This window comes from Hahella sp. CR1 (assembly GCF_029813005.1).
Taxonomy (GTDB): domain Bacteria; phylum Pseudomonadota; class Gammaproteobacteria; order Pseudomonadales; family Oleiphilaceae; genus Hahella.
Genome location: NZ_JAPELK010000017.1, coordinates 1 through 109,082 on the forward strand (window position 1 = coordinate 1; position 109,082 = coordinate 109,082).

Annotated in this window: 103 protein-coding genes and 2 pseudogenes; 71 read left to right on the forward strand and 34 right to left on the reverse strand. The window is 52.9% G+C overall.

Annotated features, from left to right (window positions below; all coding sequences use genetic code 11):
- Window positions 1-710, reverse strand: a 710-nt coding sequence (locus ONV78_RS27845; RefSeq protein WP_279507801.1) for a hypothetical protein, incomplete at its 3' end; no start/stop codon positions are given.
- Window positions 711-790: 80 nt separating this feature from the next.
- Between ONV78_RS27845 and ONV78_RS27850 the strand changes: the two genes are divergently transcribed.
- The 5 genes from ONV78_RS27850 to ONV78_RS27870 all read left to right on the forward strand — a co-directional run bounded on the left by ONV78_RS27850 (window position 791) and on the right by ONV78_RS27870 (window position 4,776).
- Window positions 791-1,450 (forward strand): macro domain-containing protein, encoded by a 660-nt coding sequence (locus tag ONV78_RS27850; RefSeq protein WP_279507802.1) that lies wholly within the window; start codon window positions 791-793, stop codon window positions 1,448-1,450.
- Window positions 1,451-1,515: 65 nt separating this feature from the next.
- Entirely contained in the window at window positions 1,516-2,190 is a 675-nt protein-coding gene (locus ONV78_RS27855) for a hypothetical protein (RefSeq protein WP_279507804.1), read from the forward strand.
- An 873-nt stretch (window positions 2,191-3,063) separates the two neighbouring features.
- Complete coding sequence (locus ONV78_RS27860; RefSeq protein ID WP_279507805.1) at window positions 3,064-3,396, forward strand: GRAM domain-containing protein; 333 nt, start codon at window positions 3,064-3,066, stop codon at window positions 3,394-3,396.
- Complete coding sequence (locus ONV78_RS27865; RefSeq protein ID WP_279507806.1) at window positions 3,393-4,019, forward strand: hypothetical protein; 627 nt, start codon at window positions 3,393-3,395, stop codon at window positions 4,017-4,019. The genes ONV78_RS27860 and ONV78_RS27865 overlap by 4 nt, the downstream gene beginning before the upstream one ends.
- 4 nt (window positions 4,020-4,023) lie before the next feature.
- A complete protein-coding gene (locus ONV78_RS27870; protein ID WP_279507807.1) occupies window positions 4,024-4,776 on the forward strand; it encodes an alpha/beta hydrolase in 753 nt (250 codons plus the stop codon).
- Window positions 4,777-4,818: 42 nt separating this feature from the next.
- On the opposite strand, the gene ONV78_RS27875 is transcribed toward ONV78_RS27870, so the two are convergent.
- Window positions 4,819-5,604 (reverse strand): SDR family NAD(P)-dependent oxidoreductase, encoded by a 786-nt coding sequence (locus ONV78_RS27875; RefSeq protein ID WP_216738287.1) that lies wholly within the window; start codon window positions 5,602-5,604, stop codon window positions 4,819-4,821.
- A 241-nt stretch (window positions 5,605-5,845) separates the two neighbouring features.
- Between ONV78_RS27875 and ONV78_RS27880 the strand changes: the two genes are divergently transcribed.
- Window positions 5,846-6,871, forward strand: coding sequence for a malate dehydrogenase (locus tag ONV78_RS27880; RefSeq protein WP_216738288.1), 1,026 nt, complete (start codon window positions 5,846-5,848; stop codon window positions 6,869-6,871).
- 2 nt (window positions 6,872-6,873) lie between these two features.
- On the opposite strand, the gene ONV78_RS27885 is transcribed toward ONV78_RS27880, so the two are convergent.
- Window positions 6,874-7,698: a transporter substrate-binding domain-containing protein gene (locus ONV78_RS27885; RefSeq protein WP_279507808.1), complete on the reverse strand. Its 825-nt coding sequence runs from the start codon at window positions 7,696-7,698 to the stop codon at window positions 6,874-6,876.
- Between the two features lie 327 nt (window positions 7,699-8,025).
- Between ONV78_RS27885 and ONV78_RS27890 the strand changes: the two genes are divergently transcribed.
- A complete protein-coding gene (locus ONV78_RS27890; RefSeq protein ID WP_279507809.1) occupies window positions 8,026-9,129 on the forward strand; it encodes a M28 family metallopeptidase in 1,104 nt (367 codons plus the stop codon).
- Window positions 9,130-9,211: 82 nt separating this feature from the next.
- On the opposite strand, the gene ONV78_RS27895 is transcribed toward ONV78_RS27890, so the two are convergent.
- Together ONV78_RS27895 and ONV78_RS27900 are read right to left on the reverse strand one after the other, a co-directional pair.
- Window positions 9,212-10,906, reverse strand: a complete 1,695-nt coding sequence (locus tag ONV78_RS27895) for a thiamine pyrophosphate-binding protein (protein ID WP_279507810.1) — start codon at window positions 10,904-10,906, stop codon at window positions 9,212-9,214.
- On the reverse strand, window positions 10,893-12,647 hold the full coding sequence (locus ONV78_RS27900; RefSeq protein WP_279507811.1) for an FAD-dependent oxidoreductase: 1,755 nt from the start codon (window positions 12,645-12,647) through the stop codon (window positions 10,893-10,895). Before ONV78_RS27900 ends, ONV78_RS27895 begins: the two co-directional genes overlap by 14 nt.
- A 251-nt stretch (window positions 12,648-12,898) precedes the next feature.
- Here ONV78_RS27900 and ONV78_RS27905 point away from each other — a divergent pair, with 251 nt between their 5' ends.
- From ONV78_RS27905 to ONV78_RS27970, 14 genes are all read left to right on the forward strand, one after another.
- Window positions 12,899-13,945: a hypothetical protein gene (locus ONV78_RS27905; RefSeq protein ID WP_279507812.1), complete on the forward strand. Its 1,047-nt coding sequence runs from the start codon at window positions 12,899-12,901 to the stop codon at window positions 13,943-13,945.
- A gap of 201 nt (window positions 13,946-14,146) precedes the next feature.
- On the forward strand, window positions 14,147-15,223 hold the full coding sequence (locus ONV78_RS27910) for a hypothetical protein (protein ID WP_279507813.1): 1,077 nt from the start codon (window positions 14,147-14,149) through the stop codon (window positions 15,221-15,223).
- A gap of 598 nt (window positions 15,224-15,821) precedes the next feature.
- Window positions 15,822-16,136, forward strand: a complete 315-nt coding sequence (locus ONV78_RS27915) for a YbjQ family protein (RefSeq protein WP_011395889.1) — start codon at window positions 15,822-15,824, stop codon at window positions 16,134-16,136.
- Between the two features lie 5 nt (window positions 16,137-16,141).
- Window positions 16,142-16,597, forward strand: a complete 456-nt coding sequence (locus ONV78_RS27920) for a YbjQ family protein (protein WP_279507814.1) — start codon at window positions 16,142-16,144, stop codon at window positions 16,595-16,597.
- Window positions 16,598-16,667: 70 nt separating this feature from the next.
- Window positions 16,668-17,111 carry a hypothetical protein gene (locus ONV78_RS27925; RefSeq protein ID WP_279507815.1) on the forward strand — a complete coding sequence of 148 codons (444 nt, stop codon included), beginning with the start codon at window positions 16,668-16,670 and terminating at the stop codon, window positions 17,109-17,111.
- Window positions 17,112-17,208: 97 nt separating this feature from the next.
- Window positions 17,209-17,649, forward strand: a complete 441-nt coding sequence (locus ONV78_RS27930) for a thermonuclease family protein (protein WP_279507816.1) — start codon at window positions 17,209-17,211, stop codon at window positions 17,647-17,649.
- A gap of 141 nt (window positions 17,650-17,790) precedes the next feature.
- On the forward strand, window positions 17,791-18,330 hold the full coding sequence (locus ONV78_RS27935) for an MOSC domain-containing protein (RefSeq protein ID WP_279507817.1): 540 nt from the start codon (window positions 17,791-17,793) through the stop codon (window positions 18,328-18,330).
- A 75-nt stretch (window positions 18,331-18,405) separates the two neighbouring features.
- On the forward strand, window positions 18,406-18,945 hold the full coding sequence (locus ONV78_RS27940) for an MOSC domain-containing protein (protein ID WP_279507818.1): 540 nt from the start codon (window positions 18,406-18,408) through the stop codon (window positions 18,943-18,945).
- Between the two features lie 17 nt (window positions 18,946-18,962).
- Complete coding sequence (locus ONV78_RS27945) at window positions 18,963-19,481, forward strand: GNAT family N-acetyltransferase (protein ID WP_279507819.1); 519 nt, start codon at window positions 18,963-18,965, stop codon at window positions 19,479-19,481.
- A complete protein-coding gene (locus tag ONV78_RS27950; RefSeq protein ID WP_279507820.1) occupies window positions 19,478-19,888 on the forward strand; it encodes a hypothetical protein in 411 nt (136 codons plus the stop codon). The genes ONV78_RS27945 and ONV78_RS27950 overlap by 4 nt, the downstream gene beginning before the upstream one ends.
- A gap of 4 nt (window positions 19,889-19,892) precedes the next feature.
- Complete coding sequence (locus ONV78_RS27955) at window positions 19,893-20,090, forward strand: hypothetical protein (RefSeq protein WP_279507821.1); 198 nt, start codon at window positions 19,893-19,895, stop codon at window positions 20,088-20,090.
- A 186-nt stretch (window positions 20,091-20,276) separates the two neighbouring features.
- Window positions 20,277-21,434, forward strand: coding sequence for a hypothetical protein (locus ONV78_RS27960; RefSeq protein WP_279507822.1), 1,158 nt, complete (start codon window positions 20,277-20,279; stop codon window positions 21,432-21,434).
- Window positions 21,435-21,510: 76 nt separating this feature from the next.
- Window positions 21,511-22,602 carry a hypothetical protein gene (locus tag ONV78_RS27965; protein WP_279507823.1) on the forward strand — a complete coding sequence of 364 codons (1,092 nt, stop codon included), beginning with the start codon at window positions 21,511-21,513 and terminating at the stop codon, window positions 22,600-22,602.
- Between the two features lie 167 nt (window positions 22,603-22,769).
- The gene (locus tag ONV78_RS27970) at window positions 22,770-23,237 is read left to right on the forward strand and encodes a hypothetical protein (protein ID WP_127972496.1); all 468 of its coding nucleotides are present in this window, start codon (window positions 22,770-22,772) and stop codon (window positions 23,235-23,237) included.
- Between the two features lie 47 nt (window positions 23,238-23,284).
- Here the strand turns inward: ONV78_RS27970 and ONV78_RS27975 are convergent, their stop codons facing one another.
- A complete protein-coding gene (locus ONV78_RS27975; RefSeq protein ID WP_279507824.1) occupies window positions 23,285-24,511 on the reverse strand; it encodes a PHB depolymerase family esterase in 1,227 nt (408 codons plus the stop codon).
- Between the two features lie 379 nt (window positions 24,512-24,890).
- On the opposite strand from ONV78_RS27975, the gene ONV78_RS27980 reads away from it, so the two are divergent.
- The 3 genes from ONV78_RS27980 to ONV78_RS27990 all read left to right on the forward strand — a co-directional run bounded on the left by ONV78_RS27980 (window position 24,891) and on the right by ONV78_RS27990 (window position 29,135).
- Window positions 24,891-25,940 (forward strand): spermidine/putrescine ABC transporter substrate-binding protein, encoded by a 1,050-nt coding sequence (locus ONV78_RS27980; protein WP_279507825.1) that lies wholly within the window; start codon window positions 24,891-24,893, stop codon window positions 25,938-25,940.
- Complete coding sequence (locus ONV78_RS27985) at window positions 25,937-28,399, forward strand: EAL domain-containing protein (protein ID WP_279507827.1); 2,463 nt, start codon at window positions 25,937-25,939, stop codon at window positions 28,397-28,399. The genes ONV78_RS27980 and ONV78_RS27985 overlap by 4 nt, the downstream gene beginning before the upstream one ends.
- Before the next feature lie 178 nt (window positions 28,400-28,577).
- Window positions 28,578-29,135, forward strand: coding sequence for a TIGR00730 family Rossman fold protein (locus tag ONV78_RS27990; protein WP_216738307.1), 558 nt, complete (start codon window positions 28,578-28,580; stop codon window positions 29,133-29,135).
- Between the two features lie 25 nt (window positions 29,136-29,160).
- On the opposite strand, the gene ONV78_RS27995 is transcribed toward ONV78_RS27990, so the two are convergent.
- The 4 genes from ONV78_RS27995 to ONV78_RS28010 form a co-directional block, all read right to left on the reverse strand.
- Entirely contained in the window at window positions 29,161-30,048 is an 888-nt protein-coding gene (locus tag ONV78_RS27995) for a DMT family transporter (protein WP_279507829.1), read from the reverse strand.
- A 105-nt stretch (window positions 30,049-30,153) separates the two neighbouring features.
- Entirely contained in the window at window positions 30,154-30,885 is a 732-nt protein-coding gene (locus ONV78_RS28000) for an AraC family transcriptional regulator (RefSeq protein ID WP_279507830.1), read from the reverse strand.
- Between the two features lie 154 nt (window positions 30,886-31,039).
- On the reverse strand, window positions 31,040-31,447 hold the full coding sequence (locus tag ONV78_RS28005) for a hypothetical protein (RefSeq protein ID WP_279507831.1): 408 nt from the start codon (window positions 31,445-31,447) through the stop codon (window positions 31,040-31,042).
- Between the two features lie 61 nt (window positions 31,448-31,508).
- On the reverse strand, window positions 31,509-33,404 hold the full coding sequence (locus ONV78_RS28010; protein ID WP_279507832.1) for an ATP-dependent helicase: 1,896 nt from the start codon (window positions 33,402-33,404) through the stop codon (window positions 31,509-31,511).
- Window positions 33,405-33,630: 226 nt separating this feature from the next.
- Between ONV78_RS28010 and ONV78_RS28015 the strand changes: the two genes are divergently transcribed.
- A complete protein-coding gene (locus ONV78_RS28015) occupies window positions 33,631-34,521 on the forward strand; it encodes a LysR family transcriptional regulator (RefSeq protein ID WP_279507833.1) in 891 nt (296 codons plus the stop codon).
- 113 nt (window positions 34,522-34,634) lie between these two features.
- Window positions 34,635-35,042: a RidA family protein gene (locus ONV78_RS28020; protein WP_279507834.1), complete on the forward strand. Its 408-nt coding sequence runs from the start codon at window positions 34,635-34,637 to the stop codon at window positions 35,040-35,042.
- Window positions 35,043-35,117: 75 nt separating this feature from the next.
- Here the strand turns inward: ONV78_RS28020 and ONV78_RS28025 are convergent, their stop codons facing one another.
- A complete protein-coding gene (locus tag ONV78_RS28025) occupies window positions 35,118-36,074 on the reverse strand; it encodes a tripartite tricarboxylate transporter substrate-binding protein (protein WP_279507835.1) in 957 nt (318 codons plus the stop codon).
- A gap of 362 nt (window positions 36,075-36,436) precedes the next feature.
- Between ONV78_RS28025 and ONV78_RS28030 the strand changes: the two genes are divergently transcribed.
- The gene (locus ONV78_RS28030) at window positions 36,437-39,436 is read left to right on the forward strand and encodes an EAL domain-containing protein (RefSeq protein ID WP_279507836.1); all 3,000 of its coding nucleotides are present in this window, start codon (window positions 36,437-36,439) and stop codon (window positions 39,434-39,436) included.
- A 28-nt stretch (window positions 39,437-39,464) separates the two neighbouring features.
- On the opposite strand, the gene ONV78_RS28035 is transcribed toward ONV78_RS28030, so the two are convergent.
- Both ONV78_RS28035 and ONV78_RS28040 read right to left on the reverse strand, forming a co-directional pair.
- Window positions 39,465-40,754, reverse strand: coding sequence for a hypothetical protein (locus ONV78_RS28035; protein WP_279507837.1), 1,290 nt, complete (start codon window positions 40,752-40,754; stop codon window positions 39,465-39,467).
- 139 nt (window positions 40,755-40,893) lie between these two features.
- Window positions 40,894-41,802, reverse strand: coding sequence for a DNA-formamidopyrimidine glycosylase family protein (locus ONV78_RS28040; RefSeq protein WP_279507838.1), 909 nt, complete (start codon window positions 41,800-41,802; stop codon window positions 40,894-40,896).
- A 549-nt stretch (window positions 41,803-42,351) separates the two neighbouring features.
- Between ONV78_RS28040 and ONV78_RS28045 the strand changes: the two genes are divergently transcribed.
- The 4 genes from ONV78_RS28045 (at window position 42,352) to ONV78_RS28065 (ending at window position 46,155) form a co-directional block, all read left to right on the forward strand.
- Window positions 42,352-44,121 carry a hypothetical protein gene (locus tag ONV78_RS28045; RefSeq protein ID WP_279507839.1) on the forward strand — a complete coding sequence of 590 codons (1,770 nt, stop codon included), beginning with the start codon at window positions 42,352-42,354 and terminating at the stop codon, window positions 44,119-44,121.
- An 11-nt stretch (window positions 44,122-44,132) separates the two neighbouring features.
- A complete protein-coding gene (locus ONV78_RS28050) occupies window positions 44,133-44,621 on the forward strand; it encodes a hypothetical protein (protein WP_279507894.1) in 489 nt (162 codons plus the stop codon).
- A 285-nt stretch (window positions 44,622-44,906) separates the two neighbouring features.
- A complete protein-coding gene (locus tag ONV78_RS28060) occupies window positions 44,907-45,311 on the forward strand; it encodes a hypothetical protein (RefSeq protein ID WP_279507841.1) in 405 nt (134 codons plus the stop codon).
- Window positions 45,312-45,876: 565 nt separating this feature from the next.
- The gene (locus ONV78_RS28065; RefSeq protein WP_279507842.1) at window positions 45,877-46,155 is read left to right on the forward strand and encodes a hypothetical protein; all 279 of its coding nucleotides are present in this window, start codon (window positions 45,877-45,879) and stop codon (window positions 46,153-46,155) included.
- Here the strand turns inward: ONV78_RS28065 and ONV78_RS31945 are convergent.
- The 3 genes from ONV78_RS31945 to ONV78_RS28075 all read right to left on the reverse strand — a co-directional run bounded on the left by ONV78_RS31945 (window position 46,118) and on the right by ONV78_RS28075 (window position 47,863).
- Entirely contained in the window at window positions 46,118-46,327 is a 210-nt protein-coding gene (locus ONV78_RS31945; protein ID WP_347815436.1) for a hypothetical protein, read from the reverse strand. The genes ONV78_RS28065 and ONV78_RS31945 overlap by 38 nt on opposite strands.
- A 170-nt stretch (window positions 46,328-46,497) precedes the next feature.
- Entirely contained in the window at window positions 46,498-47,088 is a 591-nt protein-coding gene (locus tag ONV78_RS28070; protein WP_279507843.1) for a DUF1629 domain-containing protein, read from the reverse strand.
- A 337-nt stretch (window positions 47,089-47,425) separates the two neighbouring features.
- The gene (locus ONV78_RS28075; RefSeq protein WP_279507844.1) at window positions 47,426-47,863 is read right to left on the reverse strand and encodes a GNAT family N-acetyltransferase; all 438 of its coding nucleotides are present in this window, start codon (window positions 47,861-47,863) and stop codon (window positions 47,426-47,428) included.
- Between the two features lie 201 nt (window positions 47,864-48,064).
- On the opposite strand from ONV78_RS28075, the gene ONV78_RS28080 reads away from it, so the two are divergent.
- The 11 genes from ONV78_RS28080 (at window position 48,065) to ONV78_RS28130 (ending at window position 56,447) form a co-directional block, all read left to right on the forward strand.
- On the forward strand, window positions 48,065-48,235 hold the full coding sequence (locus ONV78_RS28080; RefSeq protein WP_279507845.1) for a hypothetical protein: 171 nt from the start codon (window positions 48,065-48,067) through the stop codon (window positions 48,233-48,235).
- Between the two features lie 286 nt (window positions 48,236-48,521).
- A complete protein-coding gene (locus ONV78_RS28085) occupies window positions 48,522-49,691 on the forward strand; it encodes a cellulase family glycosylhydrolase (RefSeq protein WP_279507846.1) in 1,170 nt (389 codons plus the stop codon).
- A 315-nt stretch (window positions 49,692-50,006) separates the two neighbouring features.
- A complete protein-coding gene (locus tag ONV78_RS28090; protein WP_279507847.1) occupies window positions 50,007-50,411 on the forward strand; it encodes a hypothetical protein in 405 nt (134 codons plus the stop codon).
- A 47-nt stretch (window positions 50,412-50,458) separates the two neighbouring features.
- The gene (locus ONV78_RS28095) at window positions 50,459-50,695 is read left to right on the forward strand and encodes a hypothetical protein (RefSeq protein ID WP_279507848.1); all 237 of its coding nucleotides are present in this window, start codon (window positions 50,459-50,461) and stop codon (window positions 50,693-50,695) included.
- 709 nt (window positions 50,696-51,404) lie between these two features.
- A complete protein-coding gene (locus ONV78_RS28100) occupies window positions 51,405-51,893 on the forward strand; it encodes a hypothetical protein (RefSeq protein WP_279507849.1) in 489 nt (162 codons plus the stop codon).
- A 91-nt stretch (window positions 51,894-51,984) separates the two neighbouring features.
- Window positions 51,985-52,722, forward strand: coding sequence for a hypothetical protein (locus ONV78_RS28105; protein ID WP_279507850.1), 738 nt, complete (start codon window positions 51,985-51,987; stop codon window positions 52,720-52,722).
- Window positions 52,723-52,816: 94 nt separating this feature from the next.
- A complete protein-coding gene (locus ONV78_RS28110) occupies window positions 52,817-52,993 on the forward strand; it encodes an HTH domain-containing protein (RefSeq protein ID WP_279507851.1) in 177 nt (58 codons plus the stop codon).
- A gap of 313 nt (window positions 52,994-53,306) precedes the next feature.
- Entirely contained in the window at window positions 53,307-54,428 is a 1,122-nt protein-coding gene (locus ONV78_RS28115; protein ID WP_279507852.1) for a hypothetical protein, read from the forward strand.
- Complete coding sequence (locus ONV78_RS28120; RefSeq protein WP_279507853.1) at window positions 54,422-55,156, forward strand: hypothetical protein; 735 nt, start codon at window positions 54,422-54,424, stop codon at window positions 55,154-55,156. The genes ONV78_RS28115 and ONV78_RS28120 overlap by 7 nt, the downstream gene beginning before the upstream one ends.
- A 94-nt stretch (window positions 55,157-55,250) precedes the next feature.
- Window positions 55,251-55,940 carry a YafY family protein gene (locus ONV78_RS28125; protein WP_279507854.1) on the forward strand — a complete coding sequence of 230 codons (690 nt, stop codon included), beginning with the start codon at window positions 55,251-55,253 and terminating at the stop codon, window positions 55,938-55,940.
- 129 nt (window positions 55,941-56,069) lie between these two features.
- Window positions 56,070-56,447, forward strand: coding sequence for a VOC family protein (locus tag ONV78_RS28130; RefSeq protein WP_279507855.1), 378 nt, complete (start codon window positions 56,070-56,072; stop codon window positions 56,445-56,447).
- A gap of 54 nt (window positions 56,448-56,501) precedes the next feature.
- Here ONV78_RS28130 and ONV78_RS28135 read toward each other — a convergent pair whose 3' ends face one another.
- Both ONV78_RS28135 and ONV78_RS28140 read right to left on the reverse strand, forming a co-directional pair.
- Window positions 56,502-57,626, reverse strand: a complete 1,125-nt coding sequence (locus tag ONV78_RS28135; protein WP_279507856.1) for a hypothetical protein — start codon at window positions 57,624-57,626, stop codon at window positions 56,502-56,504.
- 186 nt (window positions 57,627-57,812) lie between these two features.
- Window positions 57,813-58,397, reverse strand: coding sequence for a nucleotidyltransferase family protein (locus ONV78_RS28140; protein WP_279507857.1), 585 nt, complete (start codon window positions 58,395-58,397; stop codon window positions 57,813-57,815).
- Window positions 58,398-58,456: 59 nt separating this feature from the next.
- Here ONV78_RS28140 and ONV78_RS28145 point away from each other — a divergent pair, with 59 nt between their 5' ends.
- Window positions 58,457-58,822, forward strand: coding sequence for a DUF393 domain-containing protein (locus ONV78_RS28145; protein WP_279507858.1), 366 nt, complete (start codon window positions 58,457-58,459; stop codon window positions 58,820-58,822).
- Window positions 58,823-58,841: 19 nt separating this feature from the next.
- Window positions 58,842-59,426, forward strand: coding sequence for a metal-dependent hydrolase (locus ONV78_RS28150; protein ID WP_279507859.1), 585 nt, complete (start codon window positions 58,842-58,844; stop codon window positions 59,424-59,426).
- On the opposite strand, the gene ONV78_RS28155 is transcribed toward ONV78_RS28150, so the two are convergent.
- Complete coding sequence (locus tag ONV78_RS28155) at window positions 59,423-59,743, reverse strand: hypothetical protein (RefSeq protein ID WP_279507860.1); 321 nt, start codon at window positions 59,741-59,743, stop codon at window positions 59,423-59,425. The two genes, ONV78_RS28150 and ONV78_RS28155, sit on opposite strands and share 4 nt — an antisense overlap.
- 125 nt (window positions 59,744-59,868) lie before the next feature.
- Entirely contained in the window at window positions 59,869-60,627 is a 759-nt protein-coding gene (locus tag ONV78_RS28160; protein WP_279507861.1) for an SDR family oxidoreductase, read from the reverse strand.
- A gap of 944 nt (window positions 60,628-61,571) precedes the next feature.
- Between ONV78_RS28160 and ONV78_RS28165 the strand changes: the two genes are divergently transcribed.
- The 12 genes from ONV78_RS28165 (at window position 61,572) to ONV78_RS28220 (ending at window position 80,189) form a co-directional block, all read left to right on the forward strand.
- On the forward strand, window positions 61,572-62,276 hold the full coding sequence (locus ONV78_RS28165; RefSeq protein ID WP_279507862.1) for an alpha/beta fold hydrolase: 705 nt from the start codon (window positions 61,572-61,574) through the stop codon (window positions 62,274-62,276).
- A gap of 42 nt (window positions 62,277-62,318) precedes the next feature.
- Entirely contained in the window at window positions 62,319-63,143 is an 825-nt protein-coding gene (locus ONV78_RS28170) for an SDR family oxidoreductase (RefSeq protein WP_279507864.1), read from the forward strand.
- Window positions 63,144-63,206: 63 nt separating this feature from the next.
- Complete coding sequence (locus ONV78_RS28175; RefSeq protein ID WP_279507865.1) at window positions 63,207-66,194, forward strand: amino acid adenylation domain-containing protein; 2,988 nt, start codon at window positions 63,207-63,209, stop codon at window positions 66,192-66,194.
- A 4-nt stretch (window positions 66,195-66,198) separates the two neighbouring features.
- Complete coding sequence (locus tag ONV78_RS28180) at window positions 66,199-70,029, forward strand: amino acid adenylation domain-containing protein (RefSeq protein ID WP_279507866.1); 3,831 nt, start codon at window positions 66,199-66,201, stop codon at window positions 70,027-70,029.
- A 19-nt stretch (window positions 70,030-70,048) separates the two neighbouring features.
- Window positions 70,049-75,319, forward strand: a complete 5,271-nt coding sequence (locus tag ONV78_RS28185) for a non-ribosomal peptide synthetase (protein WP_279507867.1) — start codon at window positions 70,049-70,051, stop codon at window positions 75,317-75,319.
- A gap of 80 nt (window positions 75,320-75,399) precedes the next feature.
- Window positions 75,400-76,593: an ATP-grasp domain-containing protein gene (locus ONV78_RS28190; RefSeq protein ID WP_279507868.1), complete on the forward strand. Its 1,194-nt coding sequence runs from the start codon at window positions 75,400-75,402 to the stop codon at window positions 76,591-76,593.
- A 55-nt stretch (window positions 76,594-76,648) separates the two neighbouring features.
- On the forward strand, window positions 76,649-77,437 hold the full coding sequence (locus ONV78_RS28195; protein ID WP_279507869.1) for an AzlC family ABC transporter permease: 789 nt from the start codon (window positions 76,649-76,651) through the stop codon (window positions 77,435-77,437).
- Between the two features lies 1 nt (window position 77,438).
- The gene (locus ONV78_RS28200; RefSeq protein WP_216737320.1) at window positions 77,439-77,753 is read left to right on the forward strand and encodes an AzlD domain-containing protein; all 315 of its coding nucleotides are present in this window, start codon (window positions 77,439-77,441) and stop codon (window positions 77,751-77,753) included.
- Between the two features lie 85 nt (window positions 77,754-77,838).
- A complete protein-coding gene (locus ONV78_RS28205) occupies window positions 77,839-78,591 on the forward strand; it encodes a carbon-nitrogen hydrolase family protein (protein WP_279507870.1) in 753 nt (250 codons plus the stop codon).
- 156 nt (window positions 78,592-78,747) lie between these two features.
- Window positions 78,748-79,230 carry a hypothetical protein gene (locus tag ONV78_RS28210; protein ID WP_279507871.1) on the forward strand — a complete coding sequence of 161 codons (483 nt, stop codon included), beginning with the start codon at window positions 78,748-78,750 and terminating at the stop codon, window positions 79,228-79,230.
- A 264-nt stretch (window positions 79,231-79,494) separates the two neighbouring features.
- The gene (locus tag ONV78_RS28215; protein ID WP_216737323.1) at window positions 79,495-79,689 is read left to right on the forward strand and encodes a hypothetical protein; all 195 of its coding nucleotides are present in this window, start codon (window positions 79,495-79,497) and stop codon (window positions 79,687-79,689) included.
- Window positions 79,690-79,760: 71 nt separating this feature from the next.
- On the forward strand, window positions 79,761-80,189 hold the full coding sequence (locus tag ONV78_RS28220) for a tetratricopeptide repeat protein (RefSeq protein WP_279507872.1): 429 nt from the start codon (window positions 79,761-79,763) through the stop codon (window positions 80,187-80,189).
- Between the two features lie 85 nt (window positions 80,190-80,274).
- Here ONV78_RS28220 and ONV78_RS28225 read toward each other — a convergent pair whose 3' ends face one another.
- The 4 genes from ONV78_RS28225 to ONV78_RS28240 all read right to left on the reverse strand — a co-directional run bounded on the left by ONV78_RS28225 (window position 80,275) and on the right by ONV78_RS28240 (window position 84,974).
- The gene (locus tag ONV78_RS28225; RefSeq protein ID WP_279507873.1) at window positions 80,275-80,754 is read right to left on the reverse strand and encodes a CDP-archaeol synthase; all 480 of its coding nucleotides are present in this window, start codon (window positions 80,752-80,754) and stop codon (window positions 80,275-80,277) included.
- 83 nt (window positions 80,755-80,837) lie between these two features.
- Window positions 80,838-82,571, reverse strand: coding sequence for an ABC transporter transmembrane domain-containing protein (locus tag ONV78_RS28230; protein WP_279507874.1), 1,734 nt, complete (start codon window positions 82,569-82,571; stop codon window positions 80,838-80,840).
- A 97-nt stretch (window positions 82,572-82,668) separates the two neighbouring features.
- On the reverse strand, window positions 82,669-84,480 hold the full coding sequence (locus tag ONV78_RS28235) for an ABC transporter transmembrane domain-containing protein (protein WP_279507875.1): 1,812 nt from the start codon (window positions 84,478-84,480) through the stop codon (window positions 82,669-82,671).
- Between the two features lie 5 nt (window positions 84,481-84,485).
- Window positions 84,486-84,974, reverse strand: a complete 489-nt coding sequence (locus ONV78_RS28240) for a DUF4112 domain-containing protein (protein WP_279507876.1) — start codon at window positions 84,972-84,974, stop codon at window positions 84,486-84,488.
- 352 nt (window positions 84,975-85,326) lie between these two features.
- Between ONV78_RS28240 and ONV78_RS28245 the strand changes: the two genes are divergently transcribed.
- The 4 genes from ONV78_RS28245 (at window position 85,327) to ONV78_RS28260 (ending at window position 88,139) form a co-directional block, all read left to right on the forward strand.
- Entirely contained in the window at window positions 85,327-85,920 is a 594-nt protein-coding gene (locus ONV78_RS28245; protein WP_279507877.1) for a DNA-3-methyladenine glycosylase I, read from the forward strand.
- 161 nt (window positions 85,921-86,081) lie between these two features.
- Window positions 86,082-86,981: an acyltransferase gene (locus ONV78_RS28250; RefSeq protein WP_216737330.1), complete on the forward strand. Its 900-nt coding sequence runs from the start codon at window positions 86,082-86,084 to the stop codon at window positions 86,979-86,981.
- 8 nt (window positions 86,982-86,989) lie between these two features.
- Window positions 86,990-87,877 carry a DMT family transporter gene (locus ONV78_RS28255; protein WP_216737331.1) on the forward strand — a complete coding sequence of 296 codons (888 nt, stop codon included), beginning with the start codon at window positions 86,990-86,992 and terminating at the stop codon, window positions 87,875-87,877.
- Window positions 87,878-87,896: 19 nt separating this feature from the next.
- On the forward strand, window positions 87,897-88,139 hold the full coding sequence (locus tag ONV78_RS28260) for a DUF2164 domain-containing protein (RefSeq protein WP_279507878.1): 243 nt from the start codon (window positions 87,897-87,899) through the stop codon (window positions 88,137-88,139).
- A gap of 23 nt (window positions 88,140-88,162) precedes the next feature.
- Here ONV78_RS28260 and sthA read toward each other — a convergent pair whose 3' ends face one another.
- The gene (gene sthA / locus ONV78_RS28265; protein ID WP_279507879.1) at window positions 88,163-89,563 is read right to left on the reverse strand and encodes a Si-specific NAD(P)(+) transhydrogenase; all 1,401 of its coding nucleotides are present in this window, start codon (window positions 89,561-89,563) and stop codon (window positions 88,163-88,165) included.
- Complete coding sequence (locus tag ONV78_RS28270; RefSeq protein WP_279507880.1) at window positions 89,560-90,408, reverse strand: HDOD domain-containing protein; 849 nt, start codon at window positions 90,406-90,408, stop codon at window positions 89,560-89,562. The genes sthA and ONV78_RS28270 overlap by 4 nt, the downstream gene beginning before the upstream one ends.
- 205 nt (window positions 90,409-90,613) lie before the next feature.
- Here ONV78_RS28270 and ONV78_RS28275 point away from each other — a divergent pair, with 205 nt between their 5' ends.
- The gene (locus ONV78_RS28275; RefSeq protein ID WP_216737335.1) at window positions 90,614-91,216 is read left to right on the forward strand and encodes a hypothetical protein; all 603 of its coding nucleotides are present in this window, start codon (window positions 90,614-90,616) and stop codon (window positions 91,214-91,216) included.
- Between the two features lies 1 nt (window position 91,217).
- On the opposite strand, the gene ONV78_RS28280 is transcribed toward ONV78_RS28275, so the two are convergent.
- The 3 genes from ONV78_RS28280 to ONV78_RS28290 form a co-directional block, all read right to left on the reverse strand.
- Complete coding sequence (locus ONV78_RS28280; protein WP_279507881.1) at window positions 91,218-92,111, reverse strand: D-hexose-6-phosphate mutarotase; 894 nt, start codon at window positions 92,109-92,111, stop codon at window positions 91,218-91,220.
- A gap of 138 nt (window positions 92,112-92,249) precedes the next feature.
- Window positions 92,250-92,816, reverse strand: coding sequence for a hydrolase (locus tag ONV78_RS28285; RefSeq protein ID WP_279507883.1), 567 nt, complete (start codon window positions 92,814-92,816; stop codon window positions 92,250-92,252).
- Between the two features lie 127 nt (window positions 92,817-92,943).
- Entirely contained in the window at window positions 92,944-93,450 is a 507-nt protein-coding gene (locus tag ONV78_RS28290; protein ID WP_279507884.1) for a cupin domain-containing protein, read from the reverse strand.
- A gap of 87 nt (window positions 93,451-93,537) precedes the next feature.
- Here ONV78_RS28290 and ONV78_RS28295 point away from each other — a divergent pair, with 87 nt between their 5' ends.
- Window positions 93,538-94,827, forward strand: coding sequence for an MFS transporter (locus ONV78_RS28295; protein ID WP_279507885.1), 1,290 nt, complete (start codon window positions 93,538-93,540; stop codon window positions 94,825-94,827).
- Window positions 94,828-94,838: 11 nt separating this feature from the next.
- Here ONV78_RS28295 and ONV78_RS28300 read toward each other — a convergent pair whose 3' ends face one another.
- On the reverse strand, window positions 94,839-95,615 hold the full coding sequence (locus ONV78_RS28300; protein ID WP_216737341.1) for an SDR family oxidoreductase: 777 nt from the start codon (window positions 95,613-95,615) through the stop codon (window positions 94,839-94,841).
- A gap of 299 nt (window positions 95,616-95,914) precedes the next feature.
- Between ONV78_RS28300 and ONV78_RS28305 the strand changes: the two genes are divergently transcribed.
- The 3 genes from ONV78_RS28305 (at window position 95,915) to ONV78_RS28315 (ending at window position 99,538) form a co-directional block, all read left to right on the forward strand.
- Window positions 95,915-97,873, forward strand: coding sequence for an AarF/ABC1/UbiB kinase family protein (locus ONV78_RS28305; protein ID WP_279507886.1), 1,959 nt, complete (start codon window positions 95,915-95,917; stop codon window positions 97,871-97,873).
- A 465-nt stretch (window positions 97,874-98,338) separates the two neighbouring features.
- Window positions 98,339-98,680, forward strand: coding sequence for a DUF3135 domain-containing protein (locus tag ONV78_RS28310; RefSeq protein WP_041598539.1), 342 nt, complete (start codon window positions 98,339-98,341; stop codon window positions 98,678-98,680).
- A 162-nt stretch (window positions 98,681-98,842) separates the two neighbouring features.
- Window positions 98,843-99,538 carry a TIGR01621 family pseudouridine synthase gene (locus ONV78_RS28315; RefSeq protein WP_279507887.1) on the forward strand — a complete coding sequence of 232 codons (696 nt, stop codon included), beginning with the start codon at window positions 98,843-98,845 and terminating at the stop codon, window positions 99,536-99,538.
- A 13-nt stretch (window positions 99,539-99,551) separates the two neighbouring features.
- On the opposite strand, the gene ONV78_RS28320 is transcribed toward ONV78_RS28315, so the two are convergent.
- Window positions 99,552-99,737 (reverse strand): hypothetical protein, encoded by a 186-nt coding sequence (locus ONV78_RS28320; RefSeq protein WP_279507888.1) that lies wholly within the window; start codon window positions 99,735-99,737, stop codon window positions 99,552-99,554.
- Between the two features lie 171 nt (window positions 99,738-99,908).
- Here ONV78_RS28320 and htpG point away from each other — a divergent pair, with 171 nt between their 5' ends.
- The gene (gene htpG, locus ONV78_RS28325; protein WP_279507889.1) at window positions 99,909-101,834 is read left to right on the forward strand and encodes a molecular chaperone HtpG; all 1,926 of its coding nucleotides are present in this window, start codon (window positions 99,909-99,911) and stop codon (window positions 101,832-101,834) included.
- Between the two features lie 101 nt (window positions 101,835-101,935).
- Here htpG and ONV78_RS28330 read toward each other — a convergent pair whose 3' ends face one another.
- Window positions 101,936-103,144, reverse strand: a complete 1,209-nt coding sequence (locus ONV78_RS28330; RefSeq protein ID WP_279507890.1) for a DUF1329 domain-containing protein — start codon at window positions 103,142-103,144, stop codon at window positions 101,936-101,938.
- A 554-nt stretch (window positions 103,145-103,698) separates the two neighbouring features.
- On the opposite strand from ONV78_RS28330, the gene ONV78_RS28335 reads away from it, so the two are divergent.
- Both ONV78_RS28335 and ONV78_RS28340 read left to right on the forward strand, forming a co-directional pair.
- Window positions 103,699-104,157: a DUF6586 family protein gene (locus ONV78_RS28335; RefSeq protein ID WP_279507891.1), complete on the forward strand. Its 459-nt coding sequence runs from the start codon at window positions 103,699-103,701 to the stop codon at window positions 104,155-104,157.
- A gap of 158 nt (window positions 104,158-104,315) precedes the next feature.
- Window positions 104,316-104,561: a hypothetical protein gene (locus ONV78_RS28340; protein ID WP_011395969.1), complete on the forward strand. Its 246-nt coding sequence runs from the start codon at window positions 104,316-104,318 to the stop codon at window positions 104,559-104,561.
- Window positions 104,562-104,606: 45 nt separating this feature from the next.
- Here the strand turns inward: ONV78_RS28340 and lexA are convergent, their stop codons facing one another.
- The gene (lexA, locus tag ONV78_RS28345; protein ID WP_347815435.1) at window positions 104,607-105,209 is read right to left on the reverse strand and encodes a transcriptional repressor LexA; all 603 of its coding nucleotides are present in this window, start codon (window positions 105,207-105,209) and stop codon (window positions 104,607-104,609) included.
- Between the two features lie 254 nt (window positions 105,210-105,463).
- Here lexA and ONV78_RS28350 point away from each other — a divergent pair.
- Together ONV78_RS28350 and ONV78_RS28355 are read left to right on the forward strand one after the other, a co-directional pair.
- Window positions 105,464-106,045 (forward strand): annotated as a pseudogene (locus ONV78_RS28350) (NAD(P)H-dependent oxidoreductase).
- 242 nt (window positions 106,046-106,287) lie between these two features.
- Window positions 106,288-108,063, forward strand: a pseudogene (locus ONV78_RS28355) (collagenase).
- 55 nt (window positions 108,064-108,118) lie between these two features.
- On the opposite strand, the gene ONV78_RS28360 reads toward ONV78_RS28355, so the two are convergent.
- Window positions 108,119-108,358, reverse strand: a complete 240-nt coding sequence (locus tag ONV78_RS28360) for a hypothetical protein (RefSeq protein WP_279507892.1) — start codon at window positions 108,356-108,358, stop codon at window positions 108,119-108,121.
- Between the two features lie 186 nt (window positions 108,359-108,544).
- Between ONV78_RS28360 and ONV78_RS28365 the strand changes: the two genes are divergently transcribed.
- The gene (locus ONV78_RS28365) at window positions 108,545-108,928 is read left to right on the forward strand and encodes a hypothetical protein (protein WP_279507893.1); all 384 of its coding nucleotides are present in this window, start codon (window positions 108,545-108,547) and stop codon (window positions 108,926-108,928) included.
- The last annotated feature ends 154 nt before the right edge of the window (window positions 108,929-109,082 follow it).

Below are 109,082 nucleotides of genomic sequence, written 5' to 3' on the forward strand. Positions count from 1 at the left end.
GTTGTATGATGGAGAAGTTTGGCTAAGAAGCTACTGTTTTTATGCTGATGCTCTTCTCGCAAAGCCTGTAATCGCAACCACTCTTTATAGTCCATATCTTCTTCCTGCACAGGAAGGCTTTTTATATACGCTATGGCGGCGTCAGTCCCTTTGTTTTTATAAATATTGTTGATGGTCTCCGCTCTATATTTACGTTGTTTGAAGTAGTGTTCAGTCGGGGTGGCGCGTAAAGGGATTTTTATTCTTGGAAGCGAGGATAGGAAACTACCATACTCGCTAAACATATCGGCTGTTTCCTGGCATTCCAGCTCCTCTTCCTTCAACCTTCGAATCGCCATAGTTAAGATGTAAAACTCAGAATAGTCAGCGTTTTTTTCGATAATCTGCTCCAGTTGCTGAAGCATATAGCTCTCGGGGTATGGCGTGGCGAGGGCAAGCCAGGAGGCCCACGCCAGGCTGCGGCTGCCTCTAGTTGTTATATCTTCGAAAAGTTTGGCGTCCATGGCGCAGATACAGTGATAGCAGGTATAGAAGAACTCCAGAGGCAAACATCTCACTTGTGGATATTCAGGTATAAACTTTTGATAGCCTCTGACTCTTACAAGCTGTTTGTTTAATAAACTCTTTATGCTTGGAAGTTGACCGCCTCGGAAATGTGATGCGCCATATGTAAAATGATGAGAGTCAATATAATGCTCGGAGTAGGACATAGGCTTCAGGCTTTATCATTGTAGCAATGCATTGAGTGCAGCATTTTAAAGATCTTTCGTTAAGGGAGACAAACAAAAATATGTTCAAGTCGATGATCGCCTCCATCACCGGGAAACGACCGCAAGTGGTGAAACCTTTTGGTGATAATAAGGATCAGGAAGCGGTGGCGTTTCATCTGTGTGGATACGATGAAATGACGGCGAGGGCATTGGCTGCTGCGTTTTCTGAGGTTGATCAAGTTGAGGTGGCGCAGGGCGACATCTTACATTTGAAGTGCGACGCGCTGGTCAGTCCCAGCAACAGTTTTGGTGAAATGAGCGGCGTTCTAGATAAAGCGATAGACGACTTTTATGACGGCCAGGCGCAAACAAAAGCCTGTGCGGCGATTCGTCAGGAATACCTTGGTGAGCTGCCCGTCGGCGCCGGGTTGGCGTTGGATATGCGCACGCAGCAATTTCCGGTGCTGATCCTGGCCCCGACAATGAGAATTCCCGGCAACGTCAGCGCTACACTCAACGCCTATCTGGCCATGCGCGGCTTGTTACTGACGCTTGCTCGATACAATGCGAAGTCGGATAACAAAATCAGGCATATCGCCATACCCAGCCTTTGCACTGGCGTGGGAGGCATGGACGCAGTCGAGTCTGCGACGCAAATGCGAGCAGCGTTTGATAATGTGGTTTTGAGAGGTTGGGAGAACGTGAGGCATCCGGCTATGGCGCCTTTTGCAAATCGTTGAGTGTAGTTTGAAGCAACTCAATGGATTCGAGGTGAAATTACTGATTTTGATAACAAGGATTAGGCATGTTTTTACGCTTTTTTGCCAAGTGCACATTGCCTCCTGTGAATCGCTTTTTCATAGTCCCTGTGCATTGGAACCAGCGGGCTGGAGGAAGTATCTTTAAGGGCTTTAAATTGAAAAACGCGCATGCGCGATATACAAATGCTAAACCTAAAGGAGATATCGTGCGTAGTTTGCTATTGTTGTTTATTTGTCTAAGTGGTTGCAGTAAGAATATTGATAATGCAATGACAGACAAAGACCTCATCGAAGAGTTCTCTGGGCACGAGCAGAGTTTTAAGCTTTTGATTGACATGATTACAGCAGATGCAAGTTCGTTGCAAAAGTTTGAAATCGGTAATGATCGTGTAGGGGAGTATCGTCTATACGATGAGGGATGGGAAAAGCAATATGGAAATTATGTCCCGCTGGAAGTTGTTTTGGCTGAGTATTCTTTGACCAAAGCGCGACACCAAGAATATTTAAAACTACTATCTAACACCAATGCGTCAGTGATAGAGAGATACAACGGTAGTGTGTCAGTAGTCATATCGACTTCAGGCTTTTTATTTGGAGGCTGTATTAGCCTGATTCGTTATGATCCTAAAAAACTAGAACTTACGAAGCCGTCATGGGCGCAGGTCTATTATCAAGCTAAATTTAATGACAACTGGGGCGGAGAAACCAAGTGCAATTAAGTAAAAAAACGTCCGCCATCAATAGTTTGTTCCGTGAGCAAGGCGCTCTCACTAGACGAGTTTAAAAGGCTTACTACATAGCGCTTGTTAGCATATCCTCGAAAATTGTATGAGTGTGAAGAGCCATTTGAGCTTTCCGATAGGTCTCCAGAGGAGATTGAAAAAGTTGTGGATATTCTTTTTAAAGCGTCTTAGCAAGGAAGCCTAATGTTTCTTAACTGGAGTATGATTTCTGAAACCTATAACCAGTACCAATTCGAGGACGCACGGACATGGCTCCCGTGTTTAAGTCGGTATGTTTAGAAAAAGCGGATTGCAGAGAAGAAAAGAGATAAAGGCGGCGCGCCTGGATAAGGCTAAGCGATCCGAGGTGGACGTATACTCGGATGTGGTCCCGGAAGGTGCGTTGCTTGCAAATATGGAAGTTCTGAGGGAGATAAATCCTTTAGAGCGTTTGCCAAATTTTTATGTAGATCGTCAATTCATATGTAAGGACTGTGAAAGTCACGAGATATGGACTGCTAAGCAACAGAAGTGGTGGTATGAAATCGCAAGAGGAAGTATCGCTTCGAAAGCTGTACGGTGCCGGTCGTGTCGTTATAAGGAAAAGCACAGGAAAGAGGAGGCCAGGAGAGTCCACCTTGAAGGCTTGGCAAGAAAAAATGATAAGTAGCGACAGCTAGCCTCGCGGGCTGGGAATGAGCTAAGGAATACAAAATATCTGTTGCGCAAATTTCTGTCATGGAAAGTGGTGAGCTTTTCATCTCTCCCGGTCTCTAACGTATCTGGCCGAAGCAAAGCCATTGCCCAGACTTGGGCGGTGACGCTATGATTCGGGCGATTTTTTTAAGCCATCTACTTGGAAGTTTCTCCATGATACATCTCGCGCCCGGTGAAGATATTCTGAAGGAAGGCGCCGCCAATTTGCAGAAGAACGTTGAGACGGTGGGCGGTAAGCTTTATTTGACTAATCAGCGTCTGGTTTTTCGGGCGCATGCTCTGAATGTGCAGGGCGGTGTGACGGAGATTCCGTTGGCGAAGGTATGCAAGTTAACCAAGTGCTGGACCAAGTTGTTTGGCGTGATTCCTCTCTATCCTAATTCCCTGGCTATTAGCACTCATGACAATACGGTCTTTCGCTTTGTGTTGTTTGGGCGGGATAGTTGGCGTGCGGCCATCGCGGAGCAAGTTGGAGCGCCAGCATGAAGTGGATGTTTAGGATATTGAGTGCAGTATGGGCTTTGTTTGTCCTGTTAGTGATTCTCGCTGTTGTGTCCCCATCTATGTTTCCTCAAGAGCTGCCGTTACCTCTGGCTTCTATCAAAAGCACGTTGTCGAGTGCAGTGAGCTCCCCGGTATATTTTGCACTGCCGGTATTTATAATTTTTATTATTGCGTGGCCGCTGATGCTTTTATTTATGGGGGAGAGGAGCGGTTGGAAGGCTTTGGCCGAGCGTTATCAATATTCGGCTAATAACGTCGCGACTCGTTTTATTGGTCCCAATAGCGGCATGATAGGGAAGATGTCGTACAAAAATATCTTGTTTGTAGGGGCTGATGAGCAGTACTTATATTTAAAAACGTTGTTTCTATTTCGTCTGGGTAACCCAACGCTGGCGATTCCCTGGAGCGATATCAGCGCAATCAAATCCACTACAAGTCTGTTGCCTGCCGGCGCGCCTCAGTTTTTGAGGGCTATCAGCCCTTCTGGTCGTTTCGCGAATGTTACGCTTTCCACTATGCCTGAGCAGCGGTTGACTCTGCCTTGGGATGATAGCTTTACCCGCTTCGCGTCGAATTTAAATGTTTCCCACTCAGAGCAGGCATAACGCGATGGCGCATACGACGAATGTGGTGATGATCCACGGATTAATGGGTTCCCTGAGCTACTTTGAGCCGCAAAAGCGTGTGCCTGACATTCGCTGGTTAACGCCGGATTTGCCAGGATACGCCGCGACCCCAATGCAGCATGGAGATGATGGTTTTTCTTTACGCGGTCAGGCCGAATATGTCCGCGACCTGATACTGGAGCTGGATGAGGGCCCCTGTTGGGTAGTGGGGCACAGTGTGGGCGGCGCCATTGCGATGTTGTTGGCTGAGGCGTATCCGCAGCTGGTGCGCAGCCTTATTAGCGTGGAAGGCAACTTCACTCTTAATGATGCGTTCTGGTGCAGGAAAGTCGCCGCGATGTCCATGTCGGAGTGGCGAGAAAATTATGCGGCAATGCAACGCGATCCAGAGAGCTGGCTGGCTCGCGCGGAGATTGAAGCAACCCCTGAGCGGCTTGAATGGGCGCGCGAAGTATTGCTTAACCAATCGGCGGAAACAGTCCATGCGGTGGCTACTGCCGTCGTAAAGGAAACCGCTGGAGAGGAGTATCAGGATACTGTTCGCCGCTTCGTGGATAGCGGCCTGCCGTTATACCTGCTCTCAGGCGAGCGCTCTGACGCCGGGTGGGATACGCCTGCTTATGCGCGAGCAGCGGCGCGGCAAAGCGTGAGGCAGAAAAATACCGGGCATATGATGATGTTGGAAGCGCCGGATGAGTTCTGCGACATTGTCGCCAACTTCATCCGGTCCAATTAGCGCCTTGCGTTGGCGCAGTAGATTATCTATGCGAACGTTGGGCTAGCCTTCGGATTTATTCCGGTGAATCGCCAGTCGCTCGGGGGCCTGGCACACCGGCATCACTTCGATGCGGTTGATGTTCACATTGGCGGGACGGGTCGCCGCCCAGGCCACGCAATCCGCGATATGCTCCGGCGTCAACGCATCGGCGTTCTCATATGTCGCCTTCGCTTTATCTTCATCGCCTTTGAAGCGAACCAGCGAAAATTCGCTGCCGCCTACCATGCCGGGTTCAATGTTGGTGACTCTCAGAGCCGTGCCCAACAGGTCGGCTTTTAGGTTTCGCGAGAACTGCTCGACAAAGGCTTTGGTGGCTCCGTAGACATTGCCGCCAAAGTAAGCGTATGAACCAGCGATGGAGCCGATATTGATGATATGTCCGGCATTGCGCTCCACCATGCCCGGCAACAGCAAATGAGTCATGAACGCCAGTCCGGTGCAGTTCACTTCAATCATACGGCTCCAGTCTTCCCAGGAGACGCTTTGCGCCGGACCTAATCCCAAAGCCAGCCCGGCGTTGTTGATAAGCAGATCTATGGCGGCGAATGCGGGCGGCAGGTTTTCGATCGCCGCCGTCACTGCTGGTTGATCGCAGATATCGCAGGCGATGATATGGCAGTTGGTCGGCAAGCGGGCCGCCAGCGCCTCCAGTTTATCTTGACGGCGCGCCAGCAGGATCAGGTCGTAGCCCTCATGCGCCAGTCGCTCCGCAATCGCTTCGCCCAAGCCGACGGATGCGCCTGTGACCAGCGCAACTTTTCCGTTGTGGTTTCCCGGCTTACTCATAGCATTCTCCTCACTCAGTCGTGGTCATATACAAATGCGCCTAAGTACTTGGCGATAAGGGAATTAAGTATTCAGATTTTCTCGCGGGATGAAACCCCTGAGCATCTCTTCGTTAAAAATTAGCCGGAAGTCTAAGTCTCGATTGTACAAATTACGACCTATTGCTGAGGTCGCGCCAGGATTGCCCTGATTAGAATAAAAGTGACGCCGTATCTTTTATCCACCTCAAGGAGGGCGCGCTATGAGTCAAACCGTCACTGTCGCAGTCACTGGAGCCGCCGGCAATGTGTGTCAGTCATTGCTGTTTCGTCTGGCGGCGGGCGAGCCGTTCGGACCTGACGCCAGCATCCGTTTACAACTGATAGAAAAGAGTGAATCCATGAAAGCCCTGGAAGGCCTGGCGATGGAGTTAGAGGATTGCGCGCTGCCTTTGCTGGAGAGCGTGAGTCTGCACGATGATCCCGTCAGTGGCTTCAAGGATGTGGACTTCGCGATTCTGACCGGCGCCAAGCCTCGTACGCCCAGCATGGATCGCATGCAGCAATTGCAGGAAAACCCATCCATCTTTGTCGAGCAGGGGAGAGCCCTGGGCAAGGTCGCCAAAGAAACGGTGAAAACCCTGGTCGTGGGCAATCCCGCCAACACCAACGCCCTGATCGCCTGGGCGAATGCGCGCTATCTGCCTCATCAGCAATTCTCCGCTCTGATGCGGCTGGACCACAATCGGGCGCTGGGCTTTCTCGCCCGTAAAATTGGCATCAATCCCCGCCGCATCAAGCGCCTGACGATCTGGGGCAACCACGCCAGCACTTTATTTCCAGACGCCTCTCATTTGCGTATCGATGGCCAGCCCATTCGTATGGCGCTGGATATGAACTGGTATCGGGACATTATGATCGATCAAGTGCAGCAGCGAGGGGCTGCGGTTATTTCCTGCAAGGGGAAAACCAGTTCCAGCTCCGCCGCGCAGGCGATCATCGATCACCTGAGAGACTGGCGCTTCGGCACGGAAGAAGGGGATTTCGTCAGCATGGGCGTATTAAGCCAGGGAGAATATGGCGTGACGCCGGGTCTGTTCTTTTCCTACCCGGTCACCTGCCGCCAAGGTCGGGTGGAAGTGGTGGAGGGGCTGGACCTGGACGACTTCTGCCGCCGTATGGTGCGGGTTACGGAAGAAGAGCTGGTGAGAGAACGTAAAGCGATTGAAAGCCTGTTGCCTTTGTCGCCGGAGCAGTTGCTGGCCCGCGCTCATTCGGAAGTGGCTTGAGGCTACTGAGAGTCCAGAAATGAGAAGTATAACGCCATGATTTCGTTGTAGCGGCCGGACTCATGAATATCAGCGCAGATCTCCCAGATACGCTCCGCCACGTGCTGATGACGGGCATAGAACTGACGCGAAAAGACCATGAACATGTCGTCCTGCATTAAAGGTGTGGGCAGACGTTGTACGGGGGTGTTGGGATCGTTCAGGTCAAGATACGGCTCCACCTGCATGGCGTAGCTGGCGACTAACGCCACCCGACGGCTGGTCAGCAGATTGGCCAGGTGTTTGGGTTCGTAGCGCTCAATGACCTCCACCCCCATGCGTTGCAGCAAGTCAGCGGAAGAGTAGCCCAGTCCGGCGGCGGCCTGGGCTCCCGGCGGCAGCTTCAGCGACACGCCGTCCCATTGCACTGCGGGGTCTGAGACATACAGCCACAGGGTGTTGCTGTACACCAGCTTGGATGCGTCCACCGTACCGTCCAGTTTGCGAGGGTAATGGCTGTATTGCTCCCGCTCCGGCACATAGGAGGAGCCGATCACCGCATCCGACTGACCTGTCTGTAATTGCGACAGGCAGCGTTTCCAGGGGCGGCGTTCAAAGATAATACGTATGGGCGCCTGTAGCTCTATCTCGTTCATCACCTCATAGGCGACGCCTTTATATTCCGTGGTGTCCTTGGTTTCCGCCATGGTCAGCCGATAAATGGGCGGATTTGCGACATCAATGCCGCAGACATTAATTTCAACGATGTCGGATTCAGTGCGAGCGGCTCCGACGACTCCCATCAATGCGAAGACCAGGAGCAGGATTTTCGACCATGGAGACGTCATGTGGGCGCGCATGAGTTTCTCAAATGGGCTGGGTGATATTTATACAGTCTCTTAAAAAACTATAGCACTGAGCATAACGAAGCTGTAGTTGACGCAAGCAGTGGGAGCGGTTCCTAAGGCAAAAGAGGGATATCCGGCCAGAGTTGAATGCTGCAGTATGGTGCGACGACAGTGATCAGCATCGCCGCCAAGGTGCGCCGTGAACTGTCGCTGCATCGATTATCTTGATGTTTTTCAAATAAAAATAATGACTTCTCCACGATATTTGCTTATCGCCGGACGGGGTTTTTGATGCCTTGCGCATCTTTTTACGATAGGAGAAATTTGATGTTTTCCGAGATAAATACAAGAAAACTATTGCCTGGACTGGCTTGCCTGATGTTAGTGACTGGCTGTTCCAATAATAATGATTCCAACAACGACGGCGCTAACGCCAACAAAACCGCGGACGACTTTCTGGTCGATCTGGCTCATCCCACCAAAGGCATCGGCGCCAGAGTGGCCGGAACCGAGAGTGAACGCAAAGCGGAAGCCTATCTGCTGGCTGAGATCAAGTCATTGGGCTACACGCCAAGCGCGCAAGCGTTTACCTACCATGAAAGCGATACCGAATTTAACTCCAGCAACGTCTTTTTCGAAAAGGCTGGAACCAGCCCGGATAAAATACTGGTGCTGGGGGCTCACTATGACACCACCGGCGAAGATCATGGCTCCACCGGCGCGACGGATAACGGCACAGGCGTCGCCGCCTTGTTGGAAGTAGCCAAGCGGGTCAAAGATAAAACCTTACCGTATACCTTACGTTTCGTGTTCTTCGGCGCTGAAGAGGTCGGCCTTTATGGCTCTTACAATTACGTAGAAAATTTGCCAGTTGAGGATTTAGGCAAAATCGTTGGTATGGTTAATTATGATACGGTGGCTGGCGGCGATTACCTGTATGTGCATTCCGCTGACAGCGTTAAGCCATATGATTGTAACGGCGACAAATCCTCGTACGCGGCTGGGGATACTGTACGTAAGGGGATGTTTGACGCCTCCATCGCTCTTGATGGAGACAATGACTTCTTGATACATCCAAGCGGCGGATATCAGGCAGGGGAAACCGGCGGTTGGTCTGATCACGTTGCTTTCTCCTGCCGTGGTATTCCCATTGCTTACGTTGAAGCGACTAACTTTGATATTGTAGGAAAAGATGGGAAAGACGGTTATTCGCAAACCGTTAACCCACAGTTCTGGAATTGCTTCGACGAAGCGACCATTGGCGCTTGCGACAAAGACGTCGAGGAGAAGTGGGGTAGAATATGGCATACCGGCAGCGACCGCATCGACGCCATGGAATCCGCCTTCCCTGGTAGAGTCAGCAGCCAGATGGAGCTAGCGGTCAAGGCGACGGTAGAGTTCGTCTCTTTCGCAGACTACTATTTGCCTTAATTCTCACATAGAAGGCGGGCGTCTATGCCCGCCTTGCTCTCACGGCACTCAGCTTCCTTATCTTATCTTCCGGGTCTTATCTTCAGGACGGTTTGGCCAGACGACGAATTTGCGGCGCCAGATCTTTTTGCGGAATGACAATTTCCACCAGCGCGGGGCAGTCTACCAGGGACTCCACATCCAATAATATTTTCTGCAGTTCGTCGATGGTCTGCGCCCGATATCCCATGGCGCCGTAGGCTTTGGCGAGGGACTGGTAGTCCCATTGCGGCAGGATGTCGAAAGGCGCAAAACGTCCTTCCGGCGTGAACGCCCTGATATCGACAAAGGCCTGCTCGATCGCATAGACCCCATTGCTCATCACGAAGACGACGGCGTTAATGCGATTGCGCGCCAGTGTGGACAGAGACTGGCACATCATCATGAAACCGCCATCGCCGGCGACGACATAGGGCCGCTTGCCGCTGGCCATGGCGACGCCGATGGCGCAACCGGTTTCATGTCCGAGCGATCCCCAAATGGCGTCGGCGATAAAGCTGTTTTGAGGTAATCCGTTTATGTTGCTGGCCACATAAAGCGAAGAACTTTCGCCCAGGATGAGTTCTATCTCCGACTGTAAGCGTCGCTCCTGGAAGAAGTGCGTGAGTTGATCGAAGAAGATGTTGTAGGTGAGCTGTGCGCCCAGTTCCGTGTTCCAGCCGGCGCACTCTCCATCGTCCAGGTGGACTTTTATCAATGGATGCGGGAATCCGTTTTTGCTTTTGATCTGCGCTGACAGGCCATCAATGTAATCGGTCATGGCGACGTTGCGGAAGTATTCATAGCCCACGCGCACCTGTTCATCGTTAACCAGAATAATCTCGGAGAAATCGCTCTGCATCAGGTCCAGATAGTCGTCGGTGAAAATCACGCCAAGGGCCAGTATGCAATCGACGTTCTTCATGTATTCCCGCGTGCCGGGACAGGACGCGGCGCCCGCATAGGTGCCGATGAACTGGGGATGACTTTCATCGAGGACGGACTTCGCCTCCAGCGTGGTGGTGAAGGGCAGCCCGCTGGCCTCGACCATGCGCAGCGCCTGTTCCTGCAGGCCATAACGGGCGATCTCGATGCCCAGCATGATCACGCCGCGTTTGGCGTTGACCAGTCTCTGCAGGGTTTCATCCACCACCGCCCGCAATGACGCTCTGTCGCTGACCGGAGGTTGCGGTCGCAGTGGGTACTCCGGCTCCCGGCAGGGCTCGCCCCATACGTTTTGCCACGCCTCCAGATAAATGGGACGGCGCTTGCTGATGGCGGCGGTGAGGGCGCGGTCGATCTGCAGCGGGGCCTCGGCGGCGTTGCTCAGGACTTCCGAGGCGACAGTGACTTGCTCAAAGACCTTTTTATCCGCATTCAGATTGCCGGTCGAATGATGAAACAACACGCCTTTGTCGCGAATGATCAGTCTGTCCTGGGCGGACGGGCTGGCGCTGACCACCACCACTGGATTGCGCTCTACGTAAGACCCCGCCACGGCGTTCAACACGCTGAAGGTTCCGACGCCGTACTGGACGGATACCGCGCCGATGCCGGCGAAACGGGCGTAGCCGTCGGCGGCGTAACCCGCGCCCAGCTCATTGATGTCTCCCACGGCGTCCACGCCATCGAATTTTTCCAGCGCTTCCATGAATTCGGAAACATAATCGCCGGGCACTTGAAACACTTTGCCGAGACCAAGCTGGCGCAGGCGGGTGAGCAGATAGTCGGCGACGGTAAATGAGTTATCCTTCAACATTGTCGATTCCTTTGTACGCAAATTGAGTGACTTCATCCAACACTTTCTTGCAGTCATCGCAGGTGAGACAGTCGCATTCGTCAGCGCAACCGTCCGGGCAGGGGACCGGCATCAGGGAGAATTTTTGTTCCGGGGGCAGCCAGGAGGGGCGCGTCATGGCGAAAAAATCCTCCAGGGTCGACTCGGCGACGGTCAACGCGCCTTCCACCCAGCCCTGATCGTAGGAGTAGGCTTCGCCGACAATAAAAATCTGTTGATCCTCCACCGGATGGCGCATGCGGCACATGATCCTGTCGAGCCGATAATTGGCTTTCCATTCATGCCAGCCGCCGCCGTAGGGATCGTCGTCCCAGGCGTGATACACCGCGCTGTATGGCTCCGGCAGCTCCACTTGATCATGGACCTGGCGCACTTGTTGTTGCGCCGCGCGCACCATGTCTTCGCTGACCTGATAGCGGGTGCGGGGCACGATCTTGTCGGCGCTGATATCCGCCTCCAGGCAGGACGGTTTGTAGCCGATGAAAGGCAGTCCGTCTTCCAGCCCCTTCCAAAACGGGACCGTGCCAATATCGTTATAGGAGGCCATCAGCAGAGAGTTCAGGAAAGGCTCGCCGCCGGATTGCTCGCATTCGGTTCCCATGTAGTAAACCTGTCTCACCGGCAGATCCGTGACGGAGCGTCCCGCCACCAATCCCAGACTGCGCCACCAGGGCTTTTCATAGGCGAGGAACAGCTTGAAGGCGGATTGGATTAGCACGGACGGCAGGTTCTCCTGCAGCCAGGGATCATCGAAAAACTCCGACTTGATCAGTTCCAGAGAGCGACGCGGCATGGCCAGGATAATGCGCTTGGCGCGCACGATGGTTTCGCCGGGTTGGTCCGTGGTTTTTCCATCCACCGTATGCATATGTTGAAAATGCAGGCTGTAGGGATAATCGTCGTCGCCGGTGTAGCGAATCTCCGCCAGACGATGATTCATGTAGAGACGCTTGCTTCCGAGCAGGCTCCCCGGCGCCTGCACAAACTGCTCGCACAGTGTGAGGGGCAGCGACTGGAAGCCGTGTTTCAGCGTGAGAAACTTCGTCTCATCGCTGTACTCTGTCGCTGGCAGCTGCGTCGCGGCATTGGCGTTGGCCACGTTGGCGTCATAGCCGCCAGCGTCCTTCATGAACATATAGCCTTCATTGCTGAGCACCCGGTAGAGCAGATCCCAGAAGCCGTACTTCCACATCTCTTTGCCGAATACTTTCACCCGCATCTGATCGCACAGAGACAAGTCGGCGAAACCGGGATACAGGTAGTTCATGATTTTGACCTGCAGATCCTCGGGCCCATAACCGCGCTCGCTCCACGCCAGGTTATAGGGAATCCTGTCGGGATGACTGCTGAAGTCCCGATAGCGGAAACGTACGCCGCGCAGGAAAAAGAGATTGTCTTGGGAGCCAACGGGTTCGGGCGCTCCCATGGGGAAATCCTTCGTCGGCAACTGCAGGTATTTGACCAGATTGGCTACCAGAATATGAGCGTCGGGGATGTAGCGCATGCCGCCGACTTCCGCCACCACATTGGGAAGACCGGGCAGCGTGATGCTGTAGAGGCGACCGCCGATACGGTCACTGTACTCAAACAATGCGATCGCCTGCTTGTCGCCAAATTCCGACTGCAAGCGCCAGGCGCTGTATACGCCGGAAACTCCTCCACCGACAATCGCGACATCCAAGGTCAATGCAGCGTTATCCATCAGCCCACTCCTTGTCAGCGAAACATTACTTTTTATTCCGTTCTTCAAGTAATAAAAAACATAGGCGTGGTTCAAAAAATAGCCAAATTGATTTTTGTAAGAGTGGGTTCAGGTTTGTTAAAGAATGGTTGTAACTTGCTGTAAAAAATATATATTCGCTCGACATTTCCTATTGCGCGAAACCCGTTTCGAACTTCGGCGCGCCGCCTCAGGTATTTCATCACAGGTATTGAACATAAATGAAGAGCGTCTTGGCTAAGTCCCTTTTTCTTTCCATTGGTCTGTCGGCTTTCGCTTTTGCTGAAGAAGCCAGTATGGAGCGTCTTCCTGACATGTTAGCGAAGATCAAATATGTCGCTAAGCTGACCGAAGCCTGTCCTGACAGCTACCAAACGGAATATCTCAATTGGCGTATGGTCAATCAGGTCGAGGCTATTGAGGCGGCTGTTAATATTCTACTGTTGAATGATGGGCAGCTTCAGGTCCGCTTGGCGGATATCGCCAGGGACGCGGCAGCGGAAGTTAAACTGCACAGCGCCGATTACTGCGCCCATTTGGAGAAAATCCTCGCCAATCCGGACTTTATGCCGGTATTTGCATTCCCTGAACTGACGCAGAAGCTACTCGATGGAACCCCACAGGAAGTCTTAACAAGCGAAATGGAGCGAGTCGCCGGACAACCGCTGGACCTGGAGCTAATCAGGCAGGATATGGCGCAAGTAGAGGCGGTGATGTTCAATCGCCGCCAAGTGCGCATTGCAGGAAAGTTGGCGACGGTGGATAGGCCCGAGCTGCTGTTTAAGAACGGCGATCTCTGCATGGATGCGCATGCGTTGGTATTTCGCGGCGGAATTGCGAGACATAAAGCCAGGCGCCCCGTTAAGTGGACGCGCTGGCGAATCAACAATGGCGAACGGGAATGGCTGAACGGTGAGACGTGGGAAAAGTTCGTCTCCGCCAAAGAGTTCCCGCCGCTTCAAGAAGATTTCCGTATGGAGAATACACTGAGTTTTCAGGAGGAGACGGACGGCGGCGCATTTCCCATAATCAACGTTGTTCGTTACCAGTTTTTCTCCGACGGAAAGTTCATCCGCAACTTGGACTCATACCCAAGTCACGACGACGCTCTCAGCTCCACCGTCAGTTTTTATTACCCGGAGGAAGAAGGACGCTATGAGATCCACGGTTATCTGCTGACGTTGCACTTTGACAGTGGCGAAACCATCTACAAAACCCTCGTGCGTGACAAAAACGCCCCATCGCCCACATGGCTGGATGGGAATGAGTATGTGGAATAAACGGCTTTTTCCGAGCTTCATACTGTCAGCATTCCGTCGGCTTTAGGATGAGTTGGGGCGATTATTACCTGGGGTAAATCATAGTTGTAACCTGGGCAGGGTTATGTTTTTTATAACGTTTTTGATTATCTCTCCTGAGGAGGTCGCATGCTGATGCAGACCCCCTCGTGGTATCAGGAGATCAAACAAAGGCGTTCATGAATGAAGCGACTCCTGTCCGGGATTATTTTCTCCACCACTGCCTTCTCTACTTCTGTGCTAGGCGGCTCGGGGTTTGAAGAATTTCCCAACCTATATACGAATATCCGATTCGCCACAGAACTGGCCAAAGCATGCCCAACTGAGCATGTTTTAGAGTATCAGTCCTGGCGCGAACGCAATCATATCGATGATATCGACATCGTGATGCAGGCCTTGTTAGCGAAGGATAAGAAACTTCAGAACAATGTCGTGAAAGCGGACAAGGCGATGAAGGAAAAAGTCAGCGTCCTCGGCTCCAAGAGCTGCGTCCTTCTGGGAGAAATTCTGACCAGCGAAGAGTATCAGCCCGCGACCCGTTACAAGGGCCTGATGGATAAGTTGCTCGCCATCGCCCCCCAGGCCAAAGCTTTGAAGGAAAAGGAAAAGGAAAAGGAAAAGGAAAAGGAAAAGGAGCCGCCCCTTGATCCTGTGCTGATCCAGAAAGACATCGCCAAAATAGAGACCGTCCTGTTCGACAAGAAGGTCGTCCACAGTTATGGAATGATCCTAAAGGAAGCCTACCCGATATTACTTTTTGAAAATGGCGAAGCCTGCAAGGATATTCGAGCGTTAGTGTTTCCGGGCGGCGTCGACGCCCATAAAGCCAGATATCCCAAACGCTGGACCCAATGGCGCAAAAGCTGGGGCGATTATGAGTGGCTGAAAGGGGATAAGTGGAAGGCGTTCGCTTACGATGAGGAATATCCGCCGATAGCAAAAGGATTTCGTATTAACAACAAATTCCACTATGTCGGCGGCTCCAGTACTGGCGACAGCACCGTGGCGACAATCAAAAACTTTCAGTTTTTCTCAGACGGCAGATTTATCAGCGGCGCGCAGGTCTACGCCAGCACGGAAATCTCTGGCGCCAGCTCGACCTTCAACCATGTGTCCCCTGAGCAAAAGGGCAAATACGACATCGACGGCTATCTGCTGACCCTCCGATACGATAGCGGCGAGACCCGATATCGAGCCATCGTTCTCGACGAAAAAGACCCCTCGCCAATATGGCTGAATGGAGACGGCTATGTGGAATAGGGTGCTGTGAGGGAGATTGGCGGCGGAGTGATATAGTGCGCTTTTCCAGAGTGGCTTGGCCAATAGGGCGAGCAAAGTCGGCCGGTGAGATTTGATCAGAACAAGTTACCGCTGTGCTAAGGTTTAAGCGTTCCTGTTTATGATGGAGTTCAAATGAGATCCAGTTGCCCCGAATGCGGCTTTATTTTTCCACGGAAGGGCCCAGAGTTGATTGTGCTCAGTAAGACTAGGATCGGAAACGCAACCTGCTTAGTGTGTCCGCACTGCCACTCAAAACTAGTGCAAAAGCCACGCCTTGGTTTGGCGATACTGGCATGTATAAACCTTATTTGCGTGGGCATTGTTGCGACAGTGAATCTAGGGTACGCCTCTGTTAGCAAAGAATTACTGATGGCGGTGTTCGCCGTCATAATGACGGTATCCGTGGCCAAGCTCATTCTTTTTATTAAGCAGCCTGACATTTATGAAGTCATGAAACCGCGCTCTGACTCTTAGACTTCCCTGGATCGTCTTGTGCAAATATTTGTCCTTCCCTTTTTGAATATTTGTGACATATTATGTCCGCAGGTGTCTCCAACAAGAGGTCTGTGGATTAATTATGTTGATCACTAATATCGAAACCATTCCTGGTAAAAATATCGTCAAACATCTTGGTCTGGTGCAGGGTAGTACTGTGCGTTCTAAGCATGTGGGGCGCGACATCATGGCGGGCTTGAAGAATATATTCGGCGGTGAGTTGCGCGGTTATACCGAGCTGTTGGAAGACGCCCGGGGCGAGGCGCTGGAGCGGATGAAAAGACAGGCGCGCGGCATGGGCGCCAATGCGGTGATTAACGTGCGTTTCGCCACTTCGTCTGTGGCGCAGGGCGCAGCGGAGCTGTTTGTCTATGGTACGGCGGTGGTCATGGAGTAACGCCCATGGAAATCCTGATCAATATTGGCTTGTTTTTGCTATTGATGACGTTGGGCTATGGATTTGGGCGTCGCGCTGAGAAAGCCCACTTCAAGTCATTGCGGATTCGCGAGGCGAAGCATCGAGCGGTTATCTTATCCATGGGGCGGCATATTCCTCCGACTCGCGCCAATGTGGAGGCGCGACTGGTAACCGGCAGCGTGGTGGTGTCCGTTGATTATTTCAAACGCTTCTTCGCCATGTTGCGACTGTTGATCGGCGGCCGTCTGTTCAGCTACGAATCCTTGATGGAAAGAGCGCGTCGAGAAGCGATTCTGCGCATGAAGGCGCAGGCTGTTTCCCTCGGCTCCAAAGAGATCTACAACGTAAAACTGGAAACCTCGACCATTTCTAATGGGTTACAAAACGCCCTGGGCACAGTCGAAGTGCTGGCTTATGGAACGGCGGTCGTTGATAAGTGAGACCCGGCGACGCAGCAGCGTGCTTTTGCGCCTGCTTATTAGCGCATCTTGATAGATAGAAATCCGAACCATGTTAATCAAGCGCAAAACCAACAATCTGATGACATTGGAATGCCGTGAAGTGCGCTGGTTGCTGATTTTGTTTGCAGTCGCCGCCGCGCTTGTTTCCGTTCTGCTGTACAAATCATTCAGTTGGGTGGGCGTAGCAGGTCTGGGGCTGGCCGTTCCGGTGTTCGTCTGGTTCGCAATGATTTCCGCCAACGCCAGCGTTACTTTGGACAAAGAGCGCGGTCTGTTTGTCTGCACGCGAAAACGACTGTGGCGCGACGTGGAGCATTTCGAATGTCCGCTGCATGAAATTAGCGACGTGATTCTGGAAACTAATGACGACGCCACCCGTCTGGGTTTTGTTATGCAGAGCAAGACTCTGTTTCCCAGTGAAATATTCTCTTCCAGCGCCTGGAGAAGCGAGCAGCGCATCTACCAGGAAGTGCGCGACTTTTTGTTTGGCTGATAGAGAGAAGTCAGTCTAAACAAATATTTACTGGATAAATCTACAACTCAACTTTAGCATTCGCCCTAGTCTTGTTGATAAATAGGGTGTTATGCATATGAAGTTACGTCTGGCTTTGTGTTTGATTCTGGCTGCGCCAATGCTCGCCAATGCAGGGATCAAAGATGAAAATTTTGGCTCTGCAACGGTTGCGCAGGTCACCAGTATTTATGATGGCGACACCTTTCGCGCCGACATCGCTGACTGGCCGGCGATTGTGGGGCAACGTATCGGCGTGCGCATCAAACATATCGATACCCCTGAGCTGCGCGGTTCCTGCAAGAAAGAAAAGGCTTTGGCGCTGAAAGCCAAGCAGTTTCTGGTGGAGAAGCTGAGAAGCGCGAAAGAGGTGAAACTGGAAAATATCCAGCGGGATAAATATTTCCGGGTGCTGGCGGACGTCGTGGCCGACGGTGAAAGTCTGGGCCAGTCCCTGATCAAGGAAAAGCTCGCTGTGCCCTATGAAGGCGGAACCAAAATCGATTGGTGCAAAGCCTGATCCAACGCTGGTAAATGCTCCCGCCTTGACCAAGGCGCAATCGCAATCAGGTCAACGACTTAACTTTCAGGCGGGGGCGCTGGTATGCTGACGAGCGCAGGATTATCCTGCCGAACTGAGTGAGTAAAAGGAGAGTTTACGTTGGCTAAAGTTCTATCTGTCAGCAAGAGCGCTGAACATACGTTTACCAAGAAACAGGTCCCCACTATTCAGCTGGTCGCCGGTGAAGGCGTCGATGGCGACGCCCATCGCGGCGCCATGGTGAAGCATATCCATCTCGTTAAGAAAGACGCGCAATCGCCCAACTTGCGTCAGGTGCATTTGATTCATAATGAGTTGCTGGAAGAACTGCAAGGCAAAGGATTCAATGTCAGCCCCGGCGTGATCGGAGAGAACATCACCACCAGCGGTTTGGATCTGTTGTCGTTGCCGGTTGGGACGATTCTTAAATTCGGCGCGACCGCCCGTATAGAGTTGACCGGATTGCGCAGCCCTTGTTCACAGCTTGATAAGCATCAGAAAGGACTCGTCGCCGCTGTGCTGGATCGTGACGAGCAGGGCAATCTGATCCGCAAATCCGGCGTAATGGCGATTGTGCTGGAGGGCGGCCCCGTAAGCGTTGACGACGCCATCAACGTCGAAATGCCGCCAGAGCCTCATCGTCCTTTGGTTCCAGTTTGAGCCGACTTTTGACGTAGCAATGGCGCCGCAGGTAGCTTTTCAGAGATTCATTAAGTCATGCAAGGAGATTGCAACATGCCTGTCGTGGTAGCGGTAAGCAAGAGTGATCAACATGTGTTTTCCAAAACACAGACTCCTTCCATCACACTGATTGCAGGTGAGGGCGTTGAAGGCGACGCCCATCGTGGCGTGACGGTCAAACATCGTTCCCGCGTCAAAAAGAATCCGCAGGCGCCGAATCTGCGGCAGGTGCATCTGGTGCACAATGAGCTGTTGGAAGGCCTGCGCCAGCAGGGTTTTCAGGTGGCGCCCGGCGTTATCGGCGAGAATATCACCACGCAAGGGCTTGATCTGCTGTCATTGCCAACCGGCGCCAGATTAACGATTGGAGAGCAGGTTGAAGTCGAGATCACCGGATTACGCAATCCCTGCGCACAACTGGATAACTATCAAAAAGGGCTGACCGCAGCGGTGCTGGATCGGGACGAGCAGGGCGAACTGGTGCGCAAGGCCGGCGTGATGGCGATTGTGCTGACCGGCGGCGTCATCAAAGAAGGCGACGCCATCGCCGTATCGCTACCGCCTGAGCCCTATTTGCCACTTGCTCCCGTGTAATGTCGGCGGACTCCGGTATGCGTATCCGCCCCGCTACAGTGGAAGACGCTCCAACCATCGCCGTCATTCATGTGGCGGCGTGGCGGGAAGCCTATCGCGGGCTGATGTCGAGTGAATTTCTGGCGTCTCTGTCCGTGGAAAAAAGAACGCAGCAATGGACGGCGGCGTTAGCGCAAGACAGCCCGATATTGCGTCTGGTGATTGAGCATGAGGGATGTGTCGCCGGGTTCTGCAGCAGCGGCGCGTTTCGCGACGAGCAACTCGCCAGGGAAGAGGGCGTCGAACTTTACTCCATCAATATTGACCCCAACTACTGGCGGCATGGCCTGGGTAAAGGGCTGATAGAGTATGTGAGCGACCACTATCTACAGAAAAAAGCCAAGGCCATATACCTGTGGGTGTTGAACGGAAACCAGCGCGCCATGGCGTTTTATAAAAACTTGGGATTTCTGCCCGACGGCAGATCCAAGGTGGACTATGGGCATGCCGGCGAGCCGCTGCATGAATTGTTATTTGTCAGGAGATTATCGGCTTGAGCAAACCTGCCGACTTCATTCAGAAATGGCGTGAACAAGGTCATCAATTCCATCCTCCCACCACAAGCGAGGCGATCAAACTCGTATTTTCCCGACTGGGAATGGCTGCGACACAGGATATTTTGGAGTTCTACCTTGAATGCGATGGAATGAGCGATTGTGGCGCCGGGCTTGTGCGTTTTTGGCCGCTTGCCGAGATTGAGGCAAACGCTCAGTACACGAATGAATTCGGCGTGCTTTTCGCTGATTTTCTCTTGGAAAGCGAGCTCTTTCGGATAAAGCCTAAAGATGAATATAGCGTTCAAGTGTACAGCGACTGCTTTGATGGAGATAAGCCTCGGTTAGTCTCGCAGAGCCTGGGCGAATTCATGCGCAAAATAGATATCGACGATCTACAAGGCAATTAAAACGATGAGTAAACACTATTCCCGCGAAGCAAAAATGATGTTGCTGTTTCCGGTTATCTTGTTTGCGCTGGGCATTATTGGCGTGATGGTGATACCGAAGCTGAAACAATATCTGGCGGAGGATGACTGTTCCCCAAGCGCCGTTCATGCCGCTGCTGATCAAGACTGTTCCTCCTCTTCTTCTCCTGCCTCAAAAAACTGACCCTCCAGTCAGCTCCCTTTCTCTTTTTATCTAATATCTAATGCTTGAAATCACCTATTTGGGCGGTTTCGCGTCCGCTTTCTAACGCTTATAGTGGCCCACAGGAAATAAAAATATCCGCGTTTGGCGCAGACAGGGTCCGCCGAACGTTAAAACAAAAATAACAAAGGACAAAGGTTCATCGTTATGTTTTTCAAGGAAAAGCAGGGCCTTGTTTTGGCCTGCGGCGCAATAGCCGCGTTAGCTTTAAGTTATTTTTTCTTTGGCGGTCAGGGCGTGGATATCCCTGACGCTGAAGCGGCGGTGACGCCTGCCGTCGAGACGCCGCCTGTCGCCGCTGCGACCACTGCGCCAACCGGGAGCGTCGTCGCGCTATCGCAGCCGTCGCCATCCATGACGGCGGATGCCGAAGAAGAGGCAGAAGCAGGCGAGAATCCTTTCTTTGAAAAGGAAGTGAAAGCGCGCCTGACTCAGGTCGCTGATCAATATCAGGATCAGATTCAGTACCCCAGTTTTTCCAATCCGATACGAGATAAAGAGGCGCTCGCCAAGTATCTCCCCAATAAAAGCGTTGCCGCAGGCATGCCGTTGGATTTCAAAGATCCAAACAGTCCCCGCATCAGCCTCGAAACCACGAAGAGCCAGTACTTCATTGGCGAGGACGTTGTCGCGTCGGTGAGCGTCACTGGCCTGAATGCCGGATCGACGGTGGAAGCGGACGGACGTCTGGTGGAGCAGGCTGAAACCTTAGCCGTCACCAAGGGCGTCCAGCGTAGCGGCTCCGTGTTCAATTTAACCTTCTCCGGCAGCGATCCTGCGCTGACGGAAGCGGGGAGCGATTTACGCGTCATCGCCAACCTGACCATTAATGGCCGCGTCTTTGAAATCGGAACGCCGGTTACCTATACCCCCAGCGTGGCGCAGGTGACTTACGTGGATGCGGCGGAAGTGCGCGGCGCCTATTTGTATATTCCTGTGCATGTCCAGGTGAACGCCCCCGGTTTTCACGAGATCTCAGCCATTCTTTACAGCGCTGACGCCAATGAGCCTCTAGTGCATTTATCCGCGCAGGAAGAGATTCAGGTGGAAAATGGCCTGGTGTACCTGCGGGCTCATATTGCGGCGCTGAAACAGAAAGGCGACGCCGGGCCATATCGGCTGCGGGACATTTCCTTGACCCGGATGCCGGCTCCTCCCACCTATCAAACCGAATACGGAAGCGTCGCCAAGGCGTCCTTTGCGGTGAACGGTTTTCCTTTCTCTGACTATGACGATGTTCCCTATGTCGATGAAGACGCGCAGAAGCGGTTGGAGTTTCTGCGCCAGTTGGGAAGCGTGCAGTAAACGGGCGCGACGTTGCGGACGTTAAGCCCGCAGCGCCACCGATTCTCGAAAACAAAGATAAAAAAGGAGATTTAACGTGAAAACACTCAAGCTATGGCTGACTGCAATGTTGATGTTCGCCGCCTGCGGCGCCGCCAAGGCGCAACTGGCGGGCAAGAACGTCCTCTTGATTCAGGGCTTTTTACCCCAGCATATTCTGTTCAACCCCACAGACCAGGGGCGGGCGGATGGCATTGGTTATTGGGACGGCTTTGACGCCTCGCTGAAAGACCCCGCCACCACCCGCATTCTTTATTGGCCTTCGCACTATCGTTTGCAAGGGGCGGGCGGTATCGCCGCATTGATCGCCAATCAGTTGCAGCCGATCCTGTCCTCTGGATTCTGTGATAACGAATGCGTGGTTATTACCCATTCCACTGGCGACCTGGTGATGCGCTATGTGCTGTCCAACAAGAACTCGCTGTTGGGTTCGTCTCTGGCGCAGCGTTTTAAAGTCGCCGCGGTGATCGACATGGCGGGCGCCGGCGGCGGTACTGAACTGGCTAACTTCGGGGTGGACCTGATTAATGGCGTGAACCACGGTGCAGAGGTACTGGAGGCGCTGCTGAAGTTTCTGGGCTATGAAATTCCGCTGGGCATCAATCCTGGCGTGATGATTGATCTGCAGACTTCCGTTGCGCGCAACACCGCCGTCACTAATCTGCCCGCCATTCCCCGTCTGAGAATCGCCGCTACCGGCAGCGAGTTTTATGGCTTCGCGACGCATCCCATCATCAAGGGCCGGGACGACAGCGTTGTGCCGCTGCACAGCGCCTGCGGCGCCGCATATGACGGTGCGTTGGATTCCTGCGTGCGGGATTTGCGTGTGGACGGCCGCGTCACCAGCGTCAGCAAGGCTCCTTCCTTGAGTCAACTGTATGACTATCACTATCCCATCATCATGAGCGAAAAGATGGCGCACAACGAGATGCAGGCCAACAAACGCGGCCGCGATATGACCTTCGCGTTAAGCGGCGCTGATCGCTACAACGCTGGCGCGCGCACTATCGGGTTGGACGTGGAGTATCACTCCGTCTACGCATGGTGGGACTGGTTCCGGGAATACCGTTACATCACTGATGCGGACGATAAAACCATGGGCCGGGTCATCATGGACTCTTTTGAATAGAACGCGTCCTTTCTGTTTTTCAGCGTGGCGGCCTGAGACCTTCTTGGGTCGCCTGACTGATACGCTGAACCGAAAAAGGGATATTTATTCAGTTTAAGTTCATGATTTGCCGTTACAATGGCTTCCCTATAACTAACGAAGCGTTTCAACTGGGGAAACCATTAAAAATGAAAAAAGCGATGTTGTTGGCGGTGGCGCTGGGAAGCCTAATGCAAAACGCAGGGGCGGAAGAATTCAGAGTGCAGATGGGCGGTGAAAAGATCATCTACATTGAAACCTCAAAAGACGAGGAATTTGACCGTCGCGATTACGACCAGTATATGCGTGAGCGAGGCTACGACTATGAATCCCACTACCGCGCCAATCGCAAGCTTCGGGAGCGGGTCAGGAACCTTGAGCTGGCGGTGAGGCAGTTACAGGATACGGTTTACGATTTGCAGAACGCCGAGCCGACGCCTCCTCCAGTTACGACGCCGCAGACGCAATACTCCTGCATCCTGAAAACCCATAAAGGCACTTTTACCGGCATTGGCCTGACCAAGCTGGAAGCTACGGGGAAGGCGGCGCAGCAATGCGAGTCAAAAATCGATGCGTTCTGGTGCGATATCGATAAAGTGAAATGCGACGCCAATTAGTCTTGCATCAAGCGACGGCCTCTCACGGAAGCCGCCGCTTTTTTTCGCTATATGCAAGTATTGATCGATCGACAGTAATCCTTTTTATCGCAACGCAGACTGGTGCGATGAGAAGGTGAAAACCCAAGATAGTCCATAGACCCCACCGCGTAATAAAGCCCCCAGAAATACTGCGCCCGTCCAGCCAGCGAGTGGCTAAGATTTTCTTCTCGATAACAGGCCGCCGCCACAGAACCGGACCCATTTGTCTCCTCGCCAGTCAAGCGGTCGACAATACGCTTGATGAACTGCATCTGCGGCCCTTGCTGGGTGAGGTAGTCCAGTGTGTCATGGCCTGTGTCTGCGTACCCCCACCAATCCCAACAGCCGTTCATTGGCTCATTGCTGGTTTGTGGATACACCACAATGATGCGATTACTCTCCGCCCAGGCGTTGTAGCCGGCGTGGCGGGCGAAGGTGTCTTGCAACGTCGAGCGGTTCTGTTTGCAGCCATGCAGGGCGATATGCACGCGGCAGGCCGCCTGGGCGCCCCGGCAGGCGTCAGGAACGTAGATATAGCCGGTTTCATCCAGATACTGCGAATAGCTCAACAGGCTCTGATCGAAGGTCAGCAGGTTTTCCGGTTTTTCCGACGCAGGGGGCGATAAAGAGCCGTAGATGTGGTTCAGCAACAGGCCTGCGGCGTCATACTGACAGTCGCCGATGTAGGGGGAGTCGCTGTGCGTACAGTCGGCGCCGAAGTTTTGCGTCGGCATGGCGTGGCCGGCGTCTACGAGGTCAATATTGACGGAGACATTCTGAGTTCCGCTTAACCGCTGATACACCTCCGCCGCCCGCTGCGATGACGAGCTTCTAACTCGATGATCGCTCTTGCCATGAAAGATCCATACGCGGTCGTCGCGCAAAAACGCCACGTTATCTATCTTGCCTGCGTCCGCCATGGCCTGGGTCAGCCTGACGATGGCGTCGGCGTCCGGCAAATCTCCCTGGCTCATGCAGCGGCCGGCGGCCTGGGTCAGACTGCCCTCCGCGCAGCCATAAGGGCCGCCCGCCACCAGCCCGGCTCCCATGAAGGTTTTGGAGTAGGCGACATGCGCCTGCATGGCGGCGAAAGCGCCGGAAGATAAACCGGAGATGGAGATCTGGGCGACGTCGACATTGAGACTGCGTAAATCAATGCTCTCCTGCCCGGGAGACACGGCCAGTCCGGCGCCGCCGGCGGCCAGTGTGGAAGTCAGAACGACTGCGCCTTTCAGCGTCATGAATCTGTTCATAGTCGGCCCCTTGAGTTGTTGTCGTGCGTCCCTGGTGGGCGTTGTCTGTTGGTTGCGACTGTCCGCGCAACAAGACACGCCGGATTTTTCTGTGTTGTATGTGTCATTGCCATGAACGCATTCAGGGCGTATCAAATCCTGCGCCAGAATGATTAACGCCGTGAATTCAGCAGGTTGCGCGTAAGCGGGTGGGGCGTGTTCAATAAATGTTCAGAAGAGCTGACAGGTTACGGATGCATCGCCTGAAAGCTGTCCGGCCAGCCGGACATCCAAATTTATGCGCCGCAGATTTTGCACGAATTTACAGGAGCCCCCCTAACGTCCTCGTGCGCTTGCTTTAAACTGATGCAGCCTGTTTGTGCGGGGAGGCGTGTGTCTGATGAAACGGTCTATGGTTGCGCTTTTTTTCTTCAGTGTGCTGTCGCTGTTCAGTTTCGTCAGTCACGCGGACGCTGTTTTGCACATTTTCACCTGGGAAGACTATCTGGACCCGGAGGTTGTCGCCGAGTTCGAGAAAACCCACCATATCAAGCTGAAGTTCAGCTATTTCCAGAACGAAGAGAAGCGCGATCGCATCATGGCTACGCGCAACGGCCAGGGTTTTGACCTGATTCTGATGGACGGTCTGACGGCGGAAGCCTATATCAAGCTGGGCTGGGCCGCGCCGTTAAGCGAAAACGAAGTTCCCAATCTCAAATTCAATAATGATCTGTGGCGCAGCCATCAACCGGCGTTGGTGGGTTATGTCGCGCCCTATGCCTGGGGCACGCAGGGCGTTGCCTATCGCTCTGATCTGGTGCGGCCGATCTCCCGGTTCATGCAGTTATTTCGTCCGGCGGATGAGCTGAAAGGCAAGATTGTGATGACGCCGCAAGCCACGGAAATGCTGCCTATCGCCCTGCAGACCCTGGGCTATGACATGTACGACGAATCTCCCCAGGCGCTGACCCTGGCGGCGGAGCTGATCTCCGCCCAGAAGCCCCATGTGCTGACCTATCGTTCCCTCAAAACCAACGGCGAATCGCTTCTGGTGACGGGGGAAGCGGTGGCCGCCGTGGCCTACAGTGGGGATGCGCTGATGCTGAAACAGTTCAACCCAAACATTGAATATCGTTTGCCGGAAGAGGGCGGTATTGTCTGGTTCGATTACTTCATCGTCAGCCGTTACGCCTCCGACCCGGAAGCCGCCTATGCGTTTTTGAATTTCATCAGCGAACCCCGCAACGCCGCCCGCAATTGTGAATTCACCTATTCCGCCACCTATAATGAAGAAGCATTGAAAATTTTGCCGGAGGAACTGCTGGCCAATCAGACCGTATTTCCCGCCATCAATCCCAGGATGGGAACCCATAAAGCGCCAAGCACGCTATACAAGCGGCGCATGATGAGCATCTGGCACAATCTCGGCTTCGAACAGATTCTGCAATGAAGTTACGCGCGCGGTTGATCATTACGCTGGTAGTGGCGACTTTCACCTGCTTTTTGAGCCTGGCGACCGCGCTGTATGTGGAGCTAACCGCGTTTTGGGAAGGCCGCAGCCGACATTTGCTGGATGAATCCGCCTCCCTGGCGGCGGCCAATGTGAATGGCTCGGTGGAGCATACCCTGGCCAATATGCGCCTGCTGGTTTCCGAGGATGTGCTGGATCGATATTTGTCTATGGGGGAAGAGCGTTACACCCTCATGTATGACTTGTCCGCCAAGGCGTTGAGCCGTTACGCCACGCTGTTCCCCGAGTATCTGGAGATCGTCCTGCTGTTGCCTGACGGCGTCGAGGACATCCGCATCGCCGACGATATCCGCTCCCCGGAAGCGGAGCCGGCCGGGGAAAGTCTGTTTCAGCAGGCGTTGCAAGACCCCTACAACACCTACTATGACTTCATCAACCAGGAACGCTTCGACGGACCGCACCTGACGTTTTACCGCGCGTTATACACGATTGACCGCTCCCTGGGCGCCTATGAAAACAACAAGGTAGTGAAAGGCGTGCTCAAATTCACCGTGGACATGAACTGGTTAATGCGGCATGACCCCGGCAGCGATGCGGCGGAAGTGGACGCCACCTTTATCGCCAGCCGGGGGCGGGGCGTGATCTACGCCTCGGGCCTGTCCCAAACGCAGGCGCGCGCGCTGTCGAACATGCCCGGCGCAGGCGTGGATGGGCCGAGCCAATACATGGCGCGGATGATGGGAGAAGATTATCTGGTGGACTCGCGTCCCTTGCTCGGGGACTGGCGTCTTTATAATGCAATGCCGTTTTCGGAAGCGCGCAGCGAGTTTCATCGGTTGCTGTTCACCGCCATCGTGGTGTTGGTGGTGGTGTTCGTCCTGCTGGGCTGGTTTATCTATGTGCAGATGGATCGCATGATCGTGCGACCGGTGAAAGAACTGGCCAAGGCCACCTATCACATTCTCCATGCGCCGGACAAAGCCAAGTCGCTACGCCTGCAAAGCGGCGAAATAGGGCGTCTGCAGCAGGCGTTTCTGGAAATGGAAGGGCAGATTCGTCAGTACACGCGGGAGCTGAAAACCCAGGCTTACACCGACAGCCTGACCGGTTTGCCCAACCGCCACGCCATGGCGCATATGCTGGCGCTGTTGATGCGGCGTAATGAAGAACGCGATCAGTCCCTGGCGCTGCTGTTTATCGATCTGGACGGCTTCAAGCAGATCAATGATGTCTACGGTCATCAGGTGGGAGACAGCTTGCTGACCGCAGTGACCGGTCGTCTCTCTTCAGTATTGCGTCCCTCCGATGTGATTTATCAGATTTCGGAAGAAGAGGCGTTGGAGGAGACGGATGAGGAGCGCAATATTCTGTTCCGCCTTGGCGGCGACGAATTCACCATTATCGTTCCCAACATCGGCGCCCGTAAGAACGCAGCGGCGGTGGCGCAACGGGTGCTGGACCAGCTTAAGCCCCCGTTCAAAGTGGAAGGGCAGGAAACCTTTATCGGCGCCAGCATCGGCATCGCAATGTGCCCGGACGACGCTGACAGCGTCAATGATCTGATTAAATATGCGGACACCGCCATGTACTCCGCCAAGGCTCACGGCAAGATGCGTTTTGAGTTTTTCTCGCCGCAGTTGGAGCACAGCGAGCAGGCCCGTCTGGCGATGGATAACCTGATCAGCAAAGCCCTGGATAAGGATGAGTTCACGATCTGCTTCCAGCCGATCATTGATCTGCGCACCCGTCATCTCACCGGATTTGAAGCGCTGGCGCGCCTGTATTCGGAGCAATATGGCTGGATCAGTCCGCTGGATTTTGTGCCGGCGGCGGAGAAGCGCGGCATGATCGATCACATCACTTTGTTGGTGGCTTCACACGCCTGCGCATTCGTTAAATCCCTAGAAGCGAAGTATCAGTTGCAACCGAGCGTTTCCCTGAATATCACCGCCGGGCAACTGGTGACGGGGGAGGTCTTCAACAAGATCAATCAACTGCTGGTTGATTCCGGCATGTCCCGCAACATCTTTGAGTTTGAGGTGACGGAAAGCGCGTTGTTCGAAGATCGCAAAGGCTGCGCGATGACCCTGGACAAGCTGCGCAACCAGGGGTTCAGGGTGTCTCTGGACAACTTTGGCGTGGGCTATTCCTCCCTCAGCCATCTGAAAAAATTCTCTTTCAACACGCTGAAAATTGACCGCTCGTTCCTGCGCGACCTGCATGACGACGAAGCCGGCCAGGCTATCCTTTCCAGCATTATCGCGATGGCGAGAAAAATGGACATGGCGGTGGTGGCGGAAGGCATTGAAACGATTCAGCAACTGGAAGTAGTGGAAAGCCTGGGCATTCATCTGGCGCAGGGCTATCTGTTTTCACCGCCGTTGCCGGCGGAAGCTGCACTAGCCCTGTATGAGCAGGACTCCGCCATTCGTTATTGAGACCTGATCGTCGACCTTGTCCGCCGCGTCGGATTTTCGCCTTTATATTGACTGTTCGTTAGTCACTGCGCGCTCGTGCATTTCGGGCCTTCTACGCCGTTGTCTTAATAGCATGAGGCGCCTATCGGCGTTATAGTGTGGGCGCTTGGCTGTCGATCTGATTTATAAGGGGAAAGTGGTGAGAATAGCAGTATTTTGCGGCTCCAGTATGGGAGCCAGAGAGGAATACCAAGACGCCGCCAAAGCGCTTGGAGAAGAGCTGGCGCGACGGAATATCGAACTGGTGTACGGCGGCGGCCATGTGGGCCTGATGGGCGTGATCGCCGACGCGGTGCTGGCGGCGGGCGGCAAGGTGACCGGCGTCATCCCTGTGGCGCTGAAAGAAAAGGAAATCGAGCATACCGGTTTGACCGAGCTGTTCGTGGTGGCGGATATGCACGAGCGCAAAGCGAAAATGGCGGAGCTGTCAGACGCGTTTATCGCCATGCCCGGCGGCGCCGGAACCCTGGAGGAAATCTTCGAGGTCTGGACCTGGAGCCAGTTGGGTTATCACAGCAAGCCAAGCTGTTTTTATAACGCCTTTGGCTACTACGACAAACTGCTCGACTTTATCCGTCACATGCAGGACGAACGCTTCCTGAGTCAGGGCTATATCGACGCCCTGATCATCAAAGAAAACCCGGCGCAGCTGCTCGACGCAATTTTGTCTTATCAGGCGCCTCCCGGAAAATGGTGACGCCCTGGGCGTGGGTAGTCCGCGCCTAAGTCTGCGGGGCCGGCTTGCGCAGCAGCGCCGGTCCCAGCGACGCCAGCAAGGCGCCGCCGACAATCAGTCCGCACCCGAGCAACACCGTTACCGTGAATTCCGCTTCGCCGAAGGCGATCAACAATAGTGTGGAGATCAGCGGCGCGGCGTATGACAAGACCCCCAATAGCTGAATATCGCCGCGTTTGACGCCATAGTCCCAGGTAAAGAACGCAATCCCCACCGGGCCCAGCCCCAAACCAATCACGCCGAGCCATTGCCCGCCGCTCAGCGGCCAGACGGTTTCCTCCAGCGCACCATGACACAACGCCGCCAGCACTGACACGCCCAGGCAATACAACCCCACTGCATCAGAGGGGACCGCCGCCAGAGTGCGGGACAACACTGAATACAGCGACCAGATCAGGGCGCAGAGCAGCGCGGCGCCGTAGCCGCTCAAGTAACGCACATCAAAGCCTGCGCCGGGGCGCCACAGCAGCGCCCAGCAGCCCGCCAGCGTCAGTAGTCCACCCAGCCACAGGGTTTTTCCCGCAGACTCTTTCAGCAACACCGCAGAAAAACAGACGATCAGCAGCGGCCAGAGATAGGCGATCAGACTGGCTTCTACCGCCGGGGCCTGATTCAACGCGATGAAGTAAAACAGGTGATAACCGAAAAGCCCGCCCACACCCAATAACCAGGCGCGCGCAGGCTGGCGCAACAGGCGCAGCAGACTGCCTCCCTGCGCCACGGTTTTACCCAGCATCAGTAAGGCGGCGATGCAAAAAGTCATCGCCAATAACTGAAAGGGAGGAATGCCTGCGCTCCAGCGCGTGAACAGCGCCAGTGCGCCCCATAAGACGACGGCGGTGAATCCTATGGACGTAGCGGCTTGTCGGTTCATGACGTTTCTTTTTTCCGTTGTATGAGGTTTTTCGTTGTATAAGAGAAAAGGTTCGGAAACGTCAGCTTAGCGTTTTACCGCGGGGGAAAATTTGTCGCTGCGGCGCTAGTTTTTCTCGCGCGGGCGGAAATGCTTGGGGGATTTACCGAAGTGACGTCTGAAACGGTCACTGAAAGCGGCCTGATTCTGAAAACCGGTGTCGAGCGCTATCCGTTGCATGCTGAGCTGGCTGTTTTCCAACAGCGCCAGGGCCAGTCGCATGCGTTTGTCTCGCAGATAATCCATCGGCGTCATGCCGAATGCGTTTTTGAATAGATCAGAAAGGTGGCGACGGCTCAGGTTCGCTGCGCTGGCGACTTGATCGAGGGTGATCGTGTCGCCCAAGTGTGCGTCCAGAAAGTCGCGGGCGGCGAGCAGACGCTTGTCCAGATTCAACGCAGCGCCATAGCGCTCCCGAAGCAACTGCAGCAATAAGCCGAGTATGCGCTCGCGGGATGCTTCGCCCAGGTGTCCGTGACCCAGCTCCATCGCGATAAAGTGAACATAGGAGCGCAATCCTGGGTCCAGCTCGATGAACGCAGGTAGACGCCCCAGCGCTGGCTCCATGGCCACCGGCAGATCCGCCACCACAAAGCGGTTATCCTCGCCGCCGGCGAAAGCGTGATCCCGTCCGGCTTCGATCACCGCCGCAGTGCGCCGGTCCACCATCGCCCCGTGGCCCGCCACATCCAGCTCCAGGCGCCCGCTGAGCGGCAGTACCAGCTGGTGATAATCATGGCTGTGGCATTGCGTTTCCGGCGAATAACGCCGCAGGTCCAAAGCGATGGGCGTCGACATGGCGCGTTTCTCTGTAACAGCTAATGGATAATTTGGATCTCTGCGAAAGCATCAGTGTATCCCCCTGAAGGCGAAAGTTCGATGGGGGAGCGCTATGTTTAGGTATACGTATGCATTTAAAGTGCGAATGACTGAAGAATAGAAAATAGCCCCTCTATGATAACGGCCATGAACTGTAAGCTGAATCTATGATTTGCAGGCCTGATTCTGCGCCTTCAAGTAATGACTCAGGCAGCTGGGAAGAAATATCAGTTCTTGCTTGAAGATAGTCTAAACCGGGACCAAAAAAGCAGGTGTTTTCAATTGATAGCAATTCAAAAATAATTTTGGGCAGGAGTTCATGCTGCATGGGTCTTAAAAAAACCATCCCGGAAATGGCGTCGCGGGATTCACCGAATAAGTATGCACTTTCACAGATTTCGCCAACCTTCGAGACAAACTCAAAGTCGCCATCGTCTTCGATAATCTCACCATAATTTTTTAGTACGGCATTTATTTCTTCAAATGGAATGACGCCGGCCTCACCGTTTTCGAATTTCTGAAAAAAAATTTCGTATGACATAGTTATTCTTGAATTTAACGAAAATAAGCCGCTGGCCTCTATCCATTACCTCTAAGGGCTTCTAAACGCGTCTGAGTTCCGCAATATACGGCGAAGGCTGTAGAGGTAGCCCACGTTCGTTATATTGCGGGCAGGAGATATGCAGTCTGCTTTTGGCCCGTGTCAGCGCCACATAGAAAACCCGGCGTTCCTCCTCCCTGTTTTCCTCTCTCTCTTTATGCTCGGACTGGGTCGCATTGATCAGGAATACCGTATCGAATTCAGCGCCTTTTGAGGCATGAATGGTCATGAGATGAATTTTATCCGACTCGGTTTTATCGCTGTTTATTTTCAGCAGTTCCTCGGCGCTTTGCTCCAGAGGGACGCCTTTCTTCAAGCCGTCCAACAACTGCTGAATCACCACTTTGGCGGGCAGGCTTTCCATACCCTCCCGGCTGAAATAAGTGTGGCGCAGCAGTATTTCCCATAACTGCTCTTCCGCTTGCGATGGCGGACAGTGATTCAGCTTCTTGATCAGGCGCACGTCGCGAATGATGTCCGTCGCCTTTTCGCCGAGGCTGCCATCGGCGTCGGAAATAAACTGCAGATATTTGAAGATCGCTTCGTCTTTATATTTGCCGGATTTCTTGTGTCGCCATTGCAGATTAATCCGGCTGTTATTGAGGACGTACTCCAGGTACTTCTCCTCCAACGGACTTTCGCTGCTGGAGGGCGCAAGACACAGACTCAAAAGCATACGCGGACCGCGCCGGCGCAGCAGCGGAACGCCTTCATTAACCAAGTAAGGGATGCGGCGGGCGATCAGCGCCTGTTCGATATGCAGGCGCTGGCTGTTCTCCCTGTAGAGAACGGCGATCTCATCAGGCGGCGTCCCTGCGTTCAACAGCGTTTGAATACTCGCGGCGACTTCGTTTGACTCGGTCACGACATTGATAGGCGACGCGAACTGCACCGTGCCGTCGCCGCTTCTATGGGCGCGCATGGCGATGTCTTCCTGCAGGCGATGAGGCATGCTGTCAGCCAGCTTATTACTGAGCTGCACCAGTTTGTTCAAGGACCGGTAGTTGGTGTCCAGCACGCAGACGCTGGGAGATTCGTACGCTTCCAGGAACGCTTGGAAAACCGATGGCTCCGAGCCCCGGAACTGGTAGATGGACTGCTTGGCGTCGCCGACGACAGTGATGGAAACGGAGTTGGACGCCAACAGGCGTATGGCTTCAAACTGCAGGTAATTGCAGTCCTGAAACTCATCTATGATGAAGTGCTTCAAATGGTATTGCAGCGCGTCTCGCAACTCAGCGTCTTCTTTGAGCACGTGGCAGGCGATATAGAGAATATCGTCCGCATCAATGGCGTTGAGCTTTCTTTTTTCCTCGTCCAGGTTTTTCCACAGCGCAATCATGATGCGATCGATCATGCGTTCACGATTGGTCAGTTCCATGGGCGGCGCATAGTCGTGGGAGCCGAAACCGTTGGCTCTGGCGCGGGACAGACAGGCGAGAACTTCATTGAGAGAGATGCCGTTGCGGGCGACGAAGCGCTGCTGTTCCTCGCCCAGGTTGGACCAGAATGACTCGATGAAGCTTCTGGCCTCATGTTCGCTGATCACCCGCGTTGTCTGGTTGTATCCATATTTCTGCGTGACGGGGCGATCGGAACTGGGTTTCAGGATCAACTCAAGGAACAGCTTGTGAAAGGTGCCGATATGGATGGTTTTAGCGATGGGGCCAATCAGCTCGCCGAGCCTCGATCGCATCTCATTCGCGGCCTTGTTGGTGAAGGTCACCAGGATAATGGATTTCGGCGGCGCTTTTTTATTCAGGATAAGGTGTGCGGCTTTGTAGGTGACCACGCGGGTCTTGCCTGAGCCGGCGCCAGCCAGAACCAAAGTGGCTCCCTCGGTGGCGCTAACGGCTTTGAACTGTTCTTCATTGAGATAAGACAGTATGTCTTTCAAACACTTATCCTTCTTTGACCCAAAGGTGCTTTATCACGGTGCGAACTGCTCTGTGAAAGTTTGAACGAAGCTAAACGATCACAGGGACAAACTCAATTTCAGTTTGCCAGTTCTTGGGGGATTTTCGAGTTATGCGTCGCCAACCCCGCGTCATGCACATACAATCAGGCGGGTATTTCAGATCCGTTGCTCAGGCGACGGCGTCCCGGATTCTGTTGAGGCATGCATGATCGAAAAACTGGAAATCCACCATCTGCGGACATTGGACGCATTGTATCGCTTCGGCAATATCTCCGCCGCCGCGGAGTCCCTCGATCTGTCCCAGCAGGCGATCAGTCAACAGCTGAAAAAACTGCGGGACATTCTGGGCGACCCGTTATTCGTGCGCACCGGCCATGGCATGGCTCCGACGCCTTACGCCAAACTGATCGAGCCGCATATCCAGCAGGTGTTGACCCATCTGCACGCGATTCCGGCGCCGGAGGTGTTTTCTTTGGCGAAGGTGGAAAGAACCTTGGTGATCTCCGCCACGGATTACACCCAGAAAGTGATTGTGACACAGCTGGTCGCTGAATTACGAAAAGCCGCGCCCAAGGTGAAAGTCGTGGTCGCCAATATCGAAAGCGCCAGCCTGACCCGGAAAATGCGGCAAGGGGAGATTGATCTTGCGTTCACTTCCCATGGCTATGTGCCGGAAGGCCTGCTGTCCGAGCCATTGTTCACGGAAAGATATCTCTGCGTCTCCGCCGACCCTGGGTTGGCGGGCGAGGGAGAGATTGCTCTGGAGCGGCTGGTGGAGCGTGACTTTATTGTCACCTCGCCAGGAACTGGCGGTTTCGCCGGGTCGGCGGACGCCTGGTTTGAGCAGCAGGGTTTGCGCCGTAACGTGACGATTTCAGCGCCGTCGTTCCACATCGCCCAGGAATATTTGCAGGCGACGGATATGGTGGCCTTTTTGCCGTCGCGGCTGCTGCCTTGCGCAGGCTTATTCGAAATTCCTCTCAGCAAATATCCGCCGGGATACGAAGTGGTGGCGGCCTATCATCCCAGCGCCAGGAACGATCCCCTGATCATGTGGGCGCTCGGTACCGTGAAACAGCGCCTTTCCCGCGCCTGATCGTATCGGTCAATCCTGCGGCGCTTGTATCGGTTACAACGGCTGCTTGATCGCTCGGTCGCCTCTGAAGCTCTACTCTGACTGCACACTATTAGTCGGTTTTAGAGGTCTTTATGAGCATTAATAAAGTGAATCCCAGCGCGCTGTATGACGGTTCGCCTTTTGGGCTGTCGCAGGCGGCGGTTGATACGGAGTCAGGATTGGTGTTTGTGTCCGGGCAGGTGGACTGGGACGCGGACTACGAACTGAAGAACGACACGATTGAAGCCCAGACAGCGAATGCGCTGGAGAACCTGAGCATCGTGCTGAAGGAAGCGGGGTCTTCCGTCGATAATCTGCTGCAAGTGCGCATCTATGTCAGAGGAGAGCTGGCGGATCACATGGCGAAAGTAGCGCCTGTTCTCGCCAACTATCTGGGAACCGTCAGGCCAGCGCTGACCGGCGTGGGCGTCGCTTCACTGGCGTCGCCGGGCACATTGGTGGAAATCGAGGCGGTGGCGAAAGTCCGTCGCCAAGGATAGATAGTCGCTAAAGAGACATTTCCATCGCTACAGCGCCGACGTTCGTCGGCGCTTGAATAAGCCCGATCGGGAAAATCAGCGCACCTTAACGCCCAGGCTCAGCAACACTTCGCGGATATCTTTTTCCTGATTCTCCAGAAAACGCTGCATGGCGTCGCCGCGATGATAAAAGTTGGACCATCCGTATTTGCTTCTTACCTGCTTCCATTGATCGCTTTGCGACAGTTTCTCCAGCATATCGGCGTATTGGGCGACGTCTTGCGCGGGCATGCCGGGCGTTCCAAAGAAGCCGCGCCAGTTGGCGAAAACCAGATCGTAGCCCTGTTCCTTCATGGTGGGGATGTCAAAGCCTTCCAGGCGTTCGTCGCTGGTGACGCCAAGCAGGCGCAGTTTGCCGGACTTATAATCGTTGACCACTTCTCCCAGCCCGGTCACCAGGGCGACGCCTACTTCTTTGTATAGCTTCTCCAGGGCGTCGCCGCCGCCGTCGCTGGGCACATAACGCATTTGATCAATGCCGATGCCGGCGGATTTAAGCAGGAGCGCGGCGGTAATGTGGTCCAGGCTTTCCTTGGATGAACCGCCGATAATCGGATTTTTCGCGGCATGGTCCCGAATCAGGTCCGCCAGTTGCGACACTGATTGAATCGGCGAGTCCGCTTTCACCGCCACCACCTGATACTCCGCAATCACCGTAGCGATGGGCGTGATGTCGCGAAAGTCTTTGTCGATCACCCCGGTCAGGCTACGCAATATCAATGGCGTGGATTGCACCATCAGGGTTTCCGAGTACTTGGGCGCGTTACGCACCAGATCATCCAGGGCGCGTCCGCCGCCGCCTCCAGACAGGTTGGTGAACTTGACGCCATCCACCAGGCCGATAGTCTGCATCGTCGCGCCGGTTTCTCGGGCGGTAGTGTCCCAACCGCCGCCTTCGCCCCCGGGAATGAGAAAGGCCAGTTCTTTGGCGCCGACGAAGAGAGAAAAACCTAAAAGGAATGTTAGCCAAGACAACCGTTTTAATACGCTCATCGTATATATACCTCTGCTTTATTGTTTTGCGGTTCAGGCGGCTTCAAGAGAGAGGGAGTGGCGTTTCGTTTCCATGTGGGAGTTGAATGAAAAAATATCGCCTGAAATTTAACTATAGACCGGACTTTTGTTGCTGTTGGGATAATAATCAAACTGACTGAAACAGTATGAGGGCGATCATGGAAGTAAAATATTCGCCCCACAGGTGAAAAAATGTGTCATAGATATGGAAATCCAACGTGCTCGGGAACATTATCTACTAAGCTTAAAGAGATAATTCCGGTCAACCGTGATTGGGTTGCGTTACAGCAGCTTTTCGGGCGTCGCGTTTCATCCGAAAACAACCGGTGGTAATGCCATAGATGCCGAACTCATCTTCTCCTATTGGCCGTGTCCGGACGATATGCTTTCTGGTTCTTTGCCTGATCACGAGAATCAGTGGGGCGGCGGAATCAGAACTTACCCCTGTCGTTGTGCAGTTGAAGTGGCTGCATCAATTCCAATTCGCCGGCTTTTACGCCGCCATCGAAAAAGGTTTCTATCAGAAAGCCGGTTTTGACGTGACCCTGCGCGAGGCGGCGCCGGACATTAATCCTATCGATGAAGTGGTGGAGGGCAGGGCGGACTTCGGCGTCGCCAACTCAGAGCTGCTGCTTTACCGCTTGCAGGGCGCGCCTGTCACCGCCGTAGCGGTGATGATTCAGCATTCGCCTCTGGTATTGGTGAGTCTGGCGGAGTCGGAGATACTCAGTCCGCAGGACCTGATCGACAAACGCGTCATGTTTCCCCATGGGCCATACGGGGCCAACACCATTGGCATCCTGCGCAAAGAAGGCGTGCTGCTCTCTCAGATCAAACAGATGCCATTGTCCTTTAACATCAACGATCTGGTGGAGCATCGCGTCGACGCCATGGTGGGCTACGTGACTGACCTGCCGTATCAGCTGCGTAAACGTCAGATCGCCTATAACATCATGGACCCGCGCAGTTACGGCATCGATTTCTACGGCGACACCCTTTTCACCACCGAAAATCATGCGATGAGCGATACCGAAGAGGTGGCGCGCTTCCGCGAAGCCACGATTGAAGGCTGGCGTTATGCGGTGGACAACCCGGAAGAGATCATTCGTTTGCTGCAAAGCAAATACAACTCCCGCAAAAAATATGACGAGCTGGTGTATGAAGCCCGGGAAACCATTGACCTGATCGTGCCCAAGCTGGTGGAGGTCGGGCATATGAATCCGGGTCGCTGGCGGCATATCGCGGACACCTTCGCCGCGCTGGATATGGCGTCCAGGGATTACAATCTGGAGGGCTTTATCTTTGACTCGGACCGCAATGACGCCAGACTGGTGTTGCATACAGCGCTGTTGATTGGCGGTCTGGTGGTGATCGCCGGGGCGGTGGGCATCTTTTTATTGATGACGTTCAACAACCGGCTTAAAAACCGGGTTGAGTTGCACACCCATCAACTGCGCGAGGCCAATGACGCGTTGTACGAGCAGACGCAGACCCTGATAGAAAAAGAGCAGGCGCTGTACAAACTGAACCATGCGCTGGAAGCCCGAGTGGAGGAGAGGACGGAGGCGCTGGCGCAGGCCAATCAGGAATTGAAGCTGGAGATTGCGGAGAGGGAGCAGCGCGAGCTGTCTTTGCGTCTTCTGTCCAAAGCGGTGGAGAGCAGTCGCAGCGGCGTCATCATCACCAATGCGGATGGCATTATCGTTTACGTGAATAACGCGTTTCTGGCGATGTCCGGCTACGATCGCATGCAGGTGTTCGACAAACACATCTCTTCACTGGAGGAGCGTGTTTGTTTTCCGCGTCTTGATCAGATCAACTTCCGTGAGTTGCCGGAACCGATGATCCGCGATGAGTTGCACTGTTACGACGCCTCGCGCAATCAGTACTGGGTGCAGATCTCCATTTTCCCCATTTATGAGCAGGCGGCGCGTAACTACGGCGTATTCCGTCCCGCGCCGGAAAAAGTCAGCCATTATGTGGTGACCTGTGAAGACATCACGCTGCTGAAAAAGAGCAAGGATGAGATGGAGCAGTTGGCGTTTTACGACCACCTGACGGGACTGGAGAGCCGGCTGCTGTTCAAGTTGCGCCTGGAAAACGCCATTACCCGGGCCGTGCGCGACAAGTCTATGATCGCCCTGATGTTTATCGACATCGATCACTTCAAGGAGATCAACGATAACTACGGCCATGACGCTGGCGACGAAGTGCTGAAAACCGTTGCCGCGCGCATCAAGCAGAACGTGCGCAAGAACGATACGGTGGCGCGCATCAGCGGCGATGAGTTTACCGTGATCCTGTCGGATATTCGGGGCCATGCGGACGCTCGGCGCGTGGCGCAGGGCATTCGGCGGACCTTGAACCGTCCGTTCAAGTTCGCCGGTAAAGAATATTTTGTCGGCGCCAGTATCGGCATCAGTATCGCACCTGACGATGGCGTGGAGCTGGATGAACTGTTGAAGAACGCGGACACCGCCATGTATCAGGCCAAGCGTAATGGCCGCAACGATATCCAGTTTTTCTCTCATTCCATGAATGAAGAAGCCAAAAAGAAACAGGCGCTGGAAGCGGAAATGATCCAGGGGCTGTCCAAGAAACAGTTCCGGTTGGACTATCAACCAGTGATTGACCTGGAAACTAGGAAACTGGTGGGGCTGGAAGCGCTGCTGCGCTGGAATCATCCCAGCCAGGGAGTCATTTATCCCGATCACTTTATTCCCCTGGCGGAGGAGACGGGCCTCATTGTGGAGCTGGGTAAATGGGTGATCAGCGAAGTCATTTCCGCCACCCAGGAGTTGCGCAAGATGGGGTTCGCCGATGTCGGCGTAGCGATCAATGTGTCGGCGCGCCAATTGCGGGATAAAGGCCTGATCGCGGATATCGGGCGCATTGTCGCCGCCCACCGCAATGAACCCTGCAATATCCAACTGGAGCTGACGGAGTCCACCATCACTGAAGAGTTGGAACAAAACAACCGCAGCATCAATGATCTGAATAAGCTTGGTTTTGGCATCACCGTGGATGATTTCGGCGCGGGTTACTCTTCCATGAGCAATCTCAAGCAACTACCCATCGACTGCATCAAGATCGACAAGTCGTTCATTCACAATATGCTGAGGAAAGGCGATGATGCGGAAATCGTAAAAGCGATGATTTCCATGGCGCATAATCTAAAGCTGAAGGTGGTGGCGGTGGGTGTGGAAGACGCCGAACAGGTGAAATTCCTGAAGGAAAACCAATGCTTCCTCGCTCAGGGGTTCTACTTCTCCAAAGCTGCCGATCTACATGAAATCATTGGGAAATTCAGCGCCCCCAATGTGGTGAAGCTCACTCCCTGAGCTTGTCTGATCTTCCTTTCTCAAACAATCAGAGCGCTGGGCTGCCCCAGTAATACACGCTGCCGTCATCGCTGCCAGCGAAGACGGCGGTGCCCTCGGCGTTGATGGACATGGGCCAGTTCATTAGCGAGGTGGCGTATTTCCAGTACAACTCGCCGGTTTGCGCGTTAAACAGATAGAAGTTGCCGGGCGTTTCTTCCTGCGGCGAAGAGTTGCTGTCGCTGAAGATGGGCTCGCCGTCGGCGGAGGTCACATACTGCGCGTTGGCGTCCATATTCATGCCTGGGTTGGGGCAATACTCCAGCTGATTGATCCACAGGCGTTGCGGGTAATATTCCCCGGAATCGCCGGCGTTCTTCAACATGTAGGCGAAACCGAAGCCGGGGCTGTCAGAGGCGGCTTTGGTCGCGCCGGAGCCGTCGTAATTGCCGCCGGCGCCGACATAGACTTGTCCGCTGACATTGGCGATGGCCAGGGCGTAAGTCAGTCCCAGAGACTGGTCGGAAGGCGTGTAGGACCAGAGGGGCGTGAGGCCGCTGACAGGGCTGTCCGGGGTGGCGAACAGATAAACGTAGCCGTTCTTGGTGGAAGCGGCGAAGTAGCCTCCGTCAGCGCTGATGACGACCCGCAGAACGCCGGTGGCGGTATGGAAGCGGCCGTATTCCACCAGGGTTCCGCTTTGATTGGCGTAGAGGATAACCAGTCCGGTGGAGCTGACCTCCGCACGTTTCGCCGGCTTGCGTCCGCGGGCGAATTCGACGCTCTCCGAATAGCTGTCCAGCTCACCGCCCACCACCACAATTTCGCCGGTGTTGCAGATGCCGCAACTGCGTAAATAGGATTCGCTGACGTTGGTTTGGGAGTCGCTATAGCTTTGTCCGTTGAGGGTCAGCAGCAAGGCGTTGGCGCCTTCCACGGCGATAATGGTGGAGCCGTCGTAACTGCTTTCTACTTCATTGATGCGGCTGTCTGCGCTGAATTCCTGACGGCTGGAGACGCCGACGCCGACATTGTAAGTGCGCAGAAAGCCGTTGCCGCTGCCGTATTGTCCGCCGGCGGCCGCATAAGCGCCGTTGCCGGAGACCGTGACCCAGAACACGCCTTGGGTGACGTTGTCGCCCAGTGGATCGCTCCACTGCAGTGACGGCGCGGAGCCGTCGGTGGCGTAGCTGTAAATGGCGAAGTCGCTACTCTCTCCATATTCGGAGGAAGTGCCGGTGATAAGTTGCGCGCCGTTGGCGGAAATGGCGGTGGTGTTGATTTGCAGTCCGGATGTAGGGGTTAGCGTCCAATTGGGCGCGAACTGGTCTTGCAGCATACTGAGTCCTTGTTATTGGGTCATTGCCCTGCGGAGACGGGCGAAGCCTGGTTAATGGTGAATCCATGCCGAAAGTTTAGCCGACCGAGAAGTTTTGGCAATGACCCCAACGACCGATTGGCGGCCATGGCGGCTTTATTCAGTGATCGTTTTTGCCGCGAATTTTCTCCAGCTCTTCAACGCTTTTGGGCCAGTCTTTTTTCAGCAGACGGGACAACGCCCGGTCCGCCAGTAAGCGTCCTTCCGTCTGGCAATTGGGACAATAGTTGGTTTCATTGGTCACATAGCGAATGCGTTGTACGGCTCCGCCACAGACCGGACAGGGTAGGTTGTAACGACCATGCACCGCCATGTCTTCGCGAAAGGCGGTGACTTTTTCTGGAAAGGCGTCGCCATACTGGTCGCGCAAGCGTTGCGTCCAGGTGGTCAAACAAGTGCGGCACGCCTGATGCAGCCGCTCTATTTCTTCTGGACTCAGCTTTTGAGTTTGCGCAATGGGAGACAGTCGGGCCGCATGCAGAATTTCGTCGGAATAAGCGTTGCCGACGCCGCTGAAAATATGTGGATCAGTCAGCGCTCTTTTTAATGTGTGGTTATTGCGGGTCAACGCCTGTTGGAACGCGGCAAGGTCAGACTCCAATATCTCCAGACCGCCCGGATTGATCTGCGCCAAGCCTGCTTCCTCTCTGACAAGATGTAATGACGCGCGCTTCTTGGTTCCCGCTTCCGTCAAAAACAAAACGCCATTGGAGAACTGCAAGCTGATCAACGCATTTTTCCCCGGCGCTTTCTTACCCGCCTCGCGCCAATGCAACCGCCCCGCGATCATCAGGTGAAACACCATCCAGACGTCATTATTAAAGCCCATGGCGATACGCTTACCAATCCGCCGCAACTGCGTCACCTTCCCGCCAACCACCGCCTCCAAAGACGGCTCCGCCGTCCGCAACAGAAAATAACTATGCAACTCCACCGACTCCAACACCTGGCCAAGAATACGCCGCTCCAACGCATCGATATAGACAGTAATGTCAGGATATTCAGGCATCACGCATCCTCCTGTTTGTTAGAGGGATTATATGTGTAAAGCATATGAGTTGTGGAAAAGCTGGCTGTTTATTGGGGGATGTTGGAATAGCCAATCATGGACTGGTTGGTGTGGACGCCTGTCCAAGTTATTGAAAATTAATTGATTGAGGTAAGGCGGTGAGACAATTAGTCGATGAAGTCGCGTAATTGCTGGAACGGTGGGTGAGTTGGTCTAAATTTATACAGGGGATGTGGCGTATTTATCGTTGATGCGGTTTGTTTGGTTGGCGGGAATTTCGGTGCGATCGCTCGTGATTACAGAGCAGGAGGCTGCCAAGGTGGGTTTTGCCGTGCCCAAACTGCGGACCCGAGATGAGGGAAGTCCTGCGACTTTATTATATGGCAAGAGAGAATCTTTCTTATGTTGTCCGTAAATACTCGAGGCTGGATCGTCGCGAAGTGAATATATTGGTTAAATCTGGAATAGCCTGGATGGATGCGATACTTAATTAAAAAGTGTAATTATGGAGCGCATTTTACATGCTTAATTAATATGTTGGTGATTTAAGTGAAGTTTAGAGAGCTTTCTAATTGGAAAGACCCGGAAGGGAATAAGGGGCTTGTATACTTTTCTCAGCTTCTTGAGGAGTTACTTTTCGATTACTCACTTGATACTTATAAACCATCGGCAATGAATAGTAGCTTGCTATGTGAAGAAGCTCTTCAAGCTATTAAAGAGATCGGAGAAGGAAATATTAGAAAGCCGAATATAGATCATATATTAGAGGAGTTAAGCGAAAATTTATCTAAAGACGTCGTGTCTAATAGTCTATTGACGCTGGATTTGGGAGGATTAAAGGGGAAGATAAAAAATAAAGAGAATGATTTGCAGGAAAGAAAAGTAGTTGTTGAGTTGATATTTAATCAGATTATTTTGCCAAAATATAAGGTTTCCAACGAGAGGATTTTGATTGGTGAAATTAAGAAAGGGAGTGATTTCTCTGGTATTAGGTCTTTGACGCGAAGTTATGTGACGTGCTTGGTTAACCTTGGCTATAGTTCTAAATTTATTTTTAGCTCATTGATCAACTGTTTTTATAATAAAGAGATTGAAATTGACGGTTCGTCAGTTGACGGATTTTTTAAATTGTTCCCCCTTCATAATAAAAAATATATTGTTGTCTATAAAGGTGAAACTGTTTTCAAGAGAATAAGTGCTGCCTGCGGTAAATTGGGAATAAAAATCATTGATCGGCCTTCTCTTTTGCCTCCTGGTATTTCTAATGATAAGTTTTATCTTAAAAAAGATCAGAATTATATGCTAATTGAGCTTGAGGCTAAGGACCAATATTCTGCTCACGTGGCTGCTGATAGGAGGGTTGAATTTGTAAGAACCCTTTATACACTTTTTCATCACAAATCTCATCCTGAGTTTGAAGCGTCATGCATTATATATGACGTTGCCAATGATGAAATGGTTGATTCTGTTTTTGTTCAAGATCCAATGTGTAAGTGCATGGATCTGATGCCAGGAGTTGCGTCAAAAAAATTGAACAACTTTGTTTCTAAGTTCTATATGCAAAAAGACTCATTTATAAAGTTCAATAGATGTGCAGAGCTTCATTCAATGGCAATAAAAAGCGATTCAAAAGAGGAAAAGCTCATCAATTTGTGGATCGCTTTAGAGTCTCTGATTCCTACTAAAAATCCAGCGGATGAAGTGTCAAATATTGAGCATATTATTAATTCTGTAATTCCTTTTTTAAATCTAAGATATCTTTCTAGATTGCTTTCTGAGCTTCAAAAAAGTATGTGGAGATTCAAGGAAGAGTTTTATGAAGAGGTGGTTTCAGATGTAAATGGTGACTCGCTTGTTGAAAAGTTAGCTAAGGTAATGTCTTTGCCGGAGTATGACAGGAAAAAAATAATGATAGATAATTCGTTTGAATTTTTCTACCTCTTACGAGAAAGGTATAAATATTTTTGTCATGTTTTATCTGATCCAAAGGAGACGAGTAAGGCCCTTGAAAATCATAAGAAAAGAGTCGGCTGGCAATTAAGAAGAATATACAGGTCAAGAAATCTTATTGTTCATAAAGGATTAGCTCCAGCTTATACAGATATTCTTGTGGAAAATACTCATGATTACCTTGATATAATTATGAAGTCTATAATAGATATGAAGTTAAATAGAGGAGCGGTTCATTCTGTTGAGCAAAGCTTCAAACTGGCGGAAATGGAGTACTCATTTTTCTCTGGATTTTTGGCTGGAAAAAAAACAGTCGTGAATGATGAATTTATTAAAATGATAATTTGTTGTGGCGTGAGGCAGCTTTAAGGAGTGTGGCTATGTCTAGTATTGACGGTAAGAAAAATTTGGCCAGTACGGCGAAATTGAAGCAAGAGTTAGGCGTTTATGAAAGTGCCGTAAAAAATGCTTCTGACTCAATTTATGGGATATTAATTTCTCATTTGTATGTTGAGCATTTGTTGGATAGATGCATATCCTGTAAATTGGTTTCTATTAAAGAAATAACTGGAAAAAATGGCTACTCTTTTTCAGATAAATTGAAGTTAATTGATGCGTTCGGAGAGTTTGAAGGACAGCTTATAGATTCCTTGAAAAAACTGAATTCAATTAGGAATAACTGTGCGCATAAATTTGGTCACACGATTTCTGAAAAGGACGTTGAAGGTTTGGGGAAGACATTAGGTAAAGATTATAGAAAAATATTAAAAAAATATCCCTGCGCAGAAGTGTTTGGTATAGCTCCAATTACATGGAGCATATGTGCTAGAGTTTTGTCTTATGTCGCAATAGCAGAAGGCTGGAAATAATATATTTTCCACCTCTTTGAAGCTGTTTTGAAAGTTAGTGGGTTCGCGTACGTTGAGTATGCCCTCCCATCTAGTAGTATCAGAGGGAGAAAGCCTTCCTCGTCTGGGCTGTTGTATCCCCCGTCCAGCAAACCAAACAACACCAGCTGTTTCGTTGCTTAGTTTATCCAATCTCTCCATAAGCTCTATACATCTGCACCCTTCGCCACTCTCAATTATTGAGGGCCTGTCGCATTATATATGGCTGTTTTGTATAATTTTTGGCCCGCACTGGAGGTTTCCGATATGGACCTAGGCACATTTAATAAGACGTTGTCCTGGTTGGACGAGGCAGTGGTTGTTCGCTTTGATTGCGAAGCATATGACTTGGCTTTAGAAGTCAATTCTAGTTCTGGCGGCCCTGGAGAGAATGTTTCCGCTCACATTATGTTTAGTGGGGTATGCTACCTGTCCATTCCAATGGTGATGCGCGCCTTGAACTGCCTCCAGCTAAAGCTATGTAACTTCGAACAAGCAACAAAGCTGCTCCCTGTCGACGATCTTGATGATGGATATGAGCTGGAAATAAAAGAGGGGATCATGAAAGTCCTCCAGTTTTATGATGGCGATAGAGAACTTCGACACTATGTGGCCTGCTATCAGTATGAGCTACAGCAATCCCCAGAGTCGTGGAGCTATGATTGGCTATAATCGACTGATATACCGATGAGCCCTAATCTGAATGCAAGCTTGAAACTATGCTAAAACCGCTACTTACAGCCAATATCGCTTTTGTCGTTTCTTATAATGTAGCCTTTGGGGCGGTGAATATGGGCAGCGCTTCAGTGGCTATGGCCTACGGTCCTGCGGCGGTAATTCTTTTTTTCGTTTCTCTTTATGATCTTTACTCTACCCACAAATCTGGTAAGGCATACTTTTTTTCTAGCATCTACGAGAAAAAGAAAAGACCATACCTTTATTGTTTTTTATTTCTATTAATATGCCTGCATCTTTTTTTCTCTATATTGACGATGGTGCTTATTACTAGATAACCTCTGGAATATCAGACGATTGAGTAATATAAGCAGGAGAAACCTTCCTATGATTCATTCTTCTGTGCCGATTTATTCCCGGAGGGCCATTCTTGATAATCACTGCTTTCTCATTACCATGGTTTGGCAGGGGCGCATGAGTTTCTTGAAAGGGAAACTACGAGGCTATGAGAATATGCATGTGAAGCGGAAAAGTGCAGGCTGATGTATTGATGGAGAATCTCATGTTTGAAGATACTCAGTGGACTGTAGGCGATACCCCGAAAGAGAAGGGAGTGTATATCATTGCGGTTGAAACATACGGAATGGCTACAATATCCGCATCATACTGGAATCCGATTGAGGGATGGGCCAGCATATCTCCAGATGACAAAATCAAAGGGTTTATTCCTTTGGATGAAGTAGCGAAAAAGCTTCCATACTTTTGGAAATCGGATGACGAACCGCCTTTGACGGAAGAGCAAATCAAAAGAGCCAAGGCACGCGGTTTCCGGATTGATTAACTGGCTCTTCGGTTGGAGAAAAGTCACGAAGCATTACTCCTGCCTTTAAGTAATGGTGGCAATCTCGCCAGATCCTCTGCAGTAACACCCAGGTAAGCTCTATAAAATCGCGGGTATCGTCAGAAGGAAAAGGCGGGTTTCCTGTTGCTGGATTGGAGTAGCACGGTTCAATTTACCGATTTGATATGGCAGGTGGGACGAGTCTGCTTCAATGAGTCGTAAAGACAGGTGGCGGCTTGAGCTGCAGCGCCGGCAACAACAGGTATGAGGTGGAAAAGTAGGTTCAGCATCCGTGCGTCTTGTCATCCATGTAATGGGAAAATTGGTATGGCCAGATTGTTATTAATCGAAAGAGCTTGAGCTATTCCAATCGCTTGCCTTGAAGAATCGGCATCCTTTGGGCGAAATGGAAAGAATGGTGTCTTTAACTTTCTGGTGAACAAGGAAGATAGCCGCCTTTTCATCTAACTCGAAAACCAGTCGTTTATCTTCCTCGATATCCTTGAGGACGCTCTCATCCAAGACCATCTGGTCGATTGAAAAAATTCGTGTGCCAGCTTTGTTGGTCCGGATAACTGATTTGGTCTTATCAAGGCATGCAATCCTGTTCCAGATATGTACTAAGCAGTATTTCTTAACTGGCTCGTCAAAGTCTTTTGGGTTGCGCACTAGGGCCGGTACAAGCTCCACCCCGTAGATGTTTAATCCTGCTAGAATCTCTGCAAGAGGTTCTGACACCACTGGACTGGGTAGGGCGTGATAGTCGACCCATTTGAAACTAGCGGAAATGGGCTCACCCAAAGCTAGATGGACGGGAGCCGGGGAGTTAACCGCCTTTCCACCTCCATAGGGGCCGCTTTCCTGGTCCCAGGAAAACAAAGGGTAGTCGTCGTTGTTTTCCCGTTCGATGACATAATATTCGTCTTGTAGCATCTCTTACGTTCCTATTTCTGGCTGCTGCAACACTCTCAGCAATGGAGTGGCGCCGTCAAATCAGGGCAGAAAAGCTTCTCACAGCTCGCATAGGAATTGTTGCTATCAAATCGCGTGAAAAGTCATCTGTTGAGTATATGGGCAACGCCATACGCCACGCCTGACACTTCAATCTCAGGCGCATCTAGGGACATGTGGCGCGATCAAGCTAGGGGGCAATCCCATGAGGGTTAAAAAGCACTTAAAGAAGAAGGTTTGTGTGATCTAATACATCGGAAGTATGAGTAATAACATGGCCTTATTTTAAGTGCTGTGGCTGAGCTTAATCGATTACGGCCTACAACTCTTCATAGATGTAGTGATTGTTGGTGTCTTCCGAATAATCCAGCTTAAAACCATTTTTGATGTAAAAATTATTGGCAGGGCTCTTTTCTATCGTGGCTAGTCGCACAGGAAGCATCTTATCTTTAGCTTCTCGAATGATGTTGTTCAGGATATTTGTCCCAATGCCCATCGACTGGTATTTAGGATCAATATATAAGTGAACTAGCCAAATGTGGTCGGGCATGTTTTTAGTGCTGTATAAGCCAACAATTTCACTTTTTACTAGTATTTTTGTAAAGCAAAAATCATCATAATGTTCCAGAAACTGTTGATTTAAATTTTCTGGATTGAAACGGTTTATAGTTGTTAAGCTTTCTTTGAGTGACCTCACATAGAGAGCGGCTAGTTTTTCTTTATCATGAGGCGTTGCGCTCTCTTCTGAATAATCCATCCGATACCTGTCTTAGTTACTTAATTGATCTGTTATATTTTATAGTTGCCGATCTTATCATAAAATGGCTGTTCGACCTCTGAAGATTATACTGCCAAGCGCAGGCGCTTTACTTTTTTAACGTCGATAACGTCATCCTTTGGAATCCTCATCATATAGTATTTATGTGATGGCGAAAATTTCATCAACAAGGTATGCATAATGGCGAAAAATCTATTATTCCTGGTGGGCTGTCTAGTAGCGGCGGCTCTGGCCTGGGAGATCTTTCAGGTATTAGGGCAATACACTTTTGTTGCGATGCTTGTGATAACAATCGTCGGTTTGCTTGCAAAGGCTGGAAAGCCTAAATTTGGTAAAAAAAGCGACAAATAAACGGTTGGGCTTGATAGAGTAAAGTCATAAAGCATTTCCAACGGTAGTCATTCCGCTAGATCCTCTCCTGTAATCCCCTGACAAGCATTCCCGACTTGATAAAGATGACATTATGTTTCAATTCTTCCTCCGGTTTTCATTTATTGCTGAAATTTAATAAATATAAGTAGATCCCGGTAAATTTTAGCCAATAAGCAGCAGAAATACCGATATTGAAATGGGGAGATTTCTTCTATCTTTCGCTTTTTATTGTCGCCCTATTTTAAAAACATGGAGATTTTAATTGGTGCTTCGACGCGTTGTATTTATTTCACTCATTCTATTTTCCTGTTTCATCAAAGCTGAAACGGCGAATTTCTGGGACTCCCCACAGCATGGCGCAAACAGCTTTAACCGGCTTCCACCGACTCAGGAATACTTTGACGCTCTCGCCGCCTATGGTGCGACCTGGGTTAGGTTGGCATATGACAAGTGGCCTTCTGAAGGTCGGGATTTTCTGATCGGCGATGCGGATCATTACCAATCCCTGAACAGCGCCGATCTGGCGCAACTGAAGCAGGTGCTGGACCGGGCCCACAAGGCGAATCTGAAGGTGGTCATTGCTCCATTGTCTTTGCCCAATATGCGCTGGTCGCAGAACAATAATGATGTTTTTGATGACCGGATCTGGTCGGACAAAAATAATTGGAACGACGCCAGTCGCTTCTGGAAAGATCTCGCGACAGCCTTGAAAGGGCATCCGGCTATTGCAGCCTTCAACCTCGTCAACGAACCCGCGCCGGAACGTAATAGCGACCTGAAAGAGCATGCCGATTCTGACGCCATGGCGCAGTGGTATAAGAAGAGTCAGGGAAGCTCCCGTGACCTGCGCTTGTTCTATCAATCATTGGTCAAAACGATACGACAGGTTGATCCGAACGTAACGGTGATGCTGGATGCCGGCTGGTACGCTGCTGCGGATGCTTTTTCCTACTGGCCATCCGGGCTTGAAGATTCAAACATTCTTTATTCCTTCCATATGTATGAGCCCTATGACTTTACCAGCTCTCCCAACATTAATAGAGAAGACCGCTATGTGTATCCAGGCGATATTCCATTTGGGGAGAAAACGTCGCATTGGGGCCCGCAGCAATTAGCCGCCTATATTTCTCAGCCCGTAAACTGGGCGAAAAAGTCAGGAATCCCGATAAATCGGATGGTGATGGGAGAGTTTGGCTGCGCCAGAACGATTCCCGGTTGCGGCGAATATCTGAAGGATGTTCTGGAAGCCGCTGACAGCCTTAATCTGCATTGGGCTTTCTATGCGTTTCGGGAGGACAGCTGGGATCAGATGGATTACGAACTCGGAACGAAGAAGGTGAACTGGAAATACTGGGACGCCATGGAGAAGGGTGAACCCGATCCTATAAAGCGTGAATCCAGCGCGCTCTTTGACATCATTCGCAAGCGTCTATAAAACGCCCTCCGCCTACAAACGCCTGAAGGAATCTGCAAGCTTCAGTTTCCTTCAGGCGCCTCCAGAACTTCGTCGTATTTTTCGAGATGCGGTCATAGAGGTCGTTATTCCGAATCGCTTTCGCCACAAGACCTCTATCCGCTCTAACTTCAGTGAATACCTCGGCCAAACGACCGCACGGCTTTTCGTGAATAAAGCCGTGAACGTCTGGCCTGCCGTACGCTGGAATCAGTAGCCTGGAGAAGGTATCTTTAGCGCCTTGAAATCAAAAGGCGCGTATGCGCGATATATAAACGTTATGTGGCGGGAGTCACCTTGAACTTTCTTAGTATTCTTAAATATTCGTTGATTCTCTTTGTGGCGGGTGTCTCAATGTCCGCGGCTTACACCGTGCTTTGGGGGGAGGATTTGGCAAGCCAGTCTTCGTTGGACTTTTTATTCTATCAATATCTACCGATAAATTTGGTGTGTTTGCTGGTGCTTTCCTACTACGCTAAAGTCCAAGTTCGCTATACGATTTTTCATTTGATAGCGGCAGTTTCGATAAGTGACCTACTTGGCGTTATCATTACTTCCATATTAATGGGGGAGTGGTTTGTTTCTCCATTATGGGTTATCGACTTTCCAGTTACAGTGATAACAATTGGCGTTGCAATGATTATTGGTCGGAGTTTGAGGAAGGAGCCAATAGCCTCGTATAAAGTCAATGCAGAAAACTGATGGGGGGCTTCGGCTCATTAAAGCTTTATATGTAAGGGTGATTTTAAGTGCAGGACCAAGAAGTTATTGAGCTGTTGCGCGAAATACGAGATGAGTTGCGCATCAACAACTCTCAAATAAAATGGCTAATTGATAAAGCTAAAGAAGTTGAGAATGAAGAGAAAAAATATTTGAGCCAAATTGAAGGGCAGAATAATAAGTCTTCTAAAGGAGATGTTTTCTGGGTTTCGGTAGCGGTTGTTGTGATGGTGTTGATGTTTGTTTGTCGCGATTTTTTTAAATAATACTCAGGTCATATAACAAATAGCTTATCCATTATTTTGGTCAAAAATATGACCTTAATTTGGCGTAGCTAACTCTGCATTGATTAGCAAGGTGTGGGGCGTCGGCCATGGTAGAGAAAACTTGAAGACTCTTAAGTACGGCGCATATTTCGTAGCTGGTGCGCTGATATGGATGATTACGTTTTTGGGCGTGCATTTCTTAGCTAAAGATACTATTCGGTTTCTTGCTTTGCATATTACTCATAGCCAAGCTAAAAACATTGGATGCTGCAAATTCGAGTGGGATATCAAGCTACAGATCGTGGCATACTCTCTGTATGCTACAGTGTTCTTCTTGGTATCTTGGGTTCTGTTAGTAATACAAAAAAAGTTTTCTGACTCAACTTTTGCTAATCGGATATTAATATTTGTTTTTATAATGGTCTTTCCAACCCATACATTCTGGGGCGTCGCTACTGATTGCAGAGGGTTTGGCGGCTGTGCAAACGGTTACTATTTTAATATCGTCGTCCCCGCCATTATGTCAACAAACCCTGTCGCAATTATTGTGAGCGCAATCGTCGCCTACCAAATTGCTAAAATATACATAAGAAGAAGCTCTTAGCTGGCGCACCATCTGATGTTGTCTACTATTGGAGAAGGGGCGATGAGTGGCTTGAATTCTTATTTTTCCCCGGTTGAGGGCGCGCTGTGAGTGAGATAATTGAGCATGGCCAGGTATAACCGTCCGGTCAGGACTGAGCTTTTTGCTGCGCTGGGAGTGCTTTCAAATATCATGATCTATGAAATAGAAAAAACTATTATTTGCACTGTTCCGTGGGCTGATGGATTGGGCGAAACCATTGAATGGTATGTCAAAGTTCGAGGTTATGGAAAATTTCGAGTTTGTTTGAAGAATAAAAATATTAAGGAGCGTGAAAGTCGCATAAAATTCTTGGAAAGCATTTTGGCGGATTTGTTAAAAGATATAGAGAAAGCTAACGAACTTGGTATAGCCTACGCAAGAAGCCATTACCCTAAAATTTATGAGAATTCAAAGCCTTTGGAGGAAAATGATCCTTGTATGTTTGGAATTTGGGTAAATGATGATGGGGTGGCGGAATATAACTTTACAACACTATTTGACGAAGAGTCGATTGATTTTATGGTTATAAGAGATCTTCAAGGTGGTTTTACTATTGATAATCAGCATAGCTAGCAAGCAAAAATACACAGTTCGGTCTTTCGCTGCTACAATGTTAAATTTGTAATTGAGTTAGAGAAAGACTACAGAGCTAGTGGCGATTTCCATGCTGAAAAAACATATAGTATCTGGCGTTGACTATGAGACTAGCCCCATTGTTAGTTTTGCTCTGTCTGGAACAGACGTTGTTATGAGGCTGCCTGAACATGAGGCATCATGTGAGTCTCTACTTCTTGGTGATATGGATATTTATGATGCATCCTTGTACAAAAGGTCAAATCCACTCTATGGCATAATAGTTTTGTCAGACAGTGACTGGAAATGCTTTTATTCTGACAGCCAAGATCCAGCAGGCTTCTTTAGTCTTAACTTGGCTTTATATTACAAGTTTGAATCTGAGGATGAATCTGGCTCTTTATTAGACAAGAATGCGTTTGAGGATTGGCTAATTGAAGTAATATACAAGAGCTACGAGGAACTTGATCGTGATGTGGAAAATAGCTTCCTTCAAAATGGCGGTACACCGAATCAGGACGATTATTGGGTATTTCCGAAAGAAAGAGGCGACTTCCGTACACTTTCCCTGAAGGAAGAGCCTTTGTTAATGGGACGCATTGGCCACCCAAGTACAGGCATTAACTATATTGTAGACACAGCTATTACTGCGCATCACTTTCTGAGTTTTAGGGTTTCTTTTACCGGTTTCAGAGATAACGAAATTCCATCAGCTTCTGAATGGGAGTCGAATAAGGAAAAGCTGCTCGAAGAGTTCCTCGAACACGTCAATATCAAATATCCCCCCGAAACTCTCGAAGAGATTACGCGCTACAACAACGCCAAATAGCTCTTCCTAAATCTCTTCCTTCCTAAGCACAAGCTGCCAGTTTATGGCAGGATGTGCTTCATACTTTCAGATTCCCCTCATAGGAACACTAAAATTGTCACGAGCTGAACGTTTGCTTGAACTCATGCAGACTCTGCGTCGCTACCGTTACCCGGTGAGCGGTAAGCAGTTGGCGTCTGAGTTGGACGTCAGTATTCGCACGTTGTATCGCGACATTGCTTCGTTGCAGGCTGAGGGCGCGCATATTGAGAGGGAGCCGGGCGTCCTCTGAGCGCAAGACGGTTCCTGTGTCTGCAGCAGAAAGTAACTATGCAGCTGCCCTGTCTCCACTGGGAATCCTCCGCCTCAGCGTGTAGATACAGACGGTAATGGGGGCGTATCCTTCTGTTTATTAAGGGAGATTATGTGCGCGAGAAATACAGCCTTTAGAAAAAATGCCTTTTCGCGAAGGGATCTTGGGGGAAATGTCGCTTAGGTTTCTGCATTTATTTGCAAATTAAACTGTGTGGCCAATCCTTGTAATCAATAGTATTTTTGATGAAAGAGAGTGGCGTCTATAGAGCTGTATAATTGTAGGGATTCATATGACTTTTCCAAAGATATCCAGAAATGACTTTATTTACTACTCGAAAGATACGAAAGGTGAAGCTGGTCGTGCGGTATATATATATCCATCTTTGATCCCACATTTGTATTCTTTGATATCTCCTGCTTCGCACGAATGGAACTCGGTTTTGGCTTTTATTCGCGGCTTCACCTCTGCTAGTGTTGATGCTGGCTCTTATGACAATATAGAAAATCCTGGAAGGCACTTTAAATTAATTGCTGGTTTTGAAGTGTACTATATTGTTATGCAAAGTCACCCGGATCAAGATGTAAGTCCAGGCATATATGTTACGGATATACGAAAAACTTTGTTGGGAGATGGAAAGAGTTCTGGGCTTTATAAAGTTAAAAAGCGAGGTGGTATGTTAAGTTCTATGCCATATGGAAAAAGCGAAGTATTGGATAAGGGGCTTTTTGTTAACGGCTTAGAAGCGGATATTGCTAGTGCAGCAGATGCTGCTTTAGATAGGTTGAGAAAGTACGGCCAGGCAGTCGACGACTGGGATAATATATCTTTTCCTATGTTCTATATTCCAGCAGAGCATTGTAATGAATTGGGACGCTGGGTTACGCCGGATACAAAGCATGAAAGCGCAGCTGAAGCGGCGCAAAAGCTCGCCAAGGTGTTAAGTGATACACAGGGAGCTCGGAAAAGAGAGAATGCAGTCCCTCTAAGCTGGAGTGTAGAGGGGGAAGGAGCCGAAGTTCTGCGAATGGCTATTGATATTGTTAAGAAAGATTCAGGCACAAAAACTCTAGATAAGCACACCTTCAAGCTCTTTAATCCCGTTGTGCCACGAGCAGGTCTTTCGTCTATGCTGAAAAGTATAAAAGAGCTGTGTGCTGATGTGGAAACTATCGCAGTTGTGTCGAAGAATACAAGCTCGGCAGCTAATATCTCGTTGGATCTTTCTGGTATCTGTGGGGCGCTGAATTCACTGCGCAACAATGAAAAAAGTATTTCTCATTTAAGTGATATGTTCTCGGATCTGTCGGCTGATTTCCAAAAGGCAAAAAAGCTTTTGCCTGGTAGCGACCCTGACGCTAGACCTACTTTTGTTGAGATTATGAATACGATTGCGAGTAAGCCAAAATGGTAAAGTATGAAGACTTATCTTATATAGATTACTCTGCATCCCCTATAACTTTTTTTGAAATGTCAGGGGCGCGGCTAATTTTTAGGTTGCCTGAAGATGGATCTAGCAAAGGGGAGGGTGGCAGTCAAAGTCTGGATGTTGATTCTGACATATACGAGAGAGATTCTGTCACAGGAGCTCAGGTTGCCGTTTTGTCCGATAATAATATCAACTATTTCGACAAGGTAACGTTGACTAGAGTTGGAAGGATGAACGTTAACTTTGCTTTGATCAGGGTCCCTTTAAAAGATAGAGGTCTCACTTCGATATTAAATAAGCCTGAGTTTAGGTGGTGGCAGTCTCAATATTTTTATGAGTCATATGAACCTGAAAATGAAGATATTAGAAAGTCGTTCGACGATGAGGGGCGAGTGATACGTAATGAAGATTTATATATTTATTCATGCATTGAAGATATTGAAGAAGTAGAATTACATGGCGTGACTTTTTTTCGAGGCTTAGAAGGGCATCATGAAACTTGGTTAACCCATTGGTTTAATGCTCCAATAGCTGACGAATTTTATTTGAGTATTAGAATGAGAGTTTTAGGATTTAGGGATGACTACTTTGACTCTAAAGAGTCTCAAAAAAACATGTACGAAAGGTTGATGCAGGATTTTTTGGAGCATGTCAGCCTTAAGCTTACGCCCGAAGCCATTGAAAAAATTCAGCGCTACAACAACGCCAAATAGCTCCTCCTAAATCTCTTCCTTTCTAAGCACATCCTGCCAGTTTATGGCAGGATGTGCTTCATGCTTTCAGATTCCCCTCATAGGAACACCAAAATTGTCACGAGCTGAACGTTTGCTTGAACTCATGCAGACTCTGCGTCGCTACCGTTATCCGGTGAGCGGTAAGCAGCTGGCGTCTGAGTTGGGCGTCAGTATTCGCACGTTGTATCGCGACATTGCTTCGTTGCAGGCTCAGGGGGCGCATATTGAGGGGGAGCCGGGCGTTGGGTATCTGTTGCGTCCTGGCTTTATGTTGCCGCCTTTGATGTTCTCCGATGAAGAAATTGAGGCCCTGGTGCTGGGTTCCAGATGGGTGTCCCGGCGGGGCGATGCGAAGTTGGGGGAAGCCGCCCGTAATGTGATTGCAAAAGTTGCGGCGGTGATCCCCGCCGAGTTGCGCCAGGAGCTGGAGACGTCCACGCTATTGATTGGACCCGCAGCGACGCAACCTGAGGACGACAGCATACTGGAAAGAGTGCGGGCGGCGATTCGGGCTGAGCGCAAACTATGCATTGCATACGGCGACAGCGAGGGTAACCCATCCACTCGGATCATCTGGCCATTCGCGGTTGGCTTTTTTGACACCATCAGAGTCGTGGTTGCATGGTGCGAACTGCGCAAAGGGTTCCGCCATTTTCGCACAGACCGTATCGGTGAACTCCACAGTCTGGAGGCTCGCATTCCCCGGCGTCGTCATGACTTGTTGAAGGAATGGCGTGAATACAAAGGCGTGGAGCCGCAATAAAACACTACTGCCAGAAACTGGCAGTATGCCTGCCTAAGATGACCTCCAACGAAGCGACGGAAGCTAAGCAAGCGCTTCAGCTTCGCCCGATAACGGGTTTCAGTGATAGATCGAATTTGGAGAACGATTATGAAAGAACCTAGCTATATCATTTTGTATGTCAGCAATATGCCAGTCAGTACGGCGTTTTACTCAAATGTATTGGGGAAAGCCCCTGTGGAATCCTCCCCAGACTTCTCGCTGTTTGTATTGGAGTCCGGCTGGAAGCTGGGACTGTGGGCAAAACAGGAAGTGAAGCCTGCAGCGGATATGACCGGCGGTGGCGCGGAGATTGGCCTGATGCTGGATAGCAAGGAAACTGTCGACGCAGCGTTGGAAGACTTGAGCGCGATGCAGGCGAAGGTGGTACAGGCGCCCACGCAAATGGACTTCGGCTATACCTTTGTCGTTCAGGACCCGGACGGACACAGAATTCGAGTATTTTGTCCCAGTGAGATTGTGCGCTGAAGTCAGCGGTTGGAGATAAAGGCGGACATCTAAACCGCCTTTATTATGAAGGGTTTACTGCCTCAACAAGACTTGCGGGAAAGTCGGGATATTTGTTGCGATGGAGCTGACCCTGTGTGCGGTGTAAAGCGCTCCGTGAAACTCGATGAAATCAAATACGCCTTTATATTCGCTGCCTGAGTTGCCGCCGGGGCTGCCTATCTGGCCCCAGTCGCGACCGTTCTCCGTGGCCCATAGGCGGCCGCCATCCACCGGATTGTAGGTTCCTGCGACTAGCAGGTCTCCCCAGGGATACAGCCGATACACCTCTTTTTCATCAAGACCCACTCCCATGCCGTCACCGGTGACTTTCTCCCAGACGCGCATATCCGCTGAGCGCCAGACAGCTCCGCCAGTCGTGCTGTTTAATGTGCCAAGCCAAAATGCGCCTTGCCATTCCACCAGAGAATGCAGCGTTTCATCGCTGGCGAAAGTCGTTTCATTCACGCGCGCCCAATTTAATCCGTTATTCGACGCCATTACGCTGACTTCACCTGAGTACGGGAGTCCTGTCGTCAAGTACAGCGTATTCTCGTGAGCCAGTAAGGAAAAAATGCCGGTGACGCCGGGAAAGGAGGCGGCTACGTTCCAGGTGACGCCATCGCAGGAACGATAAAGCCTGGCTTCAGTGTGTTTGTCGCTGCGTCCCGCCAGATAAATACAGCCCTGAAAGGCTTCAAACCAGCGACCGTATTCATCCGCCTCGGATAGTGTCTTCACCCGCGTCCAGTTATGCCGCCCATTCAGCGAGCGATAGATTTTGGGCGTGTCGCTCTGCGTTACCGCATAGAGATATCCGTCGGGGGCGGACCAGACCCGACGGACTTCGTTATCATCTGTGCTGAAAGGCACGTCCACCTGCGCCCAATTCTCACCATCTTCACTGCGCAATAGGCGCGCGGTGGGGCCTCCAGAACCATACACAGCGCGTCCGCCGGCGAAGAGCGCGTCTTTATGGACACTGAAGGAATAATAACTGTTCTGCGTCATCCCCCAGTTTTTGGCGGAGTCCTTGATTCTGATTCCAAAATCCTCCGCCAGACAGAGCGGGGACTCTACGCAGAAGAACAACAGCAATGGGAGGGCAAATACGGCCCGGATTAATGACGTTGGGTATAGGGTGGCTAAGCATCCTGACATTGAGATTCTCCTCCTGAGAATGGATGTTAAATATCAGATACTTCCTTGACGTGTACGGGGCGAAAGTCGCCTCTGGCTCAATTTCCGGGCTTTATTTATGGCGCAACAACGATGCAGAACCAATTCAATAAGCAGTTTGATTAAGCATCGTTGGTCGAAATCCTAACAGACTGGCTCCGGGTGGAGCTATGCATTATCGAAACCTTCCCAAGGATAAGTCGTTATCATGGGCCATCGACGTTTAAAACTATCCACCAGAGTCATATAGTTAGCTGCGCTCATAACGGTTTTGTTGGGGCGTATAACCATGTTCATGGCGTCATTCAGTCCGAAAGGCGCGAATATCTTTAGATCATCAACCTGTTTTCGCACGCCAATCGCGAATGCGGGCAGCCAGGACGAGATACCAGCTTCCGCGCTCTGATAGGGTGGGATGTCGTGTCCAAACTTGCGTGGATACCATTCGTGTACATATGCCTGATTTTTAACATCGATGGGAATGCTATGGCGAGTCAGGCGGTTGAGCGTATTCTCATGCTCTTTTTCCAACGCTGATGCTTCATGCGCGAAATAGACCACATCGAAATCCTTCACTTTACTCAGCGGAGCCTCTCCAAGCATGTTGTTCCAGAGCGCCTGGGCGGCCGCGCCGCCAGCCAGATAATAATCAGGCAGGCCATAATTAGCGCAAGCCTCAATAGTTTCCATGATCTCGGGGACGCTCTGAATCAGAGCTTTAAAACGCGCTTCCAGCGTAAGATCTTTTTCCATATGCTTGCGTTTCCTGACTTGTATTATTGTCCAATGCTGTATTCCTTTTTGGGACGCCTATGGAACCTAAAATCCGGGTTTTCTACAACTCGGCCTGTCCGGTGTGTGATGCTGGCATTAAATTCCAGCAGAAAAAGGGGGTGGTCTGTGGTGTCGAATGGGAAGACGTGCATCTGGACAATGATAAGGTGAAAGATCTCAATGCGGATCTCGAATTTGTCAGAGAGCGGCTGCATGTCATCGACCTTAATGGCGATTTGCGCGTGGGATATGAAGCCTTTATCGCTATCTGGGAGGCTTCGTCGTCGGAGCAATGGAAAGCGAAGGTGTCTAAAGTTCCCGGTCTGCGTTGGCTGTTGAACAAAACTTATAATGTGTTCGCCTGGTGTTTGTACCAGTGGAATCGCGCCCTGAAGCACTGGTGAGTTGCGGTAACCTGAATCGATGTCTTCTATATTTGGCCATGCTCTGATTGGAGCGGCGATTGGCGATAACGCCAAAGCGGAAAGTAAGTCGGAACGGTTGTTTCTGAGCTTTTTCTTTATGGGGTTGGTCGTATGCCCTGATCTGGATTATCTGCTGACATGGTGCTTCGGCATCAATATAGCGCCCCGTTATACCCACTCCATTGGGGCGAGTCTGGCGATCGCCTGCATCGGACTGGGTTTGAAGAAGTATGTGTTCGTCAGACGCTTAAGGAACGCCAACCCGCTTTTGATTTGCGCCGCTTCCATGGCTCATGTGCTCATGGATTACTGTGTCGGTGTGCATAAGAATCCCATATTTTGGCCGCTGACAGAGTCCGTATACGCCTTTGAGTACGGCTTCCTGCCCAGCGCGGGAAAACTCGATTTCCTTAATTTTTACTTTTGGCGAAATCTGCTGATTGAAATGGGAATACTGGTTCCGGTGGCGGCTTTTATTTCCGCCCGAGGACGCAACGCACTAAAGAAAAGAGTTTATATCGCCATCCTGGCGACTGGCGTATTGATGGCGTGTGGCTATATCAGCGTTGGATTATCGCGTTAACGGTGCTTTCCCCATTTGGCTTTTAAATAAGGTAAAGCGTTGCTCGCCACGACATACATCAGGCCAAATAAACCGACGGTTAAAAAGGCGATGAACCCTATCGCCATATCCAACGTGATTTGTTCGCTGCGAGCATAAACTCCCAGGAGTCTCGGCGCGGCTAAGAAGATAAAAATAGCGCTAAGAATACCTGTAGCGTAGGAAAAGTATTCCGATTTGCCTAAACGTTGCAGTATCAATGCGAGCAGTGTGGTGCAGAGAGCGATGGATAGAAGCTGAAAAAACAGGTAGTACCACGATGCCGGGATTGAGGACATAGCGAGCCATTAATCTAATTCTGAAACGTCCCAATCATAGAGCCTGACTTCTGCAAAGAAAACGCTGTTGAGATTACAGTGAATGCATAATTGGACCAGCCCTTGGGCTGGTCCGCTGAGACAGCTTAGAGAAACATCCCGCCGGACGCTTCAATACGTTGAGCATTGATCCAACGATTGTCCTCTGAGAGCAGAGAGGCGATGATGCCGCCAATGTCGTCTGGTAGGCCGACGCGTCCGAGTGCGGTTTGTGAGGCGATAAACTTGTTGACCTCCGCGTTATCGCGCACGACTCCCTGGCCAAAATCCGTTTCAATAGCGCCCGGCGCCACCACGTTCACCGCTATGCCCCGCGCGCCAAGCTCTTTCGCCATATAACGGGTCAACACTTCCACGCCGCCTTTCATTGCTGCGTACGCTGAATAACCGGGCAGGGCGAAGCGGGCGAGACCGGTGGAAATATTAACGATTCTGCCTCCATCTGCGATGAACGGCAGGAGTTGTTGCGTCAGAAAATACACGCCCTTCAGATGAATATTCACTAACTGATCAAACTGCTCTTCCGTCGTTTCCGCGAAAGGCGCATGGATGCCGATCCCCGCGTTATTCACCAGGTAATCGAACCACTCACGGCCCCAATTGACGCTGAGTTCCTGGGCGACTGATTTGGCAAAGTCCGCGAAACTCTTGCTTTCGGCGACATCCAGTTGCAACGCGACCGCCTTGCGGCCCATTTGACGCACCTCGCTGACGACATCCTCCGCCTCTGCGCGATTGCTGTGGTAGGTCAGAATGATGTCCACGCCTTTTTGCGCCAGATGCAAGACTGTGTTTTTGCCCAGACCGCGGTTTCCGCCAGTAACCAATGCGATGTTGCTGCTCATATATCGTCTCCAGAGTGTAGGGTTGAAAGCCTGTTTCTCAATGTCAGGAGCAGTTTATTGGGGATTTGAAAAGGGATAAATATGGCGGACATGGTTAGACTGTCTATAAATGACGAACAATTGGGTGATGAAAAAGTGACGTTGAGCGCGAGATTTTGATGCGCCTTCCTGGCTTAAATGTCTTTAGATCGCTTTTCCACTGGGGCTGGACTAGTGAGTAAACGGGGGATGTGAAGGGCGACTTTTCCCCCTAACGCTGCGATATAGTAAAAAATACGGACTACCGGATTGAAGCGGCTAAAAAAATATATATAATCACGTTTTGTTGATTAAACATTAACAGCACTACGAGTATTACAGGATGTTGTATTATAAGCCAAAGGGGACGGCCTCTACCCGTCCGTTTATGTCCTATCCCGGCTATATTCTCTCGGGTTCTTCTCTCCACCGCTTCTTATCCCGTTTATACAAGTATAGTTAAGTGTTTAAGTGAAATTTCCACGCCTTGTTTTTAAGGTCGTAGCAAAAATGACATCAAATTGTCGTTATGGAAATTATGCTGTCAGGCGCGCCAATACTTGCTCTGCATGGAAGCGCTCGTTACTTACTTATTTCTTTGTTTATTAGTGGCTTATAGAGGTGCGCCTTTGGGGCGAACGAACAGTAATAGCGTTTCTTTATGTCATACTCATGCACTCTGGCGAGCATTAAATGGTTTGCGTAAAAGATATTCTGTCTAATTAGACAACATTAACGGGAATCAGGAAGTATTAATTGTGGAAAGGGAAGTATATGGAACCTCGCATAGACTTATTCTAGTCCGTCGATAAATACCGCTCATTATATTTTATATAAAGCTAAACAGGCTTTATGGCCTCCTATTGTCTGGCGTTTATAAATGCGCCGGCGGAAAAGGAAATAGTAATAACTAAAGGATACAGAAAATGAAAGAAGTCTCTCTGGTTAACTTGGTTTGTCTCCCCTTCGCTGGCGCGGGCGCATCGGTGTTTCACGAGTGGAAGGATCTGTCCGAGAAGCTCAATGTGATCGCTGTGCAGTTGCCAGGACGGGAGAAGCGCTTTGTTGAGCCTGCTTACACCAACGTGGCGGAAGCAGTGCAGGGAATCATGCCCGAGTTGATGGCTGAGCTGGATTTCTCCAAACCCATCGTCTTTTTTGGACACAGCCTGGGCGCCGTGCTGGCGTTTGAGCTGGCGCGCGCCATGTGCGGAGAGGAAAAGGCCAATGTGCAGGGGTTAATCGTGAGTGGCTCTCCAAGCCCATGGAACAGCAGGGAAGAGCGCGCCTCTGGATTGCCGGATGATGAGTTTGTACGCCGGGTCAATGAGTTTGCCGGCTACTCTCATCCCGCCCTGGAAGACCCCATCATGCGGGAAGTGTTGTTGCCGACGCTGCGCGCGGATGTGGAGATGCATGAAAGCTATCACCCTCTGGCGGATGACTCCTTGCCGATCACGGTGCTGACTATTCGCGGCAGTGACGATGAACTGGTGACGGCTGAGGATAAGGCGCTCTGGAGCAAGGCTTCTTCCGTGCAGACCCTGCACGAAGAGCTTCCCGGCGGCCATATGTATTTGATGGACGATCCCAAGGCGCTTATCGCCCTGATCGAAAATGCGGTTCTTTAATTCTTGTTATTAGTGGATCGCAGTGTCGTCAAGGAGATAACTATGAGACTAAAAGGAAAAGTTGCGCTGGTTACCGGCGCAGCCAGAGGGTTGGGGCGCGCCTGCGCCCTTGAGTTCGCCAGACAGGGGGCGGATCTGATACTGCTGGATATTGGAAGAGATATCGCCACCGTGCCTTATCCCCTCGGATCGGAGAGCCAGCTTCAATACACCGCTCAATTATGTGAAGAGCAGGGCGTGGCGGTTTTGACCGGCTTGGCGGACGTGACGCGACAAGCTGAGATCAACGCTGTCGTCGCAAAAGGACTGGATCGTTTCGGGCGCATTGATGTGCTGTTGAATAACGCAGGCATCGCCGCGCCGTCTGGGAAAATCGCCCATGACATCAGTGAAGATGAATGGACGACCATGATTGACGTCGATCTTTCCGGCGCATGGCGGATGATTCGCGCAGTGGGCGCGACCATGACGGAGCGTCGCTCCGGCAGCATCATTAACATTGCCTCCACGGCGGGGGTGGTTGGTTACCGCCATTTCTCCGGTTATGTGGCGGCCAAACATGGCGTCATCGGTCTGAGCAAAGCCGTCGCTCTTGATTACGCCCCGCTTAAAGTCCGGGTCAACGCATTATGCCCGGGGTCCGTTCGCGACGCCTCCCATGTTGAAGGTCGCATGTTGTCTGAGATCGCCCGCTCCCTGCACGTGCCCGTCTCCGAGCACGAGGACACCTTTGTGCAGGCGCAGCCCATGAATGCGCTGATCGAGCCTGAGGATATCGCCCATAGCGCTGTATGGCTGGCTTCTGACGAGTCTCGTCAGGTCACCGGAAGCGTGATCACTGTCGACGGCGGCTTCTCCGCGCGTTAGGCGGTGGAAAGAGGTCTTCGCCAAGGACTGTCCAGATTTTCTCATTCGACATAAGGCACTTCCATGAAAAGCACTTTTTTTAATCACCCGGAAATGGCCGGGAATCTGAGCTCTTACCTGAATGACGGCGATGTGGCGCCCAGCGCACTGCACGCCGCCGCCTATCGACTGACGCAATCCGTTAATCCAGAGGCCGTTGCGATGCGGCTAAAACACGCCCTTGCAGCCCTGCCGTTTATGCAAAAGGCGGCCGAAGGACGTGAGTACGTCTGGATCGAGACGCTGCATTTACGGGCGGACAGCTATCAGGCTGCGGACCGGGTCAGAAAGGAAATGGAGAGGCCGCTGGCCGAGACGTTTCCCTATATTCGCGTGGTGTTATTAACCTACGCAGACCGCTTTGTTGATTTGGTGATTGTCGCCAATCGCGCGGTTTTTGATAAAGCATCCCTGGATGCATTCGTCTGTGCGGCGATCTCTGAACAGGACGCCGTTTACCAGTCGCCTGCGGCGGCGTCTGGATCTGAGCCGGAGTTGTCCTCTCTGCTATCCGCCGATTTCTCACCGCTTCCGGACTGGCGGGGCAAGGGCGAAGAGGGCCTGATCAGAATGCGTCTGGGCGTTTTCAGCGGCCAGGATGACCAGCAATTGGTGGCGGGCTGGATCAGTGCGCTGGCTACGGTATGGGCTCGCTATTCTGCGACGAACGTACCCGTCGTTGCCGTTAATGACAGCCGCGTAGAGTCGGTGAGCGGTTGGTCGCTAGTCGCCGCGCCGGTACTGGAAGACGCCACAGCGCAGCGTCTTAAAGCAAACATCGAGCAGTCGTTGCAGCAACCGGTCTGGCGCTCGCAGGAGCTGGCGAATCGTCTGCAAGACTGTGAAAACGGTGGTGAAGTGTCTCTGGCTGCGCTCATCTATGACGCCGCGGCGTCACCGCACGCCAAGGTGGCGGCATGCGACTATGCGCCATCTCTGGGAGCGCCTTATCCGCTCACGCTGCTCATTGAGAGTCAGGGTCAGGGGCGATATTGCATCAGCGGGCTGGCTGACGGCGCTTTGTTTGCCGGCGACAGCGTCGAACAGTTCTTCCAGTGCGTGCGCCGGGCGTATGAGCGACTGCGCGAAGATGACGAATTGAATCTGCGCCGCTTTCCGCTGCTGGATGAAAAGGCGCAGCAGGAAGTCGCCGCGTTAGGCGTGGATCGCGAGCTTGGCGATATTCCAACAGAACGTCTGGAGGAATTGTTCGCCCGTCAGGCCGCTCAAACTCCAGAGGCCGTCGCGCTCTCCTATGAAAACGAGCAAATGACCTACGCGGAGTTAGAGCGCAAGGCGCATCTCATGGCGTTGAATCTGGTTGTGCTCAACGTCAAACCCGGTGATCGCGTTGGTATCTGCCTGGAGCGGTCATTTGATTTGATCGCGTCTATGCTGGCGATTCTGAAAGCGGGCGCAATATATATCCCCATGGACCCGGCCTATCCGGAAGAGCGTCTGTCATATACCTGTGAGAATGCCGAGATTCGTCTGGTGATTACCGACGCAGACGCATTCCCGGTGACGGAGGCGCGGCGGCTGATAGCGCCGTCAGAGCTGGAGCGGGATATTGACGATGCGCGGGTGACGACGCCTTCCGCAGAGCAGGTCCGCGCCGATGACGCAGCCTATGTGATTTACACCTCTGGATCGACTGGCAAACCCAAAGGCGTGGTGGTTCCTCACAAGAATGTCGTCAGTCTGCTGGCGGCGACGCAGGAGGATTTTGGCCTCAATGCGCAGGACGCCTGGACCTTTTTCCACTCCGCCGCGTTCGACTTCTCAGTGTGGGAAATATGGGGAAGTCTGCTGACGGGCGCCCATCTCGTGATCGTGCCCTATTGGGTCTCCCGCGCGCCTGACGAGTTTCTGGAGCTGGTCAGGGATAAGCAGGTTTCGGTGCTGAACCAGACCCCTTCCGCCTTCTCCCAGTTTATGGAAATGGAGCGAAACGGCGCTGCGCTGGAGCATTTGCGGCTGGTTATCTTCGGTGGCGAACCCCTCGACGCGAAGATGCTGATGAAGTGGTTCGACCGCTACCCGGAATCCCGTTGTCGTTTGGTGAACATGTTCGGCATCACCGAAACCACGGTGCATGTCACCGCCCAGACCATTGCGCGCGCAGAGGCCATGGCCGGTTCGCGCTCCGTCGGTCCGGCGATTCCAGGCTGGCGTTTATATGTATTGGACGCCGCGCGCAATATTCTGCCGGTGGGCGTGGCGGGTGAAATTTACGTCGCGGGAGCGGGCGTGGCTTCGCAATATCTGAACCGTCCGGAATTGACGGAAGAACGCTTCATGCCCGACCCCTTCTGCGGTGGTCGCATGTATCGCAGCGGCGACAAGGGGCGCTTATTGCCATGTGGACGCCTGGAGCATTTAGGGCGCCTGGACAGCCAGGTGAAGTTGCGTGGCTTCCGCATCGAATTGGATGAAATCCGCAAAGTCTTGCTCGGCGTCCATGGGGTGGAGGCGGCGGCGGTGGTGTTGAACCAGCCTGATAAAAACGATCCGGCTTCCGCCCGCTTGGACAGTTATCTGGTGTTGTCGGATATCGCCGTGGAGGACGTAATTGTCAAAGGGGAGAAGATGCTGCCGGCATACATGATGCCTTCCACTTTCACCCAGGTTGACGCCATGCCGCTGACGGCGAATGGCAAGCTGGACGTTAAGAAGCTGCCTGAGCCCGATGCGCAGAGCAAGGCGGCGGATAAGCCCAAAGTCGTGGCGGAAGCTCCTTCCGAGCCCGCTAAAACCAGCTCAGAAGAGACTGCCGCGGAGACGGAAGCCGACCGTCTCGTCGCTGACATGGTCAGGGTCTGGAGTGAAGTGCTGGGGCGTGAAGTGACCGCGGCAGACAACTTTTTCAGCCTTGGCGGCAACTCCCTTTATGCGGTAAGAATCGCCTCCGCCATGAGAGCGGCGGGTCTGCCTGCGCTTCCAATACGTGAGTTATACGTGCGGCAGACCATTGAAAAACTGGCGCCGGTAATGGTCGGCAATGGAGGTTAGTGATATGGATTTCACCGAGCTTGAGGCGATCCGCGCGGCGGAAACCTATTGGCGGGGTCTGTTTGACGCAGAGTGGTCGGCAACGGAACTGAAAGCGCCGTCCCGCGCGGCGGAGCCTGTTGAGCGTCTGGTGGCGAGCATCCCTGTTGGCGCAGACCTGCTGAGCGCCATTGAAGGCGCCGCCGCCGAGGTGGGCGTTACGCCGCAGCAAGTGGCGCTGGCGGGGTGGTTGACGGCGTTGATGCATTTTACTGACATGGAGCGTCTGACGCTGTCAGTGCAACTCGACGACGCCACGATTATTCCGCTGACGTTCACGCTGGATTCCAGCGCCGATCTGGCCTCAGTGATTGATCTGATCGCGAAGACGATGACGGAAGCGCTGTCTCATCGCGCGTTTCCTTATCTCAAGCTTGCCGCGGAAGAGTATGGTCTTCTGCCGCCGGCGCAGGACTTGTTGACGCCCCTGCTGTTCAATCTGGGAGAGAGAGACGCTCCGCGTGCGCCCATTGTCATGGGGCTGCGCGTCACGGCGGAGGGAGCCGAGCTGCTGGTTCAGGGGGGCGGCGTGTTCGCATCCTACGGCTACCTGCGCCCTTTGTGCACTGCGGTTATGAATATTCTGGAGATGGGTTTGTTGCAGGACAAACCTTTGTCTCAGCTGGAGCTTTTAGCCCCGGATGAAATTACTGAGCTGTTGGGGCGGGGAACGGCGACGGTCACCGCCTTTGATGAATACGCCAGAATTGAAGAAGCCTTTGCGGCGCGCGTGGCGGAAACCCCCAGGGCGCTGGCGATAACCCATGGTGAGGCGTCCCTTACTTACGCTGAATTGGATGAGGTCAGCTACCAGCTCTCCCAAGCCCTGCGCGAGCTGGGCGTGCAGCCAGGACAGGTTGTCGCCATTCATACCCCGCGCAGCATCCCCATGGCGGTTTCCGCACTGGCGGCGCTCAAAGCGGGAGCCGTCTATATGCCTTTGGACCCTGACTATCCCGCCGAGCGCATTCAGTTGCTGATGGAGGACAGTCAGGCCGCCGTGCTGATCCACAGTGAAGAAGCTCCGCCGAGCGCCCTGGCCGGTGCGACGCATGCGTCGCTAGCGCTGGACATGCCTGGCGGGCGGGTGCGCGCTCTGCAAATCCAGACGCCGTCGCAGTCCGCCCCGGCGGATTCTCAGGCGGCCTATCTGATGTTTACGTCCGGCACTACCGGGCGTCCCAAAGGCGTACTGAACACGCACGCAGGGGTTCTGCGATTGGTTCGGCGCGCCACTTATCTTGACCTGCAACCCGGCGTGCGCGTGGCTCAGGCCGGCGCAACAGGATTTGACGCCAGTGTGTTTGAAATCTGGGCGGCGCTGCTCAACGGCGGCTGCCTGCAGATTGTCGATCGGGAAGTGCTCCTGGATAGCGTTGAACTGGCGCGTTTTTTCCGAGAGCAGGAAACAGATGTTGCGTTGATTACGACCTCACTGTTTTCACAGCTGGCCAGCGATGATCCCGCCATGTTCGCACCTTTGAGTCAGTTACTGGTGGGCGGCGATGTGATTTCCCCGAAGCAGGTGGCGGCGGTATACGCCGCCTGTCCGGGAATCGTCATTCTGAATGCCTACGGCCCTACTGAAAACGGGGTCATATCCACGGTGCAGCGTATTGATCCCGCTCGACTGGACAGTATTTCCATCGGCGCTCCCATCAGTAATTCCGTCGCGCTGGTGCTGAACCGGTTTGGTCGTCTGACGCCGTCGTTGTTTGAAGGCGAGCTGTATGTCGGCGGCGCTGGCTTGGCGTTAGGGTATTTGGGACGGGAAGACGAGACGGCCAAAGCATTCGTGCCCCATCCTTACGCCCCGGGAAGCCGGATCTACCGCACGGGAGACCGGGCGCGCTGGAATGCCGAGGATGAGCTGGAGTTTCTCGGACGCCGGGATTTTCAGATCAAAATTCGCGGTTTTCGGGTTGAGCTGGGCGAAATCGAGAAAGCGGCGCTGTCGCATCCGACGGTGAGTGAGGCCTTGGTGCTCGCACTCAAGCCTGAAGGCGCTGCGGAATATCGGCTGCATTGCTATTTAGGCGTCGCTGATGAGTTTGATCTGGATAGTTGGCGCCAGCAACTCATCGACCAACTACCCGCGCACATGGTTCCGGCGGCGGTCTGGGCCATGCCTGAATTGCCGTTGACGGTTAATGGCAAGGTGGACCGACGCGCCCTGGCGGAGATGAAGCAGGTAGAGTCCGGCGGCGCCGAAGCGGTGGATGATATCGAACGCGTCTTGCTGGAAATAGGTCGCTCGCTTTTGAACATTGACCATCTGGCGACGGATGACGACCTGATCAAGCTGGGCGCAAGCTCGTTAACCGCGGCCATGATCGCGTCGCGGGCGCGTCGTGACCTGGGCGTGAAAATCGCCGTCGCCGATGTTCTGCGCAGTGGCACGGTGGCGGAGTTAGCGACGTTGGTCAGAGGGCATCGGGGGCGGAGCGCCACAACGGGTGGTGTGATTGCTTCTCCAGCGCAAGCCAGCATAGAAGCGACGCCACAACAGGTGCGTTTGTTCATCGAGCAATCCAAGCAGGCGGACGCCTGTCAATACAATTTACCGATTTGGGTGGCGCTGCCGGCGGATATAGACCCGGTTCGCTTGCAGGAGTCCTTGCGGCGATTAGTGGATCGACACGAAATTCTCCGCACCTCGTTTGAACGCGAAGGGGAAGTTACCCGGCAGTTGATTCATGCCGACCTAGCTGTGTCGATAGCGGAGGCGCCGGCGGCTTCAGACGTATTCAATGCGCTGACTCAATTCATCCAGCCCTTTGACTTGCAGCAGGGGCCCCTGTGGCGCGCAGCGTTCTATCGCGACGCAGCGAAAACCTATCTGCTCTTCGATATTCACCATATTTTGACCGACGGCTATTCACTCCTCCGTTTGTTTGCGGAGTGGGAGGCGCTGTATCGCGGCGATAGTTTGTCTGCGTCGCCCCTGCAATATCGTGACTATGCGCACTGGCTGGCCAGCGACGGCGGTCAGGCCCATCTGGCGGAGCAGGAAGCCTATTGGCTGAAGATGTATGCGGAGAAGCCTGCGCTGCCGGATTTGCCTACGGACTTTCCAAGATCCGGGGTGCGCAGTCTCAGTGGGGAGTTTCTTGAGTTTGATTTGGGAGAAGAGAGGACGGCGAACATTCGTCGCCTGTCCGAGCGTCTTCAGGTCAGCGTCTATCAGTTCCTGCTGTCCTGCTATGGCGTCTTCCTGGCTCGGGTTACCGGCGATGACGACATCACCATCGGGACGCCTGTCGCAGGTCGTTTGGCCCCTGGCGTCGACGATATTCAGGGGATGTTCGTGAATACGCTCTGTTTGAGGCTGCGACCGGCTCTGGCTGCGCGCTTTGAAGACTATTTGCGGGAGGTGGCCGACATGACGCTGAACGCCTTCGACAACCAGGATTACCCCTTTGACCGTCTGGTGGCGCAGGTTGCTGCGGACCGCTCTTATGGCCGCTCTCCGCTGTTTGACGCCATGTTTGCGCTGCAGAACACCGGACTGAGCAGACAAACGTTTCTGGGCGGGGCGATCGTCTGGACCCCGGCGGCGACCGGCGCGGCCATCTATGACCTCAACCTGCAAATTGAAGATGGCGAAACCAGCCTGCGAGCAAGCTGGCATTTCAATCGGGATCTTTTCACCGCCAAGACAATGGCTTCTTTCCGTGATCGGCTGCTGGAGATCATTGATAAGGCGCTGGGCGATGTGAATAGCCAGATTCGAACGCTGAATCAGGACGAAGAAAGTGGTCCGGTTGCGTTACCGGAAATCGAGTTTGAATTTTAAAATTTAGAGGCAGTAGGACATGCAGTCTATAGAAACCAAAGGACAATTAAAGGTTGCGGCGGCGCAGCGGCCGGAGCACGGAAAATACTGGCGCGGCCTGTTGGCGGAGCCGGTGGAGAAAAGCCTGTTTCATCCCGATAGAGTGAAGCCTTCGGGGTCCCTGAATCAGCGCTATGTGCATACATTGGACGCCGACGTAAGGCAGCGCCTGCATAAGTTAAGCGGCGGCAAAACCGCGACGCGTCAAGTGGTCATGCTGGCGGCGCTGGCGGAATTGCTGCGTCGCTACACCGGCTCCGACACGGCCTGCATCGGTCAGCCGTTGCAACCGGAGCAAACCAAACTGTCCGACTATCTGGCGCTGCGCATTCAGGCGCCGGCGAACGCGAATTTTAAGCAGTTGCTGGGCGCGGCGCGGGACGCCATGCTTGCGGGGCTGGAATTCTGCGACTATCCGTTGACGGTGTTGGCGGATGAGTTTGGCCTGGAAGCGGAGAAGGGCGGCAATCCCTTTTTCGATGTGGCGTTGGAAGCGCTTGAGACGCCTGACGACTCAGTATCCAGTCAATTTCAGTGTCCTGTGCTGATCAGTCACTTCGTTGGCGCTGAGCAAGGGGTATTGACGATTTCCTATGACGACGGTCTGTTTGATGCGGACAGCATTCAGCGTATCGCCGAACACTTTGAGACGTTGCTGCTGGAGCTATCAAGCGCGCCTGACGCAGAGGTCACGGCGGCTTCCATCACCACGCCTGCGGATGAGGCTTTGCTGCAGCAGGTCAATGCGACTGAGCGGGAATATCGCCGGGATGTCAGAATCGAAACGGTTTTTGCTGAGCAGGTGGCGCAGACGCCGGATGCGGCGGCGGTGGTCTGTGGTCAGGATCAACTGACCTATGCGCAGCTTAATGACGCAGTCAATTCCCTGGCGACCCAGTTGCGGGCGGCCGGCGTGGCGGAAGATCAGCTGGTGGCGGTGGCGGCCGAGCGCTCGACGCAGATGATCGTGGCGATCCTGGCGATTTTACGAGCCGGTGGGGCCTACTTGCCGATAGACCCGGGATATCCTGCAAACCGGATTCAGTATGTGCTGGAAAACAGCGGCGCCAGCGTCATTCTGACGCATCGTCATCTGCTGCAGTTGGATACATCCGGCTATACCGTCATTGATATTGACGAGAAGGCGCTGGGCGCAGAGAGCGCGGTGGCTGAGACGGTCGGCGGTGCGGAAAATCTCGCCTACGCCATTTACACCTCAGGCTCTACTGGTAAACCCAAGGGCGTTTTAATCGAGCATCACTCCGTCATCAACCGGATCGCCTGGATGCAGAACGCCTATCCGCTAACGGCGGAGGATGTCATCCTGCAGAAAACGCCGATTTCATTCGATGTGTCCGTGTGGGAATTGTTCTGGTGGTTCTTTACCGGTTCCCGCGTCTGCATGCTGGAGCCCGGCGGTGAGCGCGAACCGGAGAAAATCGTGGCGGCCATTGAGGCGAATAAGGTGACGACCATGCACTTTGTGCCGTCCATGCTGAACGCTTTCCTGGATTATGTGGAGTCCACTCAGGCGGTTGCTCGTTTGCAGTCGCTGTGCAAAGTGTTTACGTCCGGCGAAGCGTTGACCCTGCATCAGGCGGAGCGTTTCAAGAAGCTGCTGCACGCGGCCAATGGAACCCGTCTGATCAACCTGTATGGGCCGACTGAGGCGACGGTGGACGTCACCCATCTTGACTGCACCGCCAAACCCACGCTGGACAAGGTTACTATCGGAAGTCCCATCGATAACACTCAGATTCATATCGTAGACAAGCAGTTGCGCCGTCTGCCTATTGGCGTTCCCGGAGAGCTTTGCATCGCTGGCGTCGGTTTGGCGAGGGGCTATCATGCGCTGCCGGAAATGACGGCGGATCGCTTTGTCACAAATCCTGAAAACGCCTCTGAACGCTGGTATAGAACTGGCGATTTGGCGCGCTGGCTCGGCAATGGTGAAATCGAGTATCTGGGCCGACTGGATCATCAGGTGAAAGTGCGCGGTTTTCGTATTGAACTGCAGGAAATCGACGCGGTTCTGCGTTCCTATCCCGCCGTGCGCGACGCCGTCACGCTGGTGCACCGCGCCGCCGGTCTGGACAAACTGGTCGCCTACGTCACCGCAAATGGCGAGCCGGAGCAAGAGACCCTGCGTCAGCATGTGGCGGGGCAGGTTCCGGCCTATATGGTTCCAGATATGGTTATCGTGCTGGAGCAAATGCCGCTGTCGCCGAACGGGAAACTGGATCGTAAAGCGCTGCCGTCGCCGGACAGCTATTTGCAAACCGCGGAATATACTGCGCCTCGTAACCGCACCGAGGAAATTCTGGCGGACATCTGGCGCGAGGTTCTGCAGTTGCCTCGCGTTGGCGTGCACGATAACTTTTTTGCGATTGGCGGCAACTCGATTCACTTCGTCACCGTTCTCGCCAAGGCCAGAAAATTCGATCTGGAGTTCACCTTCCAGCAGTTGTTCGCCAACCCCACGATAGCGACGTTGGCGCAGGCGATGGAAGAAGAAAAAGGCGAGCTTCAGCAGCACCGCTTTGACGCGTTTGAGCTGCTCGGCGAACAAGACCGCCAGCGTCTTCCGCAAGGCGTTGATGACGCTTATCCGCTGTCCATGTTGCAGGCGGGACTGATATTCCAGAACGAGCTGACTTTCGGCACGGCGCAATATCACGACATTATCAGCTATATCATTGAGAGCCCGATCAATCTGGAGGTGTTCAAGCGCGCGGCGGACATTCTGGTCAAGCGTAACCCGATCTTCCGCACCAGCTATCACCTGGATGGCTTCGACGAGTATATCCAGATGGTGCATACGGACGTGGAAGCGCCGCTGTACTGTCACGACCTGCGGGGAATGAGCGAAGAAGAGCAGGAGCAGTGGCATCAGAACTGGCTGGCGGAAGAGAAAGCGTACCGTTTCGAATGGAATCAGCCCGGCCTGGTGCGCCTGCATGTGCATGTCCTGCGCGACAACATGTACCGCTATGTGCTCAGTCAGCATAACTCCGCCCTCGACGGCTGGAGCATCACTCTGGTGCATACGCAGCTGTTCCGCATATACAACAGGCTGCTGCAGGGCGGGACCTTTGACGAGCCGCTGGTGGACAATCACATTCGCAATTACATCGGCCTGGAAGCCCAGTCGTTGCGCTCTGTCAGTGATCGTGCGTTCTGGGAGAATATGCTGGACGGCGCGACATATACCCGTCTGCCCAAACTGGACGCGGCGCAGCCCGTCTCAGAGCTGTCCGTGCTGTTTCATGAGGTGGACATCAGCAAGCAGCTGTCCGACAGGATCATTGTGCTGGCTGACCAGTTGGCGGTTCCGGTCAAAACACTGTTGATGGCGGCGCACCTTAAATTCCTGAGCGTGGTGTCCGGCGATGTTGACGTCATGACCGGTTACGAACACAGCGGCCGTCCTGAAGCGGAAGACGCCACCAAGGCGATCGGACTTTTCCTCAACACAGTGCCGTTCCGGGTGGATGTCGATGTGGAGTCCTGGGCTGGCCTGATTCAACGCGTGTATCAAGCGGAAGCGGCGTTGTTGCCGCACCGTCGTTATCCCATGGCGCGCATGAAACAGGATATCGGGACGCAGGAGCCGCTGTTCGACACCGCTTTCAACTACACCCATTTCTATCTGTTGAAAGAACTCAAGGAAATGCCGGAGTTCAATCTGCTGGACGTGCGGGCGAACTCGGAGACGGAATTCGCGATTCGGGCCGAGTTCTGCCGTCACTTCTTCACTGACGATGTGAAACTCAGCCTGCACTACCACGAGCACGCTTTCACGGCGGAGCAGGTGGAGAACTTCGCGCAATACTATCTCACTATCTTTGAGAGCATGACTCAGGACCCCAAAGCGGACCCCAGACGCCAGCCCATTCTGACGCAACAGGAACTGGCGGTTATCGCAGAGCAGGGCGCTAAAGTTCCGGTGAATCTGGCGCAGCGTCCAGAACTGGAAAATACGGATGCGGGCGTTTATCTCCTGGGAGAATCCGGGCGTTTTATCCCAGTCGGAGCGGTCGGGGACCTGTATTTTGTGAACGCGGAAGCGGACAGACTGGAGACTGATGTTAACCCGGCCCTGAACGGCCTGGGATTGCGACCCACAGAACTGAAGGGGCGCTACGTCCAGGATGGCGGTGTTGAGGTTGTTAACGGGATATCTGCGCTGGTTTTCCGGAAGCCTGAGCTGCAGCAGGGCAAAACCGTCGACACAGCGGCGGCGCAACAGACTCCGCTGGATGCGGTGGAGACGCGCATCGCGGCGGCCTGGGCGCATGCGCTCAAGATTCCCCAAGAGAATATCGGACGCGACGATAACTTCTTTGACCTGGGCGGTAACTCTCTGGCGGCGATGAAAGTCACGATTTTGCTGGAAGGACTGATTTCCCTGGTGGATCTCATGCGCAACTCCACTCTGGCGCCGCTGGCGGATGTGGCCAGAAAGAAAATGCCCGCCGACGAGGCTGACCTTTTGGTGGCGCTGACCTCTGATCGGCGTTCAGCGCCGGTTACTCTGGTGTGCTTCCCCTATGCGGGCGGCAACGCGATTAACTTCAAGCCATTCGCCGAACGTCTTGCTGAGATGAACGCCGAGGTGCAGGTTTTCGCCGTGGAGCCACCGGGGCATAACCTGAGCGATACCGGCGAAGCGCTGTTGTCCGTCGAGGAGTTGGCGAAGAAGGTAGCTGCGGAAATCAGCGCCAATATCAGCGGCGACGTCTTTATTTGGGGACATTGCGTCGGCAGCGCCGCCGCCCTGGCCACCGCTGGTCTGCTGCAGGAGAGCGGCCATGTCGCCGGCGTATTTATCGGCGGTAAGTTACTGCCGGACGCGGAGCGCTCCCGCAGTCTTGCAGACGAGCTGGAATCGATGCCCTTGAAAGACGTGGGCGAGTGGCTGGTGACGCAGACGGGCTATGGCGATCTGAACGCCTTGTCCGAGCCGCAACTGGCGCAATTGGTGAAAGCCTTCCGTCATGACGCCTGCGGCGCCAACCGTTACCTTGCTGATTTAACGGAAAACGGGACGCCTATGACACTGCCACTGACCATGGTGGCGGCGCAAGACGATCCCCTGACGCCGCAGTATCGGGAACAGTATCTGGGATGGAGCAAGGTGTGTGAGTCAGTAGCGTTGATTGAGCTGGCTGACGGCGGCCATTACTTCTGCCGGACTAAACCGGCGGAAACCGCCGCAGCGGTCAGCGAACTGATGCGACTGTCCAAATGACGTTAAGGCCCCACCCCAGACGGGTGGGGCCTTTTTGCGACTTGCGTATTAATAACAACACATGAAATCAAGGATCAGACATGAAACTGGCCATATTGCCATTGCCGTTTAATCTGGACGTTGCGCAGTCCATTCTCAGCCAGGCGGGAAACTGTGCGCACGAGTTTGTGTTTATCGACATGCAGGAGCGGATTGATCGCATTCCCGTTTCCTGGTGGCCGCAAAACGCCAAAGCTGTGGCCTGCTCCCCCTCCGACGTGGACGCCGTGATCAGACTTGTGGAGGCGGAGGCCTGTACTCAGGTTATCTCCACCGCTGAAGCCGGACTGACCATCGCCGCGAAGGTGCGCAAGCACTTCGGCTTTGCAGGGCATAGCGAAGACGTGGAACTGTTCAGCATTGATAAAAGCCTGATGCGCCACACCCTGGTGGATAAAGGGCTGTCCTCGGTTCAGTCGTTCAGAACCACCGTCGCCGAACTGGCGGAAGAATTGCTCTCCGTCGACTTTCCGGTTGTCGTCAAACCGGTGCGCCTGGGAGGAAGCATTTGTGTGCAACTGCTGTCTTCCTATCCGGAAGTGGAAGGTTATCTGGAGCGCATTCGCAGCCATCCCTATGGTGGTGATAAAACCGAGCTTACCGTGGAAAGCTATATCGGCGGTAAAGAGTTCAGCGTGGAAGGGCAGGTTTTTGATGGCCAGGTCTACTATTACGGTCTGACGGAGAAGCGGACGACGGATGCTCCGTATTTTGTCGAAACCGGCCACACGTTCTACACCCGTCATCCCCACCTGGAAACTTTCTCTGATTATTTCCAGCAGGTATTTGAGGCGCTGGGCATGCGCAACTGCCCCTTCCATGTTGAGTTCAAAGTGGACGGCGACAAGATAGAAATCATAGAGCTGCACTCTCGCTTCGGCGGTGACTTTATTACCGATCTGATCCATTTCAGCACAGGCGCGGAAGTGTTTGCGGATCAGTTTAATTTCCTTGCGGATAAAACAGTTCCAGCGCCGATCAAGGCCCAGGATCGTCTGGTCAGCATTGAGTTCGTCATGGCGCAGGAAGGCGAGTTAAAGGCCTTCACATTTCCGGCTCAGTTCGAAAGCAGCGTGAATGTGCTCAAACAAAAGCAAGACGCGCGCATTGGCGACAAGATCAAGTCCAGCACGGGATTCTATGACCGGATCGGCTGGATGATCTTTGAGTCCGACAGTCCGCAAAGCCGGGATGAGCATCTGAAGCTGTTCACCCCAGTTGTGACCGTAGGTTGAAGCGGCGGCGTTATGTCCAGCCTTGAAAAAATTTGCAGTGAGGGAGCCCTTTAGTATGGAAAGTGTGGCCGCAAAACCGGACGACAGCTCCGGACAGCCATTAAACTCGGAATTAAGACAAAAGCACTTCCTGGACGGCGTAAAAGCCATGTCCCCGTTTATTCTCTCCGCCATCCCGATGGCGATGATCGCAGGGGCGTTGGGCGTCACCAGTGGACTGACCGGTTTGCAGACGCTGCTGCTGGCCATGTTGGCGAACTCGGGGACCATTCAGTTTGTCGTCTACATGATGCTGCAGGAGTCAGCGAGCTGGACGGTGGTTCTGCTGACGGTGCTCACATTGAGTCTGCGCATGATGATTTACAGCATCGTGCTGCGGGACAAGGTCAATGATATTTCTCCCGGATGGAAACTGGTGATGGGGTTTGGCCTGATTGATGCGCTGTTCTTTATCTTTGTGGAGAAGTTTAAAGATAAAGACGCGCCGGTGACGGCTCGCCAGTGGTTTTATTTGGGGGGATCGTTCTCCATCTACGGCGCCTGGACGGTCGCCACAGTCGTGGGCATTCTTGTCGGCTCTGCGCTGCTTGAGTGGGCGGGCTCCGGCGTTGACTTCCCCATGACCGCTCTGTTTGTCGCCATGCTGGCGTCCTGTCTGGTGGATAGAAAAGCCTACTGCATTGTTTCGGTTGCAGGTCTGACGGCGATACTGGCTCATCATGCGCCATACGGATTGGGAACCATTCTGGGGACGGTCGCGGGCGTCGCCGCCGGCGTGTTGTACGGTCGATGGGTTCCGGTGAAAAACGCGGAAGCGGTTGTGGAAGAGGTTAAGGAAAGCTGAGATGGATATTTATATTCTGATTGCATTGATCGCCGTATGTGCGTTTCTTCCCCGTTATCTGCCCTGGGTGGTCTGGGCGGGAAAACCCTTGCCCCCCAAAGTGGAAAACATTCTGCGCATGACGCCGGCGGCGGTCATTGCTGCGCTTGTCGCGCCGGCAGTGGTTTTCGTTGAGAAAGAGGTGTCTTTGAGCCTGTTGACGCACCCCTATTTTTTAGCGTCAGTGGCCACATTTGCGCTCATGTTGTTTACTAAACGGCTTATACTGTCCAGCTCGTTGGGCGTGGCCGTTTTTGTGCTTCTGAAAATGTTATAGCCAGCCCGTTTAGCCCTGGCGTCAGGCGCCGCCGCGCCGGGGTTGCCCAATGTCTGACAGGCGCATGCAATTTATCAAGGAATTTATGATGCAAGGCGATTTCAAAATAGCCGCGGCCCAGTTTGGCCCGGTGCGAGGGGATGTTGAGGAAAATACGCGGAGGCATTTGCGGTTGATAGCGGCGGCCGCCGCAGAAGGCGCAAATGTGGTCATTTTTCCTGAGCTTTCTCTGACGGGGTATGAGCCGGATCTGGCGAGGGAGTTGGCGTTCACCGATACGGATTCTCGTCTGGCGCCCTTTCAGGCGGCGGCGCGCGAGCAGGGCGTGACGCTGATGGTCGGCGCGCCGGTGCAGGCGGGGCAAGGCAAGCCTCACATCGGTCTCTTTGTCATCAGCCCGGAAGCGCCGGTATTTCATTACAGCAAAATGCATTTACATCCCGGTGAGGATCAGCACTTTGCGCCGGGCGCCGGCGAAAAGGTATTTGAGCTTCAAGGCGTTGCATTAGGGCTGGCGATCTGTGCGGATACCGGCGTCGCCACCCATGCCCGCAACACAGCCGCCGCTGGCGCCGACGCCTATTTGAGCTCGGTCTTGATTACCGCTGGCGGGTACGACGAAGACACCGCCAAACTACAGGATTACGCCCAAACCCATGGTATGTGCGTGGTCATGGCCAACTTCAGCGGCCCCTCCGGCGGCTGGGAGCCAATTGGCAAAAGCGCGGTATGGAGCCCAAGCGGCGACCTGCTGGCCCAAGGGCCGCAAACCGGCGAAGCGCTGGTGATCGGCGTCAAAACCGAGGCAGGCTGGTCCGGTTACGTCAGAAGTATCTGAGGTAAAAAAGCCTTCATCGTCCGGTGACTGGCGTAATCGTCGTCACCGGGAGTGTGTTTGATGTGTCGGGCGAATGCGTCAGTGTCTACAGGTGTCTACAGGTGTAAAACGTCGCAGTAAGTGGGATGCTAAGCGCAACGATAACGGGTACTGAGTATGAACTTCGGCGCACATGTCGCAGGCTTGATAAAGGACGTCAATAGCGCGCTGGAAAAGGACAAAGAGGCGCTGGTAGATGATTTTGTAGCGTTGCTGGCGCGAGCAAAATCACTGTTTAAAACGGACCTCTTTGATTTTTGGCTGTCGCAGTTAGCAGAGACTCCCTGTTCAGAACTCCCCATCACGCATTATGGCGTGGCTAACGCCAGACGCATGCTGTCGTATTTTGATAAGCGAAAGCGGGATACGGTGGCCTGGCTGATTGCTGATATTTGCGAAAATCTCTTCACCTACAGCAACAACGACGACGCCTGTCGAATGCAAAGCGATTTCCATTATTACTTCAATGTCTCCGCTGGCGCGGTGTTCAAGGAGAGTAAGCTTGGAGAGGTCCAGGGCTGCGCGCCCGAAAGCAGGGCGGACAGGCGGATCGCCAGGGTGTCCGATCTCTCTATTCCGCCTCAGGAACTCATCCCCTAGAGCTACCGTTTCCCTCAATCGGCGCCTAATTATTTTCGTTATCAAAAAGCTTCTGCAATCGGCTGTTTTGCCGCGTAAATTAACGCAGTTCACCTGATAGAGGCGAAAATTGCGACTTGCGTCCGCCGGTTTAATCTTCTACATATTAAGTATGGGGACTGTAACAATTCCCCAGTGCATTTCTCGCTGTAATCAGTGCTCAGGACGTCCCTGGAAGTAGGTGGGACAGGACCTTATAAGAAATAAATAGAAAAGGAGACTGCTATGGCGGACACTCAGAGAACGCAGAACGTCGTTAAGCTTATGAAGGAGTACATCGAGCAACTGGAGCAAAGTGGAGAACTCGAGCGTCTGTTGGAACTCTCCCGGGCGCCCGGCGATAACGATCTGGAGTTGGCCGAACACTACAGTCGTGATCGGCGCTATACTCTCCGCCGCATTCGAGCGCGGGGAGCATGATAACTTTATCCACCGGAAACCTGCGGGTTATGGTTCCCGCGGGTTTCCCCGCTATCTGACGCAGCCCGCCTATGTCTTCTGGAATCGCCCTGCCTTTTTTCGATGAAATACACCAGTTGGCGGTGGATATCGTCAACGCTTCGGCGGAAGGCGACACCAAAGCGTTATGGAGCAATTATCAGGCGTTGCGAAAGCTGTGCGAAAACAACGAGTTCTCACCACGCAATCATCCTTTCCAGTGGGAGGCGTTGGCGGACTTTACCTGTGACCTCAATCAGGCGCTAAAGATCTATCGCAAGGCGCTTCGATACGCCAACGAGAAAAACCTGGTCGATTATTCCGCCTCCATTACTTTCGCCATGGCTAACCGGCTGTATGACGATGGCGAACGCGACGCCGCCCGCGAGCTGCTGGTGGAGGCCGACAAGTTGGCGCAGTCCACTAACGATCTGGAATTGAGAAGAGAAATCAGCGCGTTGCTGCTGGCCTGCTGCGAATAGACTTTTCCCCCTAATTAGTTTTTAGCTGGCGGCCGCCAGGACGATAATCCACGCCTATTGAGTTTGGGACCAGCCAACAAAGATTTTAATACGGCTTCTTGCGCACGCCGAGGCGAAACAGCAGGGGAGATATTCCCCAGTTGACCACGACAAAAGCGACAAAGATAACTCCAATTTGCAGCAACGACAGGCCGAGCGTCTGTTGATAGGCGGCCAGGGGCAATACGGTTTCTAAAAATTGATCCAGAAATGGCGCCCGACTGCTGGGTGTCAGATTGATGCGGCGTTTACAGAAACTGGTGATGAGATCTCCAAGCATCGCCAGCAGAGCGATGGCGCAGCCGGTCATCATGGAAAAGCCCAGCAATGGCGCAAACAGAGCGCTGATAAGGACCGCGGCGATGAGGCCCCGCCAGGTTTTTGCAGGGCCGAGCAGGGGACGGCCATCCTTGAAGCAGACGCCAAAATCAATGGCAAGGCCGCCACGATCACCCATTAGAAAACGGGCGAACACCGGGGCTCCATTAGCGATCAGTAAGAGCAGTAATACTCTCAGTTCAAGCATAGGGGCTGTAGTGGCGATGCCTAGTCGTCGACAGTCCCTAAAAGCTTAGCCGTGAATCACTGGCTTGTCAGACCGCGAGGCCCTCAGTCGGCGAGCAGGTGCGCGGTTTGAATGCTGTACAGGTGCTGATAAAGCCCCTCCAACGCCATCAGTTGACGATGGTCGCCTTCCTCCACCAGCTTGCCATGATGCAGGACGATGATTTTGTCGGCATGACGGATTGTGGACAGTCGGTGCGCGATGACGATTAACGTCACCTCGCCGTGCAGGCGGTTAACCGCTTGCTGCACCCGCGCTTCACTTTCGCTGTCCACCGTGGCGGTCGCCTCGTCGAGAATCAATACTTTGGGCTTGCGCAGTAACGCCCGCGCCAGCGCCACCAAATGACGCTCGCCGTTGGACAACCTTCCGCCGCGCTCGCCAAGAGGCGTGGCCAACCCCTGGGGCAGGCGTTGCAGCATGCTTTGGAGTCCGGCTTTGGTCAGCGCGTCGATCATCTCCTGTTCGCTGTAGTTGCGGTCCAGACGCAGGTTGTCCGCCAGTGAGCCCTGGAACAGGAACGGTTCCTGCTCCACCAGACACACATCCTGACGCAGACTGGCGGCGGAGATGGCGTTAAGCGGCTGATCGTCGATCAGGATTTCGCCCTGCTTGACCGGATAAAACCGGATCAGCAATTGCATCAGCGTACTTTTACCGCTGCCGGTGCGTCCGACCACGCCCAGCATGCCGCCGGCGGGAATATCCAGAGACACATCCTGCAATACCAGAGTTTCGCCGTTATAACTGAAATTGACATTGCGCAGGGTGATGCGGCCTTCCTTGATCTGGCCGACGCCATCGTAGCGCTCCGGCTCCGTATCCAGCAGTTCAAATACCCGCTGCCCGGCCACCAGAGACTGCTGCATGATGTTGAGGCGCTGGGTCAGCTCGATCAGTGGTTCGACGAAGCGGCCCAGATAGCTGATGAAGGCGTACAACACGCCAATCTCCACGGCGTCTTGCAGAGACTGGTTACCAAAGAAGTACACGATGGACGCCAGGGTCGCCATGGAGAACATGTCGATCAGGGCGCGCAACATCAGGCCGTCCAGTTTGACGTTCTTCACCCGCCAGCGGAAGTGTTCCTGAACGGTGCCGCGAAAGCGCTCATTGAAACGCTTTTGCTGATTCAGCAGCTGGATAATCGGCATACCGTTGAGGGACTCGTGCAACTGCGCGTTGATATCGCTGAGCAGTGCGCGCACCCTCTGGAACATAGGCGTGCTGAGGCGTTGATACATCACCATGGCGCCCACCACCAGCGGCATCAACGCCAGACACACCAGCATAAGGCGGAAATCGAGCACGGCCATCATGATGAAGATGCCGGTGACCAGCACTACATTGGTGATGAAGTTGGCGATGACGTTGAGGAACAGCTCTTTGATGGCCTCTGTGTCATTGCTCAGGCGCGACACTAGCGCGCCGGTGGCGCTCTTGTCAAAATAGGACACTGGACGCGACAGCACGCTGTGAAACACGTCTTTGCGTAGTTTCTCCACCACTTGCAGAGCGATGCGACTGAACACCAGTGGCGCGCCATAGTGCGCCAGAGATCCTATTAACAATGACGTCACGTAGAACACGAACAGTTGCACGGAGCCTGAGTCCAGATAACGTCCGTGCGACAGATAATCGTCGATAAAATGCTTGATCAGGTAAGGCCCCAAGACATCCATCGCCGTCGCCAGCAAGAGAATGGCGCAGCCGCCCATCCATAATTTCTTCCAGCTCGCGCTGGCGGCTAACAACCGTTTAAACACCCGCCACTGCATGAACCTATCCAACCCCGTACTTTGTTTATTCTATACTTATTAATTCAATAACCGGCCGCCGCAAACCAATGTTGAGCGGCCATGCTTTGTTCAGCGGTTACTCTTGTTGTACGACCCTGTCTTGCGGCTGCAGTCGGTCCAGATCCTGCTCGATCTGCTGCAGTTCATAAATCTGGCTGTACCAGCCGGCCTGCGCCACCAGTTCACTGTGATTGCCCTGTTCCCGAATATGCCCCTGGTCCAGCACCAGAATCTTATCGGCGTGACGCAGGGCGGACAGCCGATGGGAAACGATGATGGTCGTGGTGTCGCGGCGCGCTTCCTTCAGGTGTTGCAGGATGCGGTTTTCCGTGCCGGTATCCACAGCCGACAGCGCGTCGTCCAGGATCAGTACAGGCGCCTCGATAAGCAGCGCCCGCGACAACGCCAGACGTTGCTTCTGCCCACCGGACAAGGTGACGCCACGTTCGCCGACAACGGTGTCATAGCCGTTTTGGAACAGCTCGATATCCTCATGCAGGGCTGCGAGCCCCGCCGCTTTTTCGACTTCTTCGCGGCTGGCTTCCGGACGGCCCAGGGACAGGTTCTCCCGCACGGTGGTGGAGAACAGGAAAGGCTCCTGAGGCACATAGGCGATATGCGCGCGAAACGCCGCCTGTTGATAGCGCTCCACAGACTCGCCGCCCCAGGCCACTGACCCGGGCGGCAACGCGTATTGACGCAGGAGAAGCTTGATCAGAGTGGTTTTGCCTGATCCGGTGGGTCCGGTTATTCCTAGTGTTTTTCCCGCCGCCAGATGAAAGTGGATGTCCCGCAGCGCCGCTTGTAGGGAAACCGTGCTCTGTTCCGCGTCGCCCGCAATGGGTTCCTGATCAGGGTAATGAAATTCGTTGATGGCCACCTGCAGAGAGGTGTCCGACAGGGACTTCAGTTCGCCGGTATCGGGTATCTGCGGCGCCTCCGCCAGCAAACGATTGATGCGATCGTAAGCGGCGGAACCGCGCTCGGCGATATTCAGCATCCAGCCGAATGCGAACATGGGCCAGATCAGGTAGCCCAGGTACATAGTGAAGCTGGTGAGCTCACCCAACGTCAGCGTTTGCTGGTGAATCAGCCAGCCGCCATAGGTGACGGCGGACAGGAACGACGCGCCGATGGTCAGCACGATGGTGGGCTCGTACTTGGCGTCAGTGGCGGCCACTTTCATGTAAGCCTGGGTGGCGGTTTCCGCGGTTTCCGCGAACTGCCGCGCCATGGCCTCTTCCTGACCATAGGCTTTGATGGTGCGAATGCCGGAGATCGCTTCCTGACTCAGCTCCGTCAACGCGCCGAAGGAAGCTTGCGCGTCCGAAAATCCGGTATGCAGGCTGCGGCCGAACTGATACATGAAGATCGCCATGATCGGCCAGGGCAGCAGCGCCACCAGGGTAAGGTCCCAGCTCAGGGTGATCATCATAACCGCCAGCACGATGACGCCGGTCAGCAGGCCGTCAAACGTGGCCAGAATGCCTTCGCCCGCGGTCATCTGCAGGGCTTCGACGTCGTTGGTGGCGTGGGCCATGAGGTCGCCAGTGGTGTGTTTGCGGAAGTACTGCGGCGACATGGTGGTCCAGTGTCGGTATAGATCCTGCCGGGTTTCCGCCGCCAGCTTATGGGAGGCTCCGAACAGGAAGATCCGCCACAGCACGCGGAAGATATAGATCAACACCGCCAGCCCCAGCAGTTCGCCTACTGTCATCATCAGGTAGTCCGCATCCAGCGTCTGCTGCGCGATGCGATCCACAAACTCGCCGATCAGGTGAGGCGGCAGCATCAGCAATAGCGCCACCAGCGTTAGCATAACCACCGCCGCGAGATAGGGCGGCCAGTTGCGCAGGAAAAATCCCCGCAATTCCCAGAATATTTTCATTGGCTTTAACTGAAACTAAACGGCTCAGGTGTGCTGAGCAGGTAGATGATGAATGCGACCAGCAATGCGACGCTAAGGCTGATCCAGAGCCAGGGCGTCCGACGCTTGGGCGGTGCGGGCATGATCTGCTTTTCCAGATAGACGGCGAGCATGTCCATGTTGCGCTGATTGGCTTTCCAGTAAATATCGAAGGCGTCGCCGATCAGCGGCGCCGCGCCGCCGAACACCTCGCCGCCGATATTGGCGAGCATGCGCAGCAGCAGTCTTTTCGGCGCTTTGATGCGCCAGGCTTGCCACAACAAGTACAGGGACAGGCAACCGCCGACAATATCCCCCACCAGCGGCACAAGGCCGATCAGGGAGTCCCATCCGACGCGCACGCCAAGAACCGGAATGCGGAACTGAGCGTCCAGACGATACGCAAGCTTCCGCAAACGGGTCAGCGTTGCGCGCTGCTCGACGGAAATAGGCGTATGGGGCGTTGGTTCAGACATAGGGAGATGCAAATCCATCGTTATATTCGCGATCCTGCTGCGTCCATCGGTGGGCCGCAAAGATAGCCATTGTGCGGAGATAAGTCGCCGCTGGCAACCGTGTTTTTCGTCTTCCGGTGGTTTGCTTTTGGCGTGGGCGACGGCACAATACGGCGGGTTATCAGCCGCTTAGCATTTACCATTGCGACCCGTCAGATGGGCGCAGCTGCAACCTATAGTGTGCGAAAGCGCTCAGGTGAATAGTGCGCAAAAGCCCTCAGGTGAACGCCCGGGCGGAAGCGGCGACAAATCGACAAACGTAAGAATAGGCGTGTGTAAGCATAAACAAGAGCAAGAATAACAGGAGACCGGTATGGCGTCCGAGCAGCGCTGCAGTTGGTGTGGGAACGATCCTCAATATGTAAGCTACCACGATCATGTCTGGGGACGACCGGTGAAGGACTCTCAGGAGCTGTTCGCCAAGTTATGCCTGGATGGTCAGCAGGCGGGATTGTCCTGGATTACGATCCTGCGCAAACAGAAAAATTACGAAGAAGCCTTCGCGGATTTCGACCCGGAGGCCATCGTGCGCTTCACCGAAGAGGACGTCGAGCGCCTGTTGCAGAACCCCGGTATTGTGCGCAACCGCTTGAAAGTCCAGTCTATTATCAAGAACGCCCGCGGCTATCTGGCGCTCAGAGATCAGGGGATCGAATTCTCGCATTTTCTCTGGGACTTCGTGGGCGGCAAGCCTATCGTCAATCATCTGGAGTCCATGCAACAGGCGCCCACCAGTACGGAAGTGTCTGACGCCATGTCCAAGGCGCTGAAAAAGGCGGGCTTCACCTTTGTGGGAACCACCATCGTATACGCCTTCATGCAGGCTGTGGGAATGGTGAATGACCATATGACGTTCTGTCCCCAGCATCGCGAGTGCGCGGAGCTGGCGGCGAAATTCAGCCTTTAAGGGTGATGGCGTCGCGACGGCGCAAAGTGGGAAGGCGCAAAATTGCGTTCCCGCTCGGTGTCCGCGCTGCGCAGGTGTGTTATCTTGGGCGCCCTTGCCGAAACGGTCGCCCGCTGAAGGCGTTGCGGAGCCTTTAATCCAATCGTTGTCCGGAGCTTTTTATGCTGAGTTTTCTGCCAGCCCCCCTCGTCGGCTGCCTGGCTTCATTGTCCCTGGCGATCAATACCATTTTCTGGTGTACGCTGCTGTACATCCCGGCCATTCTCAAGCTGATCATTCCCATTCCCGCATGGCGTAAGGCCTGCACCCGCCTGATTATCCTGATTTCCGAAGCCTGGATCGCCTGCAACAGCGGCTGGATGAGCCTGACGCAGCGCACTCAGTGGAAGGTGGAAGGCCTGGAGGAACTGCAGCGGGAGGGCTGGTATCTGGTGGTCTGCAACCATCAAAGCTGGGTGGATATTTTCGCCATGCAGCACGTGCTTAACCGACGCATTCCTTTTCTTAAATTTTTCCTGAAAAAAGATCTGATCTGGGTGCCCGTCATCGGATTGGCCTGGTGGGGACTGGATTTTCCTTTCATGAGCCGACACACCCCGGAGCAAATCGCCAAGCGTCCCGAGCTGAAAGGCAAGGACATGGAAACCACACGCAAAGCCTGTGAAAAGTTCCGCACGACGCCGGTAAGCGTGATGAACTTTGTCGAAGGCACCCGTTTCACCAAACGCAAACACGAACGCCAGCAGTCTCCCTATCAGTATCTGTTGAAGCCTAAGCTGGGCGGCGTGGCCTTTGTCCTGAGCGCTATGGGGGAATACATTCCCACCATGGTGGACATTACCATTCACTATCCCGGCGGCGCGCCGCGTCTGCGCGATTTTATGTGCGGTCGCGTGCCGGCGGTGGAAATGTACATTCGCCGCATCGCCATCCCCGAGGCGCTGAAGAGCCGCAATGTCGACGACGAGGCATTCAAACAGGAATTCAAAGAGTGGATGACGGCGTTATGGCGTGAAAAAGACGCCAAACTGGCGGCGCTTAATCAGTCAAAGCAAGCCTGAGTCCGCCTGTGTCGCAGTCCAGTCACTTAAAAGCGGATGTCTTGCTGTTGTTGGTTACTCTTTTGGCCGCCGCCGGTTGGATCTTCTCCAAGGAAGCGCTGGCCGGGTTGCCGCCTTTGTTGTTCATCGGTATACGCTTTTTCTGCGCCGGTGTGATCCTGGCGGCGGTGGGGCGGCGCGCGCTGATGTCGCTGTCCGCGAAGCAGTTACGGATCGCACTGTCTACCGGCGTGTTGTTCGCCGCGGCCATGTGTCTGTGGATCTCCGGGCTGTTTTACGGTGACCATGTGGGGGAAGGGGCCTTCATCACCAGTCTGGCCATGGTGCTGGCGCCTTTGGTGTCTCGCGTTATCTTCGGGGAAAAACTGGCGCTCGCCACCTGGCTGGCGTTACCTGTCGCTACTTGCGGGCTGGCGTTGCTGTCATTGCGCAATGGCCTGCATCCTGGATTGGGACAGTTGTTTTTTCTTGCCTCTGCGGTGCTGTTTTCGCTCAACTTCACCTTGAATACCCACATGTCTGCGAAAGTGCCGGTCATCGCTCTGACCACCGTGCAGCTATTGACCGTCGGCGTCACGGCCTCGGGACTGTCCCTGGCGCTGGAAGAGTGGCCTCAGCAGGTCAGCGCCGGCATCTGGGGATGGGTGGCCGCCAGCGCCGTCATCGCCACCAGCCTGCGTTTCTTTTTACAGACCTTTGCGCAGAGCCTGACGCCCGTCAGCCATGCGGCGGTGATCATGACCATGGAGCCGGTGTTCACCACCCTGATGGCTTTGTTATGGTTGGGAGAAACCATGTCCGGCATGCAGATGCTGGGCTGTTTCCTGATATTCTCTGCGCTATTGATCAACCGCTGGCGCGCGGTGCGCGTGGCGTTTAAGGGATTGATGCGCTGAGACAGAGGAGAGACCACGAATGATTGAAATGACCCGGGATGAAAAACAGCAACTGGTTGCGAAAGTGAAAGACTACTTCGCCAGTGAGCTGGATCAGGAGATTGGCGGTTTTCAGGCGGAATTTCTTATCGACTTCTTCGTGCGGGAAATCGGTCCGCGGGCCTACAACAAAGCCCTGGACGAAGCGGAAAATATCATTCGCATGCAGGTGGAAAGCATCAGCGATGCGCTGTATGAGCTGCAACAGGCGCCCGCGGATTGATCGGACCGTCCGCGGGGAGTTCTTTAGTAGACGCTGTTGCGGCGAGCGCGCTGACCGATGACCGCCAGCGCCGCCACCCGGTAGGCTTCCGCCAGAGTGGGGAAGTTGAAGATACTCTCCACGAAAATATCCACGTCGGACTTGGAGAGCAGCGCCATTTGTCCGATGTGTATGAGTTCGGTGGCTTCCTCGCCAACGATTTGTACGCCCAATAGACGACGTCCTTCGGCGTCGCACACCAGTTTCAACATGCCGTCCTGATTGCCGGAAATATGGCCGCGGGCGATTTCCGCAAAGGGCGCCCGTCCCACGATGATCTGACCATGCGCTTTGCGCGCTTCCTGTTCGCTCATGCCCACGGAAGACAACTCCGGCACCCCATAGATGCCCACGGGAATCATCTCCGGCATGCTGCCCACTTCCAGCCCGATGGCGTTGCAGGCGGCGCGGCGGCCTTGTTCCATGGACGCGGAGGCCAGCGACGGCGGACCGATAACATCGCCGGCGGCGAAGATATTCGGCACCCGGGTGCGTAATTGACCGTCCACAGGAATCACGCCGCGTTCGTCCAGCTCCAGGCCTGCGTTATCGATATCTAGATCATTGACGTTGGCCACTCTGCCGGCGGCGCACAGTAATTTCTGGGTGATGATGGTGCGGCCATCCTCCAGTTCGGTGATTACGTCGTTAACGCCATCGAAATATACCCGTTTCACCACGCTGCTCCCCATCCACACGCCGCCCATGTCCTGGAAGGCGTTGACGAAGTTATCGGTCAGATCCTTGTCGAGGAAGCCCAGCGGACGGGGATAGCGGTCAATCATAATGACGCGCACGCCCAACGCCTGAAATATGGAGGCGTATTCACTGGCGATAACGCCGCCGCCCAGCACCGCCAGACTTTTGGGCAGATACAACATAGACAGCACGGAATCGCTGTCGAAGATGTTCTCATGATCGATCGGCACCTGATCCGGTTTACGAGGGAAGGAACCGGTGGCGATGACCACATAATCCGTGGCCAGCACCTGCTTTTCGCCTCGGACGGAGGTCACCTCCACTTCATTCGGACTCAGAAACCGGGCGCGGCCGTGAATGCGCTTGATGGCGTTGCGGTCGATCTGTCGGCGCATGTATTCGTCATGGGACTTCATGACGTCATCAAGGCGGTCGATCAGTGTCGCCATTTCCAGATCTTCACTGAGCTTGAAGCGAAACAAGGCGGCGTTTTTGCGCATGTTGTTTACGCGCAGTGCGTTCTCACGCAGCGTTTTGCTGGGGATGGTGCCGCGATGGACGCAGGCGCCGCCGAGCAGGGCGTCGCGCTCGATCAGGGCGACCCGTTTGCCGGCCTTGGACGCCTGCACCGCCGCTTTCTGGCCGGCGGGGCCGCTGCCGATGACGATAATGTCGAAGTCGCTCATGCGCGCATGGCCTCCAGCCCCTGATTCACGGTGTCGGACTGTTCATACAGCTCAGCCACCTCATCCGGATACAGGTTCAAATCCGCCATGGCGGGTAAGGCCAGCAAGGTATCTTTGTCCGGTTCATTAAACAGGAAGTGGGAGGCGAACTGTTTGCCGGCGCGGATTAATTTCGCCTGATCCTTGCCGTTGCCTGCTTCCTGGTAGTCGTCTTGATGCGTCACTGCGTCGATGATCAGTTCCGGCATGCGCCAGTGCTCTAACGCCAAACGGGCGGCGTCCAGATGCAGTTCGTCGACGATCTCCAGCAGCAGGTCCAGCTCCGGCTGCAGCTCTTCCGCCCCAGCTACGTCCAGGGTTTCCTGCAACATGATGGGTTTGCCCACCGAGTGCAGCAACCCGCACAGGAACGCCGCCTCCACATTCATCCGCGCGCGCCGGGCGATTTCCTTGCACCATAGCGCAGTGGCCAGGGCGTGGCGCCACATAGCTCCGATGCGATCTTCGTAGCCGGGAGCCTTGAACATACGGGCGTTGATGGAGGCGGCCAGGGCGATGTCGCGAATCGACACCATGCCGAGGCGGGCGATGGCCTGTTGCAAGGACACAATGGAGGCGTTGGGAGAGTATGCGGCGGAGTTGGCGATACGCATCACCCGCGCCGCCAGAGCCTGATCCCCCTGAATCACCTTGACCAGCTCGGACGCGCTGGAGTCAGGGTTGTTGGTGATGGCGATCACTTTCTGCGCCACTTCCGGCAGCATCGGGATATCCAGGTTGCCCGCCTGGATACGGGAATCCAGCTCCCGGGTCAATGGATCAGCGGAGGAATGGGTATCTGGCACGGGTGACTAACTCCATGTTTTATTTATTTTTCAGTGTAGACTATGCGTGGCCGATTGCGCTTGGAAATGAACCCCGTCCAGGGGCCGGATGGATTATTTGCTTGCTGTGTCCGATTATGTATGCTTCTGTTTTTAATTATAAAGGTGATGGATGCCTGTGCTTCGTTTCATAATGATCCTCCTTACTTTCACTATGGCTGGCGGTATGGCTGGATGTTCAACGGACAATGGCGACGGAAGCAGATTCGAGGCGCTGATGACGGCTTCCAAGCAAGAGAGGGAAAAGGCCAGTCAGGATCTGCAGAAAATCTCCAAGTCTTTTTCCGACGGCAAAACTTCCCGTGAAAATATGAGTGAACAGGTGCTGACTCAGCTGGAAGTCAAAGTGCGTAATGGAGAAGATGCGTCGGCGGAACGCCAGCAGATTCAGGCGCTGGCTGAGCAGATCAAGCGCGAGTCCGATGCGGTGCTATCTGCGGTGGACAACCTGTTCAATGAATCCGTGAAAGCCCTGGCCCTGGCCTCCGCCGCCTATGATCTGTGTGGTATTGAAGGCGAGCGCGCTAACCTGGTCGCCATCGTCAGGAAAATGGATAACCACCCTGACCGCAAATACAACGCTGAAGACGCGTACTGGAAGTTCAAATGGGAGTTCCAGAACGAGTTGAAGGAAGGCGATGTGGAAACCGAGTGTAAGTACTTCCTCAGCCAGAAAGACGAGCTGGAAGCCAGCTTTGAGCTGGCGTTCCAGGCGATGAGCTATTCAAAGAACCTGCATCCGCAAGGCGCGGATACGGTCACGCCCTGATCTAACGACGGGATGACAGGGTCAGATCCAGTGTATGGCTCTGGCCCGGCTCCAACTCGATATAGTCGTTCAGCAGCTTCCCGGTCTCCACGCACAGCATCTGTTTGTAGCTGTCCGGCGAGAACTGGGATAGACGTTTACTCTTCTCAGTCCAGGGATTCCATACCACAGCGGAACGGCTATCGGCGGATTCCAGGACGATGAAACGCTCCCACTTTTTATCATGAATGCGCAGTATCGCTGGCGTATCGTAGTAAATGCGATCCACTTCCTCTGTGATGTGCAGAGGGCCGTCCTGCTTATGCAGGCTCCACCCGCGCAGCGAGTCGATGTAGGGTAGGTCGTCCAGGTCCAGCACGCTGACCTGCTGGATATCCGACACGGCGAAATAGGTATGCAGGGCGCAACTCAAGTGCTTGGGCTGATCTGACAGATTGAATGACTGCAGCTCCATTTTCATCACCGCCCCCAGCCGGTAGGTGACCACCGCCTTCAGGCCCAAGGGATCGGCGCTTAGCTCAAAAGCGATGGTGGTGCTGGTTTCATCTTCAGAAATGCTCAACAGGCGCCATAACGCATTGCGCGCCACACCGTGAGCGGGGGCTTCCTGTATTGGAAAACTGTTGCGCACGGGGTCTGCATTGCGCTCCAGAAAGGCGAACCAGGGCCAGCAAATGGGGATTCCCTGACGTACGGCTTCCCCTTTCTGATAGGCCACGTCTGGGTTGCGCCATAAAACGGGATGTTCGCCGTGGGGAGCATAGCTGATTAACTGGCCGCCCTGCAGGGTCAGGCTGGCGGAGCACTCAGGGCGCTCAATTTCAATCAGATCAAGGCCGTCGACGTGTTTAATTGTCACCGAGTCGTACATCCCTGCGTCATGGTTCTGGCTCATATCAATCACCACCTCTAATAGGAAGCGGAGCGCTTAACACCGGGCGCGCCGCCTGCTGAGTCGTCTTTTTATAATCGTCAGTTTAATCTGCTTTGTCATCAGAGAGATAGACGTCTCTGATCGGTAAGCCGACGCGCGTTACTTGAATAATTGCGCCATCGGTTTGAAGCGTTCGCCAGCGGCTTCTTTCTGCAGTTCAAACAGGACCATTTCCACGCTGGACGGCGTCGCCCCCAACGCCTGCATGCGCTGCAAACCCAGCTCACGATTGGCGGGATCACGGGAGGATATGGCGTCGTTGATCAGGGTGACGTCATATCCAGCCTCAATCAAATGATAGGCGGATTGATAGACGCACACATGGCTTTCAATGCCCGTCAGCAACACCCGCTTTCTGCCGCTCTTTTGCAACGCTTCCACGAAGCGGGGCTCGCCGTAGCAGCTGAACGCATGCTTGGGGATTGGGCGCAGGTCCGGGAGCAACTCGGTGATTTCTGGAATGGTGGGGCCGAGCTTTTCTGGTAGTTGTTCCATCCATAGTATTGGAATATCAAACAACAAAGCGCCTTTGATCATGCGTTGCAACTGAGAGAACAGTTTTTCTTTCTCGTGCATGAGCTGAGCGAGTTTGCCCTGGATATCCACCAGAACCAGTACGCAGTCTTTCGCTTCAAGCCATTGGTAGGCGGCGGTCATGATAGTCATTCTCCTTTCTTGGAAATCGGTACGGACGTAGTGCGGACGCAGTGCGGACGCAGTGCTGAATGCCGAGATAAAATTCACGGCCTCATGATAGGAGTATATCCCTTGCCCGCGCTGGGGGCATCCGGGTTTAGCCCCCCTGGGAGCCGCTTCGGCTGAGGCGCAGGATAAGATCGAAGTGTTTGGGATAAAGGAGAGTCAATTCATCCGCATCGCCCATTTCAAAATCAGCGAAGTCGAACCCGGGGGAAACGATGCAGCTCACCAACGCATATCCCGCAGGCCCAGGCTCCGGCTCCGCGGCGAGCCAGCGCATCCTCGGCACATGCGCGTCTCTGCCGCCGTCAGGGCCTATGGTCTGTGTGACCAGCGCCCCATCCGGCGCAATAGCGTGAATCTGAATACGGTCTCCCCCAAGATGAAGCCAGATCTCGTCATGACGCAATCGGTGCCACTGAGAAAAGGCGCCCAGGGGTAATAAATAGTAAATCAACGTCGCGCTCGGACGCTCGCCATGGGGAGTGGAAACAACAAAAGGCGCAGCGAAAATCCGCCGATAAAACCCTCCCTCAGGGTGCGGCGACAACTGCAATTGATCAACAAGCTGCTGAATGGATGGTGAAACGTCCGATGTCATGGGAGCTCCTGTTGAGATTGGTTGACTTTTATCAGTGTAGGCATAAAGTCCGCCTATTCATTTTATATACCGCGATATTAGTCACCCATGCGCTTTACGCCCTTTCATTCTGTTCTTTTGTTAAGTCTCTATTTTGCTGAGGGTTTTCCCGCTGGTTTGATGGTGCATGTGATTCCTCCCGTGCTGCGGGAGCATGGCGTTCCGTTGGAGTATATCGGCTTGATCAAAATGCTGGCGTTCCCATGGGTGCTGAAGTTTTTATGGGCGCCTTGGGTGGATCGCTACAATTTGTTCCAGCTGGGGCTGCACAAAGGTTGGATCATTACGGCCATTGGCGTGGTCAGCGGGTTATTGCTGTGGTTGGGAACGATGCATCCGGGTCACCTTGGCGCCTGGGGGATTCTGCTTTTCATGCTGATTCTGGTGTGTCTGAACTTTGGCGCGGCGACTCAGGATATTGCGACGGATGGGCTGGCGGTGAAACTGCTGCCGCCGCCTATGCGCGGGTGGGGGAATGCGCTCCAGGTCGGCGGCTACAAAGTGGGTATGATCGTCAGCGCCAGTTTGCTTTTGATGGCCATCGATAAGATAGGCTGGGGCTTGAGCCTTTACAGTATGGCGGCGATTCTGGTTTGTTGTCTGATTCCTATAATGCTGTTCGATGAGCGTCCTTTGGGCGAGACGCCCGGCTCTGACGAAAACCTTCGGGAAGGGGAAAGTAAATCCCCGGTGAGTCTGGCGCTGATTCTCAACACCTATCTGTCTTTCCTGCGCCAACCCGGCATGATCTACTGGGTGGCGGTGCTCCTGTTGTTCAAGATGCCGGACAGTCTGGCCTCCGGCATGATTAAACCCATGCTGGTGGATAAGGGCATGTCGCTCTCGGACGTGGGCGTGGTGACGTTGTTGTCCTCGTTGGTGGGTGTGGCGGCGGTTTTCGCTGGCGGTGGTTTTTATGACCGCTTTGGTCCCAGGATTTGCCTGGTGTCGCTTTCTCTGCTGCAGGCCCTGGCGTTAGCGATGTATTCCATCGTTAGCGGCGGCGCGACGGACATGCCGGTTGTGTTGGCGGTCGCCATTTTCGAACAGATAGTCGACAGCATGGCGAATGTCGCCTTGTTCGCCATGATGATGTATTACTGCCGCAAAGAACATGAAGGCGCTGACTTTACGCTGCAAGCCTGCATTCAGGTGATTGTTTCCGGCGCGGCGGGGGTATTCAGCGGCTTCGTCGCCAAAATGCTGGGTTATGACGGGCTGTTTATCGCTGCCGGGGTGATCAGTCTGTTGGTGGCGTCTCAGGTCCTGCATTACTTCCGCATGGACCCGGACGCGGTCAGAGAATGGCGCAGATTGAAAGAGGCTCCCGCTGAATAACGGGCCTTTAATTATCGCATCAGGCTCTTCACGACAGGCGCAACCCAGCTTTTCGGAACCAGACGCGGTGACTCCACCATCATCTTGTTGAGCATTCCATGCACCACGACGGGTTTGCCTTTCAGCGTCGCTTCGTAAGCCTGCTCCGCCACTTTTTCCGCTGGCATGCGGCGGATGTACTCCATCGCTTTCAGTACGCCGGTTCCCGCCTTGTCGAAAAACTCGGTTTCCGTGGGTCCAGGGCAGGATGCGGTGACAGTGACGCCCTGTGATTTGAGCTCGGCGTGAATCGCCCTTGATAGCGATAGCACATAAGCTTTGGTGGCGTGGTATACCGCGAAATTGGGGCCCGGCATAAAACCGGCGATGGAAGCGATGTTCAGGATGCGACCGCCGCCTTGCTCCACCATGTCGCGCCCAAACAGTTTGCAGAGCGAGGTGAGCACGGTCACGTTGAGGTAGATGGTTTCCTCTTCCAGCTGATAGTCGCGTTCGATGAACGAGCCAAAATATCCTCGTCCCGCATTGTTCACCAGACAGTCTATCCGCACGTTGCGAAAACGCACTTCGTCGTACAGCGCTCGCGCGGCGTTATCAGCGGTCAGGTCGAAGCCGATACACTGGCTGTCGGTGGCATATTTCTCTTTCAGCTCTGCGGCCAGACGCTCCAGATTGTCGCTGCGTCTTGCGACCAGGGCCAGATTCCAGCCATTGCGGGCGAATACCCGCGCCAGCGCCAGGCCAATGCCGGAGGAGGCGCCCGTGATCAATACAGTTTTCGCGCTCATAATTCCAACCCCTGTCTTGTGTTATGTGTGTTTGCCAGATTCCTGCGTGACCTTGATGAAAGCGTGAGTCTTGTTGCGAGGCTGTGGGCTGTTTTTACACGCCCACAAAGCACCGAATAGCAGTCTATCAATATAAATGACCGCTGGTCATTTTCAATTTGGCCAACTCCATCAAACTTTATCTATTCGCCCTGTGGATAAGTGCTAGACTGCTTTTTTGCCTCGAATGATATTGATAAGCTTGGAGCTTGTCGGACTTCATAAACAACCTATGGACAGCATCAGGCTCTGGCGCCCACATGAGTGAATCGGACCCAAAGAAGTTCATCGAGATTAACTTTCCGGTTTTAAAGCAACGAACTGACCGGGTGTTGCGGGGGGCTGGCCAGTTTGCGGTCAGTACGGTAAAACTGCCGAAATCCTTCCTTCCCATCGGCCAGTTGATCCTCAGCGACGACCTCATTGACAGAGAACAACTGGCCCACGAGCTGGATCTGTTATTCGAAGCCCTCTACCAGCACCCCATCTCTGAACAATCCAAGGCCCTGACCGGGTATCTGCGCAAGTACAAACTGATTCCCAATGAAGAGACGACTGAAGGTCTGATTCAGTTTCTGGTCAAACAGACCGTGTCGCGGAGCCCGGTGGAGATCCCCGAGGCTATCGTCAATGAGTTCTGGCAGTTCTTCCATGAGTTGATCAGCGCGCCGGAGTTGAAAGGACTGGTGGAGCTCAACCTGGATATTATCCGCTCCGTGTTGCGCGCCTATGAGCCGTTGCTGGTGGAGCTCATCAATCGCATCAAACACTTGCGACATGTGAATAACCTCGCTATCGGCGAAATGGCGCAAAAGGCGAGAGTGTTGCGCAGCGATCTGGCGATTTTGCGGCGGCAGATCCGCGCTATCCGTTATATCAAGCCTTTCTTACAAACCGATCCGCGTGATTTCGCCGGGCAGGCGCAGATCGTGGCGAAAATGGTGCGCGAGTTCGGCCCTTTGTTTATCAAAATGGCCCAGGTAGCCGCTGCGAATGCGGAGTTCCTGCCGGAAGAAATCGCCACTGAGCTGAAAGTGTTTCAGGAAGACGTGCAGCCAATGACGGCGGAGGAAGTGAACCAGGCGTTTCTGGAATGCTACGGCAAGCTTCCCGGGGAGATATATTTCGGTTTTGATGTCGCTAATCCCTTGCGTTCAGGCTCCATTGGTTCGGTATATGTAGCGAAGAAACCCGTGCGCCGGGATGGCGTCGAAATGCTGGTTCCGATTGTCGTGAAGGTGTCCAGGCACAATCTTGAGCGGGAATTTCAGATGGGCGCGCTGGCTTTGGAGTTGATGTTGATATCCAGTCAATACTGGGCGCCTCATACCAAACTGTTGCCGTTTTTGGAGGCGATGTCCCGTCAGGTTAAAGAATTCACGCGAGGGTTCGAGCAAGAGCTGAACTTCGAGGACGAGGCGGCGATACAAAAACGTTTTTATCGTCGCTCTCAGGACAGCGACAGTTGGTCCGTACCGCAAATATACTCCGCCACAGGGCGCATTATTGAGATGGAATACCTAGAGACGGCGCTGTCAGTGGATCGTCTCTTACGGGAAGTGGCGGGACAGGAAAAAGAAGACCTGCGCCGGAAAGTCGCGGAGCGCTTTCTATTCACCATTTTGCAGCACGTCCTAGTGTATCAAGAGTTTCACGGTGATTTACATCCGGGCAATATCATGGTGACGCCTGAAGGTCGCCTGTTTCTGATTGACTGGGGCAACGTGGTGGATATGCGGGGCAAGTGGCCGTTGGTCTGGGACTATGTCTATGGAGCTCTGACGGCGGATGTGGAGCGCCTGACCCACGCATTGATCGAAATGAGCACGCACCCGGAAGATAACCGCCGCCGCAGGGAGTTTATACACGCCGCCTTGACGGAAACACTGAAGAAGAAGGGGGTCACGCCACTGGGCGTTCATGCTTTGACGCAGTTGTACAAAGAGGGCGTGACAGGCGTTCAGCGTCGTTTGCAGACGGTGATGCATCTGCTATCCAATACCTACCAACTGGGAATTATCGTTCAAAGCGACTACCTGCACCTGAGCCGTTCCATCACCGCTATGGCGGGCGCTTATCTGAGCATGTACGAGCAGGCGCCGCGCGCTCAGTTATTTATGGATCTGGGATTCGGCGTGACTTTGTTTCCCTATCGCCTGGTTCGTGACCGTGTGCAAACCCGGTTGAAGAACTTGCGGGGACTGATCAGCCGAGTCTGAGCGCCCCATATGACGCCTCAAACAGCACTGAGGGCGAGTCTTTAAGTGTGTCTCGCCTCACATTTTTGCTAACAGGCGCCTGCCTTTTTACCCATCTTTCCTAGACCACTTAGGTTGTTTATCTACCTGCTAACCTTAGCTTGTTATGCTAACCGGCTTGTATATAAAGCCTTTTATTTACACAGGTATAACTAATTTTACACAATGTAACATGCCATTTTTTTCTGTTAGAATGCATTTTATGTGTACAGGTCAAAAGCAGACTTGTACTATCTGAATATGGTTAAAAATTGAACAAAATAAGGTGTGGCTTTTCTGGTTGGGTCCATGTCTTGAGCGCTGGGTGAGACCAGCTTGAAGCTTAAGAGCCTATCGCTTTTCAGCAGGTGGCTGCTGAGTAGTAACAAAAAGCCGCTGGGTAGTATGAAAGCCGAATCAGGCTGTAGTGTAGTAAGAGAGCTTAGAATGGAACTTCCACATTTTGATGAATTGCTTGAAATGGCCAAACAAAGGCCTGAAGCATTGGAAGCGCTAAGAGAAGAGATGGTGGAGTACATCATCACCTCCGCCCGGACTGACTGTCAGCGCAAGCTGCGCGGACTTCAGTTCAAGGTCGATATGACCCGCGCCAGAGCCAAGACCCCCTTGGCGGCATGCATCAAGATCAGTCAGTTAATGCATGAGTCCCTGGCGGAGCTGCGTTACTGTTTGAACGAGCGTTATGACTTTGCCTTGGCTGAGGCGGAAGCCGCCCCGGTTTCCAATGCCGAAGTTATCTCTCTCGAAGACTATCGCAGTCGAGCCTGATCCCAGGCGCTTCTCTCTCCCGCAATGGATTGCCTTCTCGGCGTTAATTGATCGCAACGCCGTAATAATATGTTTTAACCGGTTTCGGCGGTCTCCACTCGTGCATTGAAAACACCTGGGGTAAACTGCCGCTCCACCTGCTGGCCGATGTGGAGTGAAACGGTGAATGCATCCTCTTTTCAAATAGTCGCCGACTACGATGACCTGCTGGTCGTTGATAAAGCGCCAGGAATCTCTTTTCATGATGAAGACGGTGTGCAGGGCCTTTGCTCCAGTGTGGCGGACGCCTTAGGCGTCCGCGTCTATCCTGTGCATCGCCTTGATAAAGTGACGTCTGGATTATTATTGCTGCCGAAAACACCAGCGCTAGCTCGCGAATTGACCGAACAGTTCAGCGCCCGCCAAGTTGAGAAATTTTACATAGCTCTGTCTGGGCAAAAGCCGCAAAAAAAGCAGGGTAAAATCATCGGCGATATGGAGAAGGCGCGCGCGGGCGCTTGGAAATTAACTCAGGGGCGCGAAAATCCCGCAGTCACCCAATTCTTCAGCCACACCCTAATGCCCGGCGTCAGGGCGTTTATCGTGCGTCCATTAACGGGGAAAACGCATCAGATTCGCGTTGCGTTGAAAAGTATCTCCGCGCCCATCGCCGGGGACGAATTATATGCGGGAAAGGCGGCCAGAGATTTTGACCGCACTTACTTGCACGCTTATGGCGTGCGTTTCAGTTATAAAGGGGAGCGCTTGGCGATCATCCGTCCACCGCAGACCGGGGAGCTGTTTGTGTCCGAGACGATGCGCGACTTATTGGAGGAGGAGTGGGCGTCTCCTTGGGATCTGCCCTGGCCGGGGCGCTGAGCATTCGGCGTCGTTACAACGCCAGCACCTTCTGTTCGCCGCAGCGGGCGCAACGGTAAACCGTCACCAGCTTGCCTGATTTTACGTCGAATTGCTTTTCCTTACTGATCTCCCATTTGTGAAAGCCGTTGCGACACAAGGTCTTACCTTTGGCTTTCTTCTTCAGGGACGGCCTTTTGAATGGAACGACATCTCCCACGGGGTTTCTCGCATTTGTTAGTCATGAAAATGTGAGCATAGCTCCGAAACGGTTGAAATATCCATATTCGCCCCCACTTTCTGGCCACAAGCGCCGGATAAATCGCCGGCCTGCAATCAATATTATTTCACTTGTTTCCGATACGGACTTACGCCAGGAGTTTGTCGACCGATGACGACTGCAACAGAAAAACAAACCTTAGGCTTTCAGGCTGAAGTGAAGCAATTGCTTCACCTGATGATTCACTCGCTCTACAGCAACAAGGAAATATTCCTTCGCGAACTGGTATCCAACGCGTCGGACGCCTTGGATAAGTTACGCTTTCAGGCGTTGAGCAAAGAAGACCTCTACGAAGGCGACAACGACCTCAAAGTTCGCCTGGAGTTTGATGAGAAAGCGCAGACCATTACTTTATCGGACAACGGTATCGGCATGAGCCGTGATGAAGTGGTGACGAACCTGGGCACTATCGCCAAATCCGGTACGGCGGAATTTCTTTCCAGTCTGACCGGCGACCAAAAACAGGACTCACGTTTGATCGGGCAGTTCGGCGTCGGCTTCTACAGCGCCTTTATCGTTGCCGACAAGGTTGAGGTTTATACTCGCCGCGCAGGCATGAAACCTGAAGAAGGGGTGCGCTGGGAGTCCAGAGGAGAAGGCGACTTCTCCATTGAAACCGTGACCAAAGAAGAGCGCGGCACGCGTATTGTGTTGCACTTGAAAGAAGAAGAGAAAGAGTTCGCTAACGGCTGGCGCTTGCGCAGTCTGGTGAAAAAGTACTCCGACCATATTTCCTTCCCGGTTGAAATGATCAAAGAAAATATGGACGTTGGGGAAGAGGAAGAAGGCAAAGAGAAGGCGGAATCCGCGCCTGAATTTGAATCGGTTAACGAAGCGACCGCACTCTGGACCTTGCCTCGCAACGAGATCAAAGACGAAGACTATAAAGAGTTCTACAAACACATTGCTCACGACTTCAGTGACCCAGTGCTCTGGGCGCATAACCGCGTGGAAGGCAAGCTGGACTACACCAGTCTGCTGTATGTTCCCGCAAAAGCGCCCTATGACTTGTGGAATCGCGAAGCGCCACGTGGGCTGAAGCTATACATCCAGCGTGTTTTCATCATGGATGACGCTGAGCAGTTCCTGCCACTGTATCTGCGTTTCGTGAAAGGCGTCGTGGACACTAACGATCTGTCCCTGAACGTATCGCGGGAAATTCTGCAGAACGACAAGGCGGTGGAAAGCATGCGCTCCGCGCTGACCAAGCGCGTGTTGGACATGCTGTCCAAACTGGCTGCTGACGATGCGGAAAAATACCAGACTTTCTGGAATGAGTTTGGTCGTGTATTGAAAGAAGGTCCGGCTGAAGACTTCGCTAACCGCGAGAAAATCGCCAAGTTGATGCGCTTCTCCAGCACGCACCAGGACGACGACAAGCAGACACAGTCTTTGGAAGACTATGTCAGCCGTATGAAGCAGGGGCAGGATAAGATTTACTACATTACTGCCGAATCCTACAGCGCTGGCGTGAAGAGCCCGCACCTTGAGATTTTCCGCAAGAAGGGCATTGAAGTGCTCGTGATGCATGACCGCATTGACGAGTGGCTGATGAGCCATCTCAACGAGTTCGACGGCAAGCACTTCCAGGATATCGCCAAAGGCGAATTGGACCTGGGCGAAGTGGAAGACAAAGAAGAGAAACAGAAGCAGGAAGAGGTTTCCAAAGAGGCGGAGCCTTTGCTGAACCGCTTGAAGGAAGTGTTGAAAGATTACGTGGAAGAAGTGCGCGTGACTCACCGCTTGACTGACTCTCCCGCCTGTCTGGTGGTCGGCGCTTACGATATGGGCGTGCAGATGCGTCGCATCATGGAAGCGGCGGGCCAGGCGTTGCCTGAGAACAAACCGACCTTCGAGATCAACCCTGAGCATCCCCTGGTGAAAAAACTGGGTGAAGAGCAGGGCGCGCGTTTCGAAGATCTGACTTGGGTGTTGTTTGATCAGGCGCGACTGGCTGGCGGCGAGAACCTGAAAGATCCTGCCGGTTACGTAAGCCGTCTGAATAAACTGCTGCTTGAGCTTTCTAACGCGGGCTAAGCCTCGTATAGCTGTCTAAGTTGCAGTAAGAGAAAGGCCGCTTAAACAGCGGCCTTTTTTAGTGGGAGAAAGATGGGCTAAAGGTGTCTAATGGAAAACAATTAGCGTCTGGCGGCGCGGCGTACCGCGGAAGTTGAGAAGTCGCTATCTCTCAGCCCGGGCGCAAAGTCGCGAGGCCTTTCTTCGTTATCCAAACCGTCGACGAAATAACGCCCTGACTTCAGGTCGTAAATAACCTCCAGTGTGGTCCAGGGAGCTTTCACCTCGTAGTAATTCACCAAGTGGGCTTCCGATACGCGCCACCGTTCACCTTTATCGTCATAATCCTCCGCAACCAGCAGTTGCCAGGAGTCCTCATCAAAGTACATGCGGCGCTTGTGATAGATGTGACCCAGCCCTTCGCGCAGGATGCCTTCCACCACCCACACCCGGTGTGCTTCGTAGCGAGCATGCTCTTGATTGATGTGGCCGGGACGCACGATATCGTTCATGCGCAGGTTGCTGGAGTGCAACTGGTAAGCGTTGTAAGGCACATACATGACCTTCTTGGCGATCAGCGTCCATTCATATTGGTCCGGCGCCCCGTTGTACATATCAATCTGGTCGGTAGTTCGCAGCCCTTCGCTATTTGGGGCCTCGGCGTCGTAAGCCAGATTAGGGGAGCGTCGCAGGCGACGTTCACCGGCCTGATAGCGCCAGGACTGTCTGGGAGAGCGAATCTGATCCAGCGTCTCATGCACCAGGTTCATGGTTCCTGCGAGCTTGGCGGGAGCGACGACCTCCGTCTTGAGATAGAAGATTTTGTTATCGATGTCTTCCGGGCGATTGTGCTGCTGAGCATACACAAAGAAATACTCATAGTCGGTTGTCACCGGCGTGTAAGAACCGTCTGGAAGTGTGGCGGCGAACGAAGAACGAAATGAAGCCTCTTCACCCCGGTAGCGCAGGATATGGTTCCAGATAATCTCCACTCCCTGATTGGGGATCGGAAATGGACTGGTGATCAGCGATCCTTTAACGCCTGTTCCACGAGGCATTAGTTCCGCTTTCGCGGCGTTCTGCTTAAGGGCTGCGTAGACGTGGTCAGGGTAAGACGCGCTGCGGCGGCTGGGATACACTTTCAGAATGTAATCGCTTGGATACTTCTGCAGCAGAGCCTTGTGGCCTTCGGTCAGTTTGTCTGAATAATCCTGTGCATTGCTGGCGTTAATGATGAAGCGTGGAACGTCCGCATCGAAAGGGTCAGCATGCCATTTGTCTGGATTGTAATTCGCAGGCGGCTGCTTAATGCCTCCATCCCAAGAGGGCACTTCACCCCCTTCGCTACCAGCCCTCTCGGCGCCAAGCGGCGTGAGATCCCGGTCCAAACGTGCAACCTGATCTGGCGGCGCCTTAGCTGGGGCGTTTTGCGCGATTAGTGAAAATACGAGTAATACCAGTGCGTTATTTATATTTTTTCTTGCGTTACGGCTATAAGCCATGTCTTTCTCACTCTCTTTCTAGAAGTAACAGACAGTTCCCTTACTTTCTCTCCCTGGACAAAATTATAGCAGTCTAAAATATTATTCTAGTTTTCTCACTAGCGCCTTTGTTAGCGTTTATGGCGGGTTGCTGCTGAACGTTAACTTGTGTAAGGGGCGAGCCTGAGGATCGGGTGCTAAGCTATGAGAAAGGGGCTGCTGATAGATTGTCGCCATTTTTACGGAAACCTGAGTCGGATTTAGGTGGCAATGGTAGGAAATTTAGGCGTCTAAACGAATCGGAATTGCGCCTCAGGAAATAGTCCGGAGGGGAATTTTTTATTAAAGAACTTATGGTTAAAAACCTATACACTAACAAAGAGCAATTGTTGATGAGTTAAGGTATGTCCGATAAGTGGCTGACTTATGTTAATGAAAACCTGTTTTTCGCCAAGCTGCAGTTGCAGTGGAGGGATGCACCCTCAACGGTGGCGGAAAAGCAATGCGCCGGACGGGCGGCTTTGCGTTTTCTGCAGCAGGCATATGTCGGCTTCTTGAATGAGCTTGCGGAGCAGCGTCGCATCAAAGTTAAAATTGAGACGCTCGCTGACTTGGAAGGACAGTTGGAAGTTGAATCGCCAGAAGTAATCAGCATGAAGCTGGCGGCGGCTCAACCCGATTCCTGGCTGGCTCAACTGCTGAAACAATTTGGGGAAATATCTCGCCCCCGAAAAAATGAAACGCCGCAAAATGAAAATATTATCGCCGCCACGTCAGCTCCATATGTGATGGAGTTAGTGGTGATACTGGAGTCCATGCAGGCGTTCATCAACGAGATGAGAGAGCACAGTTTTGAGTGGTAGAGGTAAGCTTGAATGAAAGAAACCCTCTCAGGCCTCGACTGATAACAGCTTAGGAAAATGAATGAGGCGCCTGTGGCTAGTTTTCTGATTTGTTCGCTCCCGGGTGTTGGGACGATGGAAAACATTTCAGTGAGAACTTACGAGTAGGAGATTTGGAAATGGCATCAAGCTTCTTTGAAATTGTTCAATTGCCGAATGGCGATTTCGCTTTGCAACCCATGGGAGGCGGAAGCGAACATTTGGTGAAAATCAGCTTCGGTCAGGAAGCCAAGGCATATCTGGCGGAAAATGACGCAGCTGTTGCGCATGCAATGATTAATGCGGCGATTAAATTGGTAGGAGATATGCGGGAAGAGGCGATTCGTCAGTCTGAGGCGGAAGAAAAGCCGAAAACCGTACACTAAAGGCCCCGGCTGCCCATACAAGGGCAGTCGGCGCTTCGTTCCCTGTTAGCGGCGAATAACGCCGACGCCCAGTCCTTCGATGTCCAGCGGTTGTTGTGACAGATTCACTTCAATTGGCTCAAACTCTTCGTTTTCCGGCAATAAAAGCACTTTGTTTTTTTGACGCTGAAAGCGCTTTACGGTCACTTCATCGCCAATACGCGCAACCACAATTTGCCCGTTGTGGATATCGGTCGTGCGATGCACCGCCAGTAAATCACCGTCGAGTATTCCCACGTCCTTCATGCTCATGCCTTTGACACGAAGAAAATAATCGGCGGAAGGAGTAAAGAAGGATGGAGGCAGTTCGCAATACTCTTCAATATTTTCCTGGGCCAGAATGGGGTAGCCCGCTGCAACCTGACCGACAATTGGAATCCCCTGATTTTGCGTTTCCGTCGCTGGCAACCTGATGCCGCGAGAGGCGCCGGGAACCATCTCGATAGCGCCTTTCTTCGCCAGAGCTTTCAGGTGCTCTTCCGCAGCGTTAGCGGAGCGAAACCCCAGACGATTGGAAATTTCCGCCCGGGTAGGTGGATAACCCGTTTCCTCAATATGCTCGCGAATCAGTTGTAAAACCTGCTCCTGGCGCTTGGTTAGCTTAATCACTCCACCCTCCGGGGACCCTAAAAGGTCTGATAAAATTCTGTGTATACTATATGTTTATCCATGTCTGTTTATGTATACAGTAATGGATTGGGCAAGTAAAGAAAAAATGTCTAAGTGACTGAGGTTTAAGATGAAAACTCTCATGGCGGACCGCTTATCAAGTAAAGCTGTTGAATATTGATCAGCAACAAATGCCCGTCTTGGTTAATCGAGAAAAATATAAAACAGATGGTTAGTCTCTCAGGGAGCAGCCTATGGGTTCGCGTATTTTGATTATTCAGGGACACCCTGATCCACGGGGAGGCCGGTATTGTCATGCCTTGGCTGACGCGTATGCAGACGGCGCGGAGGCGGCGGGGCATGAGGTGCGTAGGCTGGCGGTGGCGACAATGAATTTTCCCTAGTTGCGTTCAAAGCAGGAGTTTGAAGAACAACCGCCGCCGGAATCGATTATCGCTGCGCAGAAAGAAATCCAATGGGCCGAATGTCTGTTTATTGTTTATCCGCTATGGATGGGAGATCTTCCTGCGATATTAAAAGCATTCCTGGAGCAGACGCTGCGGCCGGGGTTTGCTGTAAGCGGTGGCGATAAGTGGCCCAAAAGGCTATTGAAAGGGCGCAGAGCGCGTATTGTCGTAACGATGGGGATGCCTGCGTTTGTCTATCGCTGGTTTTATCGTTCGCATAGTTTAAAAAGTCTAAAACGTAATATCTTGGGTATTTGTGGCGTTTCGCCGGTCCAGGCGTCGCTGATTGGCGCGGTGGAGGATTCTGATTCGCGGTCCCGAAAACACTGGCTGGATAGAATGCGCAGGTACGGCGGTAAAGCGATATAGCCTTTGGTTTAGTCATTGCCTTATCTGCTTGGTGGCTTTGATACAATTTGATGCTTTTCTTAGACAGACCGATAACTTCTATCGGTATATCTTCATGGCCCGTGCGGTAAAGCTCATGATCCGCAGCGTACTTTTCATATCAGTTGTAAATCTCTTCAGGAATCGTCATGGCGCCAGCGAACAGATGGTTTAGAGCCCCCTTTGTGGTTGGCGTTGTCTTTCTTATTCTCACTGTCAGCGCAATGACATGGTCAAAGGGCGGTGGGGAGCTTTTTAAGTATTTTCGACACAACTCGGAGCAGCCGGAAAAGTTATCAGAATTGCCTCCACCGCTGCCGGCATACAGTCGAGCAAAAGAGGACGAATCATACTACAAGGAAGAGAGTAAGCCTGACTGCTATTTGAATGGTCTTTCGGGGCTCTCGGGTGACGAATTTGTTCTGGCCATATGGGGAATGGATCATTATTGTGTGAGGGACTTGGTCTTCATGGAGGAACAAGCTCTTCTCAATATATTCTCGGAAGCCAACATGTCAGTCGTGGCGCAAGCGGCCACTTCAGAATCATCTTATTTTCAAGACGATAATATCTATGAACTGACGAACCTCATTCAATATCTGCATGTGGGATATGTGCTGGAAAGAAACCGCCCGCGTAAGAAGAAGCTATATGGAAAGGCGTTGCAGAAACAGGTTGCGGTAGTCGTCGTTCAAGTGACCAATAATGCTCTGCAAGGCGCCATTGGAGCAGATCGCGCGCGATTGACGGAGCTGTCTTTTAAACTGGTAAACAGTTCTGATAGTCAGGGAGCGGTTGTCAATGAGTCCGTCGCCTGGTTAGAGAAACTGGGCCCGCTGACCGACGCCAATGAGCGTTATGATTTAGCGTTAAACGAGCTTTTCAATATCTACTATAAAGGCCATGACAATGACGCCTTTGTCGACATCGCCTCTCATGATGCGCAGATTCCCAACGCGCTTTATCGCTTCATTGTTGATAAAGATTCGTGGTTGGTAGGCAGCCGGGAGTATCTATTGATGAATGCCGTCAAAGAGCTCGGGCGCTTTCTGCAGTATAAAACGATACGGGATGATACAGGCCACTTCATACGTAACCTGATTAACAGATATGACCTGAGTCGTGACACAGCGAATGTGTGGAGCATTCTGGCTGGCTCAGTGGATTACTACGATAAGTCGAACTGCAGGCTTTACAACGCTTGCGATTATAGAAAGCGCGTCGAGACTGTTATTTTGCGCCGAGAGCGCATGTGTGGCGAGACGGTCAGAATAAGGGCTCAATCCATGACGGAGGAGCAGTTTGACTCCGCCTGTGAAGCTTTGTCTCGGCGCGAAGATATCTTTCACCAGATGCTGAACAGTAATCGAGAGCCCGTTGCTGAGGATCAGAACGACACTCTGGAAATGATCATATTTAAGGATTCAGACACATTCGTTGACTTGGGCTGGCTATTGTTTGATTCCGATGCAGTGACCGCTGGTGGCGTTTTCTATGAGGGCGATCCTTTTGATGAAGCTAATCAGGCGCGAGTGCTGGCTTATCAGTCAGAAGAGGTCTCAGACTCTCATCAGATACTGAATCTGGATCATGAGTTTGTGCATTATCTGGACGGGTGATTCACCATGTATGGTTTGGAGTCGGAGTACGTTGAAGATAATGTTTGGTGGGCCGAAGGCGTCGCCGAATACATTGCCTTACAGGATCACTATCCAGATGCAGAAGAAGCGGCTTTGTCAGAAATGGTGCGTTTCTCAGATATCATACACTCCAACTACAAGAGCGATGAGTCACGTATTTATCATTGGGGTTATTGGGCGGTGCGGTATATGTTCGAACAACGTCCAGACGATGTTGAACGATTGGTGAAGTGGTTCCGGCAAGGGCGCTACGAGGATTACCAGGACTGGTTGAAAGATGAGGCGAAATTCTTGGATGCGGATTTTGCAGAGTGGATGACGACGATCAAAAAGGAGCTTCAGGTCGCCTCTGGCGTTTAAAGTAAAAGCCAAATCCCTGGCGTATTGATTAATAAATCCGTGCTTGTAAATTTCGTTAGCCGTTTCGGCGGGATAACTGAGCTGCCGTAGAAGGCTCTGGGGTGATATCGGTCATTGACTGAATTGAGGGGATGGCTGCGTCAAATTGTTGCTCATCCTCTTTGGCTTCTATATTTGCGCAGAACTCCATCAGCCAAGCATACCCGTAAGGGGTTATCTGTTCGGTATAGCGCAGCAACTCCGCGATGCGGAATAAGTCGTTAACGACCTTCTGCGAAGGGGATGTCTGATTCACTGTTACTCCTTAAACCTGTGTTCAATGATGCCCTAAGGGCTAGTGTAATTGTATTTTTGGAAGGAAATGGTATTTGTCTTGTTATGACGGAGCAAGAGGGGGTATGGCCTAGGCCATATGTAAAGGGGCCTTGGTGATGAAAAGCTCTATGATAAAGCAACCTCATAACCTTCGTTCGGGATAATTATGACAAAGCACACCGATCAAACATCTAGTTCTATTTTGGAAAGGCTACGTCGTCCAGCTGATGTAGTCTATACGCCAACAGGAAGAGAGAGTGCGTTCTTTGGTGCGAGCCATACAACTCAAATACTATGTGTATCTAGTGGTGCTATTAAATATATTAACTCAAAAGGCATTGAAATGAGCATCAATCTAAAAGAGTGTGGTTATTGTAATGAGTTTGAAATAGGCTATATAGGTAGACGAGGTCTTCTGTCATCCCCGCCTTGGGTTGAGTTTTTTGATAAAAAGCATACCCGCTTTGAGTTTGAATCAAGAAAGTATGCCTATTCTTGTATCTTAAATAGATTGCAGGAGATGGGGTTTAAAACGATGGACATGGATTGAGATATAGGCGCACTCTATTTGTTATGGATCCTGTAGGTAATTCTGTGTATCTGCTTGGTTGTTAGAGATACTTAGTTACTAACCCGTAAATAAGTATCCGATCACTAAGCCATAATATATTTAAGTTCTGGATGCCAAAATAAACTTTGAAGAG

Coding starts and splice junctions, on each gene's coding strand:
- ONV78_RS27850 (WP_279507802.1), top strand. CDS start 791: ATGTTCAAGTCGATGATCGCCTCCATCACCGGGAAACGACCGCAAGTG.
- ONV78_RS27855 (WP_279507804.1), top strand. CDS start 1,516: ATGTTTTTACGCTTTTTTGCCAAGTGCACATTGCCTCCTGTGAATCGC.
- ONV78_RS27860 (WP_279507805.1), top strand. CDS start 3,064: ATGATACATCTCGCGCCCGGTGAAGATATTCTGAAGGAAGGCGCCGCC.
- ONV78_RS27865 (WP_279507806.1), top strand. CDS start 3,393: ATGAAGTGGATGTTTAGGATATTGAGTGCAGTATGGGCTTTGTTTGTC.
- ONV78_RS27870 (WP_279507807.1), top strand. CDS start 4,024: ATGGCGCATACGACGAATGTGGTGATGATCCACGGATTAATGGGTTCC.
- ONV78_RS27875 (WP_216738287.1), bottom strand. CDS start 5,604: ATGAGTAAGCCGGGAAACCACAACGGAAAAGTTGCGCTGGTCACAGGC.
- ONV78_RS27880 (WP_216738288.1), top strand. CDS start 5,846: ATGAGTCAAACCGTCACTGTCGCAGTCACTGGAGCCGCCGGCAATGTG.
- ONV78_RS27885 (WP_279507808.1), bottom strand. CDS start 7,698: ATGACGTCTCCATGGTCGAAAATCCTGCTCCTGGTCTTCGCATTGATG.
- ONV78_RS27890 (WP_279507809.1), top strand. CDS start 8,026: ATGTTTTCCGAGATAAATACAAGAAAACTATTGCCTGGACTGGCTTGC.
- ONV78_RS27895 (WP_279507810.1), bottom strand. CDS start 10,906: ATGTTGAAGGATAACTCATTTACCGTCGCCGACTATCTGCTCACCCGC.
- ONV78_RS27900 (WP_279507811.1), bottom strand. CDS start 12,647: ATGGATAACGCTGCATTGACCTTGGATGTCGCGATTGTCGGTGGAGGA.
- ONV78_RS27910 (WP_279507813.1), top strand. CDS start 14,147: ATGAAGCGACTCCTGTCCGGGATTATTTTCTCCACCACTGCCTTCTCT.
- ONV78_RS27915 (WP_011395889.1), top strand. CDS start 15,822: ATGTTGATCACTAATATCGAAACCATTCCTGGTAAAAATATCGTCAAA.
- ONV78_RS27920 (WP_279507814.1), top strand. CDS start 16,142: ATGGAAATCCTGATCAATATTGGCTTGTTTTTGCTATTGATGACGTTG.
- ONV78_RS27925 (WP_279507815.1), top strand. CDS start 16,668: ATGTTAATCAAGCGCAAAACCAACAATCTGATGACATTGGAATGCCGT.
- ONV78_RS27930 (WP_279507816.1), top strand. CDS start 17,209: ATGAAGTTACGTCTGGCTTTGTGTTTGATTCTGGCTGCGCCAATGCTC.
- ONV78_RS27940 (WP_279507818.1), top strand. CDS start 18,406: ATGCCTGTCGTGGTAGCGGTAAGCAAGAGTGATCAACATGTGTTTTCC.
- ONV78_RS27945 (WP_279507819.1), top strand. CDS start 18,963: ATGCGTATCCGCCCCGCTACAGTGGAAGACGCTCCAACCATCGCCGTC.
- ONV78_RS27955 (WP_279507821.1), top strand. CDS start 19,893: ATGAGTAAACACTATTCCCGCGAAGCAAAAATGATGTTGCTGTTTCCG.
- ONV78_RS27960 (WP_279507822.1), top strand. CDS start 20,277: ATGTTTTTCAAGGAAAAGCAGGGCCTTGTTTTGGCCTGCGGCGCAATA.
- ONV78_RS27970 (WP_127972496.1), top strand. CDS start 22,770: ATGAAAAAAGCGATGTTGTTGGCGGTGGCGCTGGGAAGCCTAATGCAA.
- ONV78_RS27975 (WP_279507824.1), bottom strand. CDS start 24,511: ATGAACAGATTCATGACGCTGAAAGGCGCAGTCGTTCTGACTTCCACA.
- ONV78_RS27980 (WP_279507825.1), top strand. CDS start 24,891: ATGAAACGGTCTATGGTTGCGCTTTTTTTCTTCAGTGTGCTGTCGCTG.
- ONV78_RS27985 (WP_279507827.1), top strand. CDS start 25,937: ATGAAGTTACGCGCGCGGTTGATCATTACGCTGGTAGTGGCGACTTTC.
- ONV78_RS27995 (WP_279507829.1), bottom strand. CDS start 30,048: ATGAACCGACAAGCCGCTACGTCCATAGGATTCACCGCCGTCGTCTTA.
- ONV78_RS28000 (WP_279507830.1), bottom strand. CDS start 30,885: ATGTCGACGCCCATCGCTTTGGACCTGCGGCGTTATTCGCCGGAAACG.
- ONV78_RS28005 (WP_279507831.1), bottom strand. CDS start 31,447: ATGTCATACGAAATTTTTTTTCAGAAATTCGAAAACGGTGAGGCCGGC.
- ONV78_RS28015 (WP_279507833.1), top strand. CDS start 33,631: ATGATCGAAAAACTGGAAATCCACCATCTGCGGACATTGGACGCATTG.
- ONV78_RS28020 (WP_279507834.1), top strand. CDS start 34,635: ATGAGCATTAATAAAGTGAATCCCAGCGCGCTGTATGACGGTTCGCCT.
- ONV78_RS28025 (WP_279507835.1), bottom strand. CDS start 36,074: ATGAGCGTATTAAAACGGTTGTCTTGGCTAACATTCCTTTTAGGTTTT.
- ONV78_RS28030 (WP_279507836.1), top strand. CDS start 36,437: ATGCCGAACTCATCTTCTCCTATTGGCCGTGTCCGGACGATATGCTTT.
- ONV78_RS28035 (WP_279507837.1), bottom strand. CDS start 40,754: ATGCTGCAAGACCAGTTCGCGCCCAATTGGACGCTAACCCCTACATCC.
- ONV78_RS28040 (WP_279507838.1), bottom strand. CDS start 41,802: ATGCCTGAATATCCTGACATTACTGTCTATATCGATGCGTTGGAGCGG.
- ONV78_RS28050 (WP_279507894.1), top strand. CDS start 44,133: ATGTCTAGTATTGACGGTAAGAAAAATTTGGCCAGTACGGCGAAATTG.
- ONV78_RS28060 (WP_279507841.1), top strand. CDS start 44,907: ATGGACCTAGGCACATTTAATAAGACGTTGTCCTGGTTGGACGAGGCA.
- ONV78_RS28065 (WP_279507842.1), top strand. CDS start 45,877: ATGTTTGAAGATACTCAGTGGACTGTAGGCGATACCCCGAAAGAGAAG.
- ONV78_RS28070 (WP_279507843.1), bottom strand. CDS start 47,088: ATGCTACAAGACGAATATTATGTCATCGAACGGGAAAACAACGACGAC.
- ONV78_RS28075 (WP_279507844.1), bottom strand. CDS start 47,863: ATGGATTATTCAGAAGAGAGCGCAACGCCTCATGATAAAGAAAAACTA.
- ONV78_RS28080 (WP_279507845.1), top strand. CDS start 48,065: ATGGCGAAAAATCTATTATTCCTGGTGGGCTGTCTAGTAGCGGCGGCT.
- ONV78_RS28100 (WP_279507849.1), top strand. CDS start 51,405: ATGGCCAGGTATAACCGTCCGGTCAGGACTGAGCTTTTTGCTGCGCTG.
- ONV78_RS28105 (WP_279507850.1), top strand. CDS start 51,985: ATGCTGAAAAAACATATAGTATCTGGCGTTGACTATGAGACTAGCCCC.
- ONV78_RS28115 (WP_279507852.1), top strand. CDS start 53,307: ATGACTTTTCCAAAGATATCCAGAAATGACTTTATTTACTACTCGAAA.
- ONV78_RS28120 (WP_279507853.1), top strand. CDS start 54,422: ATGGTAAAGTATGAAGACTTATCTTATATAGATTACTCTGCATCCCCT.
- ONV78_RS28130 (WP_279507855.1), top strand. CDS start 56,070: ATGAAAGAACCTAGCTATATCATTTTGTATGTCAGCAATATGCCAGTC.
- ONV78_RS28135 (WP_279507856.1), bottom strand. CDS start 57,626: ATGTCAGGATGCTTAGCCACCCTATACCCAACGTCATTAATCCGGGCC.
- ONV78_RS28140 (WP_279507857.1), bottom strand. CDS start 58,397: ATGGAAAAAGATCTTACGCTGGAAGCGCGTTTTAAAGCTCTGATTCAG.
- ONV78_RS28145 (WP_279507858.1), top strand. CDS start 58,457: ATGGAACCTAAAATCCGGGTTTTCTACAACTCGGCCTGTCCGGTGTGT.
- ONV78_RS28150 (WP_279507859.1), top strand. CDS start 58,842: ATGTCTTCTATATTTGGCCATGCTCTGATTGGAGCGGCGATTGGCGAT.
- ONV78_RS28155 (WP_279507860.1), bottom strand. CDS start 59,743: ATGTCCTCAATCCCGGCATCGTGGTACTACCTGTTTTTTCAGCTTCTA.
- ONV78_RS28160 (WP_279507861.1), bottom strand. CDS start 60,627: ATGAGCAGCAACATCGCATTGGTTACTGGCGGAAACCGCGGTCTGGGC.
- ONV78_RS28165 (WP_279507862.1), top strand. CDS start 61,572: ATGAAAGAAGTCTCTCTGGTTAACTTGGTTTGTCTCCCCTTCGCTGGC.
- ONV78_RS28170 (WP_279507864.1), top strand. CDS start 62,319: ATGAGACTAAAAGGAAAAGTTGCGCTGGTTACCGGCGCAGCCAGAGGG.
- ONV78_RS28175 (WP_279507865.1), top strand. CDS start 63,207: ATGAAAAGCACTTTTTTTAATCACCCGGAAATGGCCGGGAATCTGAGC.
- ONV78_RS28180 (WP_279507866.1), top strand. CDS start 66,199: ATGGATTTCACCGAGCTTGAGGCGATCCGCGCGGCGGAAACCTATTGG.
- ONV78_RS28185 (WP_279507867.1), top strand. CDS start 70,049: ATGCAGTCTATAGAAACCAAAGGACAATTAAAGGTTGCGGCGGCGCAG.
- ONV78_RS28190 (WP_279507868.1), top strand. CDS start 75,400: ATGAAACTGGCCATATTGCCATTGCCGTTTAATCTGGACGTTGCGCAG.
- ONV78_RS28195 (WP_279507869.1), top strand. CDS start 76,649: ATGGAAAGTGTGGCCGCAAAACCGGACGACAGCTCCGGACAGCCATTA.
- ONV78_RS28200 (WP_216737320.1), top strand. CDS start 77,439: ATGGATATTTATATTCTGATTGCATTGATCGCCGTATGTGCGTTTCTT.
- ONV78_RS28205 (WP_279507870.1), top strand. CDS start 77,839: ATGATGCAAGGCGATTTCAAAATAGCCGCGGCCCAGTTTGGCCCGGTG.
- ONV78_RS28210 (WP_279507871.1), top strand. CDS start 78,748: ATGAACTTCGGCGCACATGTCGCAGGCTTGATAAAGGACGTCAATAGC.
- ONV78_RS28215 (WP_216737323.1), top strand. CDS start 79,495: ATGGCGGACACTCAGAGAACGCAGAACGTCGTTAAGCTTATGAAGGAG.
- ONV78_RS28220 (WP_279507872.1), top strand. CDS start 79,761: ATGTCTTCTGGAATCGCCCTGCCTTTTTTCGATGAAATACACCAGTTG.
- ONV78_RS28225 (WP_279507873.1), bottom strand. CDS start 80,754: ATGCTTGAACTGAGAGTATTACTGCTCTTACTGATCGCTAATGGAGCC.
- ONV78_RS28230 (WP_279507874.1), bottom strand. CDS start 82,571: ATGCAGTGGCGGGTGTTTAAACGGTTGTTAGCCGCCAGCGCGAGCTGG.
- ONV78_RS28235 (WP_279507875.1), bottom strand. CDS start 84,480: ATGAAAATATTCTGGGAATTGCGGGGATTTTTCCTGCGCAACTGGCCG.
- ONV78_RS28240 (WP_279507876.1), bottom strand. CDS start 84,974: ATGTCTGAACCAACGCCCCATACGCCTATTTCCGTCGAGCAGCGCGCA.
- ONV78_RS28245 (WP_279507877.1), top strand. CDS start 85,327: ATGGCGTCCGAGCAGCGCTGCAGTTGGTGTGGGAACGATCCTCAATAT.
- ONV78_RS28250 (WP_216737330.1), top strand. CDS start 86,082: ATGCTGAGTTTTCTGCCAGCCCCCCTCGTCGGCTGCCTGGCTTCATTG.
- ONV78_RS28260 (WP_279507878.1), top strand. CDS start 87,897: ATGATTGAAATGACCCGGGATGAAAAACAGCAACTGGTTGCGAAAGTG.
- sthA (WP_279507879.1), bottom strand. CDS start 89,563: ATGAGCGACTTCGACATTATCGTCATCGGCAGCGGCCCCGCCGGCCAG.
- ONV78_RS28275 (WP_216737335.1), top strand. CDS start 90,614: ATGGCTGGATGTTCAACGGACAATGGCGACGGAAGCAGATTCGAGGCG.
- ONV78_RS28280 (WP_279507881.1), bottom strand. CDS start 92,111: ATGAGCCAGAACCATGACGCAGGGATGTACGACTCGGTGACAATTAAA.
- ONV78_RS28285 (WP_279507883.1), bottom strand. CDS start 92,816: ATGACTATCATGACCGCCGCCTACCAATGGCTTGAAGCGAAAGACTGC.
- ONV78_RS28290 (WP_279507884.1), bottom strand. CDS start 93,450: ATGACATCGGACGTTTCACCATCCATTCAGCAGCTTGTTGATCAATTG.
- ONV78_RS28295 (WP_279507885.1), top strand. CDS start 93,538: ATGCGCTTTACGCCCTTTCATTCTGTTCTTTTGTTAAGTCTCTATTTT.
- ONV78_RS28300 (WP_216737341.1), bottom strand. CDS start 95,615: ATGAGCGCGAAAACTGTATTGATCACGGGCGCCTCCTCCGGCATTGGC.
- ONV78_RS28305 (WP_279507886.1), top strand. CDS start 95,915: ATGAGTGAATCGGACCCAAAGAAGTTCATCGAGATTAACTTTCCGGTT.
- ONV78_RS28310 (WP_041598539.1), top strand. CDS start 98,339: ATGGAACTTCCACATTTTGATGAATTGCTTGAAATGGCCAAACAAAGG.
- htpG (WP_279507889.1), top strand. CDS start 99,909: ATGACGACTGCAACAGAAAAACAAACCTTAGGCTTTCAGGCTGAAGTG.
- ONV78_RS28335 (WP_279507891.1), top strand. CDS start 103,699: ATGTCCGATAAGTGGCTGACTTATGTTAATGAAAACCTGTTTTTCGCC.
- ONV78_RS28340 (WP_011395969.1), top strand. CDS start 104,316: ATGGCATCAAGCTTCTTTGAAATTGTTCAATTGCCGAATGGCGATTTC.
- ONV78_RS28365 (WP_279507893.1), top strand. CDS start 108,545: ATGACAAAGCACACCGATCAAACATCTAGTTCTATTTTGGAAAGGCTA.